Raw genomic sequence first — 86,650 nt, 5'->3', positions numbered from 1 at the left:
AGAGAAGAGCCAACGAAGCTAAGCATTGTTGGTAAGCAAAAGCGATGCATGATGAATACCGCCATGTTAGAGGCAGTATTAAGTGTTGGCTTTAGTCAGGTGGCGAAAAATTAGACACTCATGCGGTTGCCCTGAACCAAAGCCAAGAATCAAATTAGTTTCATTGCGGAATCATAAGTGACCTAGTACAACTCCCATTAAGTTGTATCATCAACCGCTATAACGCTGGATAATGACTACGATAATGACCAAAACCTGAGGCTTAAACGATATTAAAGCCTTGCCATGACAAATAAACACTTAATTAAAAACACTTTATAAATCAACAGACATTTCAATAAAAGTGCCTTTTTAACAAAGCAAGAATGAAAGCCATTTATTAATGTACAATCATTTTGGCCTACTCAAATAAAATAAAAAACCAACCATAAACTTTTTCATATAAAAATCACAATTTAATACTAAAAAGTAAAGTTATCATTATTTTCTTTAAATATAAAAATCTTGTGACAAAAATCACTTAAACACCATTTTAAGCTCAATAATAAACAAACCATTATTATGATTTTTTATTAATACCACCCAGATCACAAATGTGACTAAATGTAAGATGTCGGTCAAATTATGAACCCTTTATTATTGTATTACAAAACTACATAACTACACTAAACATCAAACAACAACATAATAAGGACGTTACATGAAAAAGCTAATTTTACCTCTTGCTATCGCCGCTCTCTTTACTAACTTTTCTATCTCAGCAAAGACCTTAACACTTGGCCATGCAATGTCATTAGACAATGCAGCCCATAAAGGCATGGTTATCTTTGCTGACAAAGTAAAAGAAAAATCGAATGGGGATCTTACGGTCAAAATCTTCCCAAATGCGCAACTTGGTTCAGAGCGTGATCAAGCAGAACAAGTTGTAACGGGTGCAATTGATATGGCAAAAATTAATGGTTCATTGGCGGAATCATTCGAACCTACATTTAAAGTGATTTCTATCCCATTTTTATTTAGAAGCCCTGAACACATGCGTTCATTTATGCGTAGTGATGCTGCTGAAGAATTACTTAACTCTAGCAAAGGTAAAGGATTTATAGGGCTAACTTTTTATGACTCAGGTTCAAGAAGCTTCTATGCTAAAAAGCCCATTAAAACTCCAGAAGACCTTGCTGGTTTAAAAATTCGTGTTCCAGAATCTCCTACCATGATGAAAATGATCAGCTTGCTTGGTGCTAAAGCTACGCCACTTCCATTTACAGAAGTATATACTGGCTTACAACAAGGTGTTATCGATGCAGCGGAAAACAACGTTTCTAGCTTAGTTGAAATGCGCCACAGTGAAGTTGCTAAGTTCTACTCAATGGACCAACACACCATGAGCCCAGACTTGATCATTATTTCTGAAAATACTTGGGCAAATCTAAGCGATAAAGAACGTAAAATCATGAAAGAAGCAGCGGCTGAATCTTTAGAAGAAGAAATTAAAATATGGGATCAAACTGAAAATGCCAACATTGAAAAAGCGAAAAAAATGGGCGTAACGTTTGTTGAAGTAGATAAAGCCAAATTCCAAGAAAAGGTAAAACCTATGTTGGATGAGGCGAAAAAAGATCCAAAACTTAGCTACTTCATCGATAAAATCCAAGCGATTAAATAATTCAACATCGTACTTTTATCATGTTTGCTCTATTGAGACTTTGACAACACTATAGCCGAAGTCATTGGAACTGCGGTAAGGCGATAAGTGAAAAAACACCGTCAACTTATCTGCAGTTTTAACTCCCTAATCTAGGAGCAGACAGCTTTTGATAGTATTAAGGAACGCCCATGTTTGTTCTGCTTAAAAATATAAGATATTACCTAGATAAATCCATATTAATTTTTTGCGGTTTTGCATTACTAGCTTTAGTTATTACGGTGACTTGGCAAGTATTTAGTCGGTATATTTTAAATGATCCAAGTTCATTTACTGATGAATTATCACGTTATTTAATGATTTGGTTAGGTCTATTGGGTGCCAGTTATTTATTTGGAAAAAGAGGCCACTTAGCGATTACGTTATTAGCGGATAATATTTCTCCCCAAATGAACACTGCACTTCAACTCTTTATCAATTTTCTTACTTTATCTTTTGTTTCTCTTGCCATGTTAAAAGGTGGCTGGGCATTAATTGGCCGTACTATGCAGCAATTCTCCCCTGCTTTACAAATTCCAATGGCCTACGTGTATTTTATTTTACCCTTGTCCGGCGTTCTAATTGTTTTCTATTTAATACTCAACATTTTAGAACCTTTTATTAAAGAATCTCACTAAGGTCCCGTGAATATGGATATTTCTGTTGGCTTTTGGCTGTTATGCCTATTTTTAACCATGATTGCACTCAGTGTGCCGATTGCGATTGCAATTGCGATGTCTTCACTGGTGATCATGTACACCATTCTTCCTTTTGATGTCGCTTCAATGACGGCTGGGCAAAAGATTGTCACTGGAGTTGATAGCTTTAGTTTACTGGCTATTCCATTCTTTATTCTGGCAGGCAACATAATGAACCGAGGCGGTATTGCAGGTCGGTTGATTAACTTTGCTAAATTGTTAGTTGGCCGTCTTCCAGGGTCACTTGCTCACGTTAATATTTTATCCAATATGATGTTTGGCGCGGTATCTGGCTCGGCGGTTGCGGCAGCAGCAGCGGTAGGTAAAACCCTTGCACCTGAAATGAAAAAAGAGGGTTACGACAATGCGTACTCAACAGCGGTTAACGTTGCCTCTTGCCCTGCTGGCCTACTTATTCCACCAAGTAATTCATTGATTGTCTTTTCCGTAGTCAGTGGTGGTACTTCGGTTGCCGCTCTGTTTATTGCTGGTTACGTACCTGGTATATTAATGGGTTTAAGCTGTATGGTTGTGGCTTATATTATTGCTAAGCGCAAAGGTTATGATAAACACGCTATCGAGCGTCATACCTTAAGACAAGTGACCTCTATTGTATGGCAAGCTGTGCCGAGTTTAGGTTTAATCTTAGTGGTTATCGGCGGCATTATTGGTGGAGTATTTACCGCAACCGAAGGTGCTTGTATCGCGGTACTCTACTCTTTTGTTTTGTCATTGTGTTATCGAACGATCAGTTGGCAAGATATTAAACAAATCAGCATTGAAACCACAGAAATCACGGGCATCATGTTGTTTATTATCGGTGCTTCTACCATCATGTCTTGGGCAATGGCATTCACTGGCCTGCCGGGAATGATCAGTGATTGGATGTTGTCTATTTCTGATAATCCGATCATTATTTTCCTATTAATGAATCTTATTTTATTAATTGTTGGCATGTTCATGGATTTAACCCCTGCGCTGCTCATTTTCACCCCCATCTTTATGCCAATCGCGGCACAGCTGGGAATGGATCCGATTCATTTTGCCATGATGATTATCTTTAACTTATGTATTGGTATTGCCACCCCACCGGTTGGTACCGCTTTATTCGTCGGTTGTAGTGTCAGTGGTGTCAAAATTGAAAAAGTGATTCGAGCTATTCTTCCATTCTGTAGCGTGCTAATTATCACCTTATTGCTGATTACCTTTATTCCAGCATTAAGCTTATTCTTACCGAAATTCTTTGGCTTAATTCATTAATAATTAGAGTGTTATAGAGGTGCCCATTATTAAAATTATTCTCCTTAGTTAAATGTAATCTAGGGAGAATAAAAAGTTTTAAAAAGTGATTTTGCGCTATTTTCCCTTCCGTAATATGTGACAAAACTCACCACTCCACATTTTGTATTATTATAAGATTTTACAATCTAACTATTAATTAGATATCTGTACCTAAATATAAAAAACAATTAAAACATAACGTTAAATAAGGATAGAAAATGTTAAAAAAATTCCTCTGCATGTCGGTTATCTTAGGTTGTTCAGTAAATTCAATGGCGCAAGCCACTCCTGTACCTGCTGACAAGTTTGACATGATGAACTGGAAAATTACCGTTCCAGAAGACAGGGATAAAAACGGTAAAATTGATGAAATTGAAGGGGTGGCAATGTTTAGCTATTCAAACCCTGACTATTTCTTTTTAGATGATGATGGCAATATGGTTTTTCAAGTACAAAATAAAGCTATTACTACATCAGGATCATCAAATGCACGTTCTGAATTACGCCAAATGTTAAGAGGAACAGACTTAAATATTGGTGTAAAAGATCCACTAAATAACTGGACTATTGCAGCAAACCCTAATGCCGATAAATTTGGCTCTATCGGTGGCAAACTTGAAGCAACATTAAAAGTAAACCATGTAGCGACTCATGCTAATCAACCTAATAAATACCCTGCTTATTCTGTTGTAGTCGGTCAAATTCACGCAAACAAAGATCCAAAAATGATCGAAGCGAAAACTGGCTTTGGTTACGGTAATGAGCCATTAAAAATCTTCTACAAAAAATGGCCAGGACATGAAAATGGTTCTGTATTCTTTAATTACGAGCGTAACTTAGAGAAAAACGATCCAAACCGTACTGATATTGCTTACCCAGTTTGGGGCAATACTTGGGAAAACAAAGAAGATCCTAAAGATGCTGGTTTAGCACTGGGTGAAGAATTTAGTTATATTGTTGATGTTGAAGGTAACATTATGCATTTAACATTCACTTCGAAAAACCACAAGACAGTTGAATATAAAATCGATCTATCTAAAAACTTGAAGCCTGACGGTACAGTAGATGAGAAAGACAACCCACGTGGCTACGCGGAAGATTCTTTCTACTTTAAAGCTGGCGCATACGGTCAATGCAGCATAAAAGATGATGACGGTTTCTGGTCTCCTGGTTGTGCAGGTACAGGTGACTTCGCCACTGATGTCAAAAATGGTGACTACAACAGCGTGACTTTTTCTAAACTTGAGCTAACATCGTTTAAAAAGTAAAACCATTTAAGATATAAATCAAAAGCCAATAACGGTGTCGGTATTGGCTTCTTTGTTTATTGGGAAGTATCTGTTTATTTAACGCCAAAAGAGAATAAATCGCCCCATTGGCCACTGAAGTATTTTGAGGAACGAATCCTAAACTGCAGAAACATAAAACTACTTAATGAAGAGTGTTATATCAATTAACTGACTAATCATCCCTTAAAAAATGGATTACTTTCGTTCAATTAAAAGAAAGATAACGAATTTAATTTTCCAAAAAAAGTAAAAAAGACACGCTATTTTTCATTTGAGAAAATAATATCGATTCATATTTTATCTGCTCTACTTTCATAGCGTGGAAAAACATTTCAACACAAGTGTTGTATTCTCAGTTATCGAGCATATTGAATATTTTCAATAGCTACCCCACGTTGTTGGAGAAAACATGGTCTAACAAGAACCCAGTTGAATGCACTCACTGCAACATCTCTATTCACACAGAGATATTCTTCTTAATGTGAATCAATGACAAAAACGAGGTTCCAAACTCGGGCGGATTAGCGTTGAAGTAATCACAAACAGTAGCGCCAATATCTGCAAGGGTTCCACGTTCACCGAAATCAACACCATAGATTCCTTCGCTTACAAGTAGTAAAGGCACTCTTTCCCGAGTATGCATACCATGGCCAATAAAAGGATCATTTCCGTGATCTGCAGTAATAATTAAAATATCGTCTTTATTTAATAAAGATATAATTCTTCCTATTCCTTCATCCGCTCGTTGTAAAGTAGACCAATACAATTCCGAGTTTTCTTTATGGCCAGATAAGTCCGTTTCCTGAATATTAATACAAAAGAAGCCATTGTTAAGCTTCTTTATCTCCTCAACACTACGCTCAAAAATATCATCAGTATCTACCATCTTAACAAAGTTAACACCATTTTTAATCTGGACAATATCAGCAACTTTACCAATCAAAATCGTTTTGACACCATTTTGATTAATCATTTGTGGAGCTTGAACAGAGTGATCAACACCATAACCTAGATGTACAACCTGAAAGCCTTTATCATAAGCACCAGATCTAGGAGCATTAACACCAATATACTTACCCCTCACTTCAATTGCATCAAAGAGCGACTGATTAGAGTCTAACAGACCACCAAATACTACATTACGAGAAACATTATTGGCACCTCTGATCACTGTACCTAAGATTTGTAATTCATCAAAACTAATTAAATTTAAATTGGCGGTTATATTATAAACCTGCCCTAACTCTGCCTCTAAATTGTCTCCCACCATCACACACTGATTCACAAATAAAATTTCAGCATCAAGCCTATTAACTCTTTCCACTTGATATCCATGCTTGAGAAGTGCATTCTCAATAGCATCAATTGAATAATAAAATGGTTTAACTAACGGTTTTTTAGGTAAAGTCCCCATCAACTCTTGATGCCCAGCGAAGGTATCGCAACCTTCATGCTTCAAATTAATCGTCCCTGTATTTGCAAACCTATTTTTCTTGATCACAGATGTTCTACTCTTAACAACATTATTTAACCCTAGCTTTCCTAATACAGGTAAATCTTGATCAGAGTAATAGTTAAGTAGTTTATAGGCAGTGTTAGAACCGATATCTTGTGTTCTAGTCAACTTTACATCGTCCATCTCTCCTACACCAAAGCCATCTAATACGACAACAATGAATCGCCCCATACTAGATCTCCTGTCCAAGTGAGTTATAAATACCAATGATCTCTGGCTTACCTACTGAAATACCTTTAATCAATACAACGTCACTACGAGTCACAAATATTTGCGTACGAAATGCCATGACAACACTCGAACCAATCGGATAAATACCATCTAATAAAAGATGATAATCAATGCTATCGGTATCATCGTTGGTAACTTTGACTTCAGTACCATCAATTAAAGCCATATCTAATAGGCCTCTACGATAAAATCCACCACCATAACAATAAGACTTGTTATTAAATTGATGTGATACTTCCGATAAATACAGCATGGACATCTTTTCTACTTGTGTTCCATTAATATTCGATGGTGTCGTCCCAGTCAATGCATGCCCAGGCTCCCCATGAGTCGCTCCCTGCGCAGCAAGCACAGGAATCGTTTCATGACTAGTAGATGACGGTGTATTTACTTGATTTATCCGAACACCCTTCTCTTCCATCATTTTTTTGGCAGTAAGTAATGTTTTAAAATTAGGAGTAGGAATTGTATTTCCTTCCTCATTAACTAAAAAGCACGGAAAGTGAGTGAGCCCTTCAATAACAACATTATCTAATGCTGAAATATATCTGACCACTTTATCCATTTCTGATATTGGAAAACCAGACTCTTGATTAATAAATAGACAATCACCCTCAGCATAAAACTTTAGTAATAATTTTTGGGTCACTCCTGCCTTCTTCGCTGCATCAGATATTTCTTTTGCTTTTATCAAAGAATACACAGTAATCACTTCTGGACGAATAATAGATACAACCTCTTCAACCATTTTAGAAGGTATTTGCACTAAATGACCTATATGAGATATTTTAATACCCACTCGATGTAACAATCGCGCTTCTTTAAAGTCAACAGCCACGATACCATCAAACCCAATATCCATAAGAATTCTTGCCAATATAGGATTTCGACCAAATTGCTTTGTCATCCCATATAATTTAATGCCATATTCTGTCGCGTACATCTGAATTTTTTTAACATTCTCAGTGAATGCATCAACATCGAACACATATGAGTCTGGTAATATTTCTCCATTCCTATGCATTGCAATAGCTGTTGAAATCAACTCTGAGTTTTGCTTTTGTAAAGCCTTTAAAAACATAACAATCACTCTTTACAATTAGAAACATAGATTAAAAACTTAATTTTAAGCAGGAACAAACAAGCCAAAAACAAATAATACGTTTAAAATAACTCCCGTTAAAATTGCAGCTACAGCAGGTGAGGCAATTTTTAAAATAGGTCGACCCATTACTTCATTGAGGTAGTATAAAATGACAAAAATAGTAAATCCTGTTGTAGAACCCATTTTCATAACTGCCAATACACCGCCAATTAAAAGAGCAAATTCCATCAAAGTATTCATACTATTTCGTATGTTATCGGATGCATTACGAATAGATGGGAATTGTTCAAGAAAACGACCTATGCCTCTTAATAAATAAACTTCTAAACATATAGTGACCGCACCTAAAATTGCAGCAACAGGGACGTTTGGTGATAAATAACCAACAACAAATACAAAAGTAAAACCAACCACTCCATACACACCAGTCGCTAATGCAGTCGTAGCAATTAGAGGGATAAAACCAAGTCCTCGCATGAACTCAGATAAAGCAACTTGATTTAATGCCGATTGCTGTGCCTCCGGATCGGTCATTTTGTATGCTTCTACTAAAGAATAAATAGAGACTTCTGATCCAGCAAAAATACCTGATGCAGCTGCGGCAGAAATAAGCCCCCCCGTCACTGCCAGCAATGGCATATTTTTAAGAATACGCTTTGTCCGCTCTTCAAATAAGCTATGCAATCCACTCATATCGGGTGGAGTTATCCCATTCGCTTTGTCTCTTAAATCATTACGGATTGCGATACCAACCAACATTACCATTCCAACAAAAATTTGAATCGATTCTGGATATACCGCCGTATATTTAATAGTAAGTAATCGAGCAATTAAAACTACAACGCTAGCAAACGTGCCTGATTTCCAGCCAAATTGGTAAAAAATGGCCAGTAACGGGAATAATGCAAACGCTGACATCACAGGAGTACCAAGCTCGCCTAATGCACCTAGTGCATCAACAGGTAAACCTGTCAAAACAGCGTTCACTCCCGCTAAACTGGTAACCACTAACACCCCCCATATACCACCACCAATCGCGGCGATAATACGGCTGCCAGCCATGACTCCGATAATATCGGTCGGTAAAAAAAGCAGCCACGGGTTTAGCAAACCTGTAGATAAGGTAAAAGAGATCCCAACCGAAGCAACGAAGCCAATTGATAAACCAAATGCGACCGACCCTGCATCACGTCGCGTCATATTTCCCTCAACAACTTGAGGTAATATAGGTCGGATACCATCATGAAAAACTGCAGCTGACATATTAGCTATTAATGCTGTCATCGCGCACAATGCAGCGATTAATGCGACATTATATAATTCCATGTCACACCTCTTTTATTAGTAAGTTAATTAACATTGGAATAGCATGTTCAACATGTTCTATAGATAAACCAAATGCCTTCTTTCCTTCACTAATAAATCGAGCCACTTCGACCTCTTTAGCTTTAATTCCTGGTTTTGCAATCGTACAAGATTGATTAAAGCCAATTATCGCGATAGCCATACTCAATGCCGCCCCTGCCCCGGTATTACAGGCTCCAATATAATAATCGATTTCACCTGATTTCACTTTCATCGCTGCATCCATATCATTTAAAATATGGCATTCAAACATATCAGGAGCACTTAACTCTATTTGCTCTTTTATTTGTTCACGCTGTAATCCAGCAATTGCAATCTTTTTCATCATTTGTCCTTAAATTAATGGTGCTTTTACAAATTTTCATTAAAAAATCGAGCAGGGTTATGCTTGAGCATCATTTCAATATTCTCGTTATTAACACCTCGTTCTAATAATTTAGGAACAAATTTCTCTATTAAATAAGAAAAACCTAATCCTCCATTTTCTTTAAGATGAGAGCGACGAGTAACATCCATTGATAACATAAGTTGCCTGTCATAGCCCCGATGCAATAACTCTTTAATCACCTCAACTCTTTTTTCATCTGGGTAATATGCATTCTTACCAATCGTATCGATTTGTATGTAGCAACCTTGATCAAGCAGCCAGAGGAGATCATCAAAGTTATCTCTTAGATCACAATGCCCTATTGTGACATGGGATAAATTGACACCATGACTTCTTAGCAACTGAGCTTGTTGCCGGCCCATAGTGCTAAACGATGTATGAGTCGAAATAGGACGCCCTGTATCTAAATGTGCTTGAGCGGCGGCTATAAACACTTTTTTTTCTGTTGGCGTGAAGTCATTCTCACTGCTACCTATTTCTCCTATCAATGAGGCTTTTAAAGTGGTGCCATCAATTCCATATTCGATTTCATCTATCATTGTTTTAGCAATATTGTCTATAGACATTTCTGCCAAGTAATCTGGGAAAAAACCTTCAATATAAAAACCTGTCGATAACAGAATGTTCATTTTTGTATCTCTAATTAAATCTTCAATAAATTGAGGATTTCTCCCCATAAAACGGTTAGTTACCTCAATAATATTACGTACACCAAGATGCTGTAACTCAATTAGTTCGCTCTTAATTAAATCATACTGATCCAATTTACAATCGACATCTTTTTTTTGTATCGATAAGTCAATATGAAGATGCTCATGGCAATATGTATATCCTGTTTCATCTATTGGCATACGTGACCTCATTATTTAATTGGATTTTAGATATATGGAAAGAAGATTACAGATAAGAAAGCCTTTTTCTTCCTTGGGGATGTCTTCGCATTTCACTCCCATCATCGAACATACTCGTTCATTCATTTCTAAAATAGTAAAGTAGTATTCACTTGCCATTAATTCAGATTCAATATCTACATCAAGTCCTTCCGTAACCGGTTCTTCACGACGAACTCGATCAATAGCTCTAACTAAATGAGTCATCGCCATCTGATACTGCTCATCATCATTATTAAGCTTCCACTCATCATTTAAAGTATTAATTACCGATAAGATACCTTGATATGAGTCACCGGTTATCACACCGTTATCATATAATATTTTCATTCTTTCATGCATTATTTACCCTTCTAATAAGTAGGAATTACAACCCCTGAAATAACATCATTTTGATGCTGTAATAACTGATTTTGGTCTATAATGTTTGATAACATTATTTTTAGATAGTCTGAGTTTTTTCTTACCATAAAAACAGCAATAGATGCTTTATCAAATTCTGGAATAATATCTAAAGGTTCTTCACTTAAACCTAAAGATTGAAGTGATTCATGTCTAGGTGTATACCAAATTGCCGCATCAATCTCACCAGATGAAATCTTGTCGAGGCACTCATTATATGGTATTGAAACTATCGTTATTTTTTTGTTTGTAAAAAACAATTCAGTTAATAACTTCTGGTCAATTGATTCAAAGTCAACGCCGACTCGCAAAATATCATTAAGCTGCCCGCTACGATAAATTAATCTATGTTCGGGTACATAACTATGAGCCTTTAACTCAATAGCAATTTCCAATTCACCCTCTGCAACATATTTTTCAGCCGCTAGTTTTGACATTATAGCTAAATCATAAATGCCATTTTTTAAACACTCAGCTCTAACTTCGGCCCCTCGCATATGAGCAAAATAAAAAGGTACCATATTAATTTGTTGCTTTAGCCCTGAAGCAAGACCTTCATAATGTTTTGTATAAGGTAGTGGCATCGCACATACGATGTTATCAATTTCAGATAATGTAATTAATAAACGAAAATCGAGCGCTGAAATAATGGTTCCATTTCGTCCCTGACGAGTGAGATAGACCGCATTTTCAGCTTCAATATGTTTGATTGCTTTTGCTACGTATCCAACAGAACATCCAATTTCACCAGACAATTCATCAATCGTTTTTAATCTGTCCCCAACTTCTGCGGTTAACAAATATCTAGCAATCTTTAATATTGCTACTCCATTTTTTTTTATATATCGTTTAGTCATTTTTAATCTTCATTTTTTTGAAGATTAAATCTTATACCATAAGAATCAGACAATAGTTGATGTAAATCACATATTAAGAAAATGCCATACTATTTAGATTAAAGAAAAGAGACTATGCTAACCTTGTATTAAGTGAGGTGACCACATGAGTGTTTAACTTCCTTAAATACTCCCCAGCTAAATTATCATGATTTTATTTTAACGATATCTAAACCGCAGAAACAAAACATCACTCAAAAAAGAGTGTTATTAATCAGATATATATTGGAATTATGTAACTTTTGAAAGGTTACTATAAGATTTGGAGCGTGCGGCGGGAATCGAACCCGCATCATCAGCTTGGAAGGCTGAGGTAATAGCCATTATACGACGCACGCTTACTGGGTAAGCTGTCTTTGGAAGACGGAGATACTATGCCACAATCGAGAGAAAAAAAAAGCCCTTTTATGCACATTTTTGTTTAAGTGCGCACAATATAATCAAACGGTTATAAATATATCTCTTTTATCGTGGGTTATCTGTCCTCTACAACTAAGAACACAAAAAAATCCGAGCTATTTGGCTCGGATTTTCACTATTAAGGACTAAATATTCGTAATAATTGAACTTAATGCTTAAGCATCTACACCTTTTGGTGGTAAGAAAGCTTGTGTTTCAAGCGCATCACCTACCCACTTCTCAACTTTTACTAGCGCTGAGTTTGCTGCACAGCCATTAGAAAGACGAGAAGTCGGAATATCCAATGTCAGTACATTTGGACCACCATTACGACAAATACCTAGCTTAGGGTCAAAGTCGGGCCATGCGCCTTCATGGATACATACCGAACCTTGCTTAATGCCGTCAGTCACATCAGCACCCGCTAGAACTTGGCCTCGTTGGTTAAACACACGAACAATATCGCCTGTTTTAATGCCGCGTTTTTCTGCATCGGCTTTGTTGATTAAGATCGGCTCTTTACCGGCAATCGCATACTCTTTACGGATGTCAGCATAGTTGAACTGACTGTGTAAACGGTACGCTGAGTGCGCAGTCATTAATTGTAGCTCACCTTCTTTAGCAGAACCTGTATATTCAGTAGGCTCTAACCATGTTGGATGTGCTGGGCAGTCTGGCAAGTTATAGCTTGCAAGTGTTTTAGAGTAGATTTCAATCTTACCACTTGGCGTACCTAGCGGGTTCATGGTTGGATCTTTTCTAAACTCAGCGTAACGAACAAACTGAGCATTTTTCTCGTTCCACTTCATTTCAATGTACTGATTTTCTTTCCAGAAATGTGTGAAGTTAGGCATAGGCACACGAGAGTTACGACCGCCTTTTTGCGCAATTTTGTAGAAGTGATTTAGCCACTCCATTTCATCACGTCCTTCAGTGTAAACGTCACGACCTCCTTTAAATAAATATTCAGAAAGTTCAGAAAACACTTCAAAATCACTTTTAGATTCAAACTGAGAAGGTATAGCTTGTTTCATTGGTGATAAGAATTGACTACTGTAATCACCCACCATTACCACATCATTTCGCTCGAAGCTGGTATTGATTGGTAATACGATATCAGCGTGTTTCGCGGCTGCTGTCCAATAAATTTCAGAAACAACAGAAAGCTCAAGTTTTTGCCATGCACGTATTAAACGGTTGGTATCTTGATGCTGAGTAAAGTTACCGCCACCAGACCACCACACCATTTTGATATCTGGATAAGTTAGGGTATGTCCATTGTGCTGGTACTGCATTCCTGGGTTTTCTAATGCCTCAGTAATACGAGCAACAGGAAGCGCATTTACTACCGAACCACCATTTTTTAACCAAGAGCTTGTCGAGTGACCACCATTTGTTGATGATTCATTAATCGTAGAGGAAATAGAGGGTAAAATACCCGCATCACGCGCTGGATTACCACCATTTGAGTAATGGTAAGAGAAACCAAAGCCACCACCAGGTAGACCAATTTGACCAAGCATTGCTGCAAGGGTCACGATCATCCAGTGACGTTGCTCACCAAATTGTTGACGCTGTATACCCCAACCGGCCATTAACATGGTACGGTTTTTAGAGAAGATATCCGCTAGCAGTTCGATTTGTTTCGCCGGTACGCTTGTAATTTTTTCTGCCCATGCAGAATCTTTTACTACGCCGTCTGTTTTACCCAACAAGTAATCATTGAATTTATCAAAACCGTGAGTGTATTTTTCAATAAACTCAACATCATGTTTATCATTTTTCACCAACGTATGAGCCACACCCATCGCTAATGCCACATCGGTCATTGGATGTGGAGCAATCCACTGTGCATTATCTCCAAAAAACTCAATGGTTTCTGAGCGAATTGGATCAATAGCAATTACGGTCTTTCCAGATTTTTTTAGCTGGTGGAAGAACTCTAACCCTTGACCATCATTGGCTGTCCAAGCTACCTGTAAAGTATTTAGAGGGTTCATGCCCCAAAGTACAACGACATCAGAATGCTCTAATACCACTGGATAGGTGGTTTGTTGTTCATATACTTCAATCGAACCAACTACGTATGGCATGATCACCTGAGCAGCACCCGTAGAGTAGTCACCTAGTGATCCAACATAGCCACCCGCTAATCCCATATAACGCTGCAATAATGTACGTGCATCATGCAAAGCACCACTTGAGTGCCAACCATAAGAACCTGCGAAAATACCTTCCGGACCGTAAGTCTTACGAATACGGCCGTGTTGTTCATTGATAAGCTTATAAGCTTCTTCCCATGACACGCGAACATATTCGTCTTGTCCACGAACACCTTCAGGATTTTCTGGGTTAGCTAAATAGCCTTTACGTACCATTGGGTACTTAACGCGAGCCTTAGTATGAACTTGAGATGGGCCAGTTTGTTGAAGATGGTTAACCACTGTTTGAGGCAGAGCATTAGTCGTGTTCACCAATTTTCCATCTTGTACTTCTGCTAACAAAATCCCCATGCGTCCAGCAGTGAGAACTTTACCATCGGTACGTCCAATTTTCGGTTCTGTCGCAAAAGCTGGCATAGGTTGAATTGATGCAATCGCCAATGCACCAGCTGTTGCACCTGAGCCTTTTAAAAACCTACGGCGTGAAATTCCAGACATACTCACTCCTTATTCTTGTTCTTTAACAACGTCTTTTGCGTTGTTTTGTAAAAATTTAGTTAGGATTTCTAGGTTAAGATCCGAGATATCCGTACGACTTCCCATGCTTTTCGCAACCGGGCCCCATGCATTCACAGTAAAGTGATTTGGTGGGATTTTCGCATGACAAGTAGAGCAATATGTACTATCTAGTTTTTCGCCGTATTCCCATAAAGGTTTATTTGAATCAATAACCGGTGCATTAATTTCACCCGTTAAGCTAGCAGTACGCCATTCGTTTCCATATTCATCAGTCGAAGACTCACCAAGTTCTAACGCTTTTTGACCTTCTTCTGTTAAAGACGCCAAAATTGAACGCTGTCCATTACCAAGGTAAATCACCGATTCCGCACCTTTCATTTGGTAACCAAATACGGTAACCGTACGCTTATCACCTTCTGTTTTGCTCACTTTTAATTCAACGGTAGGGTTAATCGTGGCTAATTCACCCATCTGAATAAAATCAAGTGGATAAACGGTTTCTGCATTACTTGGCGTTGATTTAGCAATGTCATATAAATGATTGAATGCAGATGTATCCAGTTTCATTTGTGGTGCGATATGAGCGACTCCTTTATGACAGTCAATGCAGGTTTGACCATCTTTTTGTGCAGCAATGTGCATTTCACGCGCACCTTTAGGTTGATCGTAAAGTTCCATGGCATTGAAGCTATGGCAACTACGACAAGTTGCAGAGTCATTCGCTTTTAATTGATCCCAAACCGTTTGCGCCATTTCTAAACGGTGTTCTTCGTATTTTTCATCAGTATCAATTTTGCCAGTGACAAACTCATGATAGATGTCTTTTGAGGCACGAATTTTAGTCCATAGATAATCGACAGTATTGTGGGTAGGAATATGACAATCGGCACATTCAGCTCTCACACCTTTACTATTACTGAAATGAACTGATCCTTGGTACTCATGAAGAGGTTTTTCCATAGTGTGGCATGAGACACAAAATTCAGTAGTTGAGGTGGCATGAAGCACCGCTTGAGTTCCCCCAAAAGTGATCCAGCCAATTACCACACCGATGATCACGATAATGGCAATAGATGTTTTTTTCATAATTATTTTCCTTATTTGCCCACAAGTTGGTTTCACAACGATGCGAATCTACCACTAAAGGATAGGTTCAGAAAGAAATATTTAGCAAATTTAATATTAAATTTTCTTAAAATGCTTCTTTATAAGTAACTGTTATTACGAAGATTAGCTTAATACCCATAAAATGGTTAAGTATTTAAAAAGTCAAACTATAAGTCTTCACTTTTCCCATTCAAAAAAATAAATTTTTTAACATCTAGCGATCATTTTTTACATCAATAACTGGACAATTTTACGCAGGTAATTTCAAGTAAGTTGTACATTGCCTCTCAGCCTTATTATTGATACTTTCAACCTTCATACATAATCGCTGACAAAGTATTACCATGCGCTTTCTAAACAAACATAAATACACGCTCTGCGGCGTACTCGCTATTCTACTGTGGAGCTCTCTTACCGCTTTAATTCGTGATATATCCGAATTATTTAGTCCAACCGCAGGCGCGGCGATGATCTATTCCGTGAGTACGATATTTCTGTTCGTAGTAATGGGCGTGCCACATCTTAAAAAATTTCCTAAACGGTATTTAATGGTAGGCGGGGTTTTATTTGTTACTTATGAAATTTGCTTAGCTCTATCACTCGGTTTAGCTGATAGCCGTCGACAATCTATGGAAATGGCGATAATCAACTACCTATGGCCCGCATTGACTATTCTACTCAGTGTGATTATTAGCAATAAGAAAGTGAATTTTTTGATCTATCCAAGTATTGCACTAGCCTTTGTGGGGGTGGCGTGGTGTATATCGGGCGATCAAACATTATCCATGAAACTTATCAGCCAGAATATTGCTGGTAATCCTATTCCATACCTACTCGCTTTTTCGGGTGCGATAATATGGGCGGTCTATTGCACCGTCACCAAGAAGATGAGTAATGGTCAAAACCCTATCTCACTATTCTTTATGGCAACAGCTATCTCCTTATGGATAAAATACGCCTTCAGCACAGAACTTAGCTTAACTTTTACTTGGGGAAGTAGTATTACGGTGTTAATCGCTGGGATAACCATAGGTTCAGGCTATGCTTTATGGAATCACGCCATTGTCGGCGGCAACATTATTTTGCTAGGAACGCTGTCTTATTTTATTCCTATCTTCGCGACGTTATTTTCTGCCGTGTACTTAGAAGTCAACCTCAGCCACTCATTTTGGCAAGGTGTTGCATTGGTCACTTTTGCTTCGCTAATGTGCTTTTTCATTACTCGAGAAAAGCGTGTAAAGCGATAGAAATATTAGCGGATATTAAAAAGGCTTAACTGGAGAGTTCGAGTTGCGGATAAGCAGTACAGGTCTTACCCGCAATGCATCACTACCACTCTTTTTTACAACTCAACCAACAACGTTTGGCAAAGTGAAGAAATGCTTCAAAGTTATTACAGTGGGTTAATGAGGAAATTGCTTTTGAATCCATAAAAGTGACAAACAATTCATATAGGCCCATCGCCTCTTCATAATCCTCTTGTTTTATTGCAAACAGAAAAATCAAGTTCGCTTTATGATTATTGCTCCACTTTATTCCTTTTTCAGAAAAGACAGTATAAACCTTAGTTTCATTGGCCATTAAACCAACCGAATGCGGAATCGCAATCATGTCACCCAACATGGTCGGTGTGATATTTTCTCGCTCTACCACGGAGTCATGAAATTCTTTCGGAACAATACCGTCTTGTTCAAGCTCATCACATAGCTGCTTTAACAACGCCTGTTGGGAAATTGGCTCGCTAATATGCTTGAAATAGCGATCATCAAAAAAACACTCTAAAATATAAGGTGGTGTTCTATACGTTTGAATATGCTTATTAATTTGATCGATTTGAAAAGGAGTAGGAACCGACGTTATAAACAATACTGGTTTATTTTTTTGTTCTAATTTTTCCGTTGAAATAACAATGTCGGCCTGTATATGTGGCAAACGTTGATATTCCTGAGAAGAATAAACGGCCATCATTGACAATTGTGGTAATTGCTTTTTAAGTTGAGATTCGATTAAACGCACAATTGATACCCCAGAGTTGCACACCAAAATAGCGGTAGGTGTATGTTCTACCTCTGCTGCATAATTTCGCTCAATTCCAACCCCTATATGCATCACCAAATATGCTAGTTCGCCATCAGGGATCCGATATGGCCCTCTCCACTGAGCGATAGCCGCTGCCGTCATATCATAAGCCATGGGATAGTAACGCTTGATATGATCAACCAGTGGATTAGGCAAGGTGATTTGATATTTAACACGCAACATCATGGTGGTTACATGACTAAGTAGATCTTGATGCAGCTTTCGATCTTGTCTTAAATCATAACAATAAGTATCACTGATAAATTTCAACAAATAACCGATAAATTGGTATGGCTCACTTGAGGGCTGTAAATATGAAGTGTTCGCGCCGATAACTCGTCGTGCAGCAATTTGAATACACAAATAATCCACTTCTTTTGCTAATGTCCTTTCAGACACATATTGAGAAAGAGCCTCTGCCAACTCTTTTCCCGCGAGAATAGCTTCAGCACTTATCTCAGGGAATTCAATATCATAGATAATATGGTCAAGTTTTATTCTATGTAGCGCGATTCCACAATACGCTTGTAAATGATGAAGCCCTTCATCGGTTAAATGAATATTATTCTTCTGAAGAATCGACAATATGGTGTCTTGCAACTGTGGTGTATTTATTTCCGGAAAAAAGTTATCACAAATGTTCGAAAAGACTGGATCGGTCGGTTCAATATTAAATAAAACATGTGCGATACAGGCGCGAATTGCCTGCTCATTCCCGTGCAGAGTTAGACCTTGGAATGCTTTACTTTCCACTTCCAAACCATACTGATGAAAAATATCACGAACTTCAGCCATATCAGCTTGTAAAGATGTTCGACTCACAAACCACTGATTGGCTAAATCATCAAGCTTGCACTCTTGTTCTTGCAATAGTAGGCACATGCTTAAATGTAGTATGCGTTCTTTTGCATTTCTCGGAGACTTACGCATCTGTTGATTTTGTTTTGACAGGTCTTCGTAACGTACAGCGTCAAAAATATCGAGCTGATAACCTTTATGTCTTTGATGAGTAATCTGAGCACCATAAGTAATCAAAATATCATTCAAAGCAGACACATCGGTCCGAATCGTTCGGGTTGAGATTTTGCAGCGATCGGCCAGTTCCTGTTGAGTTAAAACTGAGGCTTGAAGTGCCTCAAAAATTTGATTTAAGCGAGGGTAAGGAAATTGTATCATTTTAGACCCAACAAAATAGAAACAATACCCAAGCAATCTCAACATAGATTGGCTTGAGTATAATAGCGTACAGCCAATAAAAATGGCTTCAAAAGGGTGGAATAGCCTTTTCTACCATCAACCTTTTAATTATTTTGCATGATAAATTAAATTGTTGACCTTATAAACAACAAGGCTGGCTTCGCTCGCCAAACCTTGCTATTCCTATCGTTTTAAATAGATATTTACCGATGTGTATCTTAGTTTTCACATAAAATACACATCAATTACGGCATCAATCTTATCCTAGTAACCTTTTAACGATAGACAATAATGTGTGAACATCTTCTGGACGTGTATTACCCGTTTCTTTATCAATAATTGAACTATAAATATGTGGGATAATCTTTGTTACACCTGCATCAAGTGCGATTTGCATGATCTCTTCAAAGTTCTCAAGATCAATCCCGCCAGTTGGCTCTAACCAGAAGTCATTATCAGCACATACTTTCGCAATATGAGCAAATTCTTCACGGGTGTCTAGTCCTCCCATAGGGAAGAACTTAACTGAACTCCCCCCCATGTCTTTTAACATTGCCACAGCCGTATCAGCAGGAACGATACCATCGCATTTTTGTGAGCTTAATGGTCCAGTAGACACTTTTACCATTCCAACTGTTCCAGTTGGTGAAATTAAACCATTAATGATACTTTGATCCTGACCACATAACGCACGACTCGTTGCGACACCAGTAAAAACCTGGTTAATATGTTGTGGTTGTAGGTGCTGAGAAATTTGAGACACCATCATCGACTGGTTTGGATCACCGGCTCCTAGACCAACCGAAACCGCGTTGTTGATCACATCACTGTATTCTTTCATTGCTTTAACTGCGGTATCCACATCAGGATAGTTCTTAGATAAAACCCCAACAACCACATGGCCTTCTGCAGCTTCATAAATGTCTTTGGCATTTTCGACTGAACCCGCTAATACATTCAGGCACACACGATTTTTATAAAAATTGGCTTGTAAGCTCATACTACACTCTCTTAAAAAGATCTTATCAATTCATTATGTTAAGCATTAATAATGCTATTAATTTTGTTACTAACAAGTTCAAGATCAGACTTGGTCACACTACGTGCATCGATTTCTATCTTGCCTTCATTTGCTTTATATCCACGGCAATACACTGCTGGGCTAGTCGCAGTCAGCTTATTCACTATTATCGGTGTCGTCATATTCAAAGCGGTTTCATCAAAACTAATTTCTGTTCTTGCAATATCTCTACCAGCACTATCCCAAACCACCTTAGCATCGACGCCATTAAGCTTATTTAACTGCTCAATGAAGTCTTTCATTTTGTCGACCATTTGTTGGCCTGTTTCATGATTGCGGGTGTAATATTCGGCAACAGCCTGAGTTAATCCTAAAATACCCTCTTTTCCAACTTTCATCGCACGACCGATTCCCTGTGATTGCATTCGAACCCAGTCGATGTATTGTTGGCGTCCAACCACTAAACCACTTGTTGGTCCTTCAATCGCTTTGGCACCACTGTAAATAACTAGATCAGCCCCCATTTTATAGTAAGATTTCAAATCGCCTTCTGCGGCAGCATCAAGAATCAATGGCAATTGATGGGCACGAGCCACCTCAACCGCTTCTTCAATCGATAGCATGCTTTTTTGTACACAGTGATGCGACTTAACGTATAAAATCGCTGCGGTATTTGGGGTAATCGCTGCTGATAAGTGCGCTTTGGTACACTCATTGGCATAGCCCGCTTCTTTCACTTGTCCACCACCAAGCATAATCATGGTGCTAACGGGTGCGCCAAAGTTAACGTTATGTCCTTTAGGGATCACGATTTCATTCGGTACATCATGCTGATGCGCATGCAGGTTCTCTAAACGGTATTGATCGTCTTTCACAATCATGGCGGCAACCGATTGAGCGATACCAGCGGATGCACATGACACAACAACCGCTGCCTCTGTTTCTAATTGATCGGCAATAAATTCACCGGATTTAATTACCAAATCTTTCATTTCAAAGTATTGGTTTAGGCCAGCATTAACCGCTTCAGAGACGGATTCCGTTGGTGTCGAAACACCTAAAATTGTCATGCGACCGGAACAGTTAATGACTTGCTTAAGATTATATTTTTCATGAATTGAAGACATCTAATTTAGCTCCATCATTCGTTAATATTAATTGGCCTGAAATAACGGCGGCTAATGGCATAAATTTCATTTCACCTTGACGAGATTGCGACTCGGTATCCACCAGTTCTTCATTGCATTCAACCAAATCAAATATGGTGAGATCGCCATCTTTGCTCGGCTCTAATTTCCCTTTATTATCTAAACGCATCACCTGCGCAGCGTTAGTCGTCACACAGCCAATAATCCTTTCAGGAGAAAGACCAATGGCAAGAAATTTAGACATAATATGAGCCAAGCTGCGAACAGGTCCTAACTCTCTATTTTTGCAATAAATGTCTGAGCTAATGGTATCTGGATAGATTCCTTCGGCTATCGCTTTCTCAGCAACATCAAAGCTAAAACTTGCGCCACCATGACCAATATCGAGTTTTAAGCCTCGTTGTAATGCAGCTGCCACAGACGCTTTCACTTTGCCAGACTGGTCTAAAATTCGGTTTGGCTTGCCGTTATAACAATGAGTAATGACATCATTTCTCCCCAGAAGGTCGGCGACATCATCTAAATTTGGTGGGTTATTTCCAATATGAACCATCAAAGGTAGGTTCTTGTTTTCTTGCTGAATTTCTTTCGCTAAGTGCAGAGGCTTCATACCCGATTGCTCTACAACACTACCACTCATTCGCGCTTTCAAGCCTTTGATAAAATTCGGATGACGTTCAATCGCAGAAGACGCTAATGCTTTATCGATATCCGCTAAATTTGCTAATTCATTTTGACGTAATAAGCCAATCCGAGAAATATTTAATAAGCTGTAAACATTGGTTTTTTGTTGTGTAGAAAGTTGATAAAAGTCATCGACATCATTGGCACCAACACTGCCAGCATCAATCACCGTCGTCACACCTTGAGCCACTCCGACTAAGTCGGGTTCATCATGATAAATCGGTGATTTGGGATAACAATGTGTGTGTAAATCAATCCAGCCGGCACTGATATAATATTTCCCTTTAAGGTCAATACATTGTTTAGCACTACCTTGAATTTCCCCTACTTCCACAATGCTTCCATTGCTAATGGCAATATCAACTAACTCATCGTTAATTAACTTTGCCGCCTTAATTAGAAGATCATACATAAAATGGCCTGATTCGTTGATGAAAGTAAAATACTGGCTCCCTACCTAAAAGGAGATCGAAATCGATAAGGAGCCAGTGAAAACATCGTTAGGTTTGATTGGCGATGACTAGAGAGCGATTGGATAGATAGACCCTAAGATCATTGCCCCAAGAATCGCACCACCCGTAATTGGTTTCTGCCATTGATAGAAAATTAATGCACCAACTAGTGAGCCAATACCAATAGGAATCGATGCACCAATGGCAGACAAGATAATCAAAGGCCCAAGAAAACGACCAGATGAGTTACCCGCACCCATCATGACATCAGCACCATAGGTAGAGTTACTTTGATTAATGGTATATTTACGCGCCAGAATGATGATGTAGCCAATCGCAACACCAAGCGCAAAACCTGTCGCTAATGCCGCAATAAAGTTTTCAAGCGGAAACATAATGCCTGCGCCAAGTAATAGAGCTGGAACACCAAGACCAATACCGGTTTGAATCGCGCCACCAATATCTAAAATACCGACTAAAGAACCTTCGATGATACGAGCAAATAAGAAACTCGCACCAAAGGCTGCAACTGCACCGTATACACCAGTATCCATACCAGCACGTAACATTGAAACGAAAGCGACTTCATTAAATGCACCGATACCATATAGGTAATACATATGCGTACCAGCAAAAACACCAGAAGAAAGTAGTCCGACAAAGAATGGGAATGACCAGTCAGCGTACCAAAAGTTATTTTTTTGTTGTTCGTCCATCATTCAACCCTTACTTGCTATGAATCATGTGTAGCCATTCAGGCACATTAACTCGGAAAGACTCTAGAACTTCGATATCAAATCCACGGAAGAAGGCGCTTAATGCGAACAGTGCGATAACTGCAGCTAGCATAATTTTCGTCACTTTATTCCAGCCACTATCTTCTACACCTTTACCAATCAAAATACCGAGAACCAGACCTGGTACCGCATTACCCATGATAAGTTGTGCTAGTCCACCAAAAATCGTGCCCCAAAAACCAGATTTACGACCCGCTTCAATCGCCGCTAGCCAAAAAATAACTGGCATCGCCACGTTAACTAACAAGTTCGCAGCAGGAACGAGTACTTTCACAGCTGTAATTTGCAATGTTTCTGGTACTGCTGATGCCGTAGAGTTAAGGAAAGCAACCACAAGCATGCCGATGATGCCGCAGGCAATCCCCATTTTTTTAGGATCATGTAAGGTTTCCGTCACATTGCGGTTTTTCACCATCAAAGCTGCGGCCCCCCAGTTTGGAATGATTCGGTGATCAACATCTTGCGTAAAAGAACCAGCAGCAACAGAAGAAGCCCAAGCGTTGAAAAAGAACCCCAAACCAAATGAGAAATGCGAAGCAGGATCACCTTCACATGAATTTAGCTCACCTAAAGTACGAAAAGCCCCCATTCCTTGTACTGTTGGAGCGTGGAACATACGTGCCGCTCCTACCCCAACACCAACACCAACAAACGCACCGATAATGAGGGACTTAATTAATATAATTAAGAACATATTATTTCCTTTTATTTCACCCTAATAGATCAAACATTATTTTGGAGAAAACTCGACATCATCAAGATCAAACAAAGTAATATCTACGGTCACATCCAAAGTTAAGAAATACGTGGTTTTTACTCTTGGTAAGAATAAAAACATAAACTTTTCCGTCACTTCGTTATACGTAGATTGAATAATTTCTATATCGATTGGTTCAATCCGTAAAATAATCTTTTTACTGTCTTTTAAGATTGTTTTTTGAATTTTACTTAAGGCATGACTCATAGCGTCATTTTTGGTTTTACCGCTACCTTGAACCCTTACTGTGCTTGTTCTAGATTCTTTCATAATTTAGCCGTTAGTTTTTTTAAGGTATGCTTCAATTAATTTCTGACCTAATTCTTCTTTGTCCATGAAGCCAAAACCCAGTACGTTATAACCTTCATTAATTGCCGTTACGCCTTCTTCAATAGAACGCATACCATAACGTGCTTTATAGCCATATTTTGTTTGTGCTGTAATAGCACCTGCTCCACCACTACCACAGAAAGAAATACCAAGATCAGCGTCTTGCTCTTTCATTACATCGCCTAGTTTCATATCGGCTGCAACACCTGTGATTACCGTTACTTCTGCACCAGCAGCTTCTGCACCTAGACCTACTTTTTGTCCTTTACCTAAACGATCACCAATTACTAATTTAACTGTAGTCATAATCTTATGCTCCTAATTCACTTGTTAATTCGTTTTCTTTTGCTACTTCAAAGTGGACAGATAATAAGTAAGTTTCTTCAAAGGCAATATTATCGACCCAAGAAACTAACTCTTTTGCTAATTGATGAGAAACATCTGAAATATCTTCAAACATTTCAACTTCTACTTCAGGAAGAGGCTCTCCAGTGTAAGAACGAATAACCATTGCTTTTAAATGAGAAAATAACATTTGCTTTTGAACTGCATCAGGAAATATTTTATTTTCTCTTAATAAGTTAATCGCACGTTCAAATAATGCATCGAATTCAGGCTTTAATTGAGCCTCATCGATATTTGAATCTTTCACTTCCACAGGAATCTCCAAAACAGGTTTATATTTAAGTTGGAACCATCATAAGTAATCAATAAAAAAGGAGGAGAGAAGTATTTTCCAGTTATAAGTGGAAAAAACGGAGGCGCTCAACAAACATAATGAAATAAATCTTTATAAACATATAGTTAACTATTAAAAGATTAACTTTCTACTTAATTTACAACTCCAATTCCAACATTTTGTTTTGTGAAGTCATTCACAGTTACTTAGGAACTATTGATTTTTGGTGAGTAAATTTCATTCAATACAACATAGTGTTAAGCAAGACCAACGGCACAACAAAAGAGAATGTAAGAGGGTAACGGGAAGTCATATAAAACAATTAAAGCGCAAGCATTAAAGATTGGAAGATATAACCCCAACCTTCAATACTCACGCTTTTAATAAATTAATAGTTTTTAACTACTTTAAGACTTAATAAGTCGAGAAATATAAAGCAATATCACCGCTCCGACCGTTGCTGTAACAAGTGATCCGATTAATCCTCCTGATGATAGCCCCAACAAACTAAAAGTGAAGCCGCCGATCACCGACCCCACAATACCAATGACGATATTACCAATTGCGCCAAAGCCGGAACCTTTCATTATCTGACCAGCCAACCACCCTGCTATCGCACCGATAATTAAAAACATAATAATATTCATAACTACTCCTGTTTCTTGGGTATAAATAAATGTGCTTGTTTAATAACAAGCCTAGTTGATAATCATAAAAAAGAGAATTTTTAAGGTGTTGTCATCAATATTGTATAGAAAAAGAAGTAGTGAAAAATTCGTATCGGTCAATTAGCTCGTGGGCATATTCGTCATATCAACCAAATACTTCCTGTGGAATAGATCTTGAGTCCATCATCACGCTCTATCCCTTTAATGTTATTAATACCTATTGAGAATAGATGACGTTTAATGGCTTATCTAATGTATTACAGATATAAAAAAAGCACCCGAGGGAGGTGCCAAATAAGTACAACAACTGAATAAAAAAGGTTCATTACCAAAGGAATTGAAGAGGAGATGAGGCAACTAACACCGTCAAACTACCACTTCAATTACTTGGGTATAGATATTAAATTTTCGCGCCATCGCTTACCCAGTCAACCACTAATGCGCGTTCTTCATCGGTCATCTTGGTTAAATTACCAAGTGGCATAACACGTGTTTGAACTTGTGATTGAATACGTGGCGCATTAGTTTGAATCTCTTCCGGCGTATCAAGTACTACTCCTGCAGGTGCCGTCGCAAACATATTGCTGGTTGGCGTTGCTGAGTGACATTCTACACAACGTGTTTCTATCACATGCTGAACTTGAGTAAACACGGAAGCTTCTGCTACTTCTGTACCCGCTTCATGTGCACTGGCAGTTTCTGCTGCGCTATCAGTCGTAGTTGCAGATTCTTGTTTAGCAACTGGCACACTAGGTTCAGATAGGCTAGGCATCTTGTTTGACGTCACAAACGCAAGGCTAATCATACCTAATACCGCAACCGGTACCGCCCATGCAAACTTCTGTCCACCATGACGAGTGTTAAAATAGTGACGAACTAGGATACTGAACACTGCTAAACATGCCAAAATTAACCAGTTATATTCCGAGCCATATGTGCTTGGAAAGTGGTTACTGATCATAATGAACAACACAGGCAATGTTAGGTAGTTATTGTGACGAGAGCGCAATAAACCTTTGGCTGGCAGTGCAGGATCGGGCTCTGTACCATCTTCAATCGCTTTCACTAAGTTGCGCTGTGCTGGCATGATCACGAAGAATACGTTACCCACCATGATAGTACCAATAATCGCACCAACATGGATGTAAGCACCACGGCCACTAAACACTTGGCTTAAACCATAAGCTGCTCCAACAAGACAGGCAAATAGCACCACCCCTAATAACAGTGGTTTTTTACCCAATGGTGAATCGCACAACAAGGTATAAATTATCCATCCACCCACTAGCGAAGCGATACCAATACCAATTGCCGCTCCGACACTTAACCCCGAACCCGGAGCAATTAGGTAAATATTGGCATTAAGGTAGTAGACTACGCCTAATAGCAACACACCGGTGATCCAAGTGAAGTAGGCTTCCCACTTAAACCAATGTAGGTTTTCTGGCATTTGAGGTGGTGCTAATTTGTACTTCTCTAAGTGATAAATACCACCACCGTGAATCGCCCATAAGTCACCAGATAATCCCGTTTTCGGATTAACACGGTTTAAGTTATTTTCTAACCATACAAAGTAAAATGATGCCCCAATCCACGCGATACCAACGATCATGTGGACCCAGCGAATTGTAAGATTGAGCCATTCCGTAATATGCGGATCCATAATTTTCTCCTTAAACTGTTCCTTGTCTAGAGCACACGTAACCGGGATATGGTGAACCGGTATGCTCTTCAATAGACGGCTAAATAATCAACAATCTGTTCGTACTTCGGTTAATTCACACTTGGTAAATGATCCAATGACAAGATGATTTTGGTTGATTGTTCAAAGTACACTTCATCACAGTTATTGCCTTCACCAGCACGGTCAACAATTAAGAATTGATCATCTGGTTGAAGTGCAAGTACTGGATGGTGCCAAACCCCTTTGTGATAATTCACACCTTGACGTCCATTGGTTAAAAATGCTCTCAATGCTTGTGGTTGCAAATCTTCGCCCTTCTCTGCCACCACAATTAAATATGGATGACCAAGAAGCGGAATAAATGCTTGAGAGCCCAAAGGATGACGTTCCATCATTTGGATATTCAATGGATACGTTAAAGGGGTTGCCTGAAAAATACTGATGATGGGTTCACCACCGTTATCTGCCACATCCACATCCGCCATACGGTGATAGCGTCTTGTTGAGCCGTTATTGATCATAAAGTAATCGCTGACTTCTTTATCAATCACATCACCAAAAGGTTGAAATGCCTCTTTGGTTAATGGTTCAACTTTCAGTGAAATTGCGGTGCCTACAGTCATGATATCCCTTCCGTTATTTTATGCTCTATTGAGCCCTATTGTATTAACCTCAATACTATCCCCTTCATACTTGAAGCTGCAGTTTTGTTGACGGCGTTCATTCACCCCAATCATTTAGACAAGCTAAACTCATGGGGCTTCATTCACTTGTCGCCTCACTGTAACTCCAATTATTTTGGGTACATATTCCCATAATGGAAGTTTGTAGCCTTGAGTTTGGGCACAGACAGTCCTCATTCCCTTTTATGATTTACATGTCTTCCGCTGTATATATTTGTTTGTTACATGTCTTGAAGTCGAAACGAAGCGATCTTATTGATCTGCGCAATCGCGGTTGCAAATTCCGTTTCTTTATCGTTGTGAATTCTCTCAGCAAACGATGCCAAGATTTGGTGACGGTTAGCCCCCTTTACCGCCATGATAAAAGGGAATTCAAAACGAGCTTTGTATCGCTCATTAAAATCGGTAAATTGTTCAAATTCTTCTGACGTACATTGACTAATTCCAGCCCCTGCTTGTTCTGAAGTCGATGCAGCGGTTAGCTCACCATTAACCGCAGCTTTGCCAGCTAAATCTGGGTGAGCGTTAATCAACTCTAATTGTTCTTGTGGGTCAGCATCCAGCATAGTTTGTGCCATCGCCGCATGCAGCTTTTCAATCTGATCAAAAGAAGAATCCAAACCTTTATCAAAAGTACGCTCAGCAACCCAAGGACTGTGTTCATAAATATCAGCAAAGGTTTCAACAAATTCTGCTTTGGTCATTTTGCTTGGTTGGCAAGTTTTAAATTGAGTCACGGTTCCTTCCTTCTTTACTTAATATTTGAAACTGGCTTGAGATGATCACTTAACAAGATCAGGATGCGGATGACATTCATGCCAGTGTTTAGCGATATCTAAACGACGACATACCCACACTTTTTCATGTTGCTGCACATATTCCATAAAACGTTTTAAACCTTGAATACGGCCTGGGCGCCCAATCAAACGACAATGCAAACCAACAGACATCATTTTTGGTGTTTCAGCGCCCTCTTCATACAAAGTATCAAACGCATCCTTTAAGTATTGAAAGAATTGTTCACCCGTATGGAAACCTTGGTTGGTAGCAAAACGCATATCATTTACATCAAGCGTATAAGGGATCACTAATTGAGGTTTAGGGCCTTCAGTATGCCAATAAGGAAGGTCATCATCATAAGCATCAGAGTCATATAAGAAGCCCCCTTCTTCGGCCACCAGCTTACGAGTGTTCACGCCATTACGGCCGGTGTACCAACCATACGGACGCTCACCTGTGATCTCCGTAATCACATTGATTGCTTTTTGCATATGTTCGCGTTCAGTATCAATGTCAATCTTGTGATAATCCAACCATCGGTAACCGTGACTGCAAATTTCATGCCCAGCATTCGCCATTTCTTTAATGACTTCAGGGTGACGCTCGGCTGCCATACCGACAACAAAAGCGGTCAGTGGGTAGTTAAATTGTTCAAATAACTTCAGAATACGCCACACACCTGCGCGACTACCGTATTCGTAAATAGACTCCATACTAATATGACGAGCATTAGGAAAAGGCTGTGCACCAATGATTTCAGAAAGAAATGCTTCTGACTCATCATCACCATGCAAAGTACAGCGCTCGCCGCCTTCTTCATAGTTCAGCACAAATGAAACCGCTACTCGAGCCTCGTTCGGCCACTGAGCATCAGGCAGATCTTTTCCATACCCGATTAAATTGCGTAGATACTCACTACCCATGAACCTCTCCTTTGTCGTGTCATCCTTGAATACTGAATTCATCTGAATTAAGTTCGTACACATTAAAAGTATACAACCTAAACCAGTAATCATCCCCGAATATTTGTTTTATTTATTGTATACAATTATCAAAACATGGCAAATATTTTTATTCACAACTTGTTAACCTACGCACTATTTGAAGTGAAAAACCAAATTAAATTGACTTAAAAGTCAGGAATATTAATTTTTTTTATTGAATGATGAAAACTATTAAATTAAAACTTTTACATTTAAAATCATAAAATTATAAATAAACCACCAAATTCTCATCCCCTTCAACACATGATCCAGTGCCAATTTTTTGAGCTATCACCTTTACGGAACACAATGTTGTGTACATAATCAATCTAAAGTGATCACATTTTTATAACAAACCTTTTTTGATTCACTCAACATTACTAAACCATTTATTTTAACAATCAATAAGCAGAGCTAATTATGGGAAAATTGACAACACATGTTTTAGATACGGCGAATGGATTACCGGGCTGCGATATTCAGGTTGAACTCTTTCGTATCACTGAACAAGGCGCACAAAAAATCAAAACCGTCACCACTAACTTTGATGGACGAACCGATTCGCCACTATTAGAAGGTGTCGATTTTGAAGTGGGTAAGTACGAACTTATTTTCCACACCGCAAGCTACTTTAAACAAAAAGGCGTGACGCTGGATGAAGTGCCGTTTCTAGATGATATTTCGATCCGCTTTGGTATTAACGATCAAGACAGTCACTACCATGTGCCACTACTTTGCTCGCCTTACAGTTTCTCAACCTATCGTGGCAGCTAGTTTTCATCGCCAACATAAATTCAGCGTTGTGCCAGCCTGCTGTCGGCACTTCGCATAACCCTAAACTTAACTATCAATGCATGGAGATCAGGATGTCCTCCGGGCCTACGGTCTATTGACCTTTGTCACGCCTAAAAAACGTATTGAGCTTTCTATCTAAGTCGCAAATGAATAAGTCGTTGTGACAAGTAGATGCAAAACCACAAGGACCACCCTACAAGGAAAAGTACCGTGGAAAATTCAAACAGTGAAACCTTAACCGAAAACCAAACCGAGCAATCCAACCAAAACTCAGGGCTACTCGAACGTTGGTTTAAACTCAAACAACATGGCACTACCGTCAAATCTGAAATCATTGGTGGCTTAACCACTTTTGCTACTATGGCTTATATCATCTTCGTCAACCCATCGATTATGGCGACGTCCGGTATGGATGCTGGCGCACTATTTGTGGCCACTTGTGTCGGAGCGGCAATAGGTACCCTGCTAATGGCATTTTATGCTAACTGGCCTGTTGGGCTGGCACCGGGTATGGGATTGAATGCATTTTTCGCCTTTACTGTTGTTGGCGAAATGGGTTATAGCTGGCAAGTCGCATTAGGCGCTGTCTTTATCTCAAGCGTACTATTTGTCGCAATGAGTTACAGCAGCTTACGTGAGTGGATTTTAGACAGCATTCCGCACAGCCTACGTTATGCCATGACAGCAGGTGTTGGATTATTCCTTGGTTTGATAGGATTGAAAACGGCCGGCATAGTAGTCGAAAGTCCAGCGACCTTAGTCTCACTCGGTGACTTCACACAACCAAGCGCGGTATTAGCCGCATTATGCTTTTTGATCATTAGCGTACTGAGCGAACGCAAAATATTCGGCGCGGTATTAATTGGTATTTTCAGTGTCACCATGATCGGTTTTTTCATGGGTATCGTTGAATATAACGGTATTTTTGATACTCCACCTAGCCTAGCACCTACCTTCATGGCAATGGATATTTCAGGGGCATTAGAGATTTCGATGATCAGCGTGATCTTAGCTTTCTTGTTCGTCAATATGTTTGATACCGCAGGCACCTTAATGGGCGTGGCTCAACGTGCTAACCTGATTGATGAAGATACCGGGAAAATTAAAGATCTTCGTAAGGCATTAAAAGCCGACAGTATAGCGAGCGTTGCGGGGTCTTGTGTCGGTTGTCCACCTGTGACTAGCTATGTAGAAAGTGCTGCTGGCGTTGAAGCAGGCGCTCGAACAGGCCTATCTTCTGTCGTCGTTGGTTTGCTATTTATTGCCGCTATCTTTGTATCACCGCTGGCTGGTATGATCCCAGGATACGCGACAGCAGGCGCACTGATTTATGTAGCGTTTGTCATGATGAGCAGTATGCAACACATTAAATGGAACGACTTCACTGATGCCGCTCCTGCAGCCATCACCGCATTAATGATGCCGCTGACGTTCTCAATTGCCAACGGTATTGCACTAGGCTTTATTACCTACACAGTTTTAAAGGTCGCAACGGGTAAACAAAAAGACGTCTCAATTTGCATGTACGTATTAACGGCAGTCTTTGTCGCTAAATTAGTCTTTATGTGAAAGACTGTACTCCATTTAAAGTAAATTCAAAACCAGTAGTGTGGAAACATACTGCTGGTTTTTTATTCTTAGTGTCTTTGTGCGATATTTTTGTGCACCGAAACCCCAAAACCAACTTCCCTTCTATAAACGTCACAGACCAATTAGACAGAAGCTGCATTCAAGGAGAAAAACTTGTTTTTCAAACACGGTAAATCTATAGGCGATTTTTGTCTTTGATGTAGAACTCGCATAATGCGAATGATTGAGCCTTAACTTTAATAATGTTTGCGATTCAATTAATCTTATCCCAAATACTCAAACCTGAATATGAGATCTCTACTCCGCTTTTTGGGTTTGTTTTTCTACATTATTGATAACTCACTCACCAATTTGAAGTGCTGTGAAAGACTCCTCATTCATAATAATATACATTAACTTCCCATTAACATATTCAGGCAAGAAATCAGTCGTGTGCTACTGGTTAGATATTGTTCAGACAATTATTCTCATAGAATGATTTAATATACATTTTTCTTGCATAAAACCATACAATCATTAGTATATTTACCTAGTGACAATAAATGCAGAATGGAAGCATGACTATTCAAATTAACGCTATTAATAAGTTTTACGGTTCAAACCAAGTTTTACACAATGTAAGCTTTGAGTGTGAAGCCGGTGACACCTTAGTTTTACTTGGCCCAAGCGGCGCAGGAAAAAGCTCATTACTACGTGTTTTAAACCTATTAGAGATGCCTGACAATGGTACGCTTTCTATTGCCAATGAGTCGTTTGATTTTTCTACTAAAATTTCAGAAAAACAAGGCATGGCACTGCGCAAAAAGGTCGGCATGGTTTTTCAACAATACAACTTATGGCCTCACATGAGTGTTCTAGATAATTTGATTGAAGCACCTATAAAAGTTGCCGGCATAAATAAGGCTGAAGCAAAAAAAGAAGCGATGGAGATCTTAACCAAGCTTCAACTCGCCGATAAAGCAGATGCTTGGCCCTTACAGTTATCAGGTGGTCAGCAGCAGCGTGTGGCAATTGCTCGTGCATTAATGATGAAACCTGACGTACTACTTTTTGATGAACCAACTGCAGCGCTTGACCCTGAAATCACCTCACAAGTTGTCGATATTATTAAAGAATTAAGCAAAACTGGCATCACGCAAATTATCGTGACTCACGAAGTTGATTTTGCTAAAAAAGTCGCCAGTCATTTGTTGTATTTAGAAAAAGGCTATGTGGTTGAGCATGGTGATAAGAGTCACTTTACCAACCCACAATCCCAAGCGTTTGCCGATTACTTAAGACACTAAAACCTAACAATAAAAACATTCTATTAGTAAAAAAATCACAGATATAAATGGAGTTATACAATGAAAAAAATTCTACTTGCTAGCTTAATTGGCCTTACTTCTACTCACGCGATGGCGCAAGACGAAATCAAATTTGCCACTGAAGCCACTTATGCCCCGTTTGAATACATAGATGACAACAACCAAATTCAAGGCTTTGATATCGACCTTGCCAAAGCATTATGTGCAGAAATTGAAGCTAAGTGTACTTTCCAAAATCAAGCGTTTGATAGCTTGATCCCAGCACTTAAATTCAAGCGCTATGATGCAGCCATTTCAGCGATGGATATTACTGAAGCACGTCTAAAACAAGTCAGCTTCACCAATGCTTACTATGATAACGCCGCCGCTTTTGTTTCAGTTAAAGGTAAAATCGTAGACCAAGCGGGATTAAAAGGTAAACGTATTGGCGTTCAAAATGGTTCAACTCACCAAAGCTACCTAGTCGATCAAATGCCAGGCGTAACGGCCGTTCCTTACGCAAGCTATCAAGATGCATTTATTGATATGCAAAATGGCCGTATCGATAGTGTATTTGGAGATACCGCAGTAGTCGCAGAATGGTTCAAAAAAGAAGATGACCTAGCCTACGTAGGCGAACCAGTTACCAACAAACAATACTTCGGTAATGGCTTTGGTATTGCGGTAAACAAAGACAATCAAGAATTGGTAGATCAACTAAATGCAGCACTAGAAAAAGTGAAACAAAATGGTGAATACAAAGCGATTTTTGATAAATACTTTGCTAGCAAATAAAATACCAACGCCAACAAATAACTGATCATCCTAGCTAGTTAAAAAACTTGCTAACTACGTTATAAAATTTGTATGTAGGACCACTACGAACAGAAATTTTATGCCTTGTTATCAAGCTTTTTCTCTGCGCTAATTTAGACCACTTATTTATTGGAATTGGTATAGGCAATCTTGAAGTCTAAAGAATAGTGAATAAGTGATGTTCTCAGGTTACTCTCTAGCATTAATTGACGCGAGCTGGCTGACAATTCAGTTAGCCTTTACCAGCCTTGCTGTGGGCTTGGTGCTTTCTATGATCTTTGCAGGTGGCGAAATGTCGCGCTTGAAATTGATCTCTTGGCCAACCACGGCTTTGGTGACGGTAATTCGAGGGTTACCTGAGCTTCTTGTTGTCTTGTTCATTTTCTTTGGTTCAGGACAAATCTTATTCTACATTACTGGCGAATATATCGAGATCAGCCCCTTTCTTTCTGGGGTGATCGCCTTATCACTTATCTTTGCTTCTTATGCAGCCCAAACCTTACGTGGTGCGCTTAAAGCGGTACCGAAAGGTCAAGCCGAAGCGGCGACTGCTTTAGGTTTATCTAAACCTCGTGTTTTTATTCGCATTGTTCTACCACAAGCAGTACGTCATGCCCTGCCCGGTTTAACTAACCAATGGCTAGTGCTATTAAAAGATACCGCCTTGGTTTCTCTGATTGGCGTGACGGATCTATTAAAACAAGCCCAACTCACTTCAGCCGCTACCCACCAAAGCTTTACTTGGTATGCAACAGCGGCCGCAGTTTATCTTGTCATTACTCTAATCACTCAACGTGTTATTGCTATTCTCAATAAAAAATATCAATTACAAGATGCCAATATGGTTTCCAGTAAACCTAAGAAAAAACAGCCACTAGGAGCACAATCATGAACGAACAACATGTTTGGCAGCTACTTGATGGCCTGCAAACCAGTATCGAATTAACGGCCGTTGCGCTATTGGTCGGCTGTACTTTGTCACTACTGATGACTATGACTTTAATCGTACGCTTACCTGTCATTCATTTGTTCAGCCGAGCTTTGATTACCCTATTTACTGGCACACCACTACTAGTACAAATATTCTTAATCTATTATGGCCCGGGCCAGTTTCAGTGGATTCGTGATAGCTTTATGTGGAACTGGTTAAGTCAACCTTGGTTTTGCGCGATGTTAGCGTTAGCGTTGAACACTGCAGCTTACAGCACCCAACTATTTAAAGGCGCATTTGATGCAATTCCATCAGGGCAATGGCAAGCCTGCCGCGCACTAGGTATGAATACCAAAACCACACTAGGTGTATTAGTACCCTATGCAATTCGTCGTGCTATTCCGGCTTATTCAAATGAAGTGATTCTTGTATTTAAAGGCACATCCCTAGCCAGCACCATCACCATTATGGATTTAATGGGCTACGCACAACGCATTAACGCTCAAACCTACGATACCTTGACAGTATTTGGTATTGCTGGTGCATTCTATTTAATCATCAATGGCATCTTGTCACTAATATTCCGTAAAGTAGAACAGAAAGTATTGGCGTTTGAGTCACAGAGTCATTAAAAGGTTTCAATAGAAAGAATAAAAAAGCGAGCTAAAAATAAGCTCGCTTTTTGTTATTTGGTCAAAAGTATTTAGATATCAAACATCAGGTTACCCGGGGCTAGGAATGGCCAACGCAATATCGTAGGCTCACCTTTTGTATCATTAGCAAAAAAGTAGCCGACTTGTGGGGTCGCATAAACTTCATCTCCACGACTAAATGAGTGCTCATTCAATGCTTGATGTGTCAATTTCGCCTCCCATAACTCATTTGAACCCCAACCTATTGGCGATAACTCTACACGAACCTCTGCCCCTACTGGGTTAATCGCGACGACTTTACATGGTAATGATGCCTGGCTATTAGGTTTATCCGAGATACTGACTTCATGACTTCGAATATACAGTGCACCGTCTTTTTGCGTTTTTTCCTCCATAGCGGGAAGGATAAAAGCATCTCCATCTTGCCAATATTTGTTATTCCAATTAGCTTTAAATTGGTTAACATTACCAAAAAAATCAAAGACAAAACGGCTATTTGGGTGAGCATAAAGCTCTACTGGCGAATCCACCTGCTCTATTTTACCATTACTCATTACCACTACTCGGTCGGAAAGCTCTAAAGCTTCATCTTGATCGTGCGTCACAAATACACTAGTAAAACCCAGCTCATCATGTAAATTGCGTAACCAGCGGCGTAAACCTTTACGCACTTGTGCATCCAATGCCCCAAAAGGCTCATCCAGTAATAACACTTCAGGTTTGGTGGCTAATGCTCGCGCCAAAGCGATACGTTGCTTCTGCCCACCCGAAAGTTGCTCAGGATAGCGACCAGCTAAATGCCCAAGTTGCACAATGTCTAATAATTGCTTCACTCGTTTATTAATTTCAGCAACGTTAGGTCGAACAGAACGGTCCATGACTTGCAAACCAAAAGCCACATTATCTGCAACAGTCATATGACGAAATAACGCATAATTTTGGAACACGAATCCTACACGGCGATCACGCACATGAATGTTGGTCACATCTTTATCACCAAAGTGAATCGAGCCTGTGTTGGCATTTTCTAATCCAGCAATAATACGAAGTAACGTGGTTTTACCCGAACCTGAAGGCCCCAACAACCCTATCATTTCACCATTTTCAATATCTAGCGAGAGCGGTGAAAGTGCCTCAAATTTACCAAATTTCTTGGAAATATTATTTAAACGAATACTCATAATTCACCTTGTTGCTGCTGTTGAGACTGCTGACTATTAATATGATTTCGTTCTTGTCGCCACTCAACGATGGCTTTAAAAATCAGAGTTAATAATGCGATAAACGCCAATAACGATGCACTGGCAAAAGCCGCTTCTGATTGGTAATCTTCATATAGCAATTGAACATGTAGTGGTAAGGTGTTGGTTTCTCCACGGATATTGCCTGATACCACCGCTACTGCGCCAAATTCACCAACCGCACGTGCATTGGTCAAAATAACACCGTAAATCAAAGCCCATTTGATATTCGGTAGTGTTACGCGACGGAATAATTGCCACCAAGAAGCCCCTAAAATCACAGCTGCTTCTTCATCTGATTGCCCTTGTTGCTGCATCAATGGAATCAACTCTCGTGCCACAAATGGGCAAGTCACAAATACCGTCACCAATAAGATTCCCGGCCAAGCAAACATAATTTGTAAATCATGTTCATATAACCACTCACCCAGCCAACCACTGCTTCCATATAGCAACAAATATAAAAGGCCTGCTACAACTGGCGATACCGCAAACGGTATATCAATTAAAGTGATTAAAAACTTACGACCAATAAAATCAAATCGAGTCACCGACCAAGCTAGCATTACGCCAAATACCAAATTAATTGGCACGGTCAGTAATGCCACAATCAAAGTTAAGCCAATAGCGTGAAGCGTATCAGGCTCATTCAAGTTATTAAAATAGGTGGAAATTCCACTTGCAAAAGCTTGTTGAAAAATACTGATCAGTGGAATAACCAAAAGAATGGCGACGAAAAAAAGCGCAAGAGAAATTAAACTCCATTTGACTAAAGGGTTTTCACCAATGCGTGAAGACCTAATATGTAAAGATTTGGACATCGTATCCCCCTTACTTACCGTGAATACGGCGTAAATAAGCGCCTTGCCATAGATTTATCAGCAATAACAATGACAATGAAGTGAGAAGAACAACCGAAGCAATAGCACTAGCCGCTGGGAAGTCAAATTCCTGTAAGCGAACAAATATCATTAATGATGTGATTTCACTCACATATGGCATATTGCCGGCGATAAAAATTACCGCTCCGAATTCACCTAAACTACGTGTAAATGACAAAGCAATGCCAACTATCAAGGCTGGACGAATAGAAGGCATAATGACTTTCCAGAATACGGCCCAGTCAGATGCCCCAAGTGTCACCCCTGCTTCTTCTTCCTCTTGAGATATTTCTTCTAAGACGGGCTGAACAGTACGGACTACAAACGGAATACTCGTAAAAGCCATGGCGATGATAATACCTAAAGGGGTATACGCGACTTTAATACCGACATTTTCTAAAAGGCTTCCGATCCATCCATTACTTGAGTATAAGGTTGCTAAAGTTATCCCCGCCACTGCGGTGGGTAGTGCAAAGGGTAAATCGACTAAAGCATCTAAAATACGCTTACCAGGAAACTGATAGCGAACTAAAACCCAAGCGAGTAATAAACCTAAGACACCATTAAACAGCGAAGCAATAAATGCGGATCCAACCGTGACTTTATAACTGGCTACCACGCGAGGATCAGCAATAACATACCAATATTCACTAAGAGACATCCCTTTTGTTTGCATCACTAATCCCGTTGCTGGGAGTAGAAGAATTAAACTTACAAAAAGAAGTGATATGCCCAAACTAATGGCAAAGCCGGGTAGTACTCGTTGCTGTGTTGGACGAGAAAGTGCGTGAGATCCGCTCATAAACCCTCAAAAAATCTATCAAAATGAATGGTTACCCCAATGAGAGGCAACCATATTCTAAGAAATACAGATTAACGACGTTGCAATTGATCGAGTTTCGCACCATTACCAAACTGTGTTTTCATTGCATTTTCCCAACCACCTGCAATTTCTTCTACTGTAAGTAGTTCAACGTCAGGGAATCGATCAGCAAATTCAGCTTTGACTTTTTCATCATGAACACGATAGTTAAAGCCAGCAAGCATACGCTGTGCTTCTTCACTGTATAAGTAAGAAAGGTACTCTGTCGCCACTTCTGTCGTACCATTGCGTTTTGCATTTCGCTCAACAACAGCAACGGGGAATTCCGCTAGAATTGACGTTTTTGGTACCACGACTTCATAATTATCTTCACCATATTGTTTACGAATATTGTTCACTTCTGATTCAAACGTGATAAGTACATCGCCAATTTGACGTTCAACAAATGATGTGGTTGCCCCGCGGCCGCCAGTATCAAATACCGCAACGTTAGCTAGCATTTGCTTTAAGAATTCATCTTGTTTAGCTTCATTGTCTTTACCAAATGATTTCTGTGCATAACCCAGTGCTGCTAGATAAGTATAACGAGCATTACCTGAAGTCTTAGGGTTCGGAAATACTGAAGACACACCTTCACGCACTAAGTCGCCCCAACCTTGAATATTTTTAGGGTTACCTTTTCGAACTAAAAATGCTGTGGTTGAATAATATGGAGAGCTCGCGTTAGGCAATTTACTTTGCCAATCTGCAGGGATCAATTTACCTTTATCGTGTAATACCTTAACATCAGTAACCTGGTTAAAGGTCACCACATCGGCCGATAAGCCTTGCAAAATAGAACGAGCTTGAGCAGAAGAACCACCATGAGATTGTTTGATTTCAATGGTCTTTCCTGTTTTTTCTTGCCAATGTTTAGCAAAAATCGGGTTATAGGTTGCAAACAATTCACGAGCAATATCGTAAGAAGAGTTCAAAATAGTTTGGTCTTCTGCTGACGCGTTAAACGAACTTGCAATTAACAAGGCAGCAAACACTGACTTTATTTTTTTCATTATATTTATACTCCTAATTCACTTTACAAGGTGACATCCTTTGAACCTAGAGTATGTTTATCAAGCTTGAATAACAAAGGTTATAAATAGAACTTTTTGGAATATTATCAAACCATAAATTGTTTGCCGTGTTATTGTATTAATAAGGTGAATAGTAACAAAATAGCGTTAATACCAATCAGCATAGGGGAAGCAAGTGTCTGAATTTCCAACCATCGAATCTTATGTAGGTCAAACACCTTTAGTGAGACTACAACGACTTGCCGAAGGCAATCAAAGTACCGTACTGGTAAAACTTGAAGGCAATAATCCTGCTGGTTCAGTAAAAGATCGCCCCGCTCTGAATATGATTAATCAGGCTGAGGTTCGTGGAACAATTAAACCAGGTGATACCATTATCGAAGCGACCAGTGGTAACACTGGTATCGCATTGGCCATGGCGGCAGCGATCAAAGGCTACAAGATGATCTTAATCATGCCTAATAACTCAACCCAAGAACGCAAAGACTCAATGAAAGCTTATGGTGCGGAACTTATCTTGGTGACTAAAGAGCAAGGAATGGAAGGTGCTAGAGATTTAGCACTTCAAATGCAAAACGAAGGCAAAGGCATTGTACTCGATCAGTTCAATAATACAGATAACCCCGATGCACACTTTGATTCAACAGGGCCTGAAATCTGGCAACAAACTCATGGAAAAATCACCCACTTTGTTTCGAGCATGGGTACAACAGGGACCATTGTTGGGGTTTCTCGCTATCTTAAATCAAAAAAACCTGACGTTTGTATTGTTGGACTACAACCTTCAGAAGGCAGTGCCATTCCGGGGATTCGCCGCTGGCCTACAGAATATTTACCGGGTATTTATGACGATTCAACGATCGATATGGTTATCGACATTGACCAAGAATCCGCAGAATCAACGGCGCGAGCCTTAGCTCAAAAAGAAGGGATTAGTGCTGGTGTAAGCTCTGGTGGTGCCGTGTATGCGGCAATCGACATAGCTAAAAATAACCCGGGCTCCGTAGTAGTTGCTATTGTCTGTGATAGAGGGGATCGTTACCTGTCTTCAGGATTATTTTCTTAATCACGGTTATTTCCGGGTTAATCATTTCTAACAATCAAGCTCATACAAATAAAAAGCTCCCCTACCGAATTGGCAGAGGAGCTTGATTAACTCAGCATATTTTAAATGTAGATGAGTCTAATTGATTAATACACTTTACTACGTTTAGCTTCGCCCACTTCCGTTAATAGACCTTTTAGCAAACTCACACAACCCAGTACTAAAATAAAGGTAAATGGTAAAGCTGCAATAATTGTGATGGATTGTAATGCTTGCACAGATTGCGTTCCCCCAACCCATAGCATAACCATAGCAATAGCGCCGGAAATTAATGCCCATACTACCTTTTGTTTCATTGGAACGTCCAACTTACCACCAGCGGTCATGCTATCAATAACGATTGAGCCCGAGTCTAAGGTTGTTACAAAGAAAACAATGATAAGTGCAATCGCGATTAAAGATAAAATTTCACCCATAGGATAGGCATCGATCATATAAAACAAGCTTAATGAAACATCAGTAATACCTTGATCTACGCCCAACTGACCGACTTTATCGATAACCTGTTCAATCGCAACCCCCCCAAATACAGACATCCATGCAGTAGTCACAAGCGTTGGGATAAGCAATACGCAGGTTAAAAACTCGCGAACCGTTCTGCCTTTAGATATACGTGCCACAAACATGCCGAAAAATGGTGCATAAGCAACCCACCAAGCCCAATAAAATACCGTCCAGCCATGGAGCCATATAGTATCCTCACGACCAGAAACCTGACTTAAAGGAATAATATTTTTCACATAACCCACAATTGCAGTAGTAAGAGAATCTAAAACAGTCGTAAAGTTTAAAAGAGTGATAAAACCAAGGAATACAAAGGCAATAATCATATTAAGGTTACTTAACATCTTTACGCCTCCATCCATTCCACGTAAAACAGAAAGAATAGCTAATCCCATAATTAACAAGATAACTAATAATTGTAGGAGGATACTGTTATCAAAACCAAAGACATAGCTAATACCACTTGCCGCTTGTGAACCCCCTAAGCCAAGTGAAGTTGCGAGGCCAAATAAAGTCACCAGTACAGTTAAGATATCAATCACATCTCCTGTTTTGCCCCACACTTTTTCCCCTAAAATAGGATAGAAGACCGAACGCATGGAAAGAGGAAGACCTTTATTATAAAAGAAATAAGCTAAACATAATGCTGCCATTCCATATATTGCCCAAGCATGGAACCCCCAGTGGAACACCGTCGCGCCTAATGCAACTTCTCGACCAGCTACGGTATAAGCCTCAGCATTTAAAGGGGTACCAAACCAATCAGTAAAGAAAGCGGTTGGTTCCGCTACCCCCCAAAAAATCAATCCGATGCCCATTCCAGCTGCAAACAGCATAGATATCCAAGAAGTAGTGGAATAATCAGGTTTTGCGTCATCACCGCCTAATCGAATTTTACCTAAAGGTGAAAAGGTAAGTACGACTGCAAATAACAGTAAAAAATTAGCTCCCCACACAAATAGAAAGTCAAAATTGGAAAGGACTGCACCTTTAACAGAATCAATCGCGGCTTTAGCATCAGCAGGCGATAATGCCAATAAAGTCACAATGAAAAGAATAGATAGGCTTACCGAAACGATAAAAACCGTATTGTGAATATCCATACCCCAACGAACCACATTATCTTGACCAATCTCATAATCCGTTGAATCTATGCTATATTTTTTTGATTTGAAAACCATAAAATAATGTTTTTACTCTCGTGTAAACGAAATAAAAACCAACTCCATATTTCGTTAATATTTGATTAGCGCGTCTTTTATCATCGCAGATGTATATCCCTCACGATACAGAATCGTAAGAATTGACGTGTTGCTTAATCCTTGAGGTCGCATTTTAACATGAAAATTTATAATTCTTAGCCTATATCTTACTTAACCTTCTGTAGCCGCCATTTTTATAGCCTCGCACCAAAACCCAGCAATTCTGATCTAACAAGTTGCACGTATCTGACACTTATCTGAATACAACTTATGAAAAAAACAAAAAATACTAATAAAACAATAGATTGAAAATCTGGCACGTATTCTGCTTATTAGTAAATGAATACATGGCAGTATTCATGAAACCAATCGAGTCCCTGATTGGTTCATGTTATTTTCCTTTGAGGTACCTTTCCCGCCCTAGTGTGGGAAAGGTTTTTTTTGTCTGTCATCTTATCTTCCTTTATCAACAATATTTTTTATCGTAAAAATAAAAACTTTTCACAAGACGCACAAAAATTTTATTGTTAAATTCGCGCCCAACATCACCTTTCATGTTAATCACTTGTTATAGTCTATACACGTAATTTTTATATGACTATTAAATAACATTGGTTTTCAAGTGCTCTTTTCGTGAGTACGTTTATTCATTAACCTTAACGATATACAAATGACCAAAAAAATCATTGTAGGATGGCGGGAAATGTTGGCTTTACCCGAGCTTGGCATTGAACAAATCAAAGCAAAAATTGATACCGGTGCGCGCAGTTCTTGCTTGCATACTTTTAAGATTGAACCATTTAAACAAGATGGTGATCTTTGGGTTCACTTTTGGATTCACCCTCAACAGAAAAACGATGAACTCGTCAAAGAATGTGTGGCTAAAGTGATCGACCAACGAACGGTGAAAGACTCCGGCGGCCATGAAGAACAACGTTATGTTATCGAAACCATGTTATCTTTTAATGGTGAGCAATGGCCAATTGAGGTCACGCTTACCAATAGAAAAAATATGTTATTTAGAATGTTGCTAGGTCGCACAGCAATGCACCATCGTATTATTGTCGACCCTACTGCATCATTTTTAATTCCTTCACCTTTAACTAAGGATCACGATTTATGAAAATCGGAATTTTATCTCGCAACCGCTCTTTGTACTCAACTAAGCGCTTAATTGAAGCTTGTCAGAGTCGTGGTCATGAAGTCAAAGTGATCGATGCGTTACGCTGTTATATGAACATTAATTCAGAGCAACCAGAGATCCATTTTAAAGGTGAAGAGCTGAAAGATTTCGACGCTATCGTACCTCGTATTGGCGCGTCAGTAACATTTTATGGCACGGCGGTATTACGTCAGTTTGAAATGATGGGTGTTTATCCTGTTAACGAATCGGTAGCGATTACTCGTTCTCGTGACAAATTGCGCTCTATGCAATTGTTATCGCGTAAAGGCGTTGGTATGCCAATCACAGGTTTTGCCAGCAAACCTGATGATATTAAAGATTTACTTGAAATGGTGGGCGGTGCTCCAGTTGTGATCAAGTTGTTGGAAGGTACTCAAGGCATTGGTGTGGTTCTAGCGGAAACTCGTAAAGCGGCAGAAAGTGTCGTTGAAGCCTTTATGGGACTAAAAGCAAACATCATGGTGCAAGAATACATTAAAGAAGCCGGTGGCGCAGATATTCGTTGTTTTGTTATTGGCGACAAAGTTATTGCGGCAATGAAACGACAAGCAAGCGAAGGTGAATTTCGCTCTAACTTGCACCGTGGTGGTACTGCATCTTTAGTCCGTATTACCCCTGAAGAGCGTAAAACAGCGGTCGCGGCCGCGAAAATCATGGGCTTAAATGTGGCAGGTGTTGACCTTCTTCGCTCTTCTCGTGGACCTTTAGTGATGGAAGTAAACTCGTCACCTGGTCTTGAAGGGATTGAAGCAGCAACAGGTAAAGACGTCGCTTCTATGATCGTTGAATTTATTGAAAAAAATGCGTCGGCAAAAGGAGTAAGAACTCGTGGGCGTGGTTAATTCAGGACATGGAAAAAAGAAAAGAGTAAGAAAAAGTTCCCCTTTTAAATTCATGGACTACACCGTGCAGGCTGGTGAAAGAGCAGTATTAGCAATTGAAGCGGCAAAGCTTTACACCCACTCACCGTTATCCATTCCGGTTGAAATCATTCATGGTAAGCAAGCTGGCCCAGTATTAATGGTCAACGCAGCGATTCATGGTGATGAGCTAAACGGTGTAGAAATTGTTCGCCAACTCATTGAAAAAGTGGATGCGAGTAAACTTAAAGGGACATTAATTGCGGTGCCTATCGTTAATGTCTTTGGTTTTATTCATAAATCTCGTTATCTGCCTGATCGCCGCGATCTTAATCGTTGCTTTCCGGGAACAGAAAAAGGTTCTTTGGCATCACGTATTGCCCATACTTTTTTCACAGAGGTTGCTGAAAAAGCCAACTACATTATTGACTTACACACTGGTGCGATACATAGAACAAACTTACCACAAATTCGTGCTTGTTTAGATAATGAAGATACTTTACGTATGGCAAAAGCGTTTGGTACGCCTGTCATTATCGACTCTGCAATACGCGATGGTTCACTTCGTTCAGAAGCTGAAAAACGCGGTATTCCAGTACTAACCTACGAAGCTGGTGAAGCATTACGTTTTGAACCCATTGCGATTAATGCTGGGGTTCTTGGCGTTTTACGTGTTATGCAAGAGCTTGGTATGCATCGTCCAAGCCGTAAGAAAATGCCAGAGTCTGTCACTGCTAAATCCACTAGTTGGATCCGTGCAGATAGTGATGGCATTTTACGTACCATGGTCACCTTGGGTGATCGAGTGAATAAAGACCAGGTATTAGCTTACATTAGCTCGCCTCTTGGCCATGAAGAAATCACTATGCTTGCGCCAAAAGATGGCATTGTGATTGGTCAACAAACACTACCGTTAGTGAATGAAGGCGATGCAGTCTTTCATTTAGCCTACTTTACCGAAGATAACGATGCAGTAGGCGATACAGTAGAAACCTATATTGGACAAGTGATCGAGCATGTTGAAGCCAAAGATGAGCACATCACAACAGGCTTTATTGCGGTACCGGGCAAGTCTGATAACGTATAGTTTGTAGTCATTTTATGCCCAAGTAACGTCAAGATTTGAAGTTACTTGGGTATATTATTGTCTGCTATGTTTTCACTCTCTTCATTCGGAAGATCGAACACACTACTATCTAATTCATGCTCAGCGATGGCTTCTTCTATAATCGCTACCAGTTCTTGAGTATGTTGTGGTGCGGATTGCTCTACCGTTGAAAGTAAATCCGAAACTGCATGGTTCATATCTGTCGCTTCTCTATCCGCTGCACGCATACTCTCTGTATTTTCAACGACATTACCTACCAACTGTTGAGTAAACTCTGGCAGCTTCTCCGGATGAGATTGAACTAAGGTTTCAATCATACCAATCGATTCATTATCATTTGCGGTTGTCATTGCTGCCAGTGACGCATAAGCACCCTCTGGTTCTTTATCAAATAACCATTCTGCCAATTTCTCAGCTTGTTGATAGTCTAATTCACTCACCGTTGATACATACTCATCTAATCGTTCAGGAGCACTTAAAGACAAAGAACGGTATAAAGAAATGACATCGATCTGATTCAGATCTGGCACCTTTTTAATTAATGGAATTAGCCACTCAGGTTGTACTTGTGACAAGGTTTTTAAATAACGAATTGCATCGCAACTTCCTCGTTCTAAGTGGACAAGGAACTGCTCAGAAGCACGATCAAAAAAGACTGAATATTCCTGATATTCAACTCGAGGATCCAGCTCTTCAGAAATAGAGGATGGGGTATGCATAACAAACTGCTCTTGATCTTCCACAGAGCGAGCTTGCCTCACAGACATCCGATATAGAATGAAAATCACCAAGCCAAATTCCAACAAAGTCAATAAAGAAAACAAAGCATCATTTCCCCAAGTTTTGATCATTAACGATCCAGAATACGGTCCCACAATACAACCAACCGCATACACACATAGTAATCCAGACAGCACAGGAACCAGCTGAATTTTTAATGCACGGTCAAAGGTTTCTGAAATGCTCAATGGGTATAAGCACGCAATAATTCCCATCATTATCGCTACCAGCACCATCGATAAAATAAACGTCGACTGACTTAAACTAAAAGCCAAAAAGAGAGTAGAAAGGAGCAAAATACAGCAAACCGATAAAATGACTTTACGACGTTCAAAACGGTCGGATAAATAGCCAATTGGCAGCTGTAGTATAATTCCACCAGCGGTTGCTGCCCCCATAAACATCGAGATCTGCAGCTTATCCATACCTACATCATTGGCATATAACGGCAGAATATTCATTACGATAGAGTACAATACACCACATAAAAAGCAGGCAACGAAACCTAAAGGTGACAGCGAGAAAAGTTCACGATAAGAAATCGGCGTAAAGGTTTCGATCTTCGGTTCAAAGTGAGAAATAAACACCACAGGGCTAATCGAAATACTGAACAATAAGCCACATATGATAAATAAAGTAGCTTCACTTGGTGGTGCAAGAATCAGCCCAAATTGCCCTAAAGTTATCGCCGCGAGTATGACAACTTGGTTTACCGCCAACACTTTGCCACGGTTAGATTCAGTTGAAACACTGTTATACCAAGTGTCGAGCGTCCCCATTGCACAGGCGATACAAAATCCCATCACCGCGCGCATTACCGACCAGACATAAGTATTAAAATCGAGCCCCATGATCAAAATCGCAGTCGAGGCTAAACTGCCACACATAGCAAAAGTTCGGACTAAACCAATACGGCGTAAGATCTTCTTTGCCCAAACTGCACCCAGCAAAAAGCCCACAGAATACAACGATAAGATCACACCAATTGACTGTACATCGACACTCTCATCGGCCAATCGAACAGGAAGCAATAAACCACTTAAACCGTGGCTGATCATTAAAAAGAAAGAACTGATACAGAGCAGTATCAGAGGGCGAATTGCCGCCATTGCACTCATGCTATTCCTTTATACATATTGAGCTCATATCTCTGAATATAGCGGCATCATGCCGCACTAGGAGTTTAGGTAGAATAGTTAATCATCCCATTGATATAAAGTGATTACAAATTATGAGAGATATGTTTTATTAATACGTTATAAATTAAACAGCCTTAAGCTTAGACAAATCTTCATCAAGCTCTCAAAATCTCTATTCCTTTATCCTTAAGTTCCAAGCACACACTTTCAGGAAGCGTTGAGTCTGTAATTATTGTATCAACGCTTTCAATATCAAGGGCATGAAATGTCGCTACTTTCCCGTATTTAGATGCATCTGAGACTAAATAAACTGACTTAGATGCTTTTGCTATAGCTTTTTTTACTACTACTTTATCTTCATTTGGTGTCGACAATCCTCTCAAGCTCCATGATGACGTTGAAATAAATGCAATATCTATATTCATACTAAATAGAAAATCCGCCACTTTCGAACCGACCGTTGATTGATTATTTCGGTCCACTTTACCACCCGTGTGATACACCTCATGAGAGCTATTCGTCATGAGATAAGCGGCAACGGCAAAATCGTTAGTGATAATTAATAGATCATCACGTTGACTGATTTGATTAGCAATAGCTAACGTAGTCGTACCCGCATCTAAATAAACCGTGCTATTAGGAGTAATAAAGTTTGCTGCCAATTGACCAATACTATCTTTCTCTGAAGAAAATTGAGTAATTTTAACATCGTGTGATAATTCACTATGAATACTTTGAGTCAGTTGTACCCCACCCGAAACAGAATTGACTTTCCCCATGGATTCTAACTTTTCAATATCTCGGCGGATCGTCATATGAGAAACATTCAATAGATCGACCAACTCAGAAATACTAATGACTTCTTGGCTTTTTAATAACATTAAAATTTTTTTTTGTCTTTCTACAGGAATCATCTTAATTACCGTTTATTCAATATCTTATAAGCTCAGCATATCAAACTATCACATTCATGTGAATAAATGTGAATTAAAGAATGAGTATCATCACATCAAACAAAGTGGCTACGAAATAACGCTAAAGTTCAAACTGAACCATAGTGTTAATTTATGTTAATAATTGTGATAAAGAGCACTTTAACTAAGATGGTTAGTGCCTATAATCACAAACATGAACATTATTTAACATATATTGAACAGGTGACATATGAGTGATGAAGTAAAATCTGTTGGCGTTATTGGATTAGGATCAATGGGAATGGGGGCAGCCAAATCCTGCATTCATGCAGGCCTTGATGTTTTTGGTATCGACCTAAACCCTAACGCATTAGAAGAACTCAGACAGTCAGGTGCTAAAGCGGTTTCTAGTAATGCTCTCGATTTCGCCGAACAATTAGATTCAGTATTAGTATTGGTCGTTAATGCAAAACAAGTTAACTCTGTTTTGTTCGAGTCAGGTCTGGCGACTGCATTAAAGCCAAATACTATTGTTATGGTTTCTGCGACGATCTCAGCAGAAGACGCAAAACAAATAGATGAAAAATTAAAGCAATACCAACTTATTATGCTGGATGCACCTGTCTCCGGTGGTGCAGCCAAAGCCGCAACAGGCGATATGACCATCATGGCCTCTGGTCCTAATATTGCTTTTGAAAAACTAAAGCCTGTGCTCGATGCAACTGCCGCTAAGGTCTATAACATTGGTGAGCAAATAGGATTAGGTGCCACAGTAAAAATCATCCATCAATTGCTTGCAGGTGTACATATCGCTGTAGGTGCAGAAGCGATGGCACTTGCAGCTCGAGCCAATATCCCTCTCGATTTAATGTATGACGTCGTCACCAATGCCGCTGGTAATTCATGGATGTTTGAAAATCGCATGAAACATGTTGTCGATGGTGATTACACGCCAACTTCTATGGTGGATATTTTTGTTAAAGATCTCAACCTAGTCGCTGATACGGCAAAAGATTTGCAATTTCCACTTCCTTTATCAAGCACAGCCTTAAACATGTTCGTCTCTGCAAGTAATGCAGGTTATGGCAAAGAAGACGATAGTGCTGTTATCAAAATCTTTGATGGTATCAACCTACCTGGCACCGAAAGCGGCCAACCACAAGATGGGGAGAAATAATCATGTTATTAGGCGTTATTGCAGATGACTTTACCGGAGCCACTGACATTGCGGGGTTTCTGGTTGAAAATGGCATGAGGACCATTCAAGTCAATGGTGTGCCTTCTCAAGATTTGGATCTCAATGCAGATGCTGTCGTTGTAAGTTTGAAGTCACGCTCTTGCCCAACTCAAGATGCCATTTTTCATTCTCTCAATGCATTAGAGTGGCTAAAGCAACAAGGTTGTCAGCAATTTTATTTCAAATATTGTTCAACCTTTGATAGCACAGCAAAAGGTAATATTGGACCGGTAACAGACGCTTTACTGGATGCATTAGGAGAAAACTTTACGATTGTCTGCCCTGCTCTTCCTGTTAACGGACGTACTGTTTTTAACGGTCACCTCTTTGTTATGGATCAATTATTAAGTGAGTCTGGTATGCGTCACCATCCAGTCACACCTATGACGGATTCTAATTTACTTCATTTAATGGATGCTCAATCGAAAGGTGAAACTGGGCTTGTGAATTATCAAACCATTGAGGCTGGAATCAATCAGATTGAACAACGCTTTCATCAATTAAAATCAGAAGGCAAGCGTTATGCGGTCGTCGATTCATTTAAAGCCGAGCATCTCGATAATATTGGGGCATCGATATCCAACTTTAAGCTGGTTACGGGCGGTTCAGGCCTTGCTGCCGGCATTGCAAAAAACTGGATCGAACACTTACAAGACCAAACCAATGCCAAACTCGCAGGCTACCCACAGAAAGCAGCAACCGTGATTTTCTCTGGTTCTTGTTCTGTTATGACCAACCAACAAGTTACGACTTACAAAGCTTATGCCTCACATTACGCACTAAATATTGAACAATGCCTAACGCAAGAAAACTATAGCGATGAAGTCTTTGATTGGGTGGTTAGTCACTTAAATCAAGAATGGGCACCCATGATATATGCCACAGCGGATGCCAATGAATTGCAACGCATTCAACAGCAATATGGTGCTCAAGCTTCAAGCGAAGCCGTTGAAGGAATATTCAGTCAACTTGCTATCAAACTTCAAGCATACGGTGTTGGTAATTTCATCGTTGCAGGTGGAGAAACATCAGGCATTGTGACTCAAAGCCTGCAAGTTGACGGATTTTATATTGGTCCTCAAATCGCACCTGGTGTTCCTTGGGTCAAATCCATCAATAATTCATTATCCCTTGCGCTTAAGTCAGGCAACTTTGGCGATGAATCCTTCTTCATGACGGCTCAGGAGTATTTTAAATGAACGAAACGGAATTAAGACAGCAAATGGTGGAGCTTGCACGCTCAATGTTTGAACGTGGATATGCGACTGGAGGGGCTGGAAACCTATCTCTAAAATTACCAAATGGACATTTCCTCGCCACACCAACTGGATCATCATTTGGTCGCTTAGTCGCTGAAGAACTTTCTGTTGTCGATAAAGACGGTAACCATATTTCAGGTAAACGTCCTTCAAAAGAAGTGGCTTTTCATTTAGCTATTTATGAAAAAGATCCTAACTGTAATGCCATAGTACACCTGCATTCTACATATTTAACCGCGCTTTCGTGCATAGAAAACTTAGATTATAGCAATGCAATTAAAGCCTTTACTCCTTATTACGTGATGCGTGTTGGTGAACTACCTGTAGTGAAATATTTTCGTCCGGGCGATCCGCAAATCGCAGAAGAGCTATCCAAGTTAGCCGGTAAATATCGCGCATTTTTACTTGCAAATCATGGCCCCATTATTACAGGGACCGATTTCATTGACGCGGTTGATAATGCAGAAGAACTTGAAGAAACAGCAAAACTGGCATTTTTATTAAGCGGAAAGCCAACCCGTTATTTAAGCGAAGAAGAAGTCGAAGACTTAAAAGGGAGAGGTAAATAATGGCCAAGTTTGCAGCAAATCTTACCATGTTATTTACAGAAGTAGATTTTTTAGCGCGTTTTGAAAAAGCGCATAATTCAGGGTTTAAAGCAGTCGAATTTCTGTTTCCTTATGCCTATGACGCTCAAGATCTAGCGAACAAACTCAAGCAATATAACTTAGAGCAAGCACTTTTTAATATGCCTCCTGGTGACTGGGATGCAGGAGAACGTGGTTTTGCTGCTATCCCTGGGCGTGAGAAAGAATTCAAAGATAGTGTCGAAACCGCTCTGAAATATGCCATTACGTTAAACTGTAAAAAAGTGCATGCCATGTCCGGACTGCTCGATAGTGAATTTTCTTACCAAGATCACGTCGACACTTTTATTCAAAACATTCGTTACGCAGCCGATGCATTTGCGAAACACGATATTGAGTTAATGATAGAGCCTTTAAATAACCGAGATGTACCTAACTACTTTGTTTCCCATCAAAAAGATGCGGTTGAATTGATCAAGCAAGTAGATAGAACAAATGTGAAACTGCAACTCGATTTATACCATGCGCAAATTATGGATGGTGATCTCACACACTTAATTCAAGATCTCGCACCATATACAGGCCATGTCCAAATAGCCTCTATACCAGACCGACATGAACCTGCGGACGGAGAAACTAACTACCCCTATTTATTTAATATATTAGATAAATCGGGATATATCGGCTGGATTGGTTGTGAATACAATCCTAAAAATAAAACTGAAGACGGATTAAATTGGATTTCACCGTACTTATAATAAACAAAATAATAAAATAACAAAATAAAAGGTAATAACATGAATATTATAATAACTGGAGGTTCTGGATTTTTAGGTTCAGAATTGTTAATTAATTTATTAAAACAATATCCGTCAATAGATAGCATTAAAGTTGTCGACCGCGTAAAATTACCAGAAAACAGGCTCATTAGCTCCAAGATTAAATCTATTGTAGCCGATATTACTGTTGAGAGTGAAATAAATAAAATAATAGATAAAGATACTACACACGTTTTTCATTTAGCTGCAATTGTATCGAGTCATGCAGAAGAAGACTTCGAACTTGGCATGCAAGTTAACTTGAAAGCGACACAACTGTTGCTAGATCGTTGTCGTCAGGTAAATCCTAATATTCGATTTGTTTTCTCAAGTTCTTTAGCAGTATTTGGCGGTGACTTACCAGAAAAAATTAATTACATGACTGCGATGCAACCAAGTTCATCATATGGTACACAAAAAGCCATTTGTGAATTGCTAGTCAATGATTATGCGCGAAAAGGTTTTGTCGATGCAGTGTCAGTACGTTTACCTACAATTTGCATTCGGCCAGGAGTCCCAAACAAAGCAGCATCATCTTTTGTCAGTGGTCTTATTCGTGAACCATTAAAACAAGAAACTTCTAATTGTCCTGTAGATATTAATTTACCTTTATGGGTATCTAGCCCAGATAGTGTTATTAAAAATATCATTCATGCTAGCCAAATAGATACAAATTCTTTGACAGGTTTTCGTACCATCAACCTTCCAGGTTTACAGACATCACCAAAAGAAATGATTGATAGCCTTGTTAATTCAGTAGGTCAATCTTGTCTTGATTTTATTACTTATAAAAAAGATAAAAGTATAGAACAAATAGTTTCAAGCTGGCCAAAATCAATAAATAACGACAAGGAATTATCATTAAGATTCATAAAGGATTCTAATTTTGATTCAATTTTAAATAGCTACATAAATAAAAACAAATAATAATATTCTAATAAAAAGAAGGGAGTCTACCTCATGTTACCTATATCTGTCATAGGCTTAATAATAGCCGTATTCGTTTTAATATTTTTAGTATTAAGAACAAGGGTCCATGTACTAATCGCTATGTTAATTGCTGCATGTATTGCAGGGTTAATTGGTGGTTTAAGTGTGGATGATACTATGTCTGCTATCAGTAAAGGTTTTGGTGGGACGTTAGGCGGGATCGGTATAGTCATCGGTTTAGGCGTCATGATGGGAGCAATCTTAGAAACTTCTGGTGCAGGAGAATCTATTGCATATCATTTTATCAAGTGGTTAGGTAAGAAAAAAGAAGAAATGGCTTTAGCAATTACAGGTTATATAGTAAGTATTCCTGTCTTTGTTGATAGCGCTCTTATAATTTTATACCCAATTGCAAAGTCATTAGCAAAGACATCAAATCGCTCAATCTTAACCTTAACGGTTGCGCTGGCCGGTGGATTGGTGGTCGCACACCATTGTATCCCTCCAACACCAGGTCCACTAGGTGTAGCAAGTATCTTCAAGGTTGATCTCGCTTCTATGTTAGGATTTGGTCTTCTTATCGCAATTCCTTGTGTCTACGGTATTATTTTATACTCTCGCTGGCTTGAAAAACATTTTCCTGAATTTACTGTTATTCCAGCAGAAATTCATGCAGATGCTGATCTAAAAAAAGTCCATGATGACTATATGGCTTCAAAAGCCTCTAAAGAACTCCCCTCGCTGATTAAGTCAATTATGCCAATTGTAGTTCCAATTGTGTTAATTTTAATCAAATCACTTATGAGCCTTGCTGAAAAACAATTTAATATAGAAGGATTATCAAGCAGCACATTTGGAACCGTTTTTAATTTCCTTGGGCATCCTATTATCGCACTTTCAATCAGCACTTTATTGGCCGTATATACTCTCACTCCTTACCTAAGTAAAGAAGAGACGACCTCTAAACTAGAAGATGGAATTTCGACTTGTGGCATTATTCTTCTTGTTACTGGGGCTGGAGGTGCGCTAGGCAGTGTGTTGCGTGAATCAGGTGCAGGGGCAGAGATTGCTAACCAGATTGTAGAACTTGCGATTTCACCTATTATGATTCCATTTATTATTGCTACGTTGGTACGTATTATCCAAGGTAGTGGTACAGTGTCTATGATTACTGCAGCTTCAATATCTGCGCCAGTATTGGCAGAAATGCAAGACGTGAATATGTTATTTGCCGCATCAGCAGCAACTATGGGTAGCTTATTTGCCGGTTATTTTAATGATAGCTTATTCCACATTGTTAATCGCTTGATGGGGGTTACAGAAGTAAAGAAACAGCTTGTTATCTGGACTATTCCAACGACTATTGCTTGGGCGATTGGCGGAACACTTATCATGACATTAAATCTTATCTTTGGTAGTCAAGGCAGTGTGTTTGATCCATTGCTTCCTTTGGTTATTCTAGCTGGCTGCATATTCTTTGTTAAAAGCCAAAGTACTGTGCAAATAAAAACAGCATAATAAAATGAACCTTCACTAATAAACAAAGGCCAACAATAAAGTGTTGGCCTTTGTGTCTTTTTTCAATTCTATTTACAATCAATTACTACAAATATTCACACAAATAAGCAGTATCGACTGGTACTTGTAGATCAAATGATGAGTTACCAATCACATTAAACGATTCACCAGCTTGATAGGTAACCCACTCTTGAGTATTTGGTAATTTTACCGTCAAAGCACCTTTAATAACGGTCATTCGTTCTGGTGCAGCGGTACCGAAAGTGTACTCACCTGCCGCCATTACACCAACGCTACTATCACCATCTTGCTGAGTAAAACCAAGTGATTTTACATTGCCATCAAAGTACGCATTTTCTTTTATCATCTTCATTTCCTTATGAAAGTATAATCAATAAACTGGCTTATGTTGTATACAAACCTAAGCCAGAGCTCAAGCTTTATTTTTCGATAACGAATCAAAACTATCCATCACTTCTTGAGATTTCATGATACGGCTATGTCCATAACTCTTCGCCGTCACTAAATCGACCCATGAACTGCGAGTTACCATGTCTTCGCTAATGGAATAATTGGCAAACTTATCTTCGGGATCATGCACAATAATGGTCGCCGATTGGCGGTCTAATAAATGTTGTTGTGGATTAATTCTTTGTAGCGGATATTGATATTCTTGCTCAAGTTCAGCAATGACTGCATTAAATAATTTCATTGAAAAACCAGAACGACTCACGGTTTGCATCAAATTCTCTAAATAATTTAAAACCGGAGCGACCAGCAGTAAAGGAACCGATTGAAATTTTTGATGCTTAGACTCAAGCAATGCCGCGCTTCCCATACTATGAGCCACTACACCGACAATCTCATCACACGAATCGGCCATCACTTCAAGTGCTTCAACAAAAGCGGGCAAATGACCAAGCTGTCCTTCGCTTTCACCGTGCCCAGCATAGTCAAAGGCTAATGCAGTAAAACCTTGTTGAGCGATATGCGCCATTAATGGATAAAACTGCGAAGTTGAACCTGACCATCCATGCGTGATTAACCATATTGGCCCACTACCCAATGTGTAAGTCGTCAATTGACCTTGCGAGCTAGATACTTTGCCTCGAATCAAACCTTTCGGCTCTGGATTTTTCACCTTTAAACGAACAGGGGTTAACAATAACTTCTTAGCCGTTTTTATCGCATGTTTGCGCGCTAATGTGTGATGTAAGCGAGTAGACACATTCACCAAGCTACGTTTTAAACTAAACCTGCTTGGGGTATTGAAATAAATTTTATTACTCATCAAACATCCTATAGAGAAACTGAACATTACAATTATTCGCATTATCGCAGAGCACACTAGGGTTACAAGCCCCACTGTTCATAAGTGATGATTTTATTATCAAGCAGATTCTTTCTCGTACTTAAATGTGATAAAACTATTATTCTCTTGGCCGCATATTTATTAATGGAGTGGTAATGTCAAGTATCATTGAGCAATTTATCTTTTCCGCCACTATCACTGGCCCTATTTGCTTAATGTTGTTATTGGGTGTTTTACTCAGACGCTTTCAAGTCATTAATGAACCATTTATCGACACAGCTTCTAAGTTAGTCTTCAAAGTCACGCTACCAGCACTCTTGTTTTTAAGCATCATCAAATCAGATTCCATCACGGATAGCAGTATTCCACTCGTTACTTATGCCGTACTTGCCAATATTGCCTTCTTTTTACTTGCGACTTTTACCGTCAAATGGCTGATAAAAGATAGCCATCAACATGGTGTTATTATTCAAGGCGCATTTCGCTCTAATACCGGTATTATTGGGCTTGCTTATGTGGCGAATGCTTATGGCGATCATGGGGTTGCACTTGCGGCAATTTTTGTAGCAGCGGTCACTGTGCTATATAACATTTTGGCAGTCATTACTTTATCTCCTAGAAACCAGCAACCCGATCTAAACACCTATAAAAATATGCTGATTTCTATTCTCAAGAATCCTCTTATTATCGCCATTGTATTGGCTTTTGTGATTCAAGAATTAGCGATTCCTATGCCAGATATAGCACTCCACACTGGACAGTATTTCGCCAACATGACACTCCCTCTTGCTCTTCTCTGTGCCGGCGGTTCATTGAATATCAGTGAATTACGCCACGATAAAGCCTCTAATATTGTTTCTAGTACCTACAAGTTAATTCTTTGTCCGTTACTTATCACCCTAGGGGGCTTTTGGTATGACTTCCGAGGATTAGAGCTTGGCATTATCTTCTTTATGACAGCCGCCCCTGCTGCTGCGGCAAGTTATGTAATGGCAAGAGCGATGGGTGGAAATGCTATTTTAGCCGCCAATATCATCGCCTTAACCACTGTAGGTTCGATGATAACGACTACGTTAGGAATTGTTATACTTTCAAGTTTTGGGCTGATGTGATTTTTGATTGTCTATTTGAAACATGCTTCAATACTTTAATTGGCTTAATTTTTCATACAAGGACCACGCGTGTCTTCCAAAACGATTAGCTCTCATCCTGTGATTTCTTTTCAAAAAGTAGATAAATATTATGGAGCTTTCCAAGCCTTAACTAATATAGAACTACATATTGAAAAAGGAGAAAAATTAGTTATTTGCGGCCCATCAGGTTCAGGGAAATCAACATTAATTCGTTGCATAAACTCTTTAGAAACTATTGATGAGGGAGAATTGACGGTTTTTGGCCAACCAATCAATTCACATAGTCAATGGCAAGGCCGTATTGGCATGGTTTTTCAACATTTTCATTTATTCCCCCATTTGACGATTTTAGAAAATTTAACCCTCTCTCCAATTAAAACCCTTAAGCTATCGAAAATTGAGGCAACTAAGCGGGCAATGCATTATTTACAACGAGTAAATATTGCAGAACAAGCCAACAAATACCCATCCCAGCTTTCTGGTGGCCAACAACAACGTGTCGCCATTGCTCGGTCACTCTGTATGCAACCAGACATTTTATTATTTGATGAACCAACCTCAGCTTTAGATCCGGAAATGATCAGTGAAGTGTTAGACGTAATGACCCAATTAGCTCAAGAAGGCATGACGATGGTCTGCGTCACTCATGAGATGGGGTTTGCAAAAAAAGTAGCTGATAGAGTAGTCTTTATGGATGAAGGTAAGATCGTTGAGATAGCTCCTCCAAGTGAGTTTTTTTCCGCACCAAAGCACCCTAGAGCTCAACAATTTCTCAAGCAAATTCTGAGCTACTAATATGAATACAGTACTAAACCAAAAGAAACGCGTACATTTCTGCCAAAAAGTCATACAACCTGTATCATCCGCTTTACTGCAAATAAGTTTGTTACTTATAGGGTTAACCTGGATATTACAAACAGGGGCAGAAGCCATGAACTATCAATGGCAATGGCAACGAGTACCTGACTACTTATTCTTTTTTGAAGATGGCGAATGGTACAGCGCAGAGCTTATGGATGGTTTATTCGTAACATTAAAGCTCACAGCCTTCAGTGCCATTGCTACATTATTTTTTGCTTTAACGACCGCGTTACTACGATTATCTCACTCTAAAGTTGGACGAGGCCTAGCTTTTTTGTATGTCGAACTTATCCGTAACACTCCATTATTAGTACAAATTTATTTATTATACTTTGTGTTTGGTCCGTATTTAGGAATAGATCGCTTTAGCACTGCAGTATTAGCTTTGGCCTTATTTCAAGGGGCTTATACTGCTGAAGTGTTACGTTCAGGTTTAATGACCATTGATAAAGGGCAGTTTGAAGCCAGCCGAACATTAGGGCTATCATCTTGGCATACTTATCTCTATGTGATCATGCCGCAAGCGGTGAAAGCAACCTTACCGTCGTTAACCAATGAACTCATTTCATTAGTCAAAAACACTTCTATAGTAAGTGTGATGGCAATATTCGATTTAACAACAGAAGGGCGTAATATTGTCTCTGATACTGCGATGCCTTTTGAAATTTGGTTTAGCGTCGCGGCTATCTATTTATGTTTAACATTAAGCTTATCAGCGATAGCTGCTTGGCTAGAATTACAGGCTCGTAAAGGCCGATAAGGGAGAAAAGCAATGAAACGATTATGGATGTTCTGTCTGACTATTTTAAGCATTGTATGTGCGCATATCACCTTAGCAAGTGAAACTCCAAATTTAGATAAAATTAATGCTAGAGGGAGTATTAAAGTTGGATTAAGTACTTTTGTTCCTTGGGCAATGCGCAATGATCAAGGTGATCTCGTTGGCTTTGAAGTGGATGTCGCTAAACGACTCGCACAAGACTCTGGCTGGAAGGTCGAGTTTATTCCGACTTCTTGGGATGGCATTATTCCCTCATTAATTGCAGGTAAGTTTGATGTGATCATTGGTGGTTTAACCATTACTGATGAACGCTCTAAAAGTGTCTTATTTACTACACCATACTCACACTCTGGAATGCAAATTGCGGCGAATAAAGACACCACAAATGGCTTTACAAAAGAAGATTTTAACTCACGAAAAGTGAAATTTGCGGCACGCCGAGGTGCTTTAGGCGTCACGATATTACGAGAACACTTTCCTAAAGCCAAAATTCTACAATTTGATGATGAAGTCCAAGCTTTTCAAGAAGTATTAAATGGCAATGCCGACGCTGTTATTGCTTCAACACCAAAGCCTGAGTTTGAATCATTAAAGTATCCAAATAAGTTATATATCCCACTACAAGAACGCTTATATACCGGTAATGAAGGTTTTGCCGTTCGGTTAGGCGAACAAGATAAAAAAGTTTTTTTTGATAAGTGGATTCAAGCTAGAACCGAAGACGGTTGGTTGCAAGAGCGTTATGATTATTGGTTTAAAAACGTTGATTGGCAAAAACAAGTTTCTAATACTAATCAATAATATCAATAGATATAACGGCTGATAATTTTTTATTCTTGTTGAGTCTCGTATCTTGAAGTTACTTGGGTATAAAGAAGATTATATGAAAAAAGCACCATGGTTTTATTTGAATAAACTGGATATCAGCCTGCTTTTCTTTATTATGGTATTTATTACTTGGCTCTGTGTAAAAGACAGTGGTTCACTGTCTTATCATTGGAATTGGAGTAAAGCGGTTACATTACTCTTTTCAACTAGAGCAGATGGTTCGATTTCATATTTTATTCAAGGGTTACTTGCAACCTTACGATTAACCTTTTGGGGCACTCTATTCGCCATAACATTTGGTGTATTATTAGGATTAGGACGTCGTTCGAATATATGGATTTTAAGAGTATTATCCAATTGTTATGTGCAGCTTATCCGTAATATTCCACCACTTGTTTTTATTTTTATATTCTACTTTTTCGTTGCTAATCAACTCATTCCATTGTTAGGGCTTGCATCTTTATTACGTGAGCATCAAAGTGACATTAACACGGTTCAACTATGGTTATTTGGTCAAGTTAATTTATGGGAAAACTTAGCTTCTGGTGTGCTATGTATCGGTATGATCTCAGCAGCTTACATTGGTGAGGTGGTACGATCTGGATTAGATAATCTAGATAAAGGACAAAATGAAGCAGCAAAAACGTTAGGTCTATCAACATGGCATCGTTACCGCTATGTGATTGCTCCACAAGTTTTTAAAATGATTATTCCACCACTTGCTGGGCAAATTATTTCATTAATTAAAGACTCATCCATCGTTTCTTTAATCTCAATTCAAGAGCTCACCTTTGTGGGTAGTGAAATTGCCAACTCGACCGGCATGATTTTTGAGATATGGGGCATCGTAGCAGTTTGTTATTTCATATTATGCTTTGTTTTATCTCAAATTTTTGGTCATTTAGAACGACGCTACCGTTCTTTCAGTTAAACCATCATTGACTACTGTCTATTTGATACACTCTCTTACAAGAGCCCATTCCATTTTTTATACTGCTTTTCTATACGAGCCAACAATGAACCAAGAATTAAAAAAAGAAATCACCTTATTCGGTGGTATTGGACAACTTTCAACTACTCTATTAGGCACTGGGTTATTTATGATCCCTGCCATTGCAGCAAACTTAGCTGGCGAATGGTCATTATGGGCTTGGTTAATTCTGCTATTAGCGATTTGTCCTATCGCGCTCACTTTTGCCCTTCTTGGCCGCCAATTCCCCAATGCCGGTGGCACCGCTTATTTTGTTCGCAAGGCTTTCAATAGCAAAGTTGAACGCAGTGTAGCTTGGTTATTTTTAAGTGTACTGCCTGTTGGATTACCTGCTGCGATTACACTGGCGGGCGGTTTTGGTAAAGAACTGCTACCAACTTTTATGGCCCATCAATACATAGCTGAGGTTATCAGCTTATTATTTATTTTAGGGTTAACGTTACTGGGAAGTAAGTCTTCATCTCAATTTCAGGCATTGATTGCTTTAAGTATTTTGACCTTAGTTGCCGTGTTCTTTTGGAAGGGCGATATCGGGCTAACTGACATACCAATGCCAAGCTTAAATGCCTCTGCCGCTTTACCACTAGGTAGTGCGCTGGCAGTGATGTTTTGGTGTTTTGTTGGCATAGAAGCCTTTTCTCATATGGGGGAAGAATTTAAAAACCCACAACGAGACTTCCCTATTGCGATAATTCTTGGTTGTTTTCTAGCAGGCTTTATTTACTGGGCTTGTTCAGTGGTGATTTTAAAATTTCATGCTTTTGAACCAAACGTTGCGGCACATAGCTCAATTCCTTGGCTAAGCGAACAGTTATTAGGCAATAGTTTAAGTATGGTGATCACCATTATCGGCTACTTTGCCTGTTTTGCGAGTATCAACTTATATACTCAAAGTATGATCCGCCTCGTCTGGGCTCAAGCCAGAGAATACCGTCCAACCAATCGTCTGGCGATTCTATCTAAACGTGGCGTTCCAACCTGGGCAACTTATGCAGTAGCGGCGGTACTTTTCTCCTCAATTAGTCTAGGTCATATTATTCAGTTGGATCTCGAAATGTTGGTAAAGTTGGCTAATAGCGTGTTCGTTCTATTGTATTTATTGGCAATGCTTTCCGCCTACCGCTTATTAAAAGGTTGGGCAAAATATTTGGCCGGTTTTTCGACCCTATTGTGTGTGATTGTATTTGCCTGTTTAGGCTGGAGCATGCTCTACGCTTTAGTTATTTTTACTCTGCTTATGTTGCCTTGGAAGCGTGGTATGATGCGTTCTTCTACTCAATCTACTTAAAATAGATATTCTTTATTAAGCGATGTAATTTGAAACATAAAGACGCTGACCAATGCAAAACTTTGCTATACACTCTGACTGAGTATTTGTTTGCAAGGAAGCAAGCCTGATGTTTACAGAATGGGAACCAAACCGAATTTGGTACATTGATAAACCTTATCGTAAGTTTGGTTTAACGCACATACAACGCATGGTGATCATTAAATTAGACAATGATGAACTCATGCTTATCTCGCCAATTGAATTAACCACACAATGTCAACTTGCCTTATCTAAATTAGGTTCGGTAAAATACGTCGTATCATCAACACCAAGTTACCACCAGCACTTATCCGATTGGTGGTTGGCTTATTCCAAAGCTTACTTTTTTGCCACTCACGCATTAATTGAAAAAAGAACGGATCTCAACTTTGATGGGGTGTTATCAAAACAAACCCCACCACAATGGCAAGGACAGCTCTTCCAAACTGCGATTGGTAACGATGATACGCCCAATAAAATGTTGTTTTGTGATCCAGTTAGTCGCACACTTTTTGTCAGTGACAACCTTGTCGCGATACAAACTCACTTGCCGACCGGGCAAAAATTAGCGTCTTTGGTGCAAGGTGGAAAAGATCAACTTCGTCTACCTTATCAAGAACGCCGTAAGTTCAAAAATAAAGCAATGTTGCGCGTGTCGATTCAAGAAGTGATGACTTGGCCATTTGATCGTTTAATCACCTCCAATGGATTAATGATCGAAAAAGAAGCAAAAGACGCTTTTTACCAAGCCTTTTGGTGGGCATTTCAGTAAATAAACGCCAATTAGAACAAGTAGAACTTTTCATTTTCCATAAACCATGACAACCTACGCGCTCAAATTTATCTATGGTTAACATGAACATTGTTATTCATTTTAATGGTATGGGTTTATGAATTATCTTTGGACTTATCTTAAAGGCATTGCAATGGGTGCGGCCGACGTTGTGCCTGGTGTATCTGGTGGCACAATTGCCTTTATTACGGGTATTTATGACACACTTCTAGGCAGCATTCGTAAAGTGAACCCAAGCTTATTTGGCTTGTGGAAACGTGAAGGTTTTAAGGCGGTACTAACGCATATTAACGCCGGTTTTCTTATCGCGTTATTCGGCGGAATATTAACCAGCATATTGACTCTCGCGAAGCTGATTTCTTGGCTACTCGTCACCCACCCGATTCCGTTGTGGTCGTTTTTCTTCGGTTTAATTTTGATCTCTGTGGTTCATATTCTTAAGCAAGTGGAAGATCGACGTTTACACCATATAATCTTTCTAGTGGTTGGTGTTGCATTCGCTTACACCATTACGGTGCTGCAACCTTTAGATTTACAACCTACTACTCTGAATCTCATCTTCGCTGGTGCGATTGCGATTTGTGCGATGATCCTTCCTGGGATTTCTGGCAGCTTTATACTGTTACTGCTTGGTATTTACCCAACCATCTTAACCGCGGTTAAAGAGCTTAATATTGGCGTACTTAGCTTATTCGCCATTGGTGCGGTTGTGGGTTTGCTGAGTTTTTCTCATTTGCTTTCGTGGTTGCTCAATAAACATCGTTCAGTAACCTTAATTTTCTTAACTGGCTTGATGGTTGGTACACTACCCAAAATCTGGCCTTGGAAAGAGACCACTAGCTGGAGTGTTAATTCTCACGGTGAGAAAATACCGCTGATTCAGCACAACTTGTTACCTCATCAGTTTGAGCAAATTATCGGTCAACCATCACAAGTTATGCTGGCAATTGTTTGCATGATTGGTGGGATCGCAATTGTTTGGTTACTAGAAAAAGTCGCTCAGAAGAAAGATTAGAACCAACTACCACGATATTTATTTCAGCCCAAAACGAACATAACTGTCGATTTGGGCTTTTTCATATACAAATGCCATTCACTTCAAGAATTTCCCGCTAGATGCTTTATCTATCACGGCGATGTGATAGCATCTTCCAACATTTTCGTGACGACAAAAAATTATGACTTTGCGCTTTCATCTATCAAAATATCGTACTATTTGGATTTTTTTTCTACTCGTACCGATTACTTTACTTGCTGGCTTCTATGTACCCAAGGTAATCAATATTATCAACACTTCAAATCAAGTCGAACTACCAACAGATACATCTCAATATTGCGCGCTGTCTACCCAACAATGCAAACAACAAGACGTTACCATCACACTAGATACCGACGTAGCAAAACCACTAGAACCGACACATATTGAGGTTGATTGGCCCGATAACCAAAGTGATAAATTAGTGCTGACGCTTAGAGGGTTAGACATGGATTTAGGCGTCGTGAAATTCCCAATACAAAAACAAAAAAATAGTCAATTTCAAGGCACGATTGTTCTACCAATTTGCACCTATAGTAAAATGACGTGGATTGGTACATTAACTGACCAGCAAGGTAATAAAATTTATACCTCAATCAGGATGAAAAAATGAAGAAATCATGGATTTTAATACTTCTATTCGCTTTTGCTCTCGGCGTCGCACTGAACTTATATCTACAAAAAGACAATACTCAGACCGAACCAGCGACTTCAACCATTCTTGAAGCTGATGGAGATAGTCAGGTCGATATTTTTTCTACCGATGACCCACGTATTCGTATTATTTACTTTGGTTTCACACGTTGCCCGGATGTTTGCCCAACGTCATTGGCGATGCTTGCCGCCGCTTTAAAGCAAATTGAACCTCAATATTTAAAAGACGTTCGCCCGATGTTTATTACCCTTGATCCTGAACGTGATTCTGGCACTGATGCTCAAAAATACGCGCATTATTTCCATCCTCAAATTGAAGGCTATTCAGGCTCATTACAAACTATCAGCACACTGGCTCATCAATATGGAGTGATCTTTCAAAAAACAGAATTAGCTGATTCAGCATTGACCTATACAATTGATCACAGTTCATATTTTTACTTTGTAAAACCTGACGGCACATTACTCAAAAAAGTGCCTCACACCTTAAACCCTCAACCTCTTATTCTCGCGATTCAGCAAATTGAAAAGGAAAACGCGCAATGAAAAAAAACACTTTAATCTTATCTAGCCTACTGATTAGTGGCTCTGCATTAGCTCATGACGGATTAAAATATGATGAACCTTATGCACGCGCTACCCCACCAAATGCAGTAAACAGCGCTATATTTATGACGATTGAAAACCACATGAAGGTTGAAAGAGCATTAGTGTCGGCCTCAACGGATGTAGCAAAAAAAACAGAGTTACACACAGTTGAGAAAGAAGGTGATCTAATGAAAATGCGTCAAGTTGATCGCATCGTATTGCCAGCAGAAGGTAAAGTGGTTTTAAAGCCGGGAAGTTATCACATTATGTTGTTAGGCGTGAACCAACCGCTCGTTGAAGGTGAGACCATTTCGGTCAATTTATCTTATGCCAATGGTGAAACTGAAACGCTAGATGTACCAGTTAAAAAAGTCATGGCCGGCATGAAACCAATAAATAAAGAAGCGAATGATCACGCCCATCATTAATAATCATGATTAACCAGAAGTACAAATAAACATTCTTCCCAAAAGGCATAAGGTAGTGAACAGACCATTACAAAGCGCATCTCGATATCCTATCATTACTTTGACATTCACACTCAGTGCCTTAATCGCTTTTGCTGCTAATTCAGTACTCGCGCGCCTTGCGTTAATCGACAACAATATCGATCCTTTCAGCTTTACAAGTTTGCGTTTATTATCTGGTGCGATCATGTTGGCCATTTTAGTCATCATAACGTCTGCATCAAAAAATAAAGCCGCAAAATTCCCGTCACTTGAAGGCAGCGCCATATCGGCAATATTTTTGTTTATCTATGCTCTGTGCTTTTCGGTTGCTTACCTTTCCATTAGTACCGGAACTGGCGCATTGGTTCTGTTTGGAGCAGTACAAATCACCATGATTATTTACCAATTATTGAAAGGTAATAAGCTTAAATTGATCGAGTGGATTGGGATCTGTTTAGCATTCAGCGGGTTTGTTTACTTAGTTCTACCAAGTTTATCGACACCATCATTTAGCGGTTTTTTATTAATGGTAATCTCAGGCGTTGCTTGGGCAGGCTATACCATTAGAGGCAAAGGCAGCCGCGATCCTTTAAGTGATACAGCAGGAAACTTTATTCGTAGTCTACCGCTTTGTTTACTAGTGGTTTGTTATATTCTAGCGACTCAACACACCTTAACCCATACAGGCATAACACTTGCCATTATTTCAGGTGCGATTACTTCTGGAACGGGATATGCCATTTGGTATATTGCGTTGAGGGGATTATCTGCGACTCAGGCTGGGATTGTTCAACTACTGGTACCCGTCATTGCGGCACTAGGTGGAATGATTTTAGTACAAGAGCCGGTTACGATGTCATTTGTTGTAGCATCAATCATGATTTTATCAGGCATATTACTGATAACATTACAAAAAAAGTAAGTCCATACCCAAGTGACTTCAAGATGCAGAATTCACTTGGGTATACAACATAATAAATGCTCGTAATAATGAATATTACGAACATGGTAAGTAACATTATTAGCGACTAGCTTGCCACTTTTACTTTAATTTTACTGTTATCAATTTCCTTACCATTTAGCGCAAATCTCGCAGTTTTAGCTTGGTCTAAATCAGGCATAAACACAAAGCCAAAGCCTTTTGATTGACCAGTTTCTTGGTCCAGGACAAGGGTACATTCACCCACTTCACCGAATTCTTCAAATAATTTACGTATTTCAATTTCTGTAGTTTGGCGAGCAAGGTTTCGGACTAAAAGCTTCATAGCATTTCTCTTTAATGTTGTGTACTGGATTTGATTTGTATACCGAAAAAACTGATATATCTATCTCTAATAATGACACATAAAACCAAGTAGGTATGTTTTAATCTTCCTATTCGTAACATATCCTTTTAAAAGGAAGTAAAAGGTAAACCACTATTCACTCAAGGAAGTTAAATGAACATTGGTATCTATATTTATGATAATGCTGAAGTATTGGATTTTTCTGGACCTTATGAAGTCTTTACAACCGCGAACCGCGTATGCAACTCCTCTCCATTTAATATATTTTTGATTGCAGAAAACTTGCAACCAGTAAAAGCTCGCTCAGGATTTAATGTTCTACCGCATTATGATATTTCAAATCACCCTAAATTAGATGTCTTAATCGTTGTAGGTGGCGATCACACTAAAGAGATCAATAATAAATTAGCTATTGATTGGATTTCTCAGCAAGACCAAACCGTCTCTTTAATCACCTCTGTTTGCACTGGTGCTTTTTTACTGGCTAAAGCTGGTATTCTACAAACTCATCAAGTCACCACACACTGGGAAGATATTGCAGACTTACGCCAACAATTTCCTCACCTAAAAGTTTTAGAGAATGTTCGTTGGATACAAGATGGTAATCGAATTAGTTCAGGGGGGATTTCAGCAGGTATTGATATGAGTTTATTTATTGTCAGCAAATTGACTAGCATTGAAACGGCCGAAGCCACAGCCAAGCAAATGGAATTTCGATGGCAACGCAATTAATCAAACCTCAACTGCGTATATTATCTTCAAACACCAATAAAAAGCCCCTGCAACTAATGCCTACAGGGGCTGATTCTATTTAGCTATACTGAATGCAATCAATCTTAAGCAGCTTTTTCTTTATCCGTCTCTTTATCTGATTTTACGCCATCGATAAATTCTTCATGTAAAGTACAAATTGCCGATTCATAATTCTCATCATCAACCACAAATTGTACATCAACATTACGCATCGATGAGTGGGCTGCTCGTGGGGTAATATCTTGACTCATCAATGAAACCATACCGTGGCTTAAGGCCTTATTGGTATCAATTGATGCCCCAATGACTGAAATCAAAGCGACCATCTTGCCGGTGATTTTCGCATTTGGGAACACTTTTTCGGCACGAGACAACACTTTATTTTTACTCTTAGAGTTTCCGCTTAAGTAATAGGTAATTGAGTTTGCATTCATTTCTTTACCAACAAGTTGGACACGCTCATCATTAATGATCTCCATTAATTCATAACTAACGTTATCAGCTTGTCCTACCATTGCTTGGTCAAAGATATGTAATGCAAAGACTTTATTACGGCCAGCAATAATCTCAACTTTATCCGTAGTACCGGCATAGCTGTGCGGATTGAAAGCATGAGAAATCAAAGTGCCTTTATGTTCTGGCTCAAAAGTATTTTTAATCACAAGCTCAATACCACTACGGCGTAAACCTGATGCGGCATTTGGGTGAATCGCTTCCATACCTAGGTTGGCAAGTTGGTCAGCAACATCATAGTTAGTTTGTCCCATTGGACGTACTTTTTCAGGTCCTACAATGCGTGGGTCAGCAGTACTCAAGTGATACTCTTTATGAATCACCGCTTGTTGAGCTTTCGATAACACCGCTAAACGACTGAACGTCATCTCACTATAACCACGGTCATAGGTTTTCATTAAACCTTCAGAGCAATACACATAACCCGTGACAATTGGCAATTCTTTGCTCATATCTATATCTTGAAGGGCATTTTCAATGACGGTATCAAGGTTACCCGAAGCATCTTTACTTTCACTTTGCTGTTCGTCTAAATCCCAACCGGATAAATCAACAAACTTAGCATTGATATCAAGAGTTTTTAGCTTCAAGCAAGTATTGTAGGCACTATGTGCTTCACCGATGGAAGATAAAAACTCTCGGATTTGCGGCAAATAATGCTGCATTGAAAACTGTCCATATTGGCAAGTTTCCATAATGTTATTAATACAGTTGGTCGCTTTAGCGATACGGTCTTTAATAAAGTTATCGGCACGACGGCGGCTGATTGGATCAGCAAACATATTTTCGTTGATCAGCAACATACGCTGTTCAAGCTCTTCCATTGCATCGACCCAAGCATCATCACGATCGGCAACTAAACGATAAATACCTGGCTTACCAGTACGCTTACATTCTAATAATGCATCGGTAATACCACCGTAGGCAGAAACCACAAACATGCGGTTATATGGATTTTCTGGACGTAGTAGAATATTATCAAGAACAGCATCAAAGGCTGACATGGAAGTACCGCCAATTTTTTCAACGGTATGATTTAAAGTTTTATTATTGTCAGTGTGGCTTCTATTTGAAGAAGTCAAAATAAGCTCCTATGAGTAAATAATTTAAAATTCTATAATCTATTCGATTAATACGCATCTAAAGGCTTTAGCCCAGAATCCCGATCGAACTACGCTAAGCGTAGCGATCGAGATACGAGTTACGAATTAATCAACTAATGGATAAACACCATTTTCATCATGGGTTTCCGCACCGGTAATCGGCGGGTTAAACACACAAGCCATGACCATATCCGCATCTTTATATGCACGTAATTGGTGTTCATCGTGCTTGTCTAAAATGTACAAAGTACCTGGTTTAATTGGATACGTTTCGCCACCAACTACTTCAATCTCGCCTTCGCCAGAAATACAATAAACTGACTCTAGATGGTTTTTATAATGAATGTGTGTATCCGTACCGGCATAGATGTTTGTAATGTGGAACGAGAAGCCCATTTTGTCGTCACGCAATAACATACGTACACTTTCCCACGTATCTGCGACTACTCGACGTTCACTGTTTCGGCATTCTTCTAATGTTCTTACAATCATTTTTTATCCTTGTATTCATATGTTTAGGTATTCATTTAACTCGCCAATAGCGCTGTAACTATCAGCGCTAATTTTGAATGTAAACCTCTATGACGCTTTACGAGTTGCTTTCTCGGACACTTTCTCAACCGCTTTTTCAAAAATATGAATACCTTGTTCAAGTTCTGATTCGCTTACGGTCAACGGACAGAAAAACTTCACAACTTCATCGTTTGGACCTGCAGTCTCAATTACCATGCCATTTTCAAAACACTCGCTGGTGATCATGTCTGAGATATCGCCATCTTTACATTCGATACCCTGCATCAAACCACGGCCTTTAATGCCTTCAAATAAGTTTGAATATTGCTTCAAAGCTTTCTGTAATGATTTATTTAATTGCTCAGCACGCTCTTTAATATGCGTTTCAAACTCATCATTGTGCCAGTAGGTATCAATCGCTTCTGCTGCCGTTACGAACGCATGGTTATTACCACGGAACGTACCGTTATGCTCACCCGGTGCCCATTGGTCTAGCTCCGGCTTCATCAACATGATTGCCATTGGCAGACCGTAACCACCGATTGATTTCGACAATGTCACCATATCCGGTTTAATACCTGATGGCTCAAAGCTAAAGAAAGTACCCGTACGACCACAGCCAGCTTGAATGTCATCAACAATCAACAAAATATCATTGGTTTTACAGATTTTCTCTAAACGCTGTAACCATTTATCAGAAGCAGCATTTAAGCCACCCTCACCTTGCACAACCTCAACAAGTACTGCTGCAGGCTTATCCAAACCACCTGAATTATCATCAAGCATGGTTTCAAATAAAGCCAAACCATCAATGTCAGCATAACCTTCATAAGGAATGCGAGTCACACCCGAAAGCGGCATTGCTGCGCCACCACGGTGATGCTGATTACCGGTTGCTGCTAGTGCGCCATAAGACACACCGTGGAAACCATTGGTAAAGGCTACGATATTAGTACGGCCCTTTACTTTACGAGCCAGTTTCATAGCAGCTTCAACGGCATTTGTACCTGTTGGTCCAGTGAACTGAACTTTATATTCCAGATCACGTGGTTTTAAAATTTTGTCATTAAAACTTTCTAAGAAATGACCTTTCGCTTGTGAATGCATATCTAAACCATGGGTTAAACCATCTTGGTCGATATAGTTGAGCAATGCTTTTTTTAGGACAGGGTTGTTGTGGCCATAGTTCAACGAACCTGCACCGGCAAGAAAATCTAAGTAACGATCTCCGTCTTCGGTATGAAGCCAGCAACCTTTCGCAGAAGAGAATACTACTGGGAAGTTGTTGGCATAACATTGAACGTTTGATTCGTGCTTTTTAAAGATATTCATGTCTGATCCTGTCTATCATCCTATGTGTGTATCTCGATTGGGCGAATTCCCAATCAAGAATTTTTAAATAGATTTGTTTGTGTGGTTAACTCATGGCAAGAGGAATATGGAATAAATACTCACTATCATGCTCACCATTAAAATGATTTTCTTTGTCTAAGAAAACACTTACGCGTCCTTCTTCACCATCTTCTCGCTCAAGTTTTCGGAATAAATTCCAAGAACCATGATTATCTTTGGTAATCGTCGTCTCAATTGCAGCAACGCCAGCGACACACTCACGCGCTAATAACGATTTAATCATTCGATACGCTAATCCACAGCCACGGCTATTTTCCGCAACCGCTACTTGCCAGATAAAAAGAACTGGTCGATTAGGGTGACTTGATGGTTTGAGATAAGCGGAAACAAAACCTGCAATTTGACCATCTTTTTCAGCCAATACGCATGTATCGCTAAAATGTGATGCCTGCAAAAAGTTACAGTAGGCAGAATTTGTATCCAAAGGAGGACACGACTCAATCAAAGCGTTTACTTGATTGCCGTCGGTTATTTCGGGTTTTCTAAATGTTAACTCGTCCTGAGTTTTGGTCACTTTTTCGGGGTGTGCTACCCACGGTGCCGTAATCATCTTAGCCCTATTTTTTATTTGTACACTGTTTCTTTATTCGAACAATCCAGCTACTGATAAAGAAGCTCAGTGGCGATTAATTTTTATTAGTGCGTGTTGCTAAAACGAGAAGCAATTGCTTAGTGCACTAATCAATTTCGTTTTAAATAATAACGTACTCGATTATTTTATCAACCCCTTATTACTTAAGTGAATATATACTTCACCATTAAGATATTGATTTAAAAGGTGAAAATTAACATGTTAATTTTTAAAATAACAAAATAAGTCCTTTAGAGGTGTAATTAATAGTTCGGCAAAAAATCATATTAATGTCATATCAGTGGACTACGATTCAACACACGAAGACTGATAATGGAAGTGTTACTTCAAGAGGCGTTAGATCCATAATTGAGGGTTTTCAATATTCAATGTGGTGAATAATAAAGGCAGAAGAGTACAGCGTGATCAAGCCCTCAAATTAAGATCTAGGAACTGAATAATCATGCTATTTTTTTAACTGTAATTAAATTATGCTGTTGTTAGTCTTTCATTTATTTTTATTGAACATTTAGGATGTTAACAATGAAGAAAACCATTCGCACAATGCCTGCGCACAAAAATATCGCCCTGGTTGCTCACGATCACTACAAGCCAGAGCTACTTCGCTGGGTTGTTGAGAATAAAGAGAAACTACAAAGCCACTTTCTTTACGCTACCGGTACAACAGGGAACATGTTAAGCCGCGAAACTGGGCTTGCGATCAAGAGTTTAATCAGTGGCCCTATGGGGGGAGATCAACAGCTTGGTGCTCTAATCTCTGAGGGGAAAATAGACATGATGATTTTCTTCTGGGATCCACTAAACGCAGTTCCTCATGATCCAGATGTTAAGGCGCTACTACGTATAGCATCGGTTTGGAATATTCCAGTAGCAACCAACCGTGCAACAGCAAATTTCTTATTCAACTCCGTATTGCTAGAGCAAGAAGTTGATATTGAGATCCCGGACTATCAATCTTATTTGAATGAGCGCCTTTGATTTTCGCAAACTCTCATGTGAAAGTAATAACATCTCTTACAAAATGGCAGCGCTCTCATCAGAGCGCTGCCTTTGTTAAAACGTTTATGCCCCAAAGTAAGTTAGCTACCGTTTAAGCCTCTGGTCCCTGAATCATCATTTGGCCTATTTTTTCTAATGCCTGTCAGGCGTCTATAGGTGCGAGGGAATATCTCCCCTTGTTTAACGAACATTCAACCTAGTAACCAAAGTCTTTCACATCAACTTCTAGCTCTCTGACTTGAGAACCTATTTTTTTATGGAAGTGGTAACGAATTTCTTCATCAGTCATATTGGTCAAATCAAAACTAAAATATTGAACTAAAGCCTCTTTCATCTCAGGTATTTCATACTGGTCGAAGTTTGGTACATAACTGGTGTTATATTTGTTATGGCTAATTTCTTTGAAAGTGCGAACAAACTTTTTAGGTTTGATTTCTACCCCAAAACGCTTACATAGGCGCAGGACATAATGATCTAATCTGTGGAGTAGTTTTTCATCATTGATCTCAGCGAAGAAAAATTGCCAACCCTTACATTTATTCTCAAACACACAGCCAGTGATTCGTAGGTTCAATCGCCATTCTAAAATTTTTAAGCTCTTATTTTTAGAGTGCTTATAGCTTGTGAAAATCCCAGCAAGAGAAGCCTTTAACTTTTCAATCGACCCATTTCTTGCAGAGATATGCTCATTGGTGAATTGATACCCAAGATAATCAAAACCGTTAGCAAGTGAGTCAATTTTTGACTTCTCTGGTACTTTCACTGGGCAGTGTATTTTTAAACCAATATTGCGAAACTTCTTGATAATGATTTGTGCTAGATAGTGTGCTTGATCAGCAGAACAAAGAACTAATACATCATCAACGTAGCGGTAGCATTTTACGTTAGGCAATTCAGATAAAAATTTGTCAATGTTTTGGAGGTAGATGGCTGCAAGGATGTTGGAAACAGCCAACCCTTGGGGTACGCCGACTTCACTTGGCTTATCATCCTTTCTCGAAACTAGAACTGAAGGGGCAGTGACAGCCGAAAAGATCATGTCTAGTATGTGATCTTGCCTAATGCGCTTTTTCAATTGAGAGCGTAGGTTTTTATGTCTTATCGATGGGTAAAAATTCGAAACATCTAACTTAATATAGCTATCAAAGTCACCAGATAAAGCGTGAGCCTTAACATCTTTAATGACATCTTGAGGAAGCGTGAACTTCACTGATTCTGCAAATCGGTCTTGTAGAAAGTTACACATAGCACGTAATGCAATTCTATCTCTAACTGTAGGGATAGAGATTTCACGAGGGGCTTTATTTCTCCCTTTAGTCAGCAACTTTAGCTTGTACTTGGAAAACGCATACGAACCTTCAATCATTTTACGAGAAATGATTTCAACTTGCGGGTCTAACTGTTTTCTGAAAGCATACTGATTCATATTGTCTATGCCAGTAGCACCAGAATATACAACATGATTGGAAAAGATTTCTTTTAGATTCTCGTGCCTAAACTCTTTATTAAATTGGTCTTGTACACGCATTTTATCCACCAGTAGAAGTTGGAGTGGATAAGAATAGAGACGAGTTTAATGCAAGCAATATCAGTACAGGCAAGACATAGAAAAACACAAGAGTTAACAATCTGGCAACAAAATAAGATACTGCTAAAAACCAGTGATGTGATGTTGGTATTCTAGTAAGAGCTTGTTTTGGTTGTTGTTTGTTTTCCGAGGTATCTGAATGGAAACCTTTGCTTACTTGTCTTACGGTGCTGGTACTTGCCCAATACTCTTGGCATAGTGCAATGGCAAAATCTTTGTCAGTGTGGTTTTCACAAGCATTTAGCTTAGATTCGTAGGTTGTTGATAAATTGGCCAAGTCAGCATTTGGCTTGGAGGCTTGATGCATAATGCTATTCAAACTTTCATAACATTCTTTGATTAGGTTTGCTCTTTCCTTAAAAGAAAGCCCGTTGATGAATCCTGAAATGCAAAGTATTAGAACAGAATATACAACCCAAGAGATCGCTTCGATTCCATTTTGTGGATTCTTTAGATAATAAACGGATACGGCGACAGAGAAGAATGAATACCAGAGTAGTATTACTTGTGAGTGAAAGGCGTTAGACAAAAGTCGTTTTTCAGTTTGAATTCGTGCTTTTCTTGTCCACCAAATATTGTCTGCCAAAGCCACCATCTTCTCCTAATGTTGGGGGGTGTGCTTCATAGAGGTAGTTTAGTTACAATAAGTTAACACTCCTACTGGAGTAAGCATATACGAGATACACTAAGGGCGAACCCTTCGAAATTAGTTTCACTCTTACTGCTAAGAGTGGACAGCCACTAAGAGCTGTCACCACTATGAAACACAGTGTGTATAGTACATTTTCGGAGTTCGAGGCTCAATAATTTTTTGTCACCGTTATGCTAGTTTCCATACTTTAAGTAATTAAAGAATCACTAATTTAGCAAGTTCACTGACTTATTTCTGTCCAAACGTTGAGTTATCCACCTCTCTAGCTCAATTTATGTTTAAAAGCCAGATCCCGCATCTTCTTCGCTTAGGCTCATGTGCGGGATGACGGGGCCGGAGCGATTCCTTTTTGTCCAAAACACATGTTTCATGTTGATAGGTAAGATAGTCATATAATATTTTTTTGAGCCCAGCAAAATAGTGGTAATTTAGAATAAATGCCCCTAAAAATCAGACATAAAAAAAGAGAGCCTAGGCTCTCTTTTTCTTAATCTTAAAGACTGGTTCTAATTAAAGAGCAGCTTTTGCTTTTTCAACTAGTACTGCGAAAGCAGCTTTGTCGAATACAGCGATATCAGCAAGGATCTTACGATCGATCTCGATAGATGCTTTCTTAAGACCGTTGATGAAACGGCTGTAAGATAGACCATTTTGACGAGATGCAGCGTTAATACGAGCGATCCATAGTTGACGGAACGTACGCTTTTTATTGCGACGGTCACGGTATGCGTATTGACCAGCTTTTGTAACTGCTTGGAAAGCTACGCGGTAAACACGTGAACGTGCTCCGTAGTAACCTTTAGCTTGCTTTAGAACTTTCTTATGACGTGCACGAGCTTGTACACCACGTTTTACGCGAGGCATTATGCTTCTCCTAAACTATTAAATAAACTAAAAAAATTAAGCGTATGGAAGCATACGAACAACACCAGCTACTTCACATTTTGGAAGGATGGCATTTGGACGAAGCTGACGCTTGTTTTTAGTAGTACGTTTAGTCAGGATGTGACGTTTAGTTGCGTGCTTGAATTTAAAGCCGCCACCAGTTTTTTTGAAACGCTTCGCAGCGCCTCGGTTTGTTTTCATCTTAGGCATGATGAATAACTCCGCATTGTATGTATTAATCGTTCTACGTGCTAAGTAAATAGCTTTTAAGACGCAGTGTTAATAAACATATCGGTTAATATTATGTAATTAGGGCGAATAAAACCCCATCAATCACTGCATAACAGCGAATGACGAGGTTGTATTACTTGTAAGGCCGTTAATTACTTCTTTTTAGGGGCTAGCATCATGATCATTTGACGACCTTCTATACGCGTTGGGAAAGATTCAACCACTGCTAACTCTTCAGTGTCGGCTTTCAAACGGTTTAGAACGTCAACGCCAATTTCTTGATGCGCCATTTCACGGCCACGGAAGCGAATAGTTACTTTCACTTTGTTACCGTCTTCAAGGAAACCAGTCAGGTTGCGTAGTTTTACCTGATAGTCTCCGATATCAGTCCCAGGACGGAATTTAATTTCCTTAATCTGGATCTGCTTTTGCTTCTTCTTCTGCTCTTTAGCAGCTTTGCTCTTCTCAAAGAGGAATTTACCATAGTCCATAACACGACAGACAGGTGGTTCAGCGTTTGGACTGATTTCTACCAGGTCCATACCAGCTTCAAGAGCCGCTTCCATAGCTTCATTGATTGAAACAACACCTACGGCTTCGCCGTCTGCACCTGTTAAGCGTACTTCTTTAACGCCTCGAATTTCATCGTTTAAACGATGCTGGTTTTGCTTGGCCGGTTGTTGGCCTTTTCTTCCGCCTTTAATAGGTTATTCCTCCAGATTGAGCTTACGGCTTGAAACATCGGCTTGAAGATAAGAAATGAAATCTTCAACTTTGAATTTACCGAGGTCCTTACCTTTACGTGTACGTACTGCAATTTCGCCAGCTTCCATTTCTTGGTCGCCACAAACGATCATGTAAGGCACACGCTTTAAAGTATGTTCGCGGATTTTAAAGCCAATCTTCTCATTTCTCAAGTCCGCTTTTACTTTAAAGCCAGATTTTTGCAATTTTTGTGCAACTTGTTGCACATAATCCGCTTGTTTATCTGTGATTCCGGTAATAACAGCTTGTTCAGGCGCTAACCAAGTTGGGAAGAAACCGGCATATTCTTCGATTAAAATACCGATGAAACGCTCTAGTGAACCTAAAATTGCACGGTGAATCATAACTGGAACTAAACGTTCGTTGTTTTCACCTACATAAGTTGCACCTAAACGGCCTGGTAAGTTGAAATCAAGCTGAACCGTACCACATTGCCATGCACGATCTAGGCAGTCGTATAATGTGAATTCAATCTTAGGTCCATAGAACGCGCCCTCACCTTCTTGAATTTCGTATGGAATATCCATCGATTCCAATGCAAGTTTCAGATCGCTTTCTGATTTATCCCAAATTTCATCACTACCTACACGCTGTTCAGGACGAGTTGATAGTTTCACAGCGATATTTTCAAAACCGAACGTGTTATATACATCGTAAACCATCTTGATGCATTGCTTTACTTCGTCTTGAATTTGATCTTCTGTACAGAAAATATGTGCATCATCTTGAGTAAAGCCACGAACACGCATAATGCCGTGTAGGGCACCAGATGGTTCGTTACGGTGACATGAACCAAACTCTGCCATACGTAATGGAAGATCACGGTATGATTTCAAACCTTGGTTAAAGATTTGAACGTGACCTGGACAGTTCATTGGTTTAATTGCGTATTCACGGTTTTCAGAAGACGTTGTGAACATCGCATCAGCGTATTTATCCCAGTGGCCAGAACGTTCCCAAAGCACACGGTCCATCATTAATGGGCCTTTTACTTCTTGGTAGTCGTACTCTGTTAATTTCTCACGTACGAACACTTCCAACTCACGGAAAATCGACCAACCATTGTGATGCCAGAAGACCATACCCGGCGCTTCTTGCTGCATGTGGAATAAATCTAAGTGCTTACCGATTTTACGGTGGTCACGTTTCGCTGCTTCTTCTAAACGAACAAGGTGCTCTTTTAGTAATTTCTTATCTGAAAATGCTGTGCCATAGATACGTTGCAGCATTTTATTATCGCTGTTACCACGCCAGTATGCGCCCGCTACATTCAATAGAGTGAAATGTTGGCAGAAGCTCATATTTGGTACGTGTGGACCACGACACATGTCAATATATTCTTCATGATGATAGAGACCCGGACGATCGTCACGTGCCACATTCTCATCTAAAATTTCGATTTTGTAACTTTCATCACGTGATTCAAACGTATCACGCGCTTCTTGCCAACTAACGTTCTTCTTGATGACTTGATATTTGGTTTTCGCAAGTTCTTTCATACGCTTTTCAATCGCGTCTAAATCTTCTTGCGTTAAAGAATGCTCGAGATCGATGTCATAGTAGAAGCCTTTATCGATCGTTGGACCAATCGCCATTTTAGCTTCAGGGAAAAGTTGCTTAATCGCATGACCAAGCAAGTGAGCACATGAGTGGCGAATGATTTCTAAGCCATCTTCATCTTTAGCAGTGATGATTTCTAAGCTCGCATCATTTTCAATAAGGTCACACGCGTCAACACGGTTACCATCAACACGGCCTGCGATGGTTGCTTTCGCAAGACCAGGACCGATTGATAAAGCAACATCCATAGTTGAAACAGCGTTGTCGAATTGGCGAGTACTGCCATCAGGAAGAGTAATTACAGGCATGATATATCCTATTTCCAGTGGTGCCACATACCAAGTAGCACATGAGTTTAAATTTAACCTACATAATCAGTAGGTTATAAGAAGAGAGTAAATTGTTTTCAAAGATTTGGTACAAGTTTTAGTACTAATTCAAACTTTTCCAAATATGAAAGTAAGTATTCTAAAGAAATTCACTGGAATTGAAAGATTACAACGCAAAATAATATCCATTGGCTAAAGTTAAGGTGTAGGCCTGTTATTTGATATTACCTTTACAAACTTATGATCTATCCGCAACGATACACATTTGCCGTGGAGTCCATATTCAAGAAAAGCTGTGAGGAATTACACTATGGTCGGCGCTAAAGATTTTGCCTCGTGGTTAAAGGATAAATTTATCAATGAGACACAAGGCGTCACGTTAACTCGACGTGATATTAACCAACTGACAGGGCGTCAGGGCTTTAACCTTGGGTTCGTGCACGATACTCATTACGAGCTGATGCGATATGCTATTGCCTTCGTCACAGATACGGCACGTGAAAATTTTTATCTCATCCCAGTCAATGATTGCAAGCACTGGCGCTCAGCACTTGAAAGTCAATTTGAGAAAGAGCTTTACTGCAATATCTACCCTATTGAGCGCTCTTCTGGTTAAGCTTTTATCTACTAACCTTATAACATGCAAAAGAAAAGCAATTTATTTTCACTGGACTGACCAATTATGTTCGATTGTCATATATAATCTCGGCTGTTTTTTCTATTAGTAGTGAATTATGTTTCTAACACCTTATTTCTCAACTCAAGATAGCGCTTTCCAATTTACTCGTCAGCAAGCAAGCCATTTTGCTAAAAAAGTGGCGGGTGACTTTAACCCTATTCATGATGAAGACAGCAAACGTTTCTGTGTTCCTGGTGACCTTTTATTTGCCGTTTTATTGCAACAGGAAGGTATTAGCCAAAAAATGAGCTTCCGTTTTTCTGGCATGGTCTCTGATGGTGTTGCTTTACATATAGAAGAGAAAGGGCCTCAAGACAGTGCTTTAGTTGATGAAAATGGTAAAGAATACCTACTCATGCATCACGAAGGCGAAAAAAGCCAAAATCAAAACTTTATTGAACATGTCGTCACAAACTACGTTCAGTTTTCTGGTATGAATTTCCCCCACATCATGGTTCCTCTAATGGAAGAAGAACAGATGATGATTAATACTCAACGCCCTCTCGTGATCTACGAAAGCATGGATGTTGAGTTCTGCCGCTTAGATCTCTCTCATCCAGAAGTCGAGTTTACTGGTGCGACGTTTGATGTCACAGGTAAGCGCGGTGTAGTAACGTTGAACTTTGCTTTTAAAGAAGATGGTGAAGTCGTTGGTAAAGGTGTGAAAAAAATGATCGCGAGTGGCTTGAAGCCCTATCAACAAGAAGATATTGATGAATTCGTCAATCGCTTTAATGCATGTAAAGCCGCTTTTACTGCCGAATATAATTCATAATTTTTCAGCTCAGCAGTCACTCCTTACTACAGCCTATACATAAAAAAAGTGAAGCCCTCTGAGCTTCACTTTTTTATGTTTGAAAGACTATTTCAAACCGATATAAACTCAAAATCTATATCAACTCATCGCTTTAACGGTTTCACTAGGCTATCTAACCCTTCCACTTTTAACGCTAAGCATAATTTCAATAAATCTCCTAACTCTCCTTTAGGAAATTCCGCTTTATTTTGAAACCACAGCAGATACTCTTCAGGCAAATCAATCAACATGCGCCCAGCATACTTACCAAATGGCATGGGCATACGAGCCAGCTTTATCAGGTTTTCTTTTTCTAACACTGTGAGTTCCATCTAAGATAATGAAAATACTTAAAAAAACGCCTGCAACTAAAAGGCAAGCGTTTATTCAGTCGTTTAACTCAAAGCAGATTAATGCACTGGACGCGCATCATTATCATTAAACTTACCAAAGTGCTCTTCAAGAACTTCAGGAGTTAATTTACCTTCTGCTTCTAGCTGCTTAAGTTTTGCAACAATTGCTTTTTGCTCTTCAATGCTTGGTAATGGTGTTTCTGGAGCTTCTGTCATCTCCGCCGACATTTGCTCTAGCTCTTTTTCAATATCATTACTCATGATCTAATTCCCAAGGTTACAATTTATAAAATCAATTGCATTAATTCTAACGATTTTGGCTCACAACTGCCAGAAAACCAGCTTGAAATAACCTTATTTATACCCAAGTGACTTCAAGGTGCAGAATTCAGATATATCATCCAAAACTTTATACTTCGTTAAATTGAACACAAATAGAATGACTATGATCATATTCAATTTGTCTTGCCCAAAGCTTGTTTTATTCTTGCTGAAACTCGCACCTTAAAGTGATTTGGGTATATAGCTTACTTTTAATTTGTCATTAGAGAGAACTTTTTCACTCTCTCGTGGTCATAGAACTCAAGTTACAAATTGTCACATTTGACGACATTTCATAAACGTATTAATCAGACACATCAGGAGATATTTTGACCATGCATTCGGACACTTTTGCCCAGCTCCAGCAATATTTGAATTCTCAAGTGATTGGCCAAAATGAACTAGTTAAACAATTATTAGTGGCACTACTCGCCGATGGACACATTCTAGTGGAAGGTCCTCCAGGACTGGCTAAAACCCGTGCAGTTAAAGTATTAGCCGATTGTATTGAAGGTGACTTTCACCGCGTGCAATTTACTCCCGATCTTTTACCAGCTGACTTAACGGGTACGGATATCTTCCGCCCTGAAACCGGAGAATTTACCTTCCAAGCGGGTCCAATATTTAACTCATTAATCTTAGCCGATGAAATTAACCGTGCACCAGCTAAGGTACAAGCGGCAATGCTCGAAGCGATGGCAGAAAAGCAAATTACGGTTGGACGAGAATCTTATAAATTACCCGACTTGTTCCTAGTGATGGCCACCCAAAACCCGATTGAACAAGAAGGCACTTACCCTCTTCCTGAAGCGCAGTTAGACCGTTTCTTGCTGCACCTTGAAGTAGACTACCCAAATGCGGAAAGTGAGTTAGATATTTTGCGCCTTAACCGCGGTGAAGCTCAAGGCCAGCTTGCCAGTCAGCCGGTGAAGCTATCTCAACAAACCATTTTTGATGCTCGACAAGCAGCACTTTCGATCCACATGGCAGAAAATGTTGAGCAATACATTATTCGTTTGATCATGGCCACGCGTCAGCCATCACAATACAACCCACTGTTAGCAGAATGGCTACAAATGGGAGTGAGCCCTCGCGCCACTATCGCACTTGATCGTTGTGCTCGTGCGCATGCTTGGTTGGCAGGTCGCGATTTTGTTAGCCCTGAAGATGTTCAAGCAATGGCCTTCCCTATTCTACGTCATCGTTTATTACTTAGCTATCAAGCACAAGCAGAAGGCATAACTTCTAACCGCGTGATCGCAGAATTACTGGCACAGGTTGGCAGTGCATGATGGAGCAAAAGTTACCCCCTTTTGCCACGGGCGTAGAATTAAGCTTAAAAGAATTGCTGTACTACAAAAGCCATACCGTGCATTGGCAGCCGCCAAGTAAAAGCCTATGGTCACAACTGAACGGCAGTCATACTAGTAGCCAGAAAGGTCGTGGTATGAATTTCTCAGAAGTTCGTCAATATCAAGCGGGCGATGATATTCGATCTATTGATTGGCGAGTCACTGCGCGTACCGGAAAAGCGCATACCAAACTGTTTACTGAAGAGCGTGAACAGCCCGTGATCTTATATTTAGATCTCAGTGCAAGCATGCGTTTTGGCTCACAATTGTTATTTAAAACGGTTCAATGTGCGCATCTCGCCAGTTTATTAAGCTGGCTCGCAGTAGAGCAAAAAGATCGCATTGGCGCCGTGATTGATATGGGAGACCGTTTGATTGAGCTAAAACCGACCGCGCGTCAACAAGGTGCATTACATATTAGTCATCAATTAGTTGAGCTTAATAATGAGTCAATTAAACAGCTACAAGCCCAGCAAAAAACCAATACAACACCAACTAAAGAATTACCATTCCAACAAGTACTTCAAACCCTACACCGTATGTGTCCGAAAGGCAGCGATATCGTTTTCATTAGTGATTTTAAACGCTTAAATTTAGACGGAAAACCACTACTGAATCAACTCAGACAACATAATCGCTTGCAGTTTATCCATATATTCGATCCTCTAGAAATGGGGAATACTGATTTTCGTGGCAGTGAATATGTCAGCAATGGTGAACAAACTCGCTGGTTGAACTTTGGGCAAAAAAATACCCGAACACAACTAAAAAACCGCTATATTGAACATCTCAATCAAATAGAGAAAATCTGTAAAAGCCTCGCTATTCCGATGCGTTCTTTATCATGCTCAGAACCTTTATTATCTCAACTAGGTGCACCCTCATCATCCGCACCAAATTCAGGAAATATCAATGAATAACGCTCCATTATCTGCGGTATCACAAGCTCAACCGGCGTTGTCTGAGTCAGGCTCTCAAACGCTTCCTTTAGCACCGTTACATTTACCAACAGAACCCGGTTTGTGGCCTATTGCTTGGGGATGGTGGGCTTGTGCGGCCATCATTATTCTGGCGATCATCATTGCGCTAATTATTGCCTCTCGTTATAAAAAACGCCGTTTAGCGAAAAAGGCTGCCCTACGGTTACTGGCGCAAAACAGTAGTAAACAGCAAGGCCAGAAAAAAGTCGCCACAGCCAATGACCTACTTCGCCAAGTCTGCTTCTCTTATTATCCAAGACCGATGCTTGCCAGCTTACATGGTGAACGTTGGTACACGTTTTTAGATGAACAACATCCATCGAATAAAAACAACTTCCAATCCAACCAGAAAAACTGGCAGACTGCTTTATATGAAAAACAAGATGTTTCACAAGATCTTGCAAACCAACTTTACCAACAAGTAGAGGAATGGATCACCCAATCACTACCGCCAAGCAAAAAGAAAATCAAAGCCGCTCAACAAGCATTTAAGCAATCGGCCAATGCTCTGAATGATGGTATGGTTTCAGCGGCTCGCCCGGCCAACCCATCACCAAAAGTACGACAAGCTCCAAAGTCATTAATTGAAAAAGAACGAGTTCTCAACGAACTTGAGTCCAAAGTTCAAAACCCAACAGATAAAGGTTCCAAAGACGATGTTTGAGTTTCATTGGGTGTGGGTGTTTCTCGCCTTACCACTGCCTTTGATTGTTTATTGGTTTGCTCCAGCTCATAAACCTAGGGCTGCCATTATTTTACCTACCTTACCAACAGAAGATAATGTCCAACAAAAACAACATATTGGACTTAAAGTTCTCGCTATCATTATCTGGTTATTATTAGTCACCGCTGCGGCAAGACCAATATGGTATGGCAAACCTGTCGAATTCCAACCGAAGCATCGCGATATGATGTTAGTCGTCGACTTATCCGGTTCTATGGCACAAGAAGACATGAATTCACCTTCAGGCTATATCGACCGTTTAAGCGCGGTAAAACAAGTATTAACCGATTTCATTACCAAGAGAAAAGGCGACCGTTTAGGATTAGTGTTATTTGCTGATCACGCCTACTTGCAAACTCCGCTGACGCTCGATCGCACCACCGTATTGCAGCAGTTAAACCGTGCTCAATTAAATATGATAGGGACTCAAACTGCGATTGGTGAAGGCTTAGGTATTGCCACTAAAACCTTTATCAAAAGTGAGGCTGAGCAACGCGTTATCGTACTACTCAGTGATGGTAGTAATACCTCGGGCGTCATTGATCCAATTGAAGCGGCTCATATCGCCAAAGAAAATCACGCCATTATTTATACCGTTGGTGTGGGTGCAGGTGAATTACAAATAGATAGCTTCTTTGGTAGCCGTACCGTAAATACCGCTCAAGACTTGGATGAAAAAACACTTACTCAAATTGCACAAATGACTGGCGGAAAATATTTCCGCGCTAGAGATCAAAAAGAATTGAACGAAATTTACGACACCATTAACCAATTACAACCGGTCAGCAATGCGACACAAACGTGGCGACCACAAACTGAATGGTTTACTTATCCACTCGCTTTAGCGTTGATTTTGTCATTTATCCTTGCCGTATTAAGGAGACGACATGTCTAATTTCCAACTTCTTAATCCTACTTGGTTATATGCGATCATTCCTGCCCTATTACTTAGCGTATGGTTGTATCGAAAACCGAAAACTACCAGCTTAATTGCTAACCACCTAAGTCAACAATTAGGGTTAGACCAAACCAAAACACACAGCTCAGTAATTGGAGTATTACTCTCTGCTTGGCTGATTGCCATCATCGCTCTAGCAGGGCCAAGCTTTCAGAAACAGCAGGTTCCAAGTTTTGGTGTAAATAATGCACGAGTGATAGTGATGGACATGACTTTATCTATGTACGCCACCGATCTGGCTCCAAATCGTTTAACCCAAGCTCGCTACAAAGTCATGGGTTTACTACCAGCATTGAAAGAAGGCACCACCGGGCTAGTCGCCTACTCGGCCGATGGTTATATGATTAGCCCATTAACCCATGATGCCAACACGCTGAAAAACTTAATTCCAAACCTATCTCCCGATATCATGCCGACTCATGGCAGTAATGCGGGTGCTGGCGTAAAAAAAGCCATTGATATGTTGACTCAAGCAGGCCACCAGCAAGGTGACATTATTTTAGTTGCCGATGGGTTAAGTTCTGCGGAATCAGACAACATCGCGACCCAACTTAAAGGTACGAATTGGAATTTATCTGTGATGTCAGTTGGCACCGCACAAGGCGCACCGATTCGCCTACCTAGTGGCGATATGTTTACTCATAATGGTGTCACCGTGGTTGCGAAAGCCGATCTCAACGCACTGCAATCATTAGCCCAAACGGGACATGGTGTTTATACCGCGCTTCGCACTGATGATGTCGATATTCAAACGCTTGCCCAAGCCCTCAATCATGTGGAATTAAACACCAGTAAACAAAATAAAGGATCGCCAGAATTGGAAGTACATATTAATAATGGTTTTTGGCTATTACCTATCTTGCTTATTTTTGCTCTTGGTTCGTTTCGCCGTGGTGGAATTTTCAGCCTAGCACTTTTAGTCAGCCTACCCTTGCTGCAACCTCAAGATGCTTTCGCGGCACAAGAAGCCCAACCAAAGACGACGCTTGAATCTAGTTTTGACATTACATCAGCATTTAAAACACCCGACCAGCAAGGTTACCAATCTTATCAAGCCAAAGATTATGCAAAAGCCGCCACGCAATTTGAAAACCGTGCATGGCAAGGCGCGGCTCAATATCAGGCAGGCAATTACCAAGCGGCGATTCAATCTCTGCAAGGCTTAAAGGATGAAGACTCTCGCTACAACTTAGCCAATGCACAAGCCCAAGCAGGCCAGTTAGAACAAGCTAAACAAGGTTATAAAGACATCTTAAAAATCAATCCAAATCATGCGGATGCGAAAAAGAATTTAGAGATCGTCAATAAAGCTTTGCAGCAACAAAAGCAGCAGAACAACCAACAACAAAACCAAGACGATAAAAATAACAAACAAGACGATCAGCAAAAGAACGACAAAGACTCGCAAGAACAGCAGTCTAAAGATCAACAAAGCCAAGACTCGAAGGGAAATAACGCTCAAGATA

87 protein-coding genes and 1 tRNA gene (1 of these 88 cut by a window edge) are annotated in these 86,650 nt (G+C 39.6%); 42 read left to right on the top strand and 46 right to left on the bottom strand.

The features are described from left to right. Window positions 1–700 precede the first annotated feature (700 nt). The 4 genes from ACN0T8_RS07130 to ACN0T8_RS07115 all read left to right on the top strand — a co-directional run bounded on the left by ACN0T8_RS07130 (window position 701) and on the right by ACN0T8_RS07115 (window position 4,928). On the top strand, window positions 701–1,663 hold the full coding sequence (locus ACN0T8_RS07130; RefSeq protein ID WP_417879942.1) for a TRAP transporter substrate-binding protein: 963 nt from the start codon (window positions 701–703) through the stop codon (window positions 1,661–1,663). Between the two features lie 179 nt (window positions 1,664–1,842). Further along, window positions 1,843–2,319 carry a TRAP transporter small permease gene (locus ACN0T8_RS07125; protein ID WP_417879955.1) on the top strand — a complete coding sequence of 159 codons (477 nt, stop codon included), beginning with the start codon at window positions 1,843–1,845 and terminating at the stop codon, window positions 2,317–2,319. A 12-nt stretch (window positions 2,320–2,331) separates the two neighbouring features. Further along, the gene (locus ACN0T8_RS07120) at window positions 2,332–3,639 is read left to right on the top strand and encodes a TRAP transporter large permease (protein WP_417879941.1); all 1,308 of its coding nucleotides are present in this window, start codon (window positions 2,332–2,334) and stop codon (window positions 3,637–3,639) included. Between the two features lie 260 nt (window positions 3,640–3,899). Continuing rightward, window positions 3,900–4,928: a polysaccharide lyase family 7 protein gene (locus ACN0T8_RS07115; RefSeq protein ID WP_417879954.1), complete on the top strand. Its 1,029-nt coding sequence runs from the start codon at window positions 3,900–3,902 to the stop codon at window positions 4,926–4,928. Window positions 4,929–5,406: 478 nt separating this feature from the next. Here the strand turns inward: ACN0T8_RS07115 and ACN0T8_RS07110 are convergent, their stop codons facing one another. The 10 genes from ACN0T8_RS07110 to ACN0T8_RS07065 form a co-directional block, all read right to left on the bottom strand. Further along, the gene (locus ACN0T8_RS07110; protein WP_417879940.1) at window positions 5,407–6,636 is read right to left on the bottom strand and encodes a phosphopentomutase; all 1,230 of its coding nucleotides are present in this window, start codon (window positions 6,634–6,636) and stop codon (window positions 5,407–5,409) included. A gap of 1 nt (window position 6,637) precedes the next feature. Beyond that, on the bottom strand, window positions 6,638–7,777 hold the full coding sequence (locus ACN0T8_RS07105; protein ID WP_417879939.1) for a YhfX family PLP-dependent enzyme: 1,140 nt from the start codon (window positions 7,775–7,777) through the stop codon (window positions 6,638–6,640). Window positions 7,778–7,822: 45 nt separating this feature from the next. Continuing rightward, window positions 7,823–9,127, bottom strand: coding sequence for a YhfT family protein (locus ACN0T8_RS07100; protein ID WP_417879938.1), 1,305 nt, complete (start codon window positions 9,125–9,127; stop codon window positions 7,823–7,825). 1 nt (window position 9,128) lies between these two features. Next, a complete protein-coding gene (locus ACN0T8_RS07095) occupies window positions 9,129–9,491 on the bottom strand; it encodes a DUF2620 domain-containing protein (RefSeq protein WP_417879937.1) in 363 nt (120 codons plus the stop codon). 26 nt (window positions 9,492–9,517) lie between these two features. Then, window positions 9,518–10,405, bottom strand: coding sequence for a phosphotriesterase-related protein (locus tag ACN0T8_RS07090; RefSeq protein ID WP_417879936.1), 888 nt, complete (start codon window positions 10,403–10,405; stop codon window positions 9,518–9,520). A gap of 15 nt (window positions 10,406–10,420) precedes the next feature. Then, window positions 10,421–10,786: a hypothetical protein gene (locus ACN0T8_RS07085; RefSeq protein WP_417879935.1), complete on the bottom strand. Its 366-nt coding sequence runs from the start codon at window positions 10,784–10,786 to the stop codon at window positions 10,421–10,423. An 11-nt stretch (window positions 10,787–10,797) separates the two neighbouring features. Then, entirely contained in the window at window positions 10,798–11,703 is a 906-nt protein-coding gene (yhfZ, locus tag ACN0T8_RS07080; RefSeq protein WP_417879934.1) for a GntR family transcriptional regulator YhfZ, read from the bottom strand. Window positions 11,704–12,005: 302 nt separating this feature from the next. Beyond that, window positions 12,006–12,080 (bottom strand) — tRNA-Gly (locus ACN0T8_RS07075). 237 nt (window positions 12,081–12,317) lie between these two features. Then, window positions 12,318–14,801, bottom strand: coding sequence for a molybdopterin guanine dinucleotide-containing S/N-oxide reductase (locus ACN0T8_RS07070; protein ID WP_417879933.1), 2,484 nt, complete (start codon window positions 14,799–14,801; stop codon window positions 12,318–12,320). A gap of 9 nt (window positions 14,802–14,810) precedes the next feature. Next, window positions 14,811–15,908, bottom strand: a complete 1,098-nt coding sequence (locus ACN0T8_RS07065; protein WP_417879932.1) for a NapC/NirT family cytochrome c — start codon at window positions 15,906–15,908, stop codon at window positions 14,811–14,813. 365 nt (window positions 15,909–16,273) lie between these two features. Here ACN0T8_RS07065 and yddG point away from each other — a divergent pair, with 365 nt between their 5' ends. Further along, a complete protein-coding gene (yddG, locus tag ACN0T8_RS07060; protein ID WP_417879931.1) occupies window positions 16,274–17,176 on the top strand; it encodes an aromatic amino acid DMT transporter YddG in 903 nt (300 codons plus the stop codon). Window positions 17,177–17,258: 82 nt separating this feature from the next. On the opposite strand, the gene ACN0T8_RS07055 is transcribed toward yddG, so the two are convergent. The 14 genes from ACN0T8_RS07055 to puuE form a co-directional block, all read right to left on the bottom strand. Then, entirely contained in the window at window positions 17,259–19,184 is a 1,926-nt protein-coding gene (locus tag ACN0T8_RS07055; RefSeq protein WP_417879930.1) for a BglG family transcription antiterminator, read from the bottom strand. A 280-nt stretch (window positions 19,185–19,464) separates the two neighbouring features. Continuing rightward, a complete protein-coding gene (dagF, locus tag ACN0T8_RS07050; protein WP_417879929.1) occupies window positions 19,465–20,205 on the bottom strand; it encodes a 2-dehydro-3-deoxy-phosphogluconate aldolase in 741 nt (246 codons plus the stop codon). 38 nt (window positions 20,206–20,243) lie between these two features. Then, a complete protein-coding gene (locus ACN0T8_RS07045) occupies window positions 20,244–21,353 on the bottom strand; it encodes a DgaE family pyridoxal phosphate-dependent ammonia lyase (protein WP_417879928.1) in 1,110 nt (369 codons plus the stop codon). Further along, window positions 21,337–22,470 (bottom strand): amidohydrolase/deacetylase family metallohydrolase, encoded by a 1,134-nt coding sequence (locus tag ACN0T8_RS07040; protein ID WP_417879927.1) that lies wholly within the window; start codon window positions 22,468–22,470, stop codon window positions 21,337–21,339. Before ACN0T8_RS07040 ends, ACN0T8_RS07045 begins: the two co-directional genes overlap by 17 nt. Window positions 22,471–22,578: 108 nt before the next feature. Next, window positions 22,579–23,226, bottom strand: a complete 648-nt coding sequence (locus ACN0T8_RS07035; protein WP_417879926.1) for a DUF4310 family protein — start codon at window positions 23,224–23,226, stop codon at window positions 22,579–22,581. 10 nt (window positions 23,227–23,236) lie between these two features. Beyond that, a complete protein-coding gene (locus ACN0T8_RS07030; protein ID WP_417879925.1) occupies window positions 23,237–24,001 on the bottom strand; it encodes a DUF4311 domain-containing protein in 765 nt (254 codons plus the stop codon). Window positions 24,002–24,037: 36 nt separating this feature from the next. Further along, the gene (locus tag ACN0T8_RS07025) at window positions 24,038–24,334 is read right to left on the bottom strand and encodes a DUF4312 family protein (protein WP_417879924.1); all 297 of its coding nucleotides are present in this window, start codon (window positions 24,332–24,334) and stop codon (window positions 24,038–24,040) included. 3 nt (window positions 24,335–24,337) lie between these two features. Beyond that, window positions 24,338–24,700, bottom strand: a complete 363-nt coding sequence (locus tag ACN0T8_RS07020) for an SFCGS family glycine-rich protein (RefSeq protein ID WP_417879923.1) — start codon at window positions 24,698–24,700, stop codon at window positions 24,338–24,340. Between the two features lie 4 nt (window positions 24,701–24,704). After that, window positions 24,705–25,046, bottom strand: a complete 342-nt coding sequence (locus tag ACN0T8_RS07015) for a transcriptional regulator (RefSeq protein ID WP_417879953.1) — start codon at window positions 25,044–25,046, stop codon at window positions 24,705–24,707. 434 nt (window positions 25,047–25,480) lie between these two features. After that, on the bottom strand, window positions 25,481–25,720 hold the full coding sequence (locus ACN0T8_RS07010; RefSeq protein ID WP_417879922.1) for a GlsB/YeaQ/YmgE family stress response membrane protein: 240 nt from the start codon (window positions 25,718–25,720) through the stop codon (window positions 25,481–25,483). A gap of 421 nt (window positions 25,721–26,141) precedes the next feature. After that, window positions 26,142–27,404, bottom strand: a complete 1,263-nt coding sequence (locus ACN0T8_RS07005; RefSeq protein WP_417879921.1) for a urate hydroxylase PuuD — start codon at window positions 27,402–27,404, stop codon at window positions 26,142–26,144. Window positions 27,405–27,514: 110 nt separating this feature from the next. Beyond that, complete coding sequence (locus ACN0T8_RS07000; protein ID WP_417879920.1) at window positions 27,515–28,048, bottom strand: ureidoglycolate lyase; 534 nt, start codon at window positions 28,046–28,048, stop codon at window positions 27,515–27,517. Between the two features lie 281 nt (window positions 28,049–28,329). Continuing rightward, window positions 28,330–28,845 (bottom strand): 2-oxo-4-hydroxy-4-carboxy-5-ureidoimidazoline decarboxylase, encoded by a 516-nt coding sequence (uraD, locus tag ACN0T8_RS06995; protein ID WP_417879919.1) that lies wholly within the window; start codon window positions 28,843–28,845, stop codon window positions 28,330–28,332. Between the two features lie 45 nt (window positions 28,846–28,890). After that, window positions 28,891–29,811 carry an allantoinase PuuE gene (gene puuE / locus ACN0T8_RS06990; RefSeq protein ID WP_417879918.1) on the bottom strand — a complete coding sequence of 307 codons (921 nt, stop codon included), beginning with the start codon at window positions 29,809–29,811 and terminating at the stop codon, window positions 28,891–28,893. Between the two features lie 480 nt (window positions 29,812–30,291). Between puuE and uraH the strand changes: the two genes are divergently transcribed. From uraH to artM, 6 genes are all read left to right on the top strand, one after another. Beyond that, window positions 30,292–30,645, top strand: coding sequence for a hydroxyisourate hydrolase (gene uraH, locus ACN0T8_RS06985; RefSeq protein WP_417879917.1), 354 nt, complete (start codon window positions 30,292–30,294; stop codon window positions 30,643–30,645). Between the two features lie 231 nt (window positions 30,646–30,876). After that, complete coding sequence (locus ACN0T8_RS06980; RefSeq protein ID WP_417879916.1) at window positions 30,877–32,235, top strand: NCS2 family permease; 1,359 nt, start codon at window positions 30,877–30,879, stop codon at window positions 32,233–32,235. A 578-nt stretch (window positions 32,236–32,813) separates the two neighbouring features. Beyond that, window positions 32,814–33,542 (top strand): arginine ABC transporter ATP-binding protein ArtP, encoded by a 729-nt coding sequence (artP, locus tag ACN0T8_RS06975; RefSeq protein WP_417879915.1) that lies wholly within the window; start codon window positions 32,814–32,816, stop codon window positions 33,540–33,542. Window positions 33,543–33,602: 60 nt separating this feature from the next. Further along, window positions 33,603–34,337 (top strand): arginine ABC transporter substrate-binding protein, encoded by a 735-nt coding sequence (locus tag ACN0T8_RS06970; RefSeq protein WP_417879914.1) that lies wholly within the window; start codon window positions 33,603–33,605, stop codon window positions 34,335–34,337. A gap of 196 nt (window positions 34,338–34,533) precedes the next feature. Then, the gene (gene artQ, locus ACN0T8_RS06965) at window positions 34,534–35,250 is read left to right on the top strand and encodes an arginine ABC transporter permease ArtQ (RefSeq protein ID WP_417879913.1); all 717 of its coding nucleotides are present in this window, start codon (window positions 34,534–34,536) and stop codon (window positions 35,248–35,250) included. Next, window positions 35,247–35,921, top strand: a complete 675-nt coding sequence (gene artM, locus ACN0T8_RS06960) for an arginine ABC transporter permease ArtM (protein ID WP_417879912.1) — start codon at window positions 35,247–35,249, stop codon at window positions 35,919–35,921. Before artQ ends, artM begins: the two co-directional genes overlap by 4 nt. A gap of 71 nt (window positions 35,922–35,992) precedes the next feature. Here artM and ACN0T8_RS06955 read toward each other — a convergent pair whose 3' ends face one another. The 4 genes from ACN0T8_RS06955 to cysP all read right to left on the bottom strand — a co-directional run bounded on the left by ACN0T8_RS06955 (window position 35,993) and on the right by cysP (window position 39,939). Further along, window positions 35,993–37,123, bottom strand: a complete 1,131-nt coding sequence (locus tag ACN0T8_RS06955) for a sulfate/molybdate ABC transporter ATP-binding protein (RefSeq protein ID WP_417879911.1) — start codon at window positions 37,121–37,123, stop codon at window positions 35,993–35,995. Next, window positions 37,120–38,004, bottom strand: a complete 885-nt coding sequence (cysW, locus tag ACN0T8_RS06950; protein ID WP_417879910.1) for a sulfate ABC transporter permease subunit CysW — start codon at window positions 38,002–38,004, stop codon at window positions 37,120–37,122. The genes ACN0T8_RS06955 and cysW overlap by 4 nt, the downstream gene beginning before the upstream one ends. 10 nt (window positions 38,005–38,014) lie before the next feature. Continuing rightward, a complete protein-coding gene (gene cysT, locus ACN0T8_RS06945; protein ID WP_417879909.1) occupies window positions 38,015–38,866 on the bottom strand; it encodes a sulfate/thiosulfate ABC transporter permease CysT in 852 nt (283 codons plus the stop codon). Window positions 38,867–38,937: 71 nt separating this feature from the next. Beyond that, the gene (gene cysP, locus ACN0T8_RS06940; protein ID WP_417879908.1) at window positions 38,938–39,939 is read right to left on the bottom strand and encodes a thiosulfate ABC transporter substrate-binding protein CysP; all 1,002 of its coding nucleotides are present in this window, start codon (window positions 39,937–39,939) and stop codon (window positions 38,938–38,940) included. Between the two features lie 196 nt (window positions 39,940–40,135). On the opposite strand from cysP, the gene cysM reads away from it, so the two are divergent. Next, window positions 40,136–41,026 (top strand): cysteine synthase CysM, encoded by an 891-nt coding sequence (gene cysM / locus ACN0T8_RS06935; protein ID WP_417879907.1) that lies wholly within the window; start codon window positions 40,136–40,138, stop codon window positions 41,024–41,026. Window positions 41,027–41,151: 125 nt separating this feature from the next. On the opposite strand, the gene ACN0T8_RS06930 is transcribed toward cysM, so the two are convergent. Continuing rightward, window positions 41,152–42,750 (bottom strand): BCCT family transporter, encoded by a 1,599-nt coding sequence (locus ACN0T8_RS06930; RefSeq protein WP_417879906.1) that lies wholly within the window; start codon window positions 42,748–42,750, stop codon window positions 41,152–41,154. 691 nt (window positions 42,751–43,441) lie between these two features. Between ACN0T8_RS06930 and ACN0T8_RS06925 the strand changes: the two genes are divergently transcribed. From ACN0T8_RS06925 to ACN0T8_RS06915, 3 genes are read left to right on the top strand one after another with little or no spacing between them, the layout of a single operon-like run. Next, entirely contained in the window at window positions 43,442–43,894 is a 453-nt protein-coding gene (locus ACN0T8_RS06925; protein WP_417879905.1) for an ATP-dependent zinc protease, read from the top strand. Further along, window positions 43,891–44,796, top strand: coding sequence for a 30S ribosomal protein S6--L-glutamate ligase (gene rimK / locus ACN0T8_RS06920; protein WP_417879904.1), 906 nt, complete (start codon window positions 43,891–43,893; stop codon window positions 44,794–44,796). The genes ACN0T8_RS06925 and rimK overlap by 4 nt, the downstream gene beginning before the upstream one ends. Window positions 44,797–44,848: 52 nt before the next feature. Continuing rightward, window positions 44,849–45,901 carry a succinylglutamate desuccinylase/aspartoacylase family protein gene (locus tag ACN0T8_RS06915; protein ID WP_417879903.1) on the top strand — a complete coding sequence of 351 codons (1,053 nt, stop codon included), beginning with the start codon at window positions 44,849–44,851 and terminating at the stop codon, window positions 45,899–45,901. 41 nt (window positions 45,902–45,942) lie between these two features. Here the strand turns inward: ACN0T8_RS06915 and ACN0T8_RS06910 are convergent, their stop codons facing one another. Beyond that, window positions 45,943–47,820 carry an MFS transporter gene (locus ACN0T8_RS06910; RefSeq protein WP_417879902.1) on the bottom strand — a complete coding sequence of 626 codons (1,878 nt, stop codon included), beginning with the start codon at window positions 47,818–47,820 and terminating at the stop codon, window positions 45,943–45,945. A 176-nt stretch (window positions 47,821–47,996) separates the two neighbouring features. Further along, entirely contained in the window at window positions 47,997–48,755 is a 759-nt protein-coding gene (locus tag ACN0T8_RS06905) for a DeoR family transcriptional regulator (RefSeq protein ID WP_417879901.1), read from the bottom strand. Window positions 48,756–49,005: 250 nt separating this feature from the next. Between ACN0T8_RS06905 and ltnD the strand changes: the two genes are divergently transcribed. Genes ltnD through ACN0T8_RS06875 form a run of 6 tightly spaced genes read left to right on the top strand, consistent with a single transcriptional unit; the run spans window position 49,006 to window position 55,104 of the window. Beyond that, window positions 49,006–49,932 carry an L-threonate dehydrogenase gene (gene ltnD / locus ACN0T8_RS06900; RefSeq protein ID WP_417879900.1) on the top strand — a complete coding sequence of 309 codons (927 nt, stop codon included), beginning with the start codon at window positions 49,006–49,008 and terminating at the stop codon, window positions 49,930–49,932. 2 nt (window positions 49,933–49,934) lie between these two features. Further along, window positions 49,935–51,191 carry a 3-oxo-tetronate kinase gene (otnK, locus tag ACN0T8_RS06895; RefSeq protein WP_417879899.1) on the top strand — a complete coding sequence of 419 codons (1,257 nt, stop codon included), beginning with the start codon at window positions 49,935–49,937 and terminating at the stop codon, window positions 51,189–51,191. Continuing rightward, window positions 51,188–51,820 (top strand): aldolase, encoded by a 633-nt coding sequence (locus tag ACN0T8_RS06890; RefSeq protein ID WP_417879898.1) that lies wholly within the window; start codon window positions 51,188–51,190, stop codon window positions 51,818–51,820. The genes otnK and ACN0T8_RS06890 overlap by 4 nt, the downstream gene beginning before the upstream one ends. Next, window positions 51,820–52,596, top strand: a complete 777-nt coding sequence (otnI, locus tag ACN0T8_RS06885; protein ID WP_417879897.1) for a 2-oxo-tetronate isomerase — start codon at window positions 51,820–51,822, stop codon at window positions 52,594–52,596. The genes ACN0T8_RS06890 and otnI overlap by 1 nt, the downstream gene beginning before the upstream one ends. 39 nt (window positions 52,597–52,635) lie before the next feature. Next, window positions 52,636–53,583, top strand: coding sequence for a D-erythronate dehydrogenase (gene denD, locus ACN0T8_RS06880; protein WP_417879896.1), 948 nt, complete (start codon window positions 52,636–52,638; stop codon window positions 53,581–53,583). 33 nt (window positions 53,584–53,616) lie between these two features. Then, a complete protein-coding gene (locus ACN0T8_RS06875) occupies window positions 53,617–55,104 on the top strand; it encodes a GntP family permease (protein WP_417879895.1) in 1,488 nt (495 codons plus the stop codon). Between the two features lie 85 nt (window positions 55,105–55,189). On the opposite strand, the gene ACN0T8_RS06870 is transcribed toward ACN0T8_RS06875, so the two are convergent. Continuing rightward, window positions 55,190–55,471: a pyrimidine/purine nucleoside phosphorylase gene (locus ACN0T8_RS06870; RefSeq protein ID WP_417879894.1), complete on the bottom strand. Its 282-nt coding sequence runs from the start codon at window positions 55,469–55,471 to the stop codon at window positions 55,190–55,192. Window positions 55,472–55,537: 66 nt separating this feature from the next. After that, window positions 55,538–56,395 (bottom strand): alpha/beta hydrolase, encoded by an 858-nt coding sequence (locus ACN0T8_RS06865; RefSeq protein ID WP_417879893.1) that lies wholly within the window; start codon window positions 56,393–56,395, stop codon window positions 55,538–55,540. 176 nt (window positions 56,396–56,571) lie between these two features. Between ACN0T8_RS06865 and ACN0T8_RS06860 the strand changes: the two genes are divergently transcribed. The 12 genes from ACN0T8_RS06860 to ACN0T8_RS06805 all read left to right on the top strand — a co-directional run bounded on the left by ACN0T8_RS06860 (window position 56,572) and on the right by ACN0T8_RS06805 (window position 66,761). After that, entirely contained in the window at window positions 56,572–57,528 is a 957-nt protein-coding gene (locus ACN0T8_RS06860) for an AEC family transporter (protein ID WP_417879892.1), read from the top strand. Window positions 57,529–57,597: 69 nt separating this feature from the next. Next, entirely contained in the window at window positions 57,598–58,344 is a 747-nt protein-coding gene (locus ACN0T8_RS06855) for an amino acid ABC transporter ATP-binding protein (RefSeq protein WP_417879891.1), read from the top strand. 1 nt (window position 58,345) lies between these two features. Next, window positions 58,346–59,170 carry an amino acid ABC transporter permease gene (locus ACN0T8_RS06850; protein WP_417879890.1) on the top strand — a complete coding sequence of 275 codons (825 nt, stop codon included), beginning with the start codon at window positions 58,346–58,348 and terminating at the stop codon, window positions 59,168–59,170. Between the two features lie 12 nt (window positions 59,171–59,182). Then, window positions 59,183–59,992, top strand: a complete 810-nt coding sequence (locus ACN0T8_RS06845) for a transporter substrate-binding domain-containing protein (protein ID WP_417879889.1) — start codon at window positions 59,183–59,185, stop codon at window positions 59,990–59,992. 82 nt (window positions 59,993–60,074) lie between these two features. Then, on the top strand, window positions 60,075–60,950 hold the full coding sequence (locus tag ACN0T8_RS06840) for an amino acid ABC transporter permease (RefSeq protein WP_417879888.1): 876 nt from the start codon (window positions 60,075–60,077) through the stop codon (window positions 60,948–60,950). A gap of 85 nt (window positions 60,951–61,035) precedes the next feature. Then, window positions 61,036–62,298, top strand: coding sequence for an L-methionine/branched-chain amino acid transporter (gene yjeH / locus ACN0T8_RS06835; RefSeq protein ID WP_417879887.1), 1,263 nt, complete (start codon window positions 61,036–61,038; stop codon window positions 62,296–62,298). Between the two features lie 109 nt (window positions 62,299–62,407). Then, window positions 62,408–63,091, top strand: coding sequence for a hypothetical protein (locus ACN0T8_RS06830; protein WP_417879886.1), 684 nt, complete (start codon window positions 62,408–62,410; stop codon window positions 63,089–63,091). A gap of 118 nt (window positions 63,092–63,209) precedes the next feature. Further along, on the top strand, window positions 63,210–64,127 hold the full coding sequence (locus ACN0T8_RS06825) for a DUF368 domain-containing protein (RefSeq protein ID WP_417879885.1): 918 nt from the start codon (window positions 63,210–63,212) through the stop codon (window positions 64,125–64,127). 163 nt (window positions 64,128–64,290) lie between these two features. Continuing rightward, window positions 64,291–64,761, top strand: a complete 471-nt coding sequence (locus ACN0T8_RS06820; protein ID WP_417879884.1) for a hypothetical protein — start codon at window positions 64,291–64,293, stop codon at window positions 64,759–64,761. Continuing rightward, a complete protein-coding gene (locus tag ACN0T8_RS06815) occupies window positions 64,758–65,348 on the top strand; it encodes an SCO family protein (RefSeq protein WP_417879883.1) in 591 nt (196 codons plus the stop codon). The genes ACN0T8_RS06820 and ACN0T8_RS06815 overlap by 4 nt, the downstream gene beginning before the upstream one ends. After that, window positions 65,345–65,818, top strand: coding sequence for a copper chaperone PCu(A)C (locus ACN0T8_RS06810; protein WP_417879882.1), 474 nt, complete (start codon window positions 65,345–65,347; stop codon window positions 65,816–65,818). The genes ACN0T8_RS06815 and ACN0T8_RS06810 overlap by 4 nt, the downstream gene beginning before the upstream one ends. A gap of 55 nt (window positions 65,819–65,873) precedes the next feature. Further along, window positions 65,874–66,761, top strand: a complete 888-nt coding sequence (locus ACN0T8_RS06805; protein WP_417879881.1) for a DMT family transporter — start codon at window positions 65,874–65,876, stop codon at window positions 66,759–66,761. 106 nt (window positions 66,762–66,867) lie between these two features. On the opposite strand, the gene ACN0T8_RS06800 is transcribed toward ACN0T8_RS06805, so the two are convergent. Next, window positions 66,868–67,104, bottom strand: a complete 237-nt coding sequence (locus ACN0T8_RS06800; RefSeq protein ID WP_417879880.1) for an RNA recognition motif domain-containing protein — start codon at window positions 67,102–67,104, stop codon at window positions 66,868–66,870. A 174-nt stretch (window positions 67,105–67,278) separates the two neighbouring features. Between ACN0T8_RS06800 and ACN0T8_RS06795 the strand changes: the two genes are divergently transcribed. After that, complete coding sequence (locus ACN0T8_RS06795; RefSeq protein WP_417879879.1) at window positions 67,279–67,857, top strand: DJ-1/PfpI family protein; 579 nt, start codon at window positions 67,279–67,281, stop codon at window positions 67,855–67,857. Between the two features lie 104 nt (window positions 67,858–67,961). Here the strand turns inward: ACN0T8_RS06795 and ACN0T8_RS06790 are convergent, their stop codons facing one another. The 4 genes from ACN0T8_RS06790 to ectA all read right to left on the bottom strand — a co-directional run bounded on the left by ACN0T8_RS06790 (window position 67,962) and on the right by ectA (window position 71,970). Beyond that, complete coding sequence (locus ACN0T8_RS06790; RefSeq protein ID WP_417879878.1) at window positions 67,962–69,473, bottom strand: aspartate kinase; 1,512 nt, start codon at window positions 69,471–69,473, stop codon at window positions 67,962–67,964. 126 nt (window positions 69,474–69,599) lie between these two features. After that, a complete protein-coding gene (locus ACN0T8_RS06785; protein WP_417879877.1) occupies window positions 69,600–69,986 on the bottom strand; it encodes an ectoine synthase in 387 nt (128 codons plus the stop codon). An 87-nt stretch (window positions 69,987–70,073) separates the two neighbouring features. Beyond that, a complete protein-coding gene (gene ectB, locus ACN0T8_RS06780; RefSeq protein ID WP_417879876.1) occupies window positions 70,074–71,339 on the bottom strand; it encodes a diaminobutyrate--2-oxoglutarate transaminase in 1,266 nt (421 codons plus the stop codon). A gap of 85 nt (window positions 71,340–71,424) precedes the next feature. After that, a complete protein-coding gene (ectA, locus tag ACN0T8_RS06775; RefSeq protein WP_417879875.1) occupies window positions 71,425–71,970 on the bottom strand; it encodes a diaminobutyrate acetyltransferase in 546 nt (181 codons plus the stop codon). A 564-nt stretch (window positions 71,971–72,534) separates the two neighbouring features. Between ectA and ACN0T8_RS06770 the strand changes: the two genes are divergently transcribed. Continuing rightward, window positions 72,535–72,990 carry a methylglyoxal synthase gene (locus ACN0T8_RS06770; protein WP_417879874.1) on the top strand — a complete coding sequence of 152 codons (456 nt, stop codon included), beginning with the start codon at window positions 72,535–72,537 and terminating at the stop codon, window positions 72,988–72,990. A 217-nt stretch (window positions 72,991–73,207) separates the two neighbouring features. On the opposite strand, the gene ACN0T8_RS06765 is transcribed toward ACN0T8_RS06770, so the two are convergent. The 6 genes from ACN0T8_RS06765 to thrS form a co-directional block, all read right to left on the bottom strand. Next, window positions 73,208–74,539 (bottom strand): reverse transcriptase domain-containing protein, encoded by a 1,332-nt coding sequence (locus ACN0T8_RS06765; RefSeq protein ID WP_417879873.1) that lies wholly within the window; start codon window positions 74,537–74,539, stop codon window positions 73,208–73,210. 1 nt (window position 74,540) lies between these two features. Beyond that, window positions 74,541–75,194, bottom strand: a complete 654-nt coding sequence (locus ACN0T8_RS06760; protein WP_417879872.1) for an SLATT domain-containing protein — start codon at window positions 75,192–75,194, stop codon at window positions 74,541–74,543. 567 nt (window positions 75,195–75,761) lie between these two features. Continuing rightward, a complete protein-coding gene (rplT, locus tag ACN0T8_RS06755; protein WP_089138143.1) occupies window positions 75,762–76,115 on the bottom strand; it encodes a 50S ribosomal protein L20 in 354 nt (117 codons plus the stop codon). Window positions 76,116–76,151: 36 nt separating this feature from the next. Further along, window positions 76,152–76,346, bottom strand: coding sequence for a 50S ribosomal protein L35 (gene rpmI, locus ACN0T8_RS06750; protein WP_027695677.1), 195 nt, complete (start codon window positions 76,344–76,346; stop codon window positions 76,152–76,154). A 173-nt stretch (window positions 76,347–76,519) separates the two neighbouring features. Then, the gene (gene infC, locus ACN0T8_RS06745; RefSeq protein ID WP_089124061.1) at window positions 76,520–77,071 is read right to left on the bottom strand and encodes a translation initiation factor IF-3; all 552 of its coding nucleotides are present in this window, start codon (window positions 77,069–77,071) and stop codon (window positions 76,520–76,522) included. Between the two features lie 3 nt (window positions 77,072–77,074). Continuing rightward, window positions 77,075–79,000: a threonine--tRNA ligase gene (gene thrS, locus ACN0T8_RS06740; protein WP_417879871.1), complete on the bottom strand. Its 1,926-nt coding sequence runs from the start codon at window positions 78,998–79,000 to the stop codon at window positions 77,075–77,077. 331 nt (window positions 79,001–79,331) lie between these two features. Between thrS and ACN0T8_RS06735 the strand changes: the two genes are divergently transcribed. Together ACN0T8_RS06735 and ACN0T8_RS06730 are read left to right on the top strand one after the other, a co-directional pair. After that, window positions 79,332–79,637 (top strand): hypothetical protein, encoded by a 306-nt coding sequence (locus tag ACN0T8_RS06735; RefSeq protein ID WP_417879870.1) that lies wholly within the window; start codon window positions 79,332–79,334, stop codon window positions 79,635–79,637. A gap of 118 nt (window positions 79,638–79,755) precedes the next feature. Further along, the gene (locus ACN0T8_RS06730; protein WP_417879869.1) at window positions 79,756–80,475 is read left to right on the top strand and encodes a DUF3581 domain-containing protein; all 720 of its coding nucleotides are present in this window, start codon (window positions 79,756–79,758) and stop codon (window positions 80,473–80,475) included. Between the two features lie 125 nt (window positions 80,476–80,600). On the opposite strand, the gene ACN0T8_RS06725 is transcribed toward ACN0T8_RS06730, so the two are convergent. Next, on the bottom strand, window positions 80,601–80,816 hold the full coding sequence (locus tag ACN0T8_RS06725; protein WP_027695672.1) for a DUF3820 family protein: 216 nt from the start codon (window positions 80,814–80,816) through the stop codon (window positions 80,601–80,603). A gap of 90 nt (window positions 80,817–80,906) precedes the next feature. Beyond that, complete coding sequence (locus ACN0T8_RS06720) at window positions 80,907–81,110, bottom strand: restriction endonuclease subunit S (protein WP_417879868.1); 204 nt, start codon at window positions 81,108–81,110, stop codon at window positions 80,907–80,909. A gap of 395 nt (window positions 81,111–81,505) precedes the next feature. On the opposite strand from ACN0T8_RS06720, the gene ACN0T8_RS06715 reads away from it, so the two are divergent. The 5 genes in view from ACN0T8_RS06715 to ACN0T8_RS06695 are tightly spaced (each overlapping or abutting the next) and all read left to right on the top strand, a layout consistent with a single transcriptional unit that may run on beyond the window. Next, window positions 81,506–82,462 carry an AAA family ATPase gene (locus ACN0T8_RS06715; RefSeq protein ID WP_417879867.1) on the top strand — a complete coding sequence of 319 codons (957 nt, stop codon included), beginning with the start codon at window positions 81,506–81,508 and terminating at the stop codon, window positions 82,460–82,462. Beyond that, on the top strand, window positions 82,462–83,442 hold the full coding sequence (locus tag ACN0T8_RS06710; protein ID WP_417879952.1) for a DUF58 domain-containing protein: 981 nt from the start codon (window positions 82,462–82,464) through the stop codon (window positions 83,440–83,442). Before ACN0T8_RS06715 ends, ACN0T8_RS06710 begins: the two co-directional genes overlap by 1 nt. Continuing rightward, window positions 83,435–84,166: a DUF4381 domain-containing protein gene (locus ACN0T8_RS06705; RefSeq protein WP_417879866.1), complete on the top strand. Its 732-nt coding sequence runs from the start codon at window positions 83,435–83,437 to the stop codon at window positions 84,164–84,166. The genes ACN0T8_RS06710 and ACN0T8_RS06705 overlap by 8 nt, the downstream gene beginning before the upstream one ends. Continuing rightward, on the top strand, window positions 84,159–85,121 hold the full coding sequence (locus ACN0T8_RS06700; RefSeq protein ID WP_417879865.1) for a vWA domain-containing protein: 963 nt from the start codon (window positions 84,159–84,161) through the stop codon (window positions 85,119–85,121). Before ACN0T8_RS06705 ends, ACN0T8_RS06700 begins: the two co-directional genes overlap by 8 nt. After that, on the top strand, window positions 85,114–86,650 hold the 5' portion of the coding sequence (locus ACN0T8_RS06695) for a vWA domain-containing protein (protein WP_417879864.1). The gene runs 452 nt beyond the window's last position; the window shows 1,537 of its 1,989 coding nt (coding positions 1–1,537); it begins with the start codon at window positions 85,114–85,116; the stop codon falls past the right edge of the window. The genes ACN0T8_RS06700 and ACN0T8_RS06695 overlap by 8 nt, the downstream gene beginning before the upstream one ends.

It is taken from the genome of Vibrio sp., from assembly GCF_048266485.1.
GTDB lineage: Bacteria > Pseudomonadota > Gammaproteobacteria > Enterobacterales > Vibrionaceae > Vibrio.
Note: the sequence above shows the minus strand (reverse complement) of the source record. Positions and strands in the feature narration are given on the sequence as shown.

Excerpts from the sequence above, each read along its gene's own strand:
- ACN0T8_RS06930 (WP_417879906.1), bottom strand. The coding sequence starts at position 42,750 with ATGGTTTTCAAATCAAAAAAATATAGCATAGATTCAACGGATTATGAG.
- ACN0T8_RS06905 (WP_417879901.1), bottom strand. The coding sequence starts at position 48,755 with ATGATTCCTGTAGAAAGACAAAAAAAAATTTTAATGTTATTAAAAAGC.
- ACN0T8_RS06700 (WP_417879865.1), top strand. The coding sequence starts at position 84,159 with ATGTTTGAGTTTCATTGGGTGTGGGTGTTTCTCGCCTTACCACTGCCT.
- ACN0T8_RS06770 (WP_417879874.1), top strand. The coding sequence starts at position 72,535 with ATGAAGAAAACCATTCGCACAATGCCTGCGCACAAAAATATCGCCCTG.
- ACN0T8_RS07095 (WP_417879937.1), bottom strand. The coding sequence starts at position 9,491 with ATGAAAAAGATTGCAATTGCTGGATTACAGCGTGAACAAATAAAAGAG.
- yhfZ (WP_417879934.1), bottom strand. The coding sequence starts at position 11,703 with ATGACTAAACGATATATAAAAAAAAATGGAGTAGCAATATTAAAGATT.
- ACN0T8_RS06720 (WP_417879868.1), bottom strand. The coding sequence starts at position 81,110 with ATGAGTAATGATATTGAAAAAGAGCTAGAGCAAATGTCGGCGGAGATG.
- ACN0T8_RS06760 (WP_417879872.1), bottom strand. The coding sequence starts at position 75,194 with ATGGTGGCTTTGGCAGACAATATTTGGTGGACAAGAAAAGCACGAATT.
- ACN0T8_RS06915 (WP_417879903.1), top strand. The coding sequence starts at position 44,849 with ATGGACTACACCGTGCAGGCTGGTGAAAGAGCAGTATTAGCAATTGAA.
- ACN0T8_RS06910 (WP_417879902.1), bottom strand. The coding sequence starts at position 47,820 with ATGAGTGCAATGGCGGCAATTCGCCCTCTGATACTGCTCTGTATCAGT.
- ACN0T8_RS06795 (WP_417879879.1), top strand. The coding sequence starts at position 67,279 with ATGAACATTGGTATCTATATTTATGATAATGCTGAAGTATTGGATTTT.
- ACN0T8_RS07090 (WP_417879936.1), bottom strand. The coding sequence starts at position 10,405 with ATGCCAATAGATGAAACAGGATATACATATTGCCATGAGCATCTTCAT.
- cysT (WP_417879909.1), bottom strand. The coding sequence starts at position 38,866 with ATGAGCGGATCTCACGCACTTTCTCGTCCAACACAGCAACGAGTACTA.
- ACN0T8_RS06810 (WP_417879882.1), top strand. The coding sequence starts at position 65,345 with ATGAAAAAAAACACTTTAATCTTATCTAGCCTACTGATTAGTGGCTCT.
- ACN0T8_RS06840 (WP_417879888.1), top strand. The coding sequence starts at position 60,075 with ATGAAAAAAGCACCATGGTTTTATTTGAATAAACTGGATATCAGCCTG.
- ACN0T8_RS06710 (WP_417879952.1), top strand. The coding sequence starts at position 82,462 with ATGGAGCAAAAGTTACCCCCTTTTGCCACGGGCGTAGAATTAAGCTTA.
- denD (WP_417879896.1), top strand. The coding sequence starts at position 52,636 with ATGAATATTATAATAACTGGAGGTTCTGGATTTTTAGGTTCAGAATTG.
- uraH (WP_417879917.1), top strand. The coding sequence starts at position 30,292 with ATGGGAAAATTGACAACACATGTTTTAGATACGGCGAATGGATTACCG.
- dagF (WP_417879929.1), bottom strand. The coding sequence starts at position 20,205 with ATGAGCTTACAAGCCAATTTTTATAAAAATCGTGTGTGCCTGAATGTA.
- ACN0T8_RS06820 (WP_417879884.1), top strand. The coding sequence starts at position 64,291 with ATGACTTTGCGCTTTCATCTATCAAAATATCGTACTATTTGGATTTTT.
- ectB (WP_417879876.1), bottom strand. The coding sequence starts at position 71,339 with ATGAATATCTTTAAAAAGCACGAATCAAACGTTCAATGTTATGCCAAC.
- otnK (WP_417879899.1), top strand. The coding sequence starts at position 49,935 with ATGTTATTAGGCGTTATTGCAGATGACTTTACCGGAGCCACTGACATT.
- ACN0T8_RS06730 (WP_417879869.1), top strand. The coding sequence starts at position 79,756 with ATGTTTCTAACACCTTATTTCTCAACTCAAGATAGCGCTTTCCAATTT.
- ACN0T8_RS06850 (WP_417879890.1), top strand. The coding sequence starts at position 58,346 with ATGAATACAGTACTAAACCAAAAGAAACGCGTACATTTCTGCCAAAAA.
- ACN0T8_RS07000 (WP_417879920.1), bottom strand. The coding sequence starts at position 28,048 with ATGACTGTAGGCACCGCAATTTCACTGAAAGTTGAACCATTAACCAAA.
- ACN0T8_RS07055 (WP_417879930.1), bottom strand. The coding sequence starts at position 19,184 with ATGATACAATTTCCTTACCCTCGCTTAAATCAAATTTTTGAGGCACTT.
- rplT (WP_089138143.1), bottom strand. The coding sequence starts at position 76,115 with ATGCCTCGCGTAAAACGTGGTGTACAAGCTCGTGCACGTCATAAGAAA.
- ACN0T8_RS07020 (WP_417879923.1), bottom strand. The coding sequence starts at position 24,700 with ATGACTACAGTTAAATTAGTAATTGGTGATCGTTTAGGTAAAGGACAA.
- ACN0T8_RS07045 (WP_417879928.1), bottom strand. The coding sequence starts at position 21,353 with ATGTCTTCAATTCATGAAAAATATAATCTTAAGCAAGTCATTAACTGT.
- ACN0T8_RS06890 (WP_417879898.1), top strand. The coding sequence starts at position 51,188 with ATGAACGAAACGGAATTAAGACAGCAAATGGTGGAGCTTGCACGCTCA.
- ACN0T8_RS06875 (WP_417879895.1), top strand. The coding sequence starts at position 53,617 with ATGTTACCTATATCTGTCATAGGCTTAATAATAGCCGTATTCGTTTTA.
- ACN0T8_RS06830 (WP_417879886.1), top strand. The coding sequence starts at position 62,408 with ATGTTTACAGAATGGGAACCAAACCGAATTTGGTACATTGATAAACCT.
- ACN0T8_RS07035 (WP_417879926.1), bottom strand. The coding sequence starts at position 23,226 with ATGGACGAACAACAAAAAAATAACTTTTGGTACGCTGACTGGTCATTC.
- ectA (WP_417879875.1), bottom strand. The coding sequence starts at position 71,970 with ATGATTACGGCACCGTGGGTAGCACACCCCGAAAAAGTGACCAAAACT.
- ACN0T8_RS07130 (WP_417879942.1), top strand. The coding sequence starts at position 701 with ATGAAAAAGCTAATTTTACCTCTTGCTATCGCCGCTCTCTTTACTAAC.
- ACN0T8_RS06800 (WP_417879880.1), bottom strand. The coding sequence starts at position 67,104 with ATGAAGCTTTTAGTCCGAAACCTTGCTCGCCAAACTACAGAAATTGAA.
- ACN0T8_RS07030 (WP_417879925.1), bottom strand. The coding sequence starts at position 24,001 with ATGTTCTTAATTATATTAATTAAGTCCCTCATTATCGGTGCGTTTGTT.
- ACN0T8_RS07100 (WP_417879938.1), bottom strand. The coding sequence starts at position 9,127 with ATGGAATTATATAATGTCGCATTAATCGCTGCATTGTGCGCGATGACA.
- ACN0T8_RS07025 (WP_417879924.1), bottom strand. The coding sequence starts at position 24,334 with ATGAAAGAATCTAGAACAAGCACAGTAAGGGTTCAAGGTAGCGGTAAA.
- yddG (WP_417879931.1), top strand. The coding sequence starts at position 16,274 with ATGCGCTTTCTAAACAAACATAAATACACGCTCTGCGGCGTACTCGCT.
- ACN0T8_RS06825 (WP_417879885.1), top strand. The coding sequence starts at position 63,210 with ATGAATTATCTTTGGACTTATCTTAAAGGCATTGCAATGGGTGCGGCC.
- artM (WP_417879912.1), top strand. The coding sequence starts at position 35,247 with ATGAACGAACAACATGTTTGGCAGCTACTTGATGGCCTGCAAACCAGT.
- ACN0T8_RS06955 (WP_417879911.1), bottom strand. The coding sequence starts at position 37,123 with ATGAGTATTCGTTTAAATAATATTTCCAAGAAATTTGGTAAATTTGAG.
- ACN0T8_RS07040 (WP_417879927.1), bottom strand. The coding sequence starts at position 22,470 with ATGTATGATCTTCTAATTAAGGCGGCAAAGTTAATTAACGATGAGTTA.
- ACN0T8_RS06765 (WP_417879873.1), bottom strand. The coding sequence starts at position 74,539 with ATGCGTGTACAAGACCAATTTAATAAAGAGTTTAGGCACGAGAATCTA.
- ACN0T8_RS07010 (WP_417879922.1), bottom strand. The coding sequence starts at position 25,720 with ATGAATATTATTATGTTTTTAATTATCGGTGCGATAGCAGGGTGGTTG.
- otnI (WP_417879897.1), top strand. The coding sequence starts at position 51,820 with ATGGCCAAGTTTGCAGCAAATCTTACCATGTTATTTACAGAAGTAGAT.
- ACN0T8_RS07005 (WP_417879921.1), bottom strand. The coding sequence starts at position 27,404 with ATGGATCCGCATATTACGGAATGGCTCAATCTTACAATTCGCTGGGTC.
- yjeH (WP_417879887.1), top strand. The coding sequence starts at position 61,036 with ATGAACCAAGAATTAAAAAAAGAAATCACCTTATTCGGTGGTATTGGA.
- thrS (WP_417879871.1), bottom strand. The coding sequence starts at position 79,000 with ATGCCTGTAATTACTCTTCCTGATGGCAGTACTCGCCAATTCGACAAC.
- ACN0T8_RS06870 (WP_417879894.1), bottom strand. The coding sequence starts at position 55,471 with ATGATAAAAGAAAATGCGTACTTTGATGGCAATGTAAAATCACTTGGT.
- ACN0T8_RS06970 (WP_417879914.1), top strand. The coding sequence starts at position 33,603 with ATGAAAAAAATTCTACTTGCTAGCTTAATTGGCCTTACTTCTACTCAC.
- rpmI (WP_027695677.1), bottom strand. The coding sequence starts at position 76,346 with ATGCCTAAGATGAAAACAAACCGAGGCGCTGCGAAGCGTTTCAAAAAA.
- ACN0T8_RS07085 (WP_417879935.1), bottom strand. The coding sequence starts at position 10,786 with ATGCATGAAAGAATGAAAATATTATATGATAACGGTGTGATAACCGGT.
- ACN0T8_RS06865 (WP_417879893.1), bottom strand. The coding sequence starts at position 56,395 with ATGAGTAATAAAATTTATTTCAATACCCCAAGCAGGTTTAGTTTAAAA.
- cysP (WP_417879908.1), bottom strand. The coding sequence starts at position 39,939 with ATGAAAAAAATAAAGTCAGTGTTTGCTGCCTTGTTAATTGCAAGTTCG.
- ACN0T8_RS06925 (WP_417879905.1), top strand. The coding sequence starts at position 43,442 with ATGACCAAAAAAATCATTGTAGGATGGCGGGAAATGTTGGCTTTACCC.
- artP (WP_417879915.1), top strand. The coding sequence starts at position 32,814 with ATGACTATTCAAATTAACGCTATTAATAAGTTTTACGGTTCAAACCAA.
- ACN0T8_RS07065 (WP_417879932.1), bottom strand. The coding sequence starts at position 15,908 with ATGAAAAAAACATCTATTGCCATTATCGTGATCATCGGTGTGGTAATT.
- ACN0T8_RS07105 (WP_417879939.1), bottom strand. The coding sequence starts at position 7,777 with ATGTTTTTAAAGGCTTTACAAAAGCAAAACTCAGAGTTGATTTCAACA.
- rimK (WP_417879904.1), top strand. The coding sequence starts at position 43,891 with ATGAAAATCGGAATTTTATCTCGCAACCGCTCTTTGTACTCAACTAAG.
- ACN0T8_RS06845 (WP_417879889.1), top strand. The coding sequence starts at position 59,183 with ATGAAACGATTATGGATGTTCTGTCTGACTATTTTAAGCATTGTATGT.
- ACN0T8_RS06705 (WP_417879866.1), top strand. The coding sequence starts at position 83,435 with ATGAATAACGCTCCATTATCTGCGGTATCACAAGCTCAACCGGCGTTG.
- ACN0T8_RS07115 (WP_417879954.1), top strand. The coding sequence starts at position 3,900 with ATGTCGGTTATCTTAGGTTGTTCAGTAAATTCAATGGCGCAAGCCACT.
- ACN0T8_RS07110 (WP_417879940.1), bottom strand. The coding sequence starts at position 6,636 with ATGGGGCGATTCATTGTTGTCGTATTAGATGGCTTTGGTGTAGGAGAG.
- ltnD (WP_417879900.1), top strand. The coding sequence starts at position 49,006 with ATGAGTGATGAAGTAAAATCTGTTGGCGTTATTGGATTAGGATCAATG.
- ACN0T8_RS06785 (WP_417879877.1), bottom strand. The coding sequence starts at position 69,986 with ATGATTGTAAGAACATTAGAAGAATGCCGAAACAGTGAACGTCGAGTA.
- ACN0T8_RS07120 (WP_417879941.1), top strand. The coding sequence starts at position 2,332 with ATGGATATTTCTGTTGGCTTTTGGCTGTTATGCCTATTTTTAACCATG.
- ACN0T8_RS06860 (WP_417879892.1), top strand. The coding sequence starts at position 56,572 with ATGTCAAGTATCATTGAGCAATTTATCTTTTCCGCCACTATCACTGGC.
- puuE (WP_417879918.1), bottom strand. The coding sequence starts at position 29,811 with ATGGGTAGTGAGTATCTACGCAATTTAATCGGGTATGGAAAAGATCTG.
- ACN0T8_RS07070 (WP_417879933.1), bottom strand. The coding sequence starts at position 14,801 with ATGTCTGGAATTTCACGCCGTAGGTTTTTAAAAGGCTCAGGTGCAACA.
- ACN0T8_RS06815 (WP_417879883.1), top strand. The coding sequence starts at position 64,758 with ATGAAGAAATCATGGATTTTAATACTTCTATTCGCTTTTGCTCTCGGC.
- ACN0T8_RS06735 (WP_417879870.1), top strand. The coding sequence starts at position 79,332 with ATGGTCGGCGCTAAAGATTTTGCCTCGTGGTTAAAGGATAAATTTATC.
- ACN0T8_RS06715 (WP_417879867.1), top strand. The coding sequence starts at position 81,506 with ATGCATTCGGACACTTTTGCCCAGCTCCAGCAATATTTGAATTCTCAA.
- cysW (WP_417879910.1), bottom strand. The coding sequence starts at position 38,004 with ATGTCCAAATCTTTACATATTAGGTCTTCACGCATTGGTGAAAACCCT.